Annotated in this window: 113 protein-coding genes, 1 tRNA gene, 1 pseudogene and 1 riboswitch (1 of these 116 only partly in view); of the genes and pseudogenes, 47 read left to right on the top strand and 68 right to left on the bottom strand. The window is 69.5% G+C overall.

Features of this window, described 5'->3' with window-relative positions; genetic code table 11:
- The 16 genes from AB0F17_RS39665 to AB0F17_RS39590 form a co-directional block, all read right to left on the bottom strand.
- Window positions 1-362, bottom strand: partial view of a YifB family Mg chelatase-like AAA ATPase gene (locus tag AB0F17_RS39665; RefSeq protein ID WP_358033868.1) — the beginning only. The gene continues 1,174 nt to the left of window position 1, outside the view; the window shows 362 of its 1,536 coding nt (coding positions 1-362); the start codon lies at window positions 360-362; its stop codon lies beyond the left edge, outside the window.
- 1 nt (window position 363) lies between these two features.
- Window positions 364-717, bottom strand: coding sequence for a YraN family protein (locus AB0F17_RS39660; protein ID WP_358033865.1), 354 nt, complete (start codon window positions 715-717; stop codon window positions 364-366).
- A 1,070-nt stretch (window positions 718-1,787) separates the two neighbouring features.
- A complete protein-coding gene (locus tag AB0F17_RS39655; protein WP_026215037.1) occupies window positions 1,788-2,111 on the bottom strand; it encodes a DUF2469 domain-containing protein in 324 nt (107 codons plus the stop codon).
- A 39-nt stretch (window positions 2,112-2,150) separates the two neighbouring features.
- On the bottom strand, window positions 2,151-2,819 hold the full coding sequence (locus AB0F17_RS39650) for a ribonuclease HII (RefSeq protein WP_358033862.1): 669 nt from the start codon (window positions 2,817-2,819) through the stop codon (window positions 2,151-2,153).
- Window positions 2,820-2,872: 53 nt separating this feature from the next.
- Window positions 2,873-3,466 carry a signal peptidase I gene (lepB, locus tag AB0F17_RS39645; protein ID WP_358033859.1) on the bottom strand — a complete coding sequence of 198 codons (594 nt, stop codon included), beginning with the start codon at window positions 3,464-3,466 and terminating at the stop codon, window positions 2,873-2,875.
- Window positions 3,466-4,329: a signal peptidase I gene (gene lepB, locus AB0F17_RS39640; RefSeq protein WP_358033857.1), complete on the bottom strand. Its 864-nt coding sequence runs from the start codon at window positions 4,327-4,329 to the stop codon at window positions 3,466-3,468. Before lepB (AB0F17_RS39640) ends, lepB (AB0F17_RS39645) begins: the two co-directional genes overlap by 1 nt.
- A gap of 141 nt (window positions 4,330-4,470) precedes the next feature.
- The gene (gene rplS / locus AB0F17_RS39635) at window positions 4,471-4,833 is read right to left on the bottom strand and encodes a 50S ribosomal protein L19 (protein WP_214641562.1); all 363 of its coding nucleotides are present in this window, start codon (window positions 4,831-4,833) and stop codon (window positions 4,471-4,473) included.
- Window positions 4,834-4,969: 136 nt separating this feature from the next.
- A complete protein-coding gene (trmD, locus tag AB0F17_RS39630) occupies window positions 4,970-5,749 on the bottom strand; it encodes a tRNA (guanosine(37)-N1)-methyltransferase TrmD (RefSeq protein ID WP_358033854.1) in 780 nt (259 codons plus the stop codon).
- The gene (gene rimM / locus AB0F17_RS39625; protein WP_358033851.1) at window positions 5,749-6,249 is read right to left on the bottom strand and encodes a ribosome maturation factor RimM; all 501 of its coding nucleotides are present in this window, start codon (window positions 6,247-6,249) and stop codon (window positions 5,749-5,751) included. Before rimM ends, trmD begins: the two co-directional genes overlap by 1 nt.
- A 68-nt stretch (window positions 6,250-6,317) precedes the next feature.
- Window positions 6,318-6,563, bottom strand: a complete 246-nt coding sequence (locus AB0F17_RS39620) for an RNA-binding protein (protein ID WP_020546537.1) — start codon at window positions 6,561-6,563, stop codon at window positions 6,318-6,320.
- 1 nt (window position 6,564) lies between these two features.
- The gene (gene rpsP, locus AB0F17_RS39615; RefSeq protein ID WP_358033849.1) at window positions 6,565-7,047 is read right to left on the bottom strand and encodes a 30S ribosomal protein S16; all 483 of its coding nucleotides are present in this window, start codon (window positions 7,045-7,047) and stop codon (window positions 6,565-6,567) included.
- A 220-nt stretch (window positions 7,048-7,267) separates the two neighbouring features.
- On the bottom strand, window positions 7,268-8,812 hold the full coding sequence (gene ffh / locus AB0F17_RS39610) for a signal recognition particle protein (RefSeq protein WP_358033845.1): 1,545 nt from the start codon (window positions 8,810-8,812) through the stop codon (window positions 7,268-7,270).
- Between the two features lie 149 nt (window positions 8,813-8,961).
- Entirely contained in the window at window positions 8,962-9,552 is a 591-nt protein-coding gene (locus AB0F17_RS39605) for an ATP/GTP-binding protein (protein WP_214641567.1), read from the bottom strand.
- Window positions 9,533-9,880 (bottom strand): DUF742 domain-containing protein, encoded by a 348-nt coding sequence (locus AB0F17_RS39600; protein WP_214641717.1) that lies wholly within the window; start codon window positions 9,878-9,880, stop codon window positions 9,533-9,535. Before AB0F17_RS39600 ends, AB0F17_RS39605 begins: the two co-directional genes overlap by 20 nt.
- A 65-nt stretch (window positions 9,881-9,945) precedes the next feature.
- Window positions 9,946-10,368, bottom strand: coding sequence for a roadblock/LC7 domain-containing protein (locus AB0F17_RS39595; protein ID WP_214641568.1), 423 nt, complete (start codon window positions 10,366-10,368; stop codon window positions 9,946-9,948).
- Window positions 10,365-13,124 carry a nitrate- and nitrite sensing domain-containing protein gene (locus AB0F17_RS39590; protein WP_358033842.1) on the bottom strand — a complete coding sequence of 920 codons (2,760 nt, stop codon included), beginning with the start codon at window positions 13,122-13,124 and terminating at the stop codon, window positions 10,365-10,367. Before AB0F17_RS39590 ends, AB0F17_RS39595 begins: the two co-directional genes overlap by 4 nt.
- A gap of 519 nt (window positions 13,125-13,643) precedes the next feature.
- On the opposite strand from AB0F17_RS39590, the gene AB0F17_RS39585 reads away from it, so the two are divergent.
- The 5 genes from AB0F17_RS39585 to AB0F17_RS39565 are packed head-to-tail and all read left to right on the top strand — an operon-like array spanning window position 13,644 to window position 18,469.
- Window positions 13,644-14,633, top strand: a complete 990-nt coding sequence (locus tag AB0F17_RS39585) for an ABC transporter substrate-binding protein (protein WP_358033840.1) — start codon at window positions 13,644-13,646, stop codon at window positions 14,631-14,633.
- Window positions 14,630-15,439: an ABC transporter permease gene (locus AB0F17_RS39580; RefSeq protein ID WP_358033838.1), complete on the top strand. Its 810-nt coding sequence runs from the start codon at window positions 14,630-14,632 to the stop codon at window positions 15,437-15,439. Before AB0F17_RS39585 ends, AB0F17_RS39580 begins: the two co-directional genes overlap by 4 nt.
- On the top strand, window positions 15,436-16,212 hold the full coding sequence (locus AB0F17_RS39575) for an ABC transporter permease subunit (protein ID WP_358033835.1): 777 nt from the start codon (window positions 15,436-15,438) through the stop codon (window positions 16,210-16,212). Before AB0F17_RS39580 ends, AB0F17_RS39575 begins: the two co-directional genes overlap by 4 nt.
- Before the next feature lie 9 nt (window positions 16,213-16,221).
- Complete coding sequence (locus AB0F17_RS39570; protein WP_358033832.1) at window positions 16,222-17,679, top strand: dihydroorotase family protein; 1,458 nt, start codon at window positions 16,222-16,224, stop codon at window positions 17,677-17,679.
- A 22-nt stretch (window positions 17,680-17,701) separates the two neighbouring features.
- The gene (locus AB0F17_RS39565) at window positions 17,702-18,469 is read left to right on the top strand and encodes an ABC transporter ATP-binding protein (protein WP_358033829.1); all 768 of its coding nucleotides are present in this window, start codon (window positions 17,702-17,704) and stop codon (window positions 18,467-18,469) included.
- Window positions 18,470-18,563: 94 nt separating this feature from the next.
- Here the strand turns inward: AB0F17_RS39565 and AB0F17_RS39560 are convergent, their stop codons facing one another.
- From AB0F17_RS39560 to AB0F17_RS39535, 6 genes are all read right to left on the bottom strand, one after another.
- Window positions 18,564-19,094 (bottom strand): ATP/GTP-binding protein, encoded by a 531-nt coding sequence (locus AB0F17_RS39560; protein WP_358033826.1) that lies wholly within the window; start codon window positions 19,092-19,094, stop codon window positions 18,564-18,566.
- Window positions 19,095-19,122: 28 nt separating this feature from the next.
- Complete coding sequence (locus AB0F17_RS39555; protein ID WP_214641576.1) at window positions 19,123-19,527, bottom strand: DUF742 domain-containing protein; 405 nt, start codon at window positions 19,525-19,527, stop codon at window positions 19,123-19,125.
- Between the two features lie 23 nt (window positions 19,528-19,550).
- Window positions 19,551-19,964, bottom strand: coding sequence for a roadblock/LC7 domain-containing protein (locus AB0F17_RS39550; RefSeq protein WP_214641718.1), 414 nt, complete (start codon window positions 19,962-19,964; stop codon window positions 19,551-19,553).
- A gap of 5 nt (window positions 19,965-19,969) precedes the next feature.
- Complete coding sequence (locus AB0F17_RS39545) at window positions 19,970-23,272, bottom strand: nitrate- and nitrite sensing domain-containing protein (RefSeq protein ID WP_358033824.1); 3,303 nt, start codon at window positions 23,270-23,272, stop codon at window positions 19,970-19,972.
- A gap of 174 nt (window positions 23,273-23,446) precedes the next feature.
- Complete coding sequence (locus tag AB0F17_RS39540; protein WP_358033822.1) at window positions 23,447-24,844, bottom strand: aminobutyraldehyde dehydrogenase; 1,398 nt, start codon at window positions 24,842-24,844, stop codon at window positions 23,447-23,449.
- Window positions 24,837-26,192, bottom strand: a complete 1,356-nt coding sequence (locus tag AB0F17_RS39535; protein ID WP_358033819.1) for a glycosyltransferase — start codon at window positions 26,190-26,192, stop codon at window positions 24,837-24,839. Before AB0F17_RS39535 ends, AB0F17_RS39540 begins: the two co-directional genes overlap by 8 nt.
- A gap of 121 nt (window positions 26,193-26,313) precedes the next feature.
- On the opposite strand from AB0F17_RS39535, the gene AB0F17_RS39530 reads away from it, so the two are divergent.
- Complete coding sequence (locus AB0F17_RS39530; RefSeq protein ID WP_358033816.1) at window positions 26,314-26,931, top strand: helix-turn-helix domain-containing protein; 618 nt, start codon at window positions 26,314-26,316, stop codon at window positions 26,929-26,931.
- Here the strand turns inward: AB0F17_RS39530 and AB0F17_RS39525 are convergent.
- Genes AB0F17_RS39525 through AB0F17_RS39510 form a run of 4 tightly spaced genes read right to left on the bottom strand, consistent with a single transcriptional unit; the run spans window position 26,913 to window position 30,726 of the window.
- On the bottom strand, window positions 26,913-27,974 hold the full coding sequence (locus AB0F17_RS39525; protein ID WP_358033811.1) for an ABC transporter ATP-binding protein: 1,062 nt from the start codon (window positions 27,972-27,974) through the stop codon (window positions 26,913-26,915). The genes AB0F17_RS39530 and AB0F17_RS39525 overlap by 19 nt on opposite strands.
- A complete protein-coding gene (locus AB0F17_RS39520; RefSeq protein WP_358033809.1) occupies window positions 27,961-28,740 on the bottom strand; it encodes an ABC transporter permease in 780 nt (259 codons plus the stop codon). The genes AB0F17_RS39525 and AB0F17_RS39520 overlap by 14 nt, the downstream gene beginning before the upstream one ends.
- The gene (locus AB0F17_RS39515) at window positions 28,733-29,572 is read right to left on the bottom strand and encodes an ABC transporter permease (RefSeq protein ID WP_358033806.1); all 840 of its coding nucleotides are present in this window, start codon (window positions 29,570-29,572) and stop codon (window positions 28,733-28,735) included. The genes AB0F17_RS39520 and AB0F17_RS39515 overlap by 8 nt, the downstream gene beginning before the upstream one ends.
- A gap of 32 nt (window positions 29,573-29,604) precedes the next feature.
- Complete coding sequence (locus AB0F17_RS39510) at window positions 29,605-30,726, bottom strand: spermidine/putrescine ABC transporter substrate-binding protein (protein ID WP_358033804.1); 1,122 nt, start codon at window positions 30,724-30,726, stop codon at window positions 29,605-29,607.
- Between the two features lie 150 nt (window positions 30,727-30,876).
- Between AB0F17_RS39510 and AB0F17_RS39505 the strand changes: the two genes are divergently transcribed.
- Both AB0F17_RS39505 and AB0F17_RS39500 read left to right on the top strand, forming a co-directional pair.
- Entirely contained in the window at window positions 30,877-32,028 is a 1,152-nt protein-coding gene (locus tag AB0F17_RS39505) for a hypothetical protein (protein WP_358033801.1), read from the top strand.
- Window positions 32,025-32,987 carry an SIS domain-containing protein gene (locus AB0F17_RS39500; protein WP_358033798.1) on the top strand — a complete coding sequence of 321 codons (963 nt, stop codon included), beginning with the start codon at window positions 32,025-32,027 and terminating at the stop codon, window positions 32,985-32,987. Before AB0F17_RS39505 ends, AB0F17_RS39500 begins: the two co-directional genes overlap by 4 nt.
- 49 nt (window positions 32,988-33,036) lie before the next feature.
- Here the strand turns inward: AB0F17_RS39500 and AB0F17_RS39495 are convergent, their stop codons facing one another.
- From AB0F17_RS39495 to AB0F17_RS39480, 4 genes are all read right to left on the bottom strand, one after another.
- Window positions 33,037-33,615 (bottom strand): ATP/GTP-binding protein, encoded by a 579-nt coding sequence (locus tag AB0F17_RS39495; RefSeq protein WP_358033796.1) that lies wholly within the window; start codon window positions 33,613-33,615, stop codon window positions 33,037-33,039.
- Window positions 33,596-33,910, bottom strand: a complete 315-nt coding sequence (locus AB0F17_RS39490; RefSeq protein ID WP_358033793.1) for a DUF742 domain-containing protein — start codon at window positions 33,908-33,910, stop codon at window positions 33,596-33,598. Before AB0F17_RS39490 ends, AB0F17_RS39495 begins: the two co-directional genes overlap by 20 nt.
- Before the next feature lie 67 nt (window positions 33,911-33,977).
- The gene (locus AB0F17_RS39485) at window positions 33,978-34,400 is read right to left on the bottom strand and encodes a roadblock/LC7 domain-containing protein (protein ID WP_358033790.1); all 423 of its coding nucleotides are present in this window, start codon (window positions 34,398-34,400) and stop codon (window positions 33,978-33,980) included.
- Window positions 34,397-36,949: a nitrate- and nitrite sensing domain-containing protein gene (locus AB0F17_RS39480; protein WP_358033789.1), complete on the bottom strand. Its 2,553-nt coding sequence runs from the start codon at window positions 36,947-36,949 to the stop codon at window positions 34,397-34,399. The genes AB0F17_RS39485 and AB0F17_RS39480 overlap by 4 nt, the downstream gene beginning before the upstream one ends.
- Before the next feature lie 347 nt (window positions 36,950-37,296).
- Between AB0F17_RS39480 and AB0F17_RS39475 the strand changes: the two genes are divergently transcribed.
- A complete protein-coding gene (locus tag AB0F17_RS39475; RefSeq protein ID WP_358033787.1) occupies window positions 37,297-38,358 on the top strand; it encodes a glycine betaine/L-proline ABC transporter ATP-binding protein in 1,062 nt (353 codons plus the stop codon).
- A complete protein-coding gene (locus AB0F17_RS39470) occupies window positions 38,355-40,334 on the top strand; it encodes an ABC transporter permease subunit (RefSeq protein ID WP_358033784.1) in 1,980 nt (659 codons plus the stop codon). Before AB0F17_RS39475 ends, AB0F17_RS39470 begins: the two co-directional genes overlap by 4 nt.
- Here AB0F17_RS39470 and AB0F17_RS39465 read toward each other — a convergent pair.
- The gene (locus tag AB0F17_RS39465) at window positions 40,267-41,496 is read right to left on the bottom strand and encodes a transposase (RefSeq protein ID WP_358033782.1); all 1,230 of its coding nucleotides are present in this window, start codon (window positions 41,494-41,496) and stop codon (window positions 40,267-40,269) included. The two genes, AB0F17_RS39470 and AB0F17_RS39465, sit on opposite strands and share 68 nt — an antisense overlap.
- Window positions 41,497-41,633: 137 nt before the next feature.
- Here AB0F17_RS39465 and AB0F17_RS39460 point away from each other — a divergent pair, with 137 nt between their 5' ends.
- Both AB0F17_RS39460 and AB0F17_RS39455 read left to right on the top strand, forming a co-directional pair.
- Entirely contained in the window at window positions 41,634-42,599 is a 966-nt protein-coding gene (locus AB0F17_RS39460) for an ABC transporter substrate-binding protein (RefSeq protein WP_358033779.1), read from the top strand.
- 58 nt (window positions 42,600-42,657) lie between these two features.
- Window positions 42,658-43,593 carry an ABC transporter substrate-binding protein gene (locus AB0F17_RS39455; RefSeq protein WP_358033776.1) on the top strand — a complete coding sequence of 312 codons (936 nt, stop codon included), beginning with the start codon at window positions 42,658-42,660 and terminating at the stop codon, window positions 43,591-43,593.
- A gap of 66 nt (window positions 43,594-43,659) precedes the next feature.
- Here the strand turns inward: AB0F17_RS39455 and AB0F17_RS39450 are convergent, their stop codons facing one another.
- Window positions 43,660-44,475, bottom strand: coding sequence for an ABC transporter permease (locus AB0F17_RS39450; protein ID WP_358033773.1), 816 nt, complete (start codon window positions 44,473-44,475; stop codon window positions 43,660-43,662).
- 25 nt (window positions 44,476-44,500) lie between these two features.
- The gene (locus AB0F17_RS39445) at window positions 44,501-45,424 is read right to left on the bottom strand and encodes an ATP-binding cassette domain-containing protein (RefSeq protein ID WP_358033770.1); all 924 of its coding nucleotides are present in this window, start codon (window positions 45,422-45,424) and stop codon (window positions 44,501-44,503) included.
- Window positions 45,425-45,503: 79 nt separating this feature from the next.
- Between AB0F17_RS39445 and AB0F17_RS39440 the strand changes: the two genes are divergently transcribed.
- Window positions 45,504-46,274, top strand: a complete 771-nt coding sequence (locus AB0F17_RS39440) for a TetR/AcrR family transcriptional regulator (RefSeq protein WP_358033767.1) — start codon at window positions 45,504-45,506, stop codon at window positions 46,272-46,274.
- A 126-nt stretch (window positions 46,275-46,400) separates the two neighbouring features.
- Here the strand turns inward: AB0F17_RS39440 and AB0F17_RS39435 are convergent, their stop codons facing one another.
- The 8 genes from AB0F17_RS39435 to AB0F17_RS39400 form a co-directional block, all read right to left on the bottom strand.
- Window positions 46,401-47,162 carry a hypothetical protein gene (locus AB0F17_RS39435; protein WP_358033764.1) on the bottom strand — a complete coding sequence of 254 codons (762 nt, stop codon included), beginning with the start codon at window positions 47,160-47,162 and terminating at the stop codon, window positions 46,401-46,403.
- 8 nt (window positions 47,163-47,170) lie between these two features.
- Window positions 47,171-47,749 carry an ATP/GTP-binding protein gene (locus AB0F17_RS39430; protein ID WP_214641596.1) on the bottom strand — a complete coding sequence of 193 codons (579 nt, stop codon included), beginning with the start codon at window positions 47,747-47,749 and terminating at the stop codon, window positions 47,171-47,173.
- Window positions 47,730-48,092, bottom strand: a complete 363-nt coding sequence (locus tag AB0F17_RS39425; protein WP_358033761.1) for a DUF742 domain-containing protein — start codon at window positions 48,090-48,092, stop codon at window positions 47,730-47,732. Before AB0F17_RS39425 ends, AB0F17_RS39430 begins: the two co-directional genes overlap by 20 nt.
- Before the next feature lie 26 nt (window positions 48,093-48,118).
- Window positions 48,119-48,541, bottom strand: coding sequence for a roadblock/LC7 domain-containing protein (locus AB0F17_RS39420; protein ID WP_214641598.1), 423 nt, complete (start codon window positions 48,539-48,541; stop codon window positions 48,119-48,121).
- A gap of 25 nt (window positions 48,542-48,566) precedes the next feature.
- Window positions 48,567-51,464, bottom strand: coding sequence for a nitrate- and nitrite sensing domain-containing protein (locus AB0F17_RS39415; RefSeq protein ID WP_358033759.1), 2,898 nt, complete (start codon window positions 51,462-51,464; stop codon window positions 48,567-48,569).
- A gap of 132 nt (window positions 51,465-51,596) precedes the next feature.
- Complete coding sequence (locus tag AB0F17_RS39410; protein ID WP_358033756.1) at window positions 51,597-53,822, bottom strand: [protein-PII] uridylyltransferase; 2,226 nt, start codon at window positions 53,820-53,822, stop codon at window positions 51,597-51,599.
- The gene (locus AB0F17_RS39405) at window positions 53,819-54,157 is read right to left on the bottom strand and encodes a P-II family nitrogen regulator (RefSeq protein WP_184756141.1); all 339 of its coding nucleotides are present in this window, start codon (window positions 54,155-54,157) and stop codon (window positions 53,819-53,821) included. The genes AB0F17_RS39410 and AB0F17_RS39405 overlap by 4 nt, the downstream gene beginning before the upstream one ends.
- The gene (locus AB0F17_RS39400; protein ID WP_358033753.1) at window positions 54,154-55,467 is read right to left on the bottom strand and encodes an ammonium transporter; all 1,314 of its coding nucleotides are present in this window, start codon (window positions 55,465-55,467) and stop codon (window positions 54,154-54,156) included. Before AB0F17_RS39400 ends, AB0F17_RS39405 begins: the two co-directional genes overlap by 4 nt.
- Window positions 55,468-55,655: 188 nt before the next feature.
- Between AB0F17_RS39400 and AB0F17_RS39395 the strand changes: the two genes are divergently transcribed.
- Window positions 55,656-56,570, top strand: coding sequence for an iron-siderophore ABC transporter substrate-binding protein (locus AB0F17_RS39395; protein ID WP_358033750.1), 915 nt, complete (start codon window positions 55,656-55,658; stop codon window positions 56,568-56,570).
- A gap of 39 nt (window positions 56,571-56,609) precedes the next feature.
- Here AB0F17_RS39395 and AB0F17_RS39390 read toward each other — a convergent pair whose 3' ends face one another.
- Window positions 56,610-57,407 carry an alpha/beta hydrolase gene (locus AB0F17_RS39390; RefSeq protein ID WP_358033747.1) on the bottom strand — a complete coding sequence of 266 codons (798 nt, stop codon included), beginning with the start codon at window positions 57,405-57,407 and terminating at the stop codon, window positions 56,610-56,612.
- Between the two features lie 84 nt (window positions 57,408-57,491).
- On the opposite strand from AB0F17_RS39390, the gene AB0F17_RS39385 reads away from it, so the two are divergent.
- On the top strand, window positions 57,492-58,061 hold the full coding sequence (locus AB0F17_RS39385; RefSeq protein ID WP_358033744.1) for a TetR/AcrR family transcriptional regulator: 570 nt from the start codon (window positions 57,492-57,494) through the stop codon (window positions 58,059-58,061).
- A gap of 78 nt (window positions 58,062-58,139) precedes the next feature.
- On the opposite strand, the gene AB0F17_RS39380 is transcribed toward AB0F17_RS39385, so the two are convergent.
- From AB0F17_RS39380 to AB0F17_RS39365, 4 genes and pseudogenes are all read right to left on the bottom strand, one after another.
- Window positions 58,140-59,081: a sigma-70 family RNA polymerase sigma factor gene (locus tag AB0F17_RS39380; protein ID WP_358033742.1), complete on the bottom strand. Its 942-nt coding sequence runs from the start codon at window positions 59,079-59,081 to the stop codon at window positions 58,140-58,142.
- A gap of 106 nt (window positions 59,082-59,187) precedes the next feature.
- Window positions 59,188-59,490: pseudogene (locus AB0F17_RS39375) on the bottom strand (amidohydrolase family protein); the annotation flags it as partial.
- A 26-nt stretch (window positions 59,491-59,516) separates the two neighbouring features.
- Window positions 59,517-60,875 carry a formimidoylglutamate deiminase gene (locus AB0F17_RS39370; protein ID WP_358033740.1) on the bottom strand — a complete coding sequence of 453 codons (1,359 nt, stop codon included), beginning with the start codon at window positions 60,873-60,875 and terminating at the stop codon, window positions 59,517-59,519.
- Between the two features lie 101 nt (window positions 60,876-60,976).
- Window positions 60,977-61,663, bottom strand: coding sequence for an SDR family oxidoreductase (locus tag AB0F17_RS39365; protein ID WP_358033738.1), 687 nt, complete (start codon window positions 61,661-61,663; stop codon window positions 60,977-60,979).
- A gap of 53 nt (window positions 61,664-61,716) precedes the next feature.
- Between AB0F17_RS39365 and AB0F17_RS39360 the strand changes: the two genes are divergently transcribed.
- The 3 genes from AB0F17_RS39360 to AB0F17_RS39350 are packed head-to-tail and all read left to right on the top strand — an operon-like array spanning window position 61,717 to window position 63,955.
- Complete coding sequence (locus AB0F17_RS39360; protein WP_358033735.1) at window positions 61,717-62,247, top strand: PadR family transcriptional regulator; 531 nt, start codon at window positions 61,717-61,719, stop codon at window positions 62,245-62,247.
- Between the two features lie 11 nt (window positions 62,248-62,258).
- A complete protein-coding gene (locus AB0F17_RS39355) occupies window positions 62,259-63,212 on the top strand; it encodes an ATP-binding cassette domain-containing protein (RefSeq protein ID WP_358033733.1) in 954 nt (317 codons plus the stop codon).
- The gene (locus AB0F17_RS39350) at window positions 63,209-63,955 is read left to right on the top strand and encodes an ABC transporter permease (protein ID WP_358033731.1); all 747 of its coding nucleotides are present in this window, start codon (window positions 63,209-63,211) and stop codon (window positions 63,953-63,955) included. The genes AB0F17_RS39355 and AB0F17_RS39350 overlap by 4 nt, the downstream gene beginning before the upstream one ends.
- Window positions 63,956-63,969: 14 nt before the next feature.
- On the opposite strand, the gene AB0F17_RS39345 is transcribed toward AB0F17_RS39350, so the two are convergent.
- Both AB0F17_RS39345 and AB0F17_RS39340 read right to left on the bottom strand, forming a co-directional pair.
- Window positions 63,970-64,803 carry a MurR/RpiR family transcriptional regulator gene (locus AB0F17_RS39345; protein WP_358033729.1) on the bottom strand — a complete coding sequence of 278 codons (834 nt, stop codon included), beginning with the start codon at window positions 64,801-64,803 and terminating at the stop codon, window positions 63,970-63,972.
- Between the two features lie 75 nt (window positions 64,804-64,878).
- Window positions 64,879-66,597, bottom strand: a complete 1,719-nt coding sequence (locus AB0F17_RS39340) for an ABC transporter ATP-binding protein (RefSeq protein WP_358033725.1) — start codon at window positions 66,595-66,597, stop codon at window positions 64,879-64,881.
- Window positions 66,598-66,814: 217 nt separating this feature from the next.
- On the opposite strand from AB0F17_RS39340, the gene AB0F17_RS39335 reads away from it, so the two are divergent.
- The 3 genes from AB0F17_RS39335 (at window position 66,815) to AB0F17_RS39325 (ending at window position 71,078) form a co-directional block, all read left to right on the top strand.
- Window positions 66,815-68,191, top strand: coding sequence for a DUF4331 domain-containing protein (locus AB0F17_RS39335; RefSeq protein ID WP_358033723.1), 1,377 nt, complete (start codon window positions 66,815-66,817; stop codon window positions 68,189-68,191).
- 164 nt (window positions 68,192-68,355) lie between these two features.
- Window positions 68,356-69,561, top strand: a complete 1,206-nt coding sequence (locus tag AB0F17_RS39330; protein WP_358033720.1) for a tetratricopeptide repeat protein — start codon at window positions 68,356-68,358, stop codon at window positions 69,559-69,561.
- A complete protein-coding gene (locus tag AB0F17_RS39325) occupies window positions 69,558-71,078 on the top strand; it encodes a High-affinity nickel-transporter (RefSeq protein ID WP_358033716.1) in 1,521 nt (506 codons plus the stop codon). The genes AB0F17_RS39330 and AB0F17_RS39325 overlap by 4 nt, the downstream gene beginning before the upstream one ends.
- A 10-nt stretch (window positions 71,079-71,088) precedes the next feature.
- On the opposite strand, the gene AB0F17_RS39320 is transcribed toward AB0F17_RS39325, so the two are convergent.
- Complete coding sequence (locus tag AB0F17_RS39320; RefSeq protein WP_358033713.1) at window positions 71,089-71,844, bottom strand: hypothetical protein; 756 nt, start codon at window positions 71,842-71,844, stop codon at window positions 71,089-71,091.
- 86 nt (window positions 71,845-71,930) lie between these two features.
- Complete coding sequence (locus AB0F17_RS39315; RefSeq protein WP_358033876.1) at window positions 71,931-72,635, bottom strand: FCD domain-containing protein; 705 nt, start codon at window positions 72,633-72,635, stop codon at window positions 71,931-71,933.
- 108 nt (window positions 72,636-72,743) lie between these two features.
- Between AB0F17_RS39315 and AB0F17_RS39310 the strand changes: the two genes are divergently transcribed.
- The 12 genes from AB0F17_RS39310 to AB0F17_RS39255 all read left to right on the top strand — a co-directional run bounded on the left by AB0F17_RS39310 (window position 72,744) and on the right by AB0F17_RS39255 (window position 81,400).
- Window positions 72,744-74,120, top strand: coding sequence for a glutamine synthetase family protein (locus AB0F17_RS39310; protein ID WP_358033710.1), 1,377 nt, complete (start codon window positions 72,744-72,746; stop codon window positions 74,118-74,120).
- Window positions 74,117-75,469: an aldehyde dehydrogenase family protein gene (locus tag AB0F17_RS39305; protein WP_358033707.1), complete on the top strand. Its 1,353-nt coding sequence runs from the start codon at window positions 74,117-74,119 to the stop codon at window positions 75,467-75,469. Before AB0F17_RS39310 ends, AB0F17_RS39305 begins: the two co-directional genes overlap by 4 nt.
- Before the next feature lie 2 nt (window positions 75,470-75,471).
- Entirely contained in the window at window positions 75,472-76,236 is a 765-nt protein-coding gene (locus AB0F17_RS39300) for a 3-oxoacyl-ACP reductase (protein WP_358033705.1), read from the top strand.
- Window positions 76,237-76,248: 12 nt separating this feature from the next.
- Window positions 76,249-76,938, top strand: coding sequence for a gamma-glutamyl-gamma-aminobutyrate hydrolase family protein (locus AB0F17_RS39295; protein ID WP_358033702.1), 690 nt, complete (start codon window positions 76,249-76,251; stop codon window positions 76,936-76,938).
- Between the two features lie 96 nt (window positions 76,939-77,034).
- Window positions 77,035-77,132, top strand: a riboswitch (glycine riboswitch).
- A gap of 129 nt (window positions 77,133-77,261) precedes the next feature.
- Window positions 77,262-78,347 carry a glycine cleavage system aminomethyltransferase GcvT gene (gene gcvT, locus AB0F17_RS39290; RefSeq protein ID WP_358033700.1) on the top strand — a complete coding sequence of 362 codons (1,086 nt, stop codon included), beginning with the start codon at window positions 77,262-77,264 and terminating at the stop codon, window positions 78,345-78,347.
- Complete coding sequence (gene gcvH, locus AB0F17_RS39285) at window positions 78,344-78,733, top strand: glycine cleavage system protein GcvH (protein ID WP_358033697.1); 390 nt, start codon at window positions 78,344-78,346, stop codon at window positions 78,731-78,733. The genes gcvT and gcvH overlap by 4 nt, the downstream gene beginning before the upstream one ends.
- Before the next feature lie 52 nt (window positions 78,734-78,785).
- Window positions 78,786-80,162: an L-serine ammonia-lyase gene (locus AB0F17_RS39280; RefSeq protein ID WP_358033695.1), complete on the top strand. Its 1,377-nt coding sequence runs from the start codon at window positions 78,786-78,788 to the stop codon at window positions 80,160-80,162.
- Window positions 80,163-80,238: 76 nt separating this feature from the next.
- Window positions 80,239-80,439: a hypothetical protein gene (locus AB0F17_RS39275; RefSeq protein ID WP_358033692.1), complete on the top strand. Its 201-nt coding sequence runs from the start codon at window positions 80,239-80,241 to the stop codon at window positions 80,437-80,439.
- Window positions 80,432-80,692, top strand: coding sequence for a hypothetical protein (locus AB0F17_RS39270; RefSeq protein WP_358033689.1), 261 nt, complete (start codon window positions 80,432-80,434; stop codon window positions 80,690-80,692). The genes AB0F17_RS39275 and AB0F17_RS39270 overlap by 8 nt, the downstream gene beginning before the upstream one ends.
- 40 nt (window positions 80,693-80,732) lie before the next feature.
- Window positions 80,733-80,837, top strand: coding sequence for an L-serine ammonia-lyase, iron-sulfur-dependent, subunit alpha (locus AB0F17_RS39265; RefSeq protein WP_245641799.1), 105 nt, complete (start codon window positions 80,733-80,735; stop codon window positions 80,835-80,837).
- Between the two features lie 48 nt (window positions 80,838-80,885).
- Window positions 80,886-81,146 (top strand): type II toxin-antitoxin system prevent-host-death family antitoxin, encoded by a 261-nt coding sequence (locus AB0F17_RS39260; protein WP_358033686.1) that lies wholly within the window; start codon window positions 80,886-80,888, stop codon window positions 81,144-81,146.
- Window positions 81,143-81,400, top strand: a complete 258-nt coding sequence (locus AB0F17_RS39255) for a Txe/YoeB family addiction module toxin (RefSeq protein WP_358033684.1) — start codon at window positions 81,143-81,145, stop codon at window positions 81,398-81,400. The genes AB0F17_RS39260 and AB0F17_RS39255 overlap by 4 nt, the downstream gene beginning before the upstream one ends.
- Window positions 81,401-81,438: 38 nt before the next feature.
- On the opposite strand, the gene AB0F17_RS39250 is transcribed toward AB0F17_RS39255, so the two are convergent.
- Entirely contained in the window at window positions 81,439-81,939 is a 501-nt protein-coding gene (locus tag AB0F17_RS39250) for a hypothetical protein (RefSeq protein ID WP_358033681.1), read from the bottom strand.
- Window positions 81,940-81,970: 31 nt separating this feature from the next.
- Window positions 81,971-82,570, bottom strand: a complete 600-nt coding sequence (locus AB0F17_RS39245; protein ID WP_358033678.1) for a DUF6286 domain-containing protein — start codon at window positions 82,568-82,570, stop codon at window positions 81,971-81,973.
- Between the two features lie 136 nt (window positions 82,571-82,706).
- Between AB0F17_RS39245 and AB0F17_RS39240 the strand changes: the two genes are divergently transcribed.
- The gene (locus tag AB0F17_RS39240; protein WP_358033675.1) at window positions 82,707-83,900 is read left to right on the top strand and encodes an amino acid deaminase/aldolase; all 1,194 of its coding nucleotides are present in this window, start codon (window positions 82,707-82,709) and stop codon (window positions 83,898-83,900) included.
- Between the two features lie 5 nt (window positions 83,901-83,905).
- On the opposite strand, the gene AB0F17_RS39235 is transcribed toward AB0F17_RS39240, so the two are convergent.
- Entirely contained in the window at window positions 83,906-84,238 is a 333-nt protein-coding gene (locus AB0F17_RS39235) for a DUF3618 domain-containing protein (protein WP_358033672.1), read from the bottom strand.
- 146 nt (window positions 84,239-84,384) lie between these two features.
- Between AB0F17_RS39235 and bcp the strand changes: the two genes are divergently transcribed.
- Both bcp and AB0F17_RS39225 read left to right on the top strand, forming a co-directional pair.
- Window positions 84,385-84,858 carry a thioredoxin-dependent thiol peroxidase gene (bcp, locus tag AB0F17_RS39230; protein ID WP_358033670.1) on the top strand — a complete coding sequence of 158 codons (474 nt, stop codon included), beginning with the start codon at window positions 84,385-84,387 and terminating at the stop codon, window positions 84,856-84,858.
- Between the two features lie 89 nt (window positions 84,859-84,947).
- Window positions 84,948-85,030, top strand: a tRNA-Leu gene (locus AB0F17_RS39225).
- A 6-nt stretch (window positions 85,031-85,036) separates the two neighbouring features.
- Here AB0F17_RS39225 and AB0F17_RS39220 read toward each other — a convergent pair.
- Window positions 85,037-88,810, bottom strand: a complete 3,774-nt coding sequence (locus AB0F17_RS39220; RefSeq protein ID WP_358033668.1) for a S8 family serine peptidase — start codon at window positions 88,808-88,810, stop codon at window positions 85,037-85,039.
- A 154-nt stretch (window positions 88,811-88,964) separates the two neighbouring features.
- Here AB0F17_RS39220 and AB0F17_RS39215 point away from each other — a divergent pair, with 154 nt between their 5' ends.
- Window positions 88,965-89,987, top strand: a complete 1,023-nt coding sequence (locus tag AB0F17_RS39215) for a helix-turn-helix domain-containing protein (protein WP_358033665.1) — start codon at window positions 88,965-88,967, stop codon at window positions 89,985-89,987.
- Here the strand turns inward: AB0F17_RS39215 and AB0F17_RS39210 are convergent.
- The gene (locus AB0F17_RS39210; protein WP_358033662.1) at window positions 89,984-90,523 is read right to left on the bottom strand and encodes a hypothetical protein; all 540 of its coding nucleotides are present in this window, start codon (window positions 90,521-90,523) and stop codon (window positions 89,984-89,986) included. The genes AB0F17_RS39215 and AB0F17_RS39210 overlap by 4 nt on opposite strands.
- Window positions 90,524-90,669: 146 nt before the next feature.
- On the opposite strand from AB0F17_RS39210, the gene AB0F17_RS39205 reads away from it, so the two are divergent.
- The 4 genes from AB0F17_RS39205 to AB0F17_RS39190 all read left to right on the top strand — a co-directional run bounded on the left by AB0F17_RS39205 (window position 90,670) and on the right by AB0F17_RS39190 (window position 95,850).
- The gene (locus AB0F17_RS39205) at window positions 90,670-91,851 is read left to right on the top strand and encodes a sensor histidine kinase (protein ID WP_358033659.1); all 1,182 of its coding nucleotides are present in this window, start codon (window positions 90,670-90,672) and stop codon (window positions 91,849-91,851) included.
- The gene (locus AB0F17_RS39200) at window positions 91,851-92,501 is read left to right on the top strand and encodes a response regulator transcription factor (protein WP_358033657.1); all 651 of its coding nucleotides are present in this window, start codon (window positions 91,851-91,853) and stop codon (window positions 92,499-92,501) included. The genes AB0F17_RS39205 and AB0F17_RS39200 overlap by 1 nt, the downstream gene beginning before the upstream one ends.
- 105 nt (window positions 92,502-92,606) lie before the next feature.
- On the top strand, window positions 92,607-93,359 hold the full coding sequence (locus AB0F17_RS39195) for an ABC transporter ATP-binding protein (RefSeq protein WP_358033655.1): 753 nt from the start codon (window positions 92,607-92,609) through the stop codon (window positions 93,357-93,359).
- 1 nt (window position 93,360) lies between these two features.
- A complete protein-coding gene (locus AB0F17_RS39190; protein ID WP_358033652.1) occupies window positions 93,361-95,850 on the top strand; it encodes an FtsX-like permease family protein in 2,490 nt (829 codons plus the stop codon).
- 141 nt (window positions 95,851-95,991) lie between these two features.
- Here the strand turns inward: AB0F17_RS39190 and AB0F17_RS39185 are convergent, their stop codons facing one another.
- Together AB0F17_RS39185 and AB0F17_RS39180 are read right to left on the bottom strand one after the other, a co-directional pair.
- Window positions 95,992-96,261 (bottom strand): hypothetical protein, encoded by a 270-nt coding sequence (locus tag AB0F17_RS39185; protein ID WP_358033649.1) that lies wholly within the window; start codon window positions 96,259-96,261, stop codon window positions 95,992-95,994.
- On the bottom strand, window positions 96,258-96,767 hold the full coding sequence (locus tag AB0F17_RS39180) for a toxin glutamine deamidase domain-containing protein (RefSeq protein WP_358033646.1): 510 nt from the start codon (window positions 96,765-96,767) through the stop codon (window positions 96,258-96,260). Before AB0F17_RS39180 ends, AB0F17_RS39185 begins: the two co-directional genes overlap by 4 nt.
- A 1,147-nt stretch (window positions 96,768-97,914) precedes the next feature.
- On the opposite strand from AB0F17_RS39180, the gene AB0F17_RS39175 reads away from it, so the two are divergent.
- Window positions 97,915-98,052, top strand: coding sequence for a hypothetical protein (locus AB0F17_RS39175; protein WP_358033643.1), 138 nt, complete (start codon window positions 97,915-97,917; stop codon window positions 98,050-98,052).
- A gap of 272 nt (window positions 98,053-98,324) precedes the next feature.
- Here AB0F17_RS39175 and AB0F17_RS39170 read toward each other — a convergent pair whose 3' ends face one another.
- The 3 genes from AB0F17_RS39170 to rph are packed head-to-tail and all read right to left on the bottom strand — an operon-like array spanning window position 98,325 to window position 101,407.
- Entirely contained in the window at window positions 98,325-100,049 is a 1,725-nt protein-coding gene (locus tag AB0F17_RS39170) for a molybdopterin-dependent oxidoreductase (RefSeq protein ID WP_358033641.1), read from the bottom strand.
- Between the two features lie 51 nt (window positions 100,050-100,100).
- The gene (gene rdgB / locus AB0F17_RS39165) at window positions 100,101-100,691 is read right to left on the bottom strand and encodes an RdgB/HAM1 family non-canonical purine NTP pyrophosphatase (RefSeq protein WP_358033638.1); all 591 of its coding nucleotides are present in this window, start codon (window positions 100,689-100,691) and stop codon (window positions 100,101-100,103) included.
- Window positions 100,688-101,407, bottom strand: a complete 720-nt coding sequence (gene rph, locus AB0F17_RS39160) for a ribonuclease PH (protein WP_358033634.1) — start codon at window positions 101,405-101,407, stop codon at window positions 100,688-100,690. Before rph ends, rdgB begins: the two co-directional genes overlap by 4 nt.
- 53 nt (window positions 101,408-101,460) lie before the next feature.
- Here rph and AB0F17_RS39155 point away from each other — a divergent pair, with 53 nt between their 5' ends.
- Window positions 101,461-102,714, top strand: coding sequence for an MFS transporter (locus AB0F17_RS39155; protein ID WP_358033631.1), 1,254 nt, complete (start codon window positions 101,461-101,463; stop codon window positions 102,712-102,714).
- Here AB0F17_RS39155 and AB0F17_RS39150 read toward each other — a convergent pair.
- The 3 genes from AB0F17_RS39150 to AB0F17_RS39140 are packed head-to-tail and all read right to left on the bottom strand — an operon-like array spanning window position 102,699 to window position 105,124.
- Window positions 102,699-103,451 carry an MBL fold metallo-hydrolase gene (locus AB0F17_RS39150; RefSeq protein ID WP_358033628.1) on the bottom strand — a complete coding sequence of 251 codons (753 nt, stop codon included), beginning with the start codon at window positions 103,449-103,451 and terminating at the stop codon, window positions 102,699-102,701. The two genes, AB0F17_RS39155 and AB0F17_RS39150, sit on opposite strands and share 16 nt — an antisense overlap.
- Window positions 103,448-104,272 carry a glutamate racemase gene (gene murI / locus AB0F17_RS39145; protein ID WP_214641647.1) on the bottom strand — a complete coding sequence of 275 codons (825 nt, stop codon included), beginning with the start codon at window positions 104,270-104,272 and terminating at the stop codon, window positions 103,448-103,450. Before murI ends, AB0F17_RS39150 begins: the two co-directional genes overlap by 4 nt.
- A gap of 60 nt (window positions 104,273-104,332) precedes the next feature.
- Window positions 104,333-105,124, bottom strand: a complete 792-nt coding sequence (locus AB0F17_RS39140) for a thioesterase family protein (RefSeq protein ID WP_358033625.1) — start codon at window positions 105,122-105,124, stop codon at window positions 104,333-104,335.
- 93 nt (window positions 105,125-105,217) lie between these two features.
- Here AB0F17_RS39140 and AB0F17_RS39135 point away from each other — a divergent pair, with 93 nt between their 5' ends.
- On the top strand, window positions 105,218-105,541 hold the full coding sequence (locus AB0F17_RS39135; RefSeq protein ID WP_358033622.1) for a hypothetical protein: 324 nt from the start codon (window positions 105,218-105,220) through the stop codon (window positions 105,539-105,541).
- Window positions 105,542-105,708: 167 nt separating this feature from the next.
- A complete protein-coding gene (locus AB0F17_RS39130) occupies window positions 105,709-107,460 on the top strand; it encodes a DUF3352 domain-containing protein (RefSeq protein ID WP_358033619.1) in 1,752 nt (583 codons plus the stop codon).
- 43 nt (window positions 107,461-107,503) lie between these two features.
- Here the strand turns inward: AB0F17_RS39130 and AB0F17_RS39125 are convergent, their stop codons facing one another.
- The 5 genes from AB0F17_RS39125 to clpS form a co-directional block, all read right to left on the bottom strand.
- On the bottom strand, window positions 107,504-108,451 hold the full coding sequence (locus tag AB0F17_RS39125) for a cysteine synthase (RefSeq protein ID WP_358033617.1): 948 nt from the start codon (window positions 108,449-108,451) through the stop codon (window positions 107,504-107,506).
- A gap of 1 nt (window position 108,452) precedes the next feature.
- On the bottom strand, window positions 108,453-108,725 hold the full coding sequence (locus AB0F17_RS39120; RefSeq protein ID WP_358033615.1) for a MoaD/ThiS family protein: 273 nt from the start codon (window positions 108,723-108,725) through the stop codon (window positions 108,453-108,455).
- 140 nt (window positions 108,726-108,865) lie between these two features.
- The gene (locus tag AB0F17_RS39115; protein WP_358033613.1) at window positions 108,866-109,267 is read right to left on the bottom strand and encodes a M67 family metallopeptidase; all 402 of its coding nucleotides are present in this window, start codon (window positions 109,265-109,267) and stop codon (window positions 108,866-108,868) included.
- A 9-nt stretch (window positions 109,268-109,276) separates the two neighbouring features.
- Window positions 109,277-109,807 carry a DUF2017 domain-containing protein gene (locus tag AB0F17_RS39110; protein ID WP_358033609.1) on the bottom strand — a complete coding sequence of 177 codons (531 nt, stop codon included), beginning with the start codon at window positions 109,805-109,807 and terminating at the stop codon, window positions 109,277-109,279.
- Between the two features lie 10 nt (window positions 109,808-109,817).
- Entirely contained in the window at window positions 109,818-110,120 is a 303-nt protein-coding gene (clpS, locus tag AB0F17_RS39105) for an ATP-dependent Clp protease adapter ClpS (RefSeq protein WP_358033607.1), read from the bottom strand.
- A gap of 37 nt (window positions 110,121-110,157) precedes the next feature.
- Between clpS and AB0F17_RS39100 the strand changes: the two genes are divergently transcribed.
- Window positions 110,158-111,441 carry a nicotinate phosphoribosyltransferase gene (locus tag AB0F17_RS39100; RefSeq protein WP_358033604.1) on the top strand — a complete coding sequence of 428 codons (1,284 nt, stop codon included), beginning with the start codon at window positions 110,158-110,160 and terminating at the stop codon, window positions 111,439-111,441.
- Between the two features lie 15 nt (window positions 111,442-111,456).
- A complete protein-coding gene (locus tag AB0F17_RS39095) occupies window positions 111,457-112,026 on the top strand; it encodes an isochorismatase family protein (protein WP_358033602.1) in 570 nt (189 codons plus the stop codon).
- The last annotated feature ends 1 nt before the right edge of the window (window position 112,027 follow it).

The following is a 112,027-nucleotide window of genomic DNA, read 5'->3' as shown; positions in this document are numbered from 1 at the left end:
CCTCGTACAGGTCTCAGGCGTCCGTCGAGGCCGAGCTCACCGAGGAAGAACGGCTCTGCGACCCGGTCGGCGGGGACCACTCCGGCTGCGCCCAGTATTGCGATGGCTATAGCGAGATCGAACTGGCTGCCCCGCTTGGGGAGGCTTGCGGGGAAGAGGCTCACTGTGATGCGGGCGTCGGGCCAGGGGTAATGGCTGTTTACCATTGCTGACCTGACCCGTTCTCTGGCCTCGCTGAGCGCCGTGTCCGGGAGGCCGATGAGGTGGATCCCCGCCAGGCCGTTGCCCACGTCGGCTTCCACCTCGACGCTGCGGCCTTTGACGCCGACCAGGGCCACGCTGCGAGTTCTCGCTACTGCCATCTCAGATCGCCCCTCGTACGTGGCGCAGGGAGTAGTCGCCGGCGAAACGCTCCAGGGCGATCACGTCGACTCTGACCGTGTCGAAGGTGCGGGGTTGGGTTGTGAGCCACTTGGCGGCCAGCATGCGAAGCCTGGCCAGTTTGGCCCGCCCTACCGACTCCAGGGCTGTGCCGTGTGATCGGCTGGATCTGGTCTTGACCTCAACCACGACCAGGTTGGGGCCGTCTTCGGCGATGACGTCGATCTCGCCGTGACGGCAGCGCCAGTTGCGTTCGATGATGGTCATTCCTTCGGCTTCCAGGTAGTTGACGGCGAGTTGCTCGCCGTGTTTGCCGAGGTCGTTCCTCGCGGCCATGTGGCACCTCCGGGCCCTGACTTTCGCGTATCGGGGATGGGGCGGGCGGGCCGAGCGAGGTTCTGTGGATAGACCGGGGGTGTGGGCGTGGGGCTGTGGATAAGTCCGGGGTGGATCCGGGTGTTCGGCACCGCGCTGAGTGACCTGCACCGCACCGGGCGAGCTGCGCTGGGCGAGCCGGACGAAGGGCCGGACGGGCTACTTGATGCGAGACGCCGCCACGGGCGCGAGGTGCTGATCCTGCGAGGCGGTATTACGCCTGATCAGGGGCGCGGTCCGGGATGACGGCTGGTGACGGCGCCGACTGACGACCCCGGTGGTGGGTGAGGCCTCAAGGAGCGACTGTGGGCGGCCTCGTTGGGTGGCTGTGGGCCTAGTGGTGACCTGTGGGCCCAATTGCTGTGGGCCTAGTGGTGGCTGTGGGCTCGTCAGTGGCCCTGTGGAGGGTGGTCGGGGCGGCCTGGCAGATAGCTGTGGAAAGGGCCCCAGTGGTGGCTGTCGGTAAGCGGCGGGCGGGCTCGGTCAGCGGTCCTGGGCGTGGCTCAGTGGGATGTCGCGCGGAGAGGACCCCGTGAACCGTCTGTTGGAGAGCCGGGTAGTTGTCTGTGAGAGAGCCCGATGAATGGCCGTGGGTGGGCCCAGTGCGGGCCTTGGGAGGCTCGCCGGATGGCTACGAAGGGCCCAGCGGGCGACCGTGGATGACCGCGTGGGCGCAGGGACAGCCCCGGCGGGTGGTTGCGGAAGGGCAGTCCGGTGGGCGACTGCAGGCGGCGAGCAGCGGACGAGCCGTGGGGTCCAACGCGGGCAGATCGGCGGATGGGCCGGGCAGTGACCCAATGGGGTGGCCATGTGGGAACCCCATTGGGTGGCCGTGTGGGGCGGGCCGGCGGAAGGTCGAGCGGACGGGCGGGCAGGCGGGCGGTCGAGCGGGCCGGTGGATGGCCGCGAGTCGCGGCCCTTCACGGGTGGCGACTGACCGCAACCACCCGCCCCACCCAACAACCACCCGCAATAAACCCAGCCCCAGCAAACCAAGGGCCGGTCGGTCCTCAACGCCCTCCAAACAGCACCTACCCCGAGAAGCCCTCCTTCGGCATCTCCAGGTCGGCCTTGGCCAGTTCCTCGACGTTGACGTCCTTGAACGTAACCACCCGCACATTCTTCACAAACCGTGCAGGCCGGTACATATCCCAAACCCAAGCATCCTGCATCTTCACATCGAAGAACACGTCCCCGTTCTCCGCGGTCCGGACGTCGAGATCTACCGAGTTGGTCAGGTAGAAGCGCCGCTCCGTCTCCACGACATACGTAAACAGCCCGACGACATCGCGGTATTCGCGGTAAAGCTGCAGCTCCATCTCGGTTTCGTACTTTTCGAGATCCTCTGCGCTCATCGCGGTCCTCCTGTCGTACCGGTCTCCCGGTTCGCCTGGTCAGGCAACCCCGGCCCCCATTTCATTTTCCCCCATCTCCCTGGCCACCGTGACGAACGAGTAACGGTGGTGGGAGCAAGGGCCGTTCGTCTCCAGAGCCAGTCTGTGTCCTGGAGTGACGTACCCCTTGTGCTCGGCGAAGCCGTAGCCCGGGAACTCGGCGTCCAGCGCGACCATCATGCGGTCCCTGGTCACCTTGGCCACGATCGAGGCCGCGGCCACGCACGCGGCCACCTGGTCCCCCTTCCACACCGCCAGCGAGGGCGCGGGCAGGCCCGGGACGGGGAAGCCGTCCGTGAGGATGTACCCCGGGACACAGGTCAACCGTGCGACGGCTCGCCGCATTCCGGCCACGTTGCTCTTGTGCAGCCCCCGCGCGTCGATCTCCGCCGGGGGGATGACGACCACCCCGACGTGCGCCGAATCCATGATCAGGTCATAGAGCCGTTCTCGTACGGCCGGCACCAGCAGTTTCGAGTCGTTCAGCCCCTCGATCGGCCTGCGCAGGATGGCCGCGGCGACCACCAGCGGACCCGCACAGGCCCCCCGGCCCGCTTCGTCGACCCCGGCGATCGGGGTCAGGCCACGGCGGGCCAGGGCCCGCTCATAGGCATAGAGCCCGGAATCACGCCGGACAACGCTGGGCCGAGGGCGGAACGCAACTGTCATGACAAGAGGCAGCGTACGCCCCAATCGCCGCAAACCGCGACCGGAAGGCGGCTCTACTTGACCTTGTCGAAAGTGTCAGGACGCATGAAGATCAGGCCTCGCGACAGCGGCCAGTAGCGCATGACCGCCTTTCCGATCACCGCGTCCTCAGAGATGAACCCGCCCCCTGGCTCCTCGACGTGGCTGCGCGAGTCCGCCGAGGCGCTGCGGTGGTCTCCCATCAGCCACAACTTGCCGGGCGGCACGGTGTACTTGAACGTGTCACCCGAAGGGAAGTCGCCTGGATAGAGGTAGGACGTCTCGTCCAGCGGCGTGCCGTTGACCGTCACCCGCTTCTTGGCGTCGCAGCAGGCCACCTTGTCGCCACCGATGCCGATGACCCGCTTGATGGTGTCCTCGCCGGTGTTCCAGCCCTTGAAGACGATGATGTCGCCGCGCTCGGGCTTGCCCGAGAGCTTGTTGACGAACACCCGGTCGTTGATCAGCAGGGTGTTCTCCATCGACTCCGACGGGATGTAGAACGAGCCGACGACGAAGGTGTGCAGCAGCAGCGCGATGCCGACGCCGAGGATCAGCAGGAGGATTGTTTCGCGGAAACCGCCCTTTTTCTTCTTCTCCACCGCCGCCGCCTTCTTGGTGAAGGACATCAGCGCCTCCTGCTTCGGCGGCGCCGACGGATCAGCACCAAGGGGAAGGCTCCCGCGAACCCGGCGACCAGCGGGACGGAGGAGTCGCCCAGCGCCTGCAACGCCGGCTGCCCGAACGTGTCGGGGATGGACAGCGTGGTCGCCCTGTTGAACGGCCACACGATGACGAACGCCCGCCCGACCACCTGGCCCACGGGGATCGAGCCGCCACCCGGATCACCCGTGTGCGAGCGCGAGTCGAGCGACACCGAGCGGTGGTCGCCCATCACCCACAGCCGCCCCTCGGGCACCGTGATGTCGAAGAACTTGTCGGAGGGCACGTTGCCCGGATAGAGATAGGTGCCCTCGTCGATCGCCACGCCGTTGACCGTGATGCGCTGCTTGGAGTCGCAGCACTTGACGTGGTCGCCGCCGACGCCGATGACCCGCTTGATGTAGTCCTTCTCGCCGGGCACCACGCCGAACGCGGTGCCGACCCAGCGGAAGAACCCCGCGACCGGGTTGGACGGCTCCTCCATCTCGAACTCGCCGTCCCACGAGTCGACGCCTGAGAACACCACCACGTCGCCGCGCTCGATGTCGCGCGTGTGGTAGACGATCTTGTTGACCAGGACCCGGTCGTTCTTCAGGAGAGTGTTCTCCATCGACTCCGACGGGATGTAGAAGGCCTGGATCACGAACGTCTTGATGATCAGGGCCAGCACCAGCGCCACGACGACCAGGACGGGAAGTTCTTTCCAGAACGATCCTTTTTTGTCCTTCTTGTCGCCCTTTGCTGGCTTCTCAGTCTCTTCGGCGACCACGTCCACCTCGTCCTTGACAGGGCGGCGCGGCGCGCCGTGCTCCTGGCTCTCGCTAGTCATCGCTGACGAGCCTAGATGATGCATCGGCTCGACAAGTCTCGACCGACGTTACACCCGCGCCCGAGTCGCTCCACATAAAAGAAATGCCCCTGCAAAGCCGAATGGCCCGCGCAGGACGCGGGCCATTCGGAAAGGTCTGTGTCACTTGGCGGGTACGGCCTCGCGCTTCTCGCGGATGCGGGCGGCCTTGCCGCGCAGATCGCGCATGTAGTAAAGCTTGGCGCGGCGCACGTCACCACGGGTCACGAGCACGATCTTCTCGATGATCGGGCTGTGCACGGGGAAGGTCCGCTCGACGCCGACGCTGTAGCTGACCTTGCGGACCGTGAAGGTCTCGCGGGCGCCGCTGCCCTGCCTGCGCAGCACGAAGCCCTTGAAGACCTGGACGCGGGAGCGGTTTCCTTCAACGACGCGGACGTGAACCTCGAGCGTGTCACCGGGGCGGAAGTCCGGCACGTCTCCGCGCAGGGTCGCCTTCTCGAGCTCCTGGATCTTCGTGTGCATGAGAGCTGTCCTCAAGTCCTCGCGAGCACGCGGAGGTCCACCCGGCCTGAGCTCGTGGCGGACGCGCCTGCTGATTCGATGAACCCGGGACTGTCCCCGGGCATGGCAGACCAACCACATGATGGTCGGTAGCGCTTCAGTTTGCCATATCTTCCGGCTGGAAGCGAAACGAGAGCTCCTCCAGCAGCCGCCGGTCGTGCTTGTCGAGCGTCTCGGGATCGAGCGCCGAGGCCAGCTCGGGCCGGTTGGCGACGGTACGGCGGAGCGCCTCGTCACGCCGCCACCGCGCGACCTTCCCGTGATGCCCGGACAGGAGTACGGGCGGCACCTCGTGCCCCCGCCAGACCGGCGGCTTGGTGAAGACCGGCCCTTCGACGAGGTTGCGCATGGCCCCCGGCGCGAAGGAGTCGTCGACGGCCGAATGGGCGTTGCCGAGCACGCCGGGCAGCAGCCGGCCGATGGCCTCCACCATCACCAGCGTCGCGACCTCGCCTCCGGCCAGCACGTAGTCGCCGATGCTGATCTCGTCGACGCGCAGGCGCGTGCCGTACTCGGTCATGACACGCGAGTCGATGCCCTCGTAGCGCCCGCACGCGAACAGCAGCCAGGGCTCGGCCGCGAGCTCCTGGGCGAGCTCCTGGGTGAACGGCCGCCCGCTCGGCGTCGGGACGATCAGGCGCGGCGAGCCGCCCTCGGTCACCGCGTCGATGGCCTCGCCCCACACCTCGGGCTTCATGACCATGCCGGGGCCGCCGCCGTAGGGGGTGTCGTCGACGGTCTTGTGCACGTCGTGGGCCCAGTCGCGGAGCTGGTGCACCCGCACGTCGAGGGTGCCGCGCTCGCGGGCCTTGCCGATCAGGGAGACGTCGAGCGGCGCGAAGTATTCAGGGAAGATCGAGACGATGTCGAGCCGCATCAGAGCAGCCCTTCGGGCGGGTCGACGACGAGCCGGCCGCCCTCCACATCGACCTCGGGCACCAGCGCCCTGACGAACGGGATGAGCACGTCGTCCTGCCCGCTTCGCCGGACGACCAGGAGGTCCTGGCCGTGGTGGAGCACGTCGGCGACCTCGCCGACGGCCTCGCCCGAGGCGGTCACGACCGTGAGCCCGATGAGCTGGTGATCGTGGAACTCGTCGGGGTCCTCAGAGGGCGTCACCTCGGCGGAGTCGATGACCAGCATCGTGCCGCGGAGCTCTTCGGCGGCGTCGCGTGCCCTTACCCCGGCGAAGGTGATGAGCAGCGCGCCTTTGTGCCAGCGGCGGCTCTCGATGACGAGCGGCCCCCGGTCGGCGGGATCGGTGGCGATGGCGGCGCCGACGACGAAGCGGAGCTCGGGATCGTCGGTGCGCACCTCCACGGTCACGTCGCCGCGTACTCCGTGCGGGCGGCCTATCCGGCCGACGACCAACTGCACCTGAACCTACCTTTTCTAACGCAAGCGCCCCCATCGGCAAGAACCGATGAGGGCGCGGGAACCTGACGCTAACGGACGGCTTCGTCCAGGTCGAGCAGATCGACCCGGACGTACTTCCCGTCGGCCAGGGCATTCACGACAGTGCGCAGCGCCTTCGCGGTGCGCCCGCCGCGACCGATGACCTTACCCAGGTCCTCGGGGTGCACCCGGACCTCCAGGACGCGCCCGCTGCGAATGCGGCGTGCGCGGACCCGGACATCGTCTGGATGTTCGACGATGCCCTTAACGAGGTGCTCGAGAGCCTCCTCGAGCACTTCAGGCCTCGCCCTCTGCCTTGGTCTCGACGGGAGCGGCCGAAGCCGCCGGAGCGGCCGGAGCGGCCGGAGCGGCCTCGGTCGCCTCGTCCTTCTTGCGAGCCTTACGCGGCGTGGTGGCGGCCGTGCCGGTGTCGCCACCGGACAGCGCCTCCTTGGCCGCGGCCTCGTAGATGGCGTGACGGTCGGGCGCCGGCTCGGCGAACTTCATCGGCGCAGGGGCAGGCTCGCCCTTGAACTTCTGCCAGTCACCGGTCAGCTTGAGCAGCTTGAGCACCGGCTCGGTCGGCTGCGCGCCGACACCGAGCCAGTAGGCCGCGCGCTCGGCGTTGACCTGGATAACCGAAGGGTCTTCCTTCGGGCGGTACACGCCGATCTCTTCGATCGCCCGGCCGTCACGCTTGGTGCGGCTGTCGGCGACGACGATGCGGTACTGAGCGTTGCGGATCATACCGAGACGCTTGAGCTTGATCTTGACTGCCACGGGTGTGGTCTCTCCTGCATTCGAGCGTGGGTGAACGGCATCTCATCGAGTGGGGCACGATGGGAGTCCGCTCCAGGGACAGGCATGACCGGCGGGAGGTGAGAGGGCACCCACCTGGCCACGATGTTCCAACATGTCATTGTGCCAGACGCGCGGCACTGCACACGACCCACAGACGCGGGTCGCCGTATTCGCAAAACCGAAAATATCCGGGAAGTTGCTACTTATCGCCCGGGAGATTGAACTTGCTGGGGTCGAAGCCCGGCGGCAGTTCCATGCCTGGAGGCAGCTTCCCGCCCAGGTTGCCGAGCAGACCGCCCTTGGACGGCTGCGGCTCGGCGGGCGCCGAATCCGCCTTGCCCAGAGCGGCCTTACGCGGGTCGCCGCTCACGCGCCGCCCCTTGCTCTTCTTCTGAACCTTGGCCGCCTTGCCCCGGCCGCCCGGCATGCCAGGGATGCCCATGCCCCCCGCCATCCGCTTCATCATCTTCTGGGCGTCGTAGAACCGCGTCACCAGGTTGTTGACGGCGCTCACCGTCACACCGGAACCGGCGGCGATGCGGGCCCGGCGGGAGCCATTGATGATCTTCGGGTCCTGGCGCTCGCCCGGCGTCATCGAGCGGATGATGGCCGCGATGCGGTCGAGGTCGCGGTCGTCGATGGAGTTGAGCTGGTCGCGCATCTGCCCCATGCCGGGCATCATGCCGAGCAGGTTCTTGATCGGCCCCATCTTCTGGACCATCATCATCTGCTCGAGGAAGTCTTCGAGCGTGAAGCTCTCGCCCGAGGTCAGCTTGCCCGCCATCTTGGCGGCCTGGTCCTCGTCGAACGTCTTCTGGGCCTGCTCGATCAGGGTGAGGATGTCGCCCATGTCGAGGATGCGGGACGCCATCCGGTCAGGATGGAAGGCGTCGAAGTCCTCGAGCTTCTCACCGGTCGACGCGAACATGATCGGCCGGCCGGTGATGTGCCTGACCGACAGCGCGGCGCCGCCGCGGGCGTCGCCGTCGAGCTTGGTGAGCACCACCCCGTCGAAGCCGACGCCGTCCATGAACGCCTGGGCCGTGGTCACGGCGTCCTGGCCGATCATGGCGTCGACCACGAACAGGACCTCGTCGGGCGAGACCGCGTCGCGGATGTCGGCGGCCTGCCGCATCATCTCCTGGTCGATGCCCAGGCGGCCGGCGGTGTCGATGATGACGACGTCGTGCTGCGCGCGCTTGGCCTCGTCGATCGAGCGGCGGGCGACCTCGACCGGGTCGCCGACGCCGCTGCCGGGCTCGGGCGCGTAGACGACCACCTGCGCGCGCTCGCCCACGACCTGGAGCTGCTGCACGGCATTGGGACGCTGGAGGTCCGCGGCCACCAGCAAGGGCGCGTGGCCCTGCTCGCGCAGCCACCTGGCGAGCTTGCCCGCCAGTGTGGTCTTACCGGCGCCCTGCAGGCCCGCGAGCATGATGACGGTCGGCGGCGTCTTGGCGTAGCGGAGCCGGCGCGTCTCCCCACCGAGGATCTCGATCAGCTCGTCGTTGACGATCTTGACGACCTGCTGCGCCGGGTTGAGCGCCTGGGAGACCTCGATGCCGCGGGCGCGCTCCTTGACCTGCGCGACGAACGCCTTGACCACCGGGAGTGCGACATCGGCCTCAAGCAGCGCGATGCGGATCTCGCGGGTGGTGGCGTCGATGTCGGCCTCGGACAGCCGACCCTTGGAACGGAGGGAGGAGAAGACCGATGTCAGCCGGTCGGAAAGCGTCTCGAACACGTGGTAGGCCAGTCCTCGAAGCGAATGTTGGTCTAATGGTTCAGCCTATCCGCTCCGGCAGCCCTTCCAGCCTGGCGCGGCCATCCGGTCTGTCAGCATGCCCCAGACGACGACATCCCGGACGGCAGCCTGCCAGGCGGCAGGCGAGGTCAGCTACCGCTCCAGCCCGGCACCGCCATCCGGACCGTCAGCGCGTGCTCGACCAGGTTGATCAGCGCGCTCTTCACCGAGTCCTTCGACCGGGCGTCCAGCCGAACCAGCGGGATGTGCGGCGCCAGTGTGAGAGCGTCGCGCACCTCCGCGTCACTGTGCGGGTACGACCCGTCCCACCCGTTCACGCCCACCACGAACGGCAGTTGCGCCTCTTCGAAGTAGTCGATCGCGGGGAAGCTGTCGGCCAGCCGCCGCGTGTCCACCAGCACCACCGCGCCGATCGCGCCGCGCACCAGGTCGTCCCACATGAACCAGAACCGGTGCTGTCCGGGCGTGCCGAACAAGTAGAGGATCAGGTCACGGTCGAGCGAGACCCGGCCGAAGTCCATGGCCACGGTGGTCGTGGACTTCAGCGGCGTCATGCCGAGGTCGTCGATGCCCGCCGAGGCGTCCGTCATGACGGCCTCGGTGGTCAGCGGCATGATCTCCGACACCGCGCCGACGAACGTCGTCTTGCCCACTCCGAAGCCACCGGCCACCACGATCTTCGTCGAGGTGAGGCCGGGGCTAGAGCCTGCGAAGTCCACTGAGCACCCTTTCGAGCAGGTTTACGTCTGGACGTCCGGACTCCAGCGCTGGCTGGTGTACGCGTACCAGACCTTCGGCCGCCATATCGGCGATCAGCACGCGCACCACGCCGAGCGGGATCCGCAACAGGGCCGACACCTCGGCCACCGACCGGACCTGCCGACAGAGCTGGCTGATCGCCTGATACTCCGGCGTGATGTGGGAGAACTCCCGGTGCTCGGCCGTCGCGGACGAGACCAGGGCCTCCATGGCCAGCTTGACCCGGGGCGCGGTCCGTCCTCCCGTCACAGCGTAAGGACGGACCGGCGACGCGGGATCTGAACTCAGCTGCGGCTGGGGATGGGGTTGGGGCTCCCAGCCGCCACTGTTCCACCTTGGGTCCGTCACCTACATCACCTGGTCTGGCTGGCGCGCAGCTCAGCGCGCACCGCCGGAGTAAGTACCTGACCGGCACGATCGACCATGAGCGTCATTTGGTACGCGACCAGCCCCATATCGCAGTCAGGGGCCGCTAGAACTGCCAGACAGGAGCCGTCGCTGATCGACATGATCAGCATCAGCCCGCGTTGCATCTCGACGATGGTCTGGTTGACCGCACCGCCCTCGAAGACCCTGGCCGCTCCCTGCGTCAGGCTGACCAGCCCGGACGCGATCGCGGCCAGTTGATCAGCCCGGTCTACGGGGAAGCCCGAAGAGGCCGCGAGCGGCAGACCATCGGACGAGACGACGACCGCGTGGGCGACGCCTGGAACGGTACTGACGAAGTCGGTTATCAGCCAGTCGACTCCGCGTGCCGCGTGGCTCAGATCGTTCATGCGCCCTCCTCTCTGCTATCAACAGGCCTCGAGCCGGCGGGGTACGCCCTTCCCTCCGTGATGTCGTCACGTGCCGCGCGGAAGCCCTGCTGGAAGCTGGACAGGCGGCTGCGGACGCGGTCAGGCGAGACAGAGGGCATCGGGGTGACGCCCTTCGGCGCGGAGGCGGTGTCGGCGGAGCCCGGCACGAGGTTCGCCTTGGGCACCCGCTTGGGCAGCCCGGAGGCCGTCGCGCCGTCACGCACCGGCTCGACCACGGCCTCCGCGGCGCTCCAGCCGGCATCGGCCTTGGAGGAACCCCAGCTCGCGCCGCTTTCACCATGCTCGAACCAGGCCGACTCCACCGAGGCGAAGATCGGCAGGTACTCGTCGCCCGACGACGCCGGCTTCACCACCGGGATGGGACCGGTGGCCGCCGCCTCCGTCTCCGGGAAGTCGTACCTCGGTCTGGGCGGCGGGCTCGAGTCCACTCCCCTGTCGCCGAAGCTCCAGTTCTGTGGCGGCTGGAACGGCGGCTGGTCACTGGGCCGCTTCGGCAGGCCGTTGTCGCCGGACCAGTTACCACCGCCGCCGCCACCGCCCTGGCCTCGCGACGGCACCCAGACGTCGGCGGTGTCGTAGCCGCCGCTGCTGGCACGCGGGTCGGCGGGCCAGCCGTTGACGTCGGACGGCCACTGGGGCATGGACGGCCAGGCGCCCCCCGCGGACTCCGGGTTGGACGGGTAGGACGGATGTCCCGGACCCATCTGGTAGCCGCCGCCCTGCCACTGCGGAGGAGCGACGGGAGCGACGGGAGCCGGCGCGGCGGGGGCCGCGTAGGTCTCCTCGCGCACGGGCATGGCGCCCTGCGTGCCGGCGTAGGCCGGGGACTGACTGCCGAGCAGGCTCTCGGGCACCAGCACCATGGCGGTCAGACCGCCGGAGCCGTGCGGGCGCAGTTGCACCCGGATGCCGTGCCGGTGCGCCAGCCTGGCGACCACGAACAGGCCCATGCGGCGCGACACCGAGACGTCCACGATGGGCGCGTCGGTGAGGCGGTCGTTGGCCCCGGCCAGTTCGTCCTGGGTCATGCCGATGCCGGAGTCGGTGATCGACAGCATGACGCCGCCGCCGTCGATCCGACTGCCGGAGACCGTCACGCGGGTCTCGCGCGGCGAGAACGACAGCGCGTTCTCCACCAGCTCGGCGAGCAGGTGGATGACGTCGTTGACGGCCTGACCGGCGACGGACACGCCGTCGGGAACCTGGAGGACGACCCGCTCGTAGTTCTCGACCTCCGACAGGGAGGCGCGGGCCACGTCGACCAGCTTGACCGGCTGGCTCCAGCGACGCGGCGGGTCCTGACCGGCCAGAACCAGGAGGTTCTCGCTGTTGCGGCGCATACGGGTGGCCAGGTGGTCCAGCTTGAACAGGTTCGCCAGCCGGCTCTCGTCCTGCTCGCCCTGCTCCAGACCGTCGATCAGGGTGATCTGCCGCTCGACCAGCGTCTGGCTTCTGCGGGAGAGGTTGACGAACATCGCGTTGACGTTGCTACGGAGTCTGGACTCCTCACCGGCCAGCCGTACGGCTTCGCGGTGTACCTCGTCGAACGCCCGCGCGACTTCCCCGATCTCGTCCTCGGACATGACGCCGATCGGCTCGACCTCCGGTGGGCCGGTCGCCTCGGACTCGCGCAGCTTCTGGACCGTCTCCGGCAGGCGGCGGCCGGCGATGAACAGCGCCTCCCTGCGCAGCCGGCGCAGCGGGCCGCTGAGCGAGCGCGCCATGAGCGAGGTGACCACCAGTACCAGGATGAGCAGGATGGCGATCGCGATCGCGATGATCATCGCGCCTTGCTGCTCCTGGCCCTGCAGGGTCCGGCTGCGCAGCAGGATCGAGTCGGAGACCTGCTGCTCGACCTTGCGCATGCCGTCGATCGTCTTGCTGACGGCGTCGAACCAGGTCTGGCCGTTGCGCTGGAGACCGAGGGCCGGGTCGACCAGAAGCGCACCCGAGTCCTGCAGGAACAGGGCGCGGGCCTGGATCAGCTCGGCCTTGTCGACGGCCTGGCCGCTGACGATGTCGTCGTACGCCTGGCGGATGTTCAGCGGCACCTGGGCCCTGAACGTCGCCAGCTCGCTGTTGCGCTGGGCGCGAGCGGCGATGAAGGAATCGAGGTCCTCCTTGCTGAACCGCTTGGCGGCCAGCGCGGCCGAGAGGAGCGCGCGCTGCTTGGAGACGAACTGCTTGGCCCTGGACAGAGCGGCGAAGCCGGAGACGCTGTCAGCGAGCTCCTTGTCAGCGGCACCCTGGTCGATGTTGTCGTTGAGCGCGATGAAGTCGGAGATGCTCCGGTCGTACAGGTCGATGACCGAGCTGACGTTCAGCTGCGAGTCCACCGACGCCTTGCGTGACTGGTCGATCTCGTCCAGACGGTTCTTGATGCGAACGGCCTCGGCGCGCTGCGGGCTGTCGGACGTGGCGAGCGCGTCGACGCCGGCGCGCACCCCGTCACGAACCTTGTTGACGATGACGTACTGCTCGCTGACTTTGGCCTTGCCGGCCGCCGGGCGGCCGAGGGCGACAAAGCTGGCGGTGAGGTCACGTTCGTGCTCGACCTCGTCGGCGAGCTCAGTGAGCTGGCTCGCCAGGATGGCGACGTCGTTGACTCTCTCGTACTCGGTGGCGCTGCTGATCGAGGTGGCTACGCGGAAGCCGCCCAGGACCAGGGCCGCCAAGGTGGGAATGACGACCAGAACGAGCAGCTTCGAGCGCACGCGCCAGTTGCGCAGCGCGAAGCCACCCGTCTTCTTCGCACGCCCGGCCCGTGCTTTGGGCTTTGACTTGGCGTGAAGCGCCGCAGGAGCGGGCGCTTCAGCAGTTAAGCCGGGATCCCCACCTGCTGGGGGGAATGCGTTCCTCACTGGCCTCCGCAACCTCTCCTCTGATGGTCTGGTGCAAGAGGATCACGTCATGCATTGTGTTTGCCGTGTGACGCCGACGCACCCATGGGGCGAGAGCTTATTTGAGCACAACAACAGGAGATCGGCCAATACCGCAAAGGTCGCAGTCAACCTATCTCTTCGCAAAACGTACCAAACCGGACATTCACCACATGTTCCTGGTGGACGCCCGGGTCTCACTCCGTCGATTCGGACAATCATCTCAAACCTACATGGTGATCATCATTTCCACATATATATTGTTAATTTCCAGAATCGGGGGACCATGCGCAAGAGTTAGCTGCGCTAGGGTGCGACCGTCGTCGATCACCCCCCGTTCGAAGGAGACGCGACATGCGGTTCGGTGCACTAGGGCGCACCGCCCTGATTGGACTTGTGGCCACCCTTGTCATTACGGGGTGTTCCAGCTCAGATAGCAAGACCGGAGGCACCACCAATGCCAATGGTCTTGAGAAGACAGACCTCCTGATCGGGCAGTACCCCGGGGCTGACTCAGCCCCGTTGTTCATCGCGATGGAGCGGGGCTTCTTCAAGGAGCAGGGCCTCAACGTCAAGCAAGAGGCCATCCAGGCCCCCCAGGCCGTGCTGCCCAAGCTCGGCAACGGCAGCATGGACGTGGTGCTGGGCAGCTACGCCACCATCCTGTCCATCCAGAGCTCCGGCCTGGAGAAGTTCAAGTACATCGCGGACTCCTACCAGGGAGCTCCCGGGGCCTTCGGCATCATGGTGGCGAAGAACTCGCCCATCAAGAACGTCGGTGACCTCAAGGGTAAGAAGATCGGCGTCAACGCTCTCGTCGGTCTGGGTGTTCTCACCATGAACCCCCACCTCAAGATCGCCGGGCTGGACCCGAAGACCGACGTCAAGTACGTCGTCGTGCCGACCACTGACTGGATCACGGCACTGGACAAGCACAGCGTGGACGCGGTCTGGATGACGGACCCGTACGTCAGCCAGGCCAAGAACGAGGTCGGCGCGACCATGCTGCTCGACACCATGTCCGGCCCCACGGAGGGTCTGCCGATCACCGGCTGGGCCGCAACGGAGAAGTGGGTCAGCAAGAACCCCAAGACCATGGCCGCATTCCAGCGGGCCATGGCGAAGGCGCAGAACGTTGCCGCCACCGACCGCAGCGCAGTGACGAAGATCTTGCCGACCTACACGAAGATCCCGCCTGCCGTCGCTGCAACGATCAACCTCGGCAACTACCCGACCTCACTGAACGCCCAGCGTGTTCAGCGAGTCGCGGACCTGATGCTCGAGTACGGCTTCATCCAGCAGAAGATCGACGTCGCCTCGATGATCGTTACTTCGCAGGGATGACCGCTGCCACAACGCTGACGCGCGGCGGGCGTTCCCCGCTCGCCCGCGCCAGGGTCGGAAAACTCGTCCGCCACGCCATCGGTGTGGCGGTTTTTCTGCTTGTCTGGGAGCTCGTCAGCAGGACGGGCCTGTTCAAGTGGCTGCCGCCGGCCTCGACCTGCCTGGCCAGGGTGATCGGCCTGGCGTTCGATCCCGAGTATCTCGAGGACCTGTCCTCCACGCTGCTCGCCGCGGTCATCGGCCTGCCACTCGCCGTCCTGCTGGCCGTCCCGGTGGGCCTGCTGCTCGGGACCCTGCCCGTGGTCGAGGAGATGACCCGCGCGATCGTCGAGTTCCTGCGGCCGATCCCCTCGGTGGCACTGATCCCGCTGGCGCTGTTCATCTTCCAGCCCGAGATCAACGCCAAGGTCGCGCTCATCGTCTACGCCGCGTCCTGGCCGATCCTGATCAACACCCTCTACGGCGTGCGTGACGTCGACCCCCTGGCCGCGGAGACGCTGCGCTCGTTCAGCTTCGGCTCAGCGGCCGTCGTCTGGCGGGTGTCGCTGCCGAGCGCCGCGCCGTTCATCTTCACCGGCATCCGGCTGGCCGCCTCGATCTCGCTCATCCTCGCCATCAGCGTGGAGTACGTCGTCGGCGGCTCCGGCGGGATCGGCGCCTTCCTCATCGAGGCGAGCACCGGCCTGGGCGATCAGGCGATGATCGACGTGATCGCGGTGCTGCTGTGGTCGGGCGTCATCGGGCTGATCGTCAACACCCTGCTGCTGCGTGCCGAGCGGCGGCTCTTCAAGTGGCGGAACGCATGATCAAGACCCTGATCAAACGGCTCTGGCTGGTGCCGGTGGTCCTCATCGCGTGGGAGCTGATCACCAAGGCGGTGGAGAGCCCCTACTTCCCCCGGCCCACGGTCATCGTGGCGCGCATGTACGAGATGTGGTTCTCCGGACCGCTCATTCTCACCGACGAGGCGGTGGACAACTTCGTCCCCAGCATCGTCAGGCTGATCGGCTCGTGGGGTCTGGCTGTGGCCATCGGGGTAGCACTCGGTGTCGCGATCGGCAGGGCCGCCTGGCTGGGCGACTACATCGACCCGCTGGTGGAGTTCGCCCGGGCCGTGCCGCCACCTGTGATGTTCTCCGTATTCCTGGTGCTCTTCGCCATGGGGACGCAGGTCCAGGTGGCCACCATCGTCTTCGGCATCATCTGGCCGATCCTGCTGAATTCGATCGACGGCGCGCGTAACGTGGATCGTCTCCAGATCGAGACCGCGACCGTCTTCGGCGTCCCGGCGAGCCTGCGCCTGTTCCGGATCATCCTGCCCGCCGCCTCACCGAAGATCTTCGCGGGGCTGCGGCTGAGCGTCTCGCTGGCGCTGATCCTCATGATCGTGTCCGAGCTCAAAGGCAGCACCGACGGCATCGGCTACCTACTGACCATCGCGAGCGCCAACTCCGACATGCCGGCCCTCTGGGGAGGAGTAGTCGTGCTCGGCGTGCTCGGATACGTGTTCAACACCCTGTTCCTCATGGTCGAGCGCCCGATGCTCACATGGCACCGTGGCGCTCGCCGTACCGCGTAGGAGGCGGATGTGACTGACCTGTTGCTGAAAAACGTGCGAGTTGTTACGCACGACCGGGACGAACCGGTCGTCGCGGACATCGCCGTGACCGGTGGGCGCATCGAGCAGGTCGGGGCCGGCCTGTCCGCCGAGGGTGTGGAGGAGGTGCTCGACGGCGACGGGAAGCTGGCCTTCCCCGGCGTCGTGGACGCCCACCAGCACTGGGGCATCTACAACCCGCTGCCCGCCGACGCCGCCTCGGAGAGCATGGCCAGTGCCCAGGGTGGCGTCACCACGGCGCTCACCTACATGCGGACCGGCCAGTACTACCTCAACAAGGGCGGTCCCTACGCGGAGTTCTTCCCCCAGGTGCGCGAGCAGGCGGAGGGGCAGGCGTACATCGACTACGGCTTCCACCTCGCGCCCATGTCGAGCACGCACATCGGCGAGCTGCCCGATCTGATCGAGAAGTTCGGGGTCTCCTCGTTCAAGATCTTCATGTTCTACGGCGGCCACGGGCTGCACGGCCGCTCGGCCGACCAGAACAAGTTCCTGATGCTGCCCGAGGGCGAGCGCTACGACTACGGGCACTTCGAGTTCGTGATGCGCGGCGTGCAGGAGGCCAGGGAACGCTTCCCCGAGCTGGCCAGCGAGATCTCGCTTTCGCTGCACTGCGAGACCGCCGAGATCATGACCGCCTACACCAAGCTGGTGGAGGAGGCCGGCGACCTGAGCGGGCTCGCCGCCTACAGCGCCTCCCGGCCGCCGCACTCCGAGGGGCTGGCGGTCTTCATCGCCTCCTACCTCGCTCACGAGACCGGCCTGGCGAACATCAACCTGCTGCACCTGTCGTCCCGCAAGGCGCTCGACGCGGCCGTGCGGATGGCCAAGACCTTCCCGCACATCGACTTCCGCCGCGAGGTCACGATCGGACATCTTCTCGCCGACATCGAGACGGCCAACGGGATCGGTGCGAAGGTGAACCCGCCCATCCGGCCGCGCGAGGACGTCGAGGCGCTGTGGGAGTACGTGCTCGACGGCACCGTCGACTGGGTCGTCAGCGACCATGCCTGCTGCCGGGAGGAGCTCAAGTTCGGAGCTCCGGCCGACGACGTGTTCCTGGCCAAGGCCGGGTTCGGCGGCGCCGAGTACCTCCTGCCCGGCCTGATCACCGAGGGCCGCCGCCGCGGCCTGCCCTACGGGCGCATCGCCGCCCTCACCGCGTGGAACCCCGCCCGCAGGTACGGCCTGCGGACCAAGGGCACGATCGCGCCCGGCTTCGACGCCGACATCTGCCTGGTCGACACCGGGAGCACGTGGACCGTTCGCGCCTCCGAGTCGGAGTCGACGCAGGAGTACACCCCGTTCGAGGGCTTCGAGCTGACCGCGAAGGTCACCGACACGTTCGTCAGAGGCAACCACGTCCTCGACGCGGGCAAGATCGTGGGCCCCCCCGTAGGCCAGTACATCTCCAGACCGCTGGGCTGACCTTCACCCCCAAGGAAACCTCTTGCTTGAGATAGACAACCTCTCGCACGTCTACGGTGACGGGCCGACCCGGCACCACGCCATCGACGGTCTGAACCTGAGCGTCGCCGAGGGCGAGCTGCTGTGCATCGTCGGGCCCTCCGGCTGCGGTAAGTCGACCCTGCTGCGCTCCATCGCCGGCCTGATCAAGCCCACGGGCGGGCAGGTCCGGGTCGAGGGCGAGCTGGTCCGCCAGACGCCCGCCAACCTGGCCGTCGTCTTCCAGGACTACAGCCGCTCGCTGTTCCCGTGGATGTCGGTGGCGGACAACGTCGCGCTGCCGCTGCGCCGCAAGGACATGACCAAGCCGCAGCGCCGCGAGGCCGCCCACGAGGCGCTGGAGTCGGTGGGGCTGGCGGAGGCCGGGCGCAAGTACCCGTTCCAGCTGTCGGGCGGCATGCAGCAGCGCGTGGCCATCGCCCGCGCGCTGGCCTACCGGCCGGCGCTGATGCTCATGGACGAGCCGTTCGGCTCGGTCGACGCGCAGACGCGTGAGGACCTCGAGGACCTCGTGCTGAAGGTACGCGGGCATCACCAGATGACGATCGTGCTCATCACGCACGACATCGACGAGAGCGTGTACGTCGGCGACCGGGTCGTCGTGCTGTCCAAGGCGCCCGCGCACGTCGTGGGCGACCTGAAGGTGGCGCTCCCCGACCCTCGCGACCAGATCACCACCCGCGAGCACCCGGACTTCGTCCATCTGCGCGCCGAGGTGGGGCGCCTGGTGCGCGGCGTGGCGTCCGTCTGAGCACGCCTCCGCCAACCGCTTCCCCTACGGCGGGCCAAGCCGGAATCACCAGTGCCGCCGGGCGTCTCGCCCGGCGGCACTGGTGCAGAGGAAGTCAGGCCGGCGTGTGGGAGTGGCGGGTCAGGGCGTGCTCGACCAGAGTGATCAGCGTGCCCTTCACCGAGTCCCGAGCTCTGGCGTCGAGGCGGACGATCGGGGTGTGCGGGTTGAGCGACAGCGCCTCCCGGATCTCCTCCTCCTGGTGCTGGAAGCTCCCGTCCCAGCCGTTGATGCCGATGACGAAGGGCAGCTTGGCCTCTTCGAAGTAGTCGATGGCCGGGAAACTGTCGGCCAGCCGCCGCGTGTCCACCAGCACCACCGCGCCGATCGCGCCGCGTACCAGGTCGTCCCACATGAACCAGAACCGGTGCTGTCCGGGCGTGCCGAACAGGTAGAGGATCAGGTCACGGTCGAGCGAGACCCGGCCGAAGTCCATCGCGACGGTCGTGGTCGTCTTGTTGGGCGTGAGAGAGACGTCGTCGACACCCGCCGACGCGTCCGTCATCACCGCCTCCGTGGTGAGCGGCAGGATCTCCGAGACCGCGCCGACGAACGTCGTCTTGCCCACCCCGAAGCCACCGGCCACGACGATCTTCGTCGAGGTTAGGCCGGGGCTAGAGCCTGCGAAGTCCACTGAGCACCCTTTCGAGCAAGTTGAGGTCCGGCTTTCCCGCGTCCAGCGCAGGCTGGTGCACGCGGATCAGGCCCTCAGACGCCATGTCGGCGATCAGCACCCGGACTACCCCAAGAGGCTGCCGTAAAAGGGCGGAGATCTCGGCAACCGACCTGACGTTCCGGGTGAGCTGAATGATTGCCTGATACTCCGGACTTAGAAGTGAAATGTCTTGATATTCCGAGGTCACGGAGGACACGAGCGCCTCCATGGCGAACTTCATCCGCGGGGCCGTGCGGCCCCCTGTTACGGCATAGGGCCGTACAAGGGAACTCGGCTTCTGCGGACGGGGAGCCGACGGATGCGGCGGAGTGCTATCACCAGCCCAACCCTGACCTGACACCATGATCTTCTCCTGTCACCGTCCGCCTAACGCGGGCGGGACGCCTGCAGCTCGGCACGTACGGCCGGGGTGAGCACCTGGCCCGCCCGCTCCACGAGCAGCGTCATCTGGTACGCGACCAGGCCCATGTCACAATCGGGCGCGGCGAGCACAGCGAGGCAGGAGCCATCGCTGATGGACATGATCATCAGAAGTCCGCGCTGCATCTCGATGACGGTCTGGGTGACCATACCGCCTTCGAACACACGAGCCGCACCTTGCGTCAGGCTGATCACACCCGAGGCGACCGCTGCCAACTGGTCGGCCCTGTCCTTGGGAAAACCCTCGGAGAAGGCCAGCGGCAAGCCGTCAGACGACACCACGACGGTGTGCGCGACACCGGGCACGTTATTGACGAAATCGGTGATCAGCCAGCTGATGCCACGCGCTCCCTGGCTCAGTTCTCTCATTGCTCCTCCTCATTGTCATCTCCGCGGGTGAACGCGCGGCCTTGCCGAACCCCCTGCTGGAAGCTGGACAGCCGGCTCCGCAGACGATCGGGAGAGATCTGCGGCGCCGGTGACGTCACCTGCGGTTCCGCCAGGCTGGCCGTACCGGGCACCAGGTTGGCCTTCGGCACGCGCCGCGGCAGGCCGGAAGCCGTCGTGCCGCCCTTGGCCGGCTCGGCGGCGGCCTGCGCGGCCTGCCAGCCGGTGTCGGCGGGCGAGGACCACGAGGCGCTCACGCCGGACCCGCCCGGCACGCGTTGCGGCAGCGCCGGCTTGTCCGTCATCCCGGCGGACGCGGCGGCCGGCGTCGCCGCCGGCGGGGGCGCGGCGGGCGGTGGCACAAGGGGCTGGGCATAGGGCTGCGCGTACTGCTGGGCGGGCGGCTGCGCGAAGGGCTGGGCCGCGTGCGGCGTGGTGAGCGGGCCGGCGGGCGGCACGATCGGTATCCCGCCGATCTGGGTCTCCTCCTGCGCGGAGGAGTCGAGACCCTGCTCCTGGTACGGCTTGCCCTGCTCGGGCTCCGGCCTGCGGAACCAGTCGGAGCCGACCGAGGAGAAGATCGGCAGGAAGTCGTCGCTCGGCGTGTTGCGTACCGCCGGGAGCGGGCCGGTCAGATCCTTCGAGGAGTACTCGCCGGGACCGAACGGGTTGAACGCGCCGCGGCCGTTGTGCGTGAACGGCTCGACGGGCGGGATCGGCGAGTCGGCGAACGACGGCCAGCGGTGCTCCTCGAACCCGAAGCCCGGCTGCGAGTCGCCGCCGTAGGGCGCCTTGGGGTGCTCGACGAACGGCGACCTGGGCGGCTGCTCCTCGATCGAGGCGTAGGGCGGCCAGTTGTTCGTCTCCTGCACCGGCGGGGGCGGCTCCGTGGCGAAGGACGGCCAGCGGGGCTCGTCCTGCTGCGCGGGCGGCGGCGGTTCGGTGGCGAAGGAGGGCCAGCGCTGCTCGTCCTGCCGCGGCGCCTCGTCGGCGAACGACGGCCAGCGCTGGTCCGGCGCGGCGGCCGCGGGCGGGTCGTCGGCGAAGGACGGCCAGCGCTGCTCGTCGGGCTGCTGCTGCCGCGGCGGCTGCTCCTCGCCGAACGGCGGCCAGTTGCCGCCGCCACCCGGCAGAGGCAGCGAGCCCGGCCACTGCGTGTCGATCGGCGAGTGGTCCGACGTGCGGATGTCGGGGGTGTCGGTCTTCGGACCGCCGTAGACGCCCGAGCCGTTCGTCGAGGACGGCTCGATCATGCTCGGGTCGAAGGTGGTGAAGGCTTCGTACTGGCCGCGCTGCTGAGGCACCTGGCCCTGAGGACCGGCGATGAGCATGTCGGGCAGCATGACGAGCGCGGCGAGGCCGCCCGCCTCCTTCATCCCGAGCTGGACCCTGATGCCGTGGCGCAGCGCCAGGCGGCCGACCACGAACAGGCCCATGCGGCGCGATACGGCCACGTCCACGACCGGCGGGTTGGCCAGCCGCCAGTTGGCCTCGGCCAGCTCGTCGGCCGACATGCCGATGCCCAGGTCGTTGATCGTCACCTGGATCCCGCCCTCGATGGGCGTGCTGGTGACCTGGACCTTGCTCTCGCGCGGGGAGAAGGAGATGGCGTTCTCGATCAGCTCGGCGAGCAGGTGCACGGCGTCGGTGACGGCCGGGCCGGCGATCTCGATGCCGGACGGGATCTGGATCTGGACCCGCTCGTAGTTCTCGACCTCGGACAGAGAGGCGCGGGCGACGTCGACCAGCGGCACCGGCTCGCTCCACTTGCGGGCGGCCTCCTGGCCGGCGAGGACCAGGAGGTTCTCGCTGTTGCGGCGCATGCGGGTGGCCAGGTGGTCGAGCCGGAACAGGTTCGCCAGCCGGTTCTCGTCCTCCTCGCCCTGCTCCAGTCCCTCGATGAGCTGCAGCTGCCGCTCGACGAGTGTCTGGCTGCGCCGGGAGAGGTTGACGAACATCGAGTTGACGTTGGCACGCAGCTTGGCCTCGTCGCCGGCCAGCCTGATCGCCTCGCGGTGGACCTCGTCGAAGGCCCGGGCCACTTCCCCGATCTCGTCACGGGTGTTGACGCCGACGGAGGGCACATTGGGCACCTCGGCGCTGTCGCCGGACTCGCGCAGCAGGCGGACGGTCTCGGGCAGCCGGGTGGTGGCCACCTGGAGCGCCTCGGCACGCAGCCGGCGCAGCGGGCGGACCAGCGAACCGGCCACCCGGGTGGTGATCACCAGGACGAGGAGCAGCAGGACCAGGATGGTCGCGCCGGAGATGATGGCGCTGCGCTGCTCGGTGTCGCTCAGCTCGCGGGTGGTGGCCACGATCCTGGTGGCCAGGCCGTCCTCGACCTTGCGCATGGCGTTGGCGGCCAGCGTGGTGCTCTCGAACCAGAGCTGGATGTCACGGTGAGTCGTGATGTCCAGGTCCTTGATGGTCTGGAACTCTCGCAGCTGGGCCAGGGCGCGCTGACGCATCGCGTCCGCGCGGTCGATCTGCGGGCCTCGTACGCCCTTCCGGAACGCCCCGAGATCCGCGGCGGTGGCTTCCGTCTCGAAGGTGGCCTGCACCGCCTGCTGGTTGTTCCAGGAACCGAGGAAGTCGGAGAGGTCGTCGTAGTCGAGCCGGCGCTCGACCAGCGCCACGATGAGGATGCCCTGCTGGCGCGAGACCTCCTCCTTGGTCCGGTCGAGGGCGGTCAGCGCGGCCACGTCGCCCTGCAGGCGGTCGTCGCTGATGCCGTCGCCCAGGTCGCTCTGGAGGTTCTCGAGCACGTCGATCATGGTGGAGTAGGTGCGGAGCGCGGCTCGGGGCGGCACACTCGCCTCACCCGCGATCGACTTGCGCAGGCCGTCGAGACCGGTGAGCCACCGGCGGATCTCCACGACCTCATCGACGACGCGGGCGGTGTACGTGGAGTCGATGGCCGTGGTGCCGGCGAGCACCCGCTGCTTGGCGGCATCGGACGCCTGGCGCTGAGCCTTGAGCTGGCTCAGACGGCTGGGACGCCGGCGGTCGGCCATGTACCACGCGGTGAGCGTGCGTTCCTTGGCGAGCTCGTGCGACAACGCACCGACGCGCTGGACCAGCTCGGCGACCGTGGTCAGCCGGCGGTACTCGGCGCTGGTGCCGATGGCGTTCGCGAGCTGGACCCCGGCGAGCAGCACACCCACGATGGTGGGGATGAGGATCAGCGCCACCAGCCTGGAGCGCACGCGCCAGTTCGCCAGCCGGAACCGTCCGCCTGTGTACTCCCCGGACCTGGTGTGCCTGGGGTTATCCGTCCTCACTGACTCTCGCAACCTCTCGCCGTTACGTGCTCGAAAATCTGACACGCTTGGGGCGCATGGGATTTCTGCGGGCTGGGTAATTGGAACACAACCCGGACCAGATCGGCCAACCGAACATATCCCATCAAACGCGACCAAACGTGCCTTCGAGGTCGCATTTCGCCGTACGTGTTTTCAGGCGGGCCGGAAGGAGTCTCGCTCTACCGGCGCCGCGTGCTTGACCATCAGGTGACGGGTCACCGAGTACTCCTGTACCGCCTCCTGGCTCATGTCCTTGCCGAAACCACTGCCCTTGACCCCACCGTGCGGGGCCTCGCTGGCAATCGGCAGATGATCATTGATCCAGGTCACACCCACGTCCAGGCGGTGCGAGACCCGCATCGCCCTGGCCACGTCCCGCGACCACACGGACGAGGCCAGGCCATAACGCGTGTCGTTGGCCAGCGTGACGGCCTCGTCCTCGGTGTCGAACGGCAGGACCACGAGGACGGGGCCGAAAAGTTCCCCCTGGACGATATCGCTGTTCTGTGACACTTCGTTAACAAGTGTGGGTAGGTAATACGAACCGGGGCCTTCGACCGGGATTCCACCCTGCACGACGCGCCCGCCGGAGCCGGAGACGAAGCCGTGCACCCGGTCGCGGTGCGCCGCCGAGATCAGCGGGCCGACGTCGGTGGCGGGGTCCCACGGGTCGCCCACGGTGATGCCGGCGAGTGTCTCCTTGATGGCCTCCACCGTGTCGTCGTACACCTGCCGGGCCACGTAGACGCGGGTGGCGGCGGTGCAGTCCTGACCGGTGTTGTAGGTGGCGCCCATGGCCACCCCACGGGCCGTCTCCTCCAGGTCGGCGTCCTCGAAGACCAGCGCGGGCGCCTTGCCGCCGAGCTCCAGGTGCACCCGCTTGAGCGTCTTGGCGGCGCCGGTCATGACGGCCCTGCCGGTCTCCGTCGAACCGGTGACGCTGACCATGTCCACACCCGGATCGGTGACCAGCGCCTCGCCGACCTCGGCGCCGCCGGTGACCACCCGCACCAGGCCGGCCGGCGCGCCCGCCTGGGCGAACAGCTCGGCCAGCCGCAGCGTGCTGCGCGGCGTCTGCGGGGCGGGCTTGATGACCACCGCGTTGCCCGCGGCGACGGCCGGGCCGAGCTTCCACACGGCCATCACGAACGGGAAGTTCCACGGCGCGATCGAGCCCACCACGCCGAGCGGGCGGCGCAGCATGACCGAGGTGTAGCCGCGGCTGAACACCCCGGCCCCCGATCCTTCGAGCGAACGGGCGGCCCCGGCGAAGAAGCGCAGGTTGTCGGCCGCGAACGGCAGCTCGCCGTCTCTGAAGACCGCCGCGGGCTTGCCCGTCTCCTCGACCTCCAGCCGGGTCAGCTCCTCGGCGTCGGCCTCGACCAGGTCGGCCAGCCGCAGCAGTACCCGCGCACGCTCGCCCGGGGTGGCCTGTGACCACTCCTCGAAGGCGGCGCGCGCCGTCCCCACCGCCCCCGCCACGTCTTCCACCGGGGTGTCGGGGACCAGGTCGCAGACGAGCCCGGTCGCCGGGTTGATCAGCTCACGCATCGGACTTCAGGCCCAGGTGCTCGATCAGGTCGGCGGCCTTGCGCAGACCGTCGCGGCCGCGGATCTCCTCGCCCGCCGCGGCCAGCCGGGCGCGCAGCTCCGAGTCGCCGAGCAGGCGGTCGAGCGCGCCCGTCAGCTCCTCGTCGGTGAAGGTGTAGGTCCACAGCCGCACGCCGTAGCCGAGCTCGTCCACGCGCTGGGCGTTGTCGTACTGGTCCCAGAACAGCGGCAGCAGGATCATCGGCTTGCCGAAGTGCAGCGCCTCGGTGGTGGTGTTGTTGCCGCCGTGCGTGATGACCAGGTCGCAGAGCGGGATGATCTTTGTCTGCGGCAGGAACTCGGCGCCCCACATGTTGTCGGCCAGCTTGATCTCCTCGTGCAGCGGGCCCTTGGAGACGATGAACTGGTGCGGGGTGGCGGCCAGCACGTCGATCACCCGCTGCATCAGCTCCACGTCGGAGGAGCCGAGCGAGCCGAGCGAGAAGTAGACCAGCGCGCCGTCGTGCTTATGGTCGCGCCCGCTTCGCTCCTCGTTGGCTCCTCCGTCGCTCTCTCGTCGCGAGCTCCTGCGCTCGGTACGCTCGAAGGGCAGCCGGAAGTCCTCGTCCGTCTCACGGACCGAGGAGTCGAGGCGGTGCCAGGTGGGACCGAGCGGCCGGGCGTCGGTGTAGTCGAGGATCTCCGGGAACACGTAGAGGTTCAGGTCGCCCTCGTGGATGAAGTCGAGGTCGGGCAGCGGCTCGGTGCCCTGCTCGACGCACCACTCGTTGAAGGCCGCCCAGATCTCGCGGTGGGTGCGGTCGTACTCGGCGCGGAAGGCGTCCCACTCCCCGCGGTGGTCGGCGGGCAGCCCCGAGAACACCGGGGCGACGTCGTCGCCGCGCACCTCCAGCGGGTTGCAGGACACGATGCGGACGAACTTCTTGCCGGTCGTGAGCAGCGCCGGGAAGGTGATGACGTTGTCCTCGACGATGACGTCCGGCTGGACCCGCTCGATGATCGCCTTGAGCTGCGGCTCGCAGTACTTGGCCCCGTCGATGAGCGAGTCCCAGATGGGCTTGGTCACCGTCTCGAGCTGCTCCTGCGTGCTCTTGCGGTACTCGGGGGCGGTCTCGCGGATGAAGTCCTTCCAGAACTGCCCCGCGTCCTGCTCATCGGCCCCTTCGGCCGGCGGCGCCAGGTCGACCAGGTCCTCCTCGAAACCGAGCGCTTCGAGCTTGCCCTTCCACGACGCCTCGGCGGCGAAGACGACGCGGTGACCGCGGCGACGCAGGATGTCGCCGATGCCGATGCTGTTGTTCGTGGGCCCGTAGGCGCTTTCCGGCATGAACAGGATGGTGAGAGACATCGCACGACTCCGAGGTGGACTAGCAATTGAAGAGGAATTCAAATACTCATCTAGCGGGGACGCCAACTTCAAGGCACTATGGTCACGGCTTCCTGAACGGCAGACAAACAAGGCGGTGATCGTGGCCCAGCGAAAGAGCCGCAGCGACCGGCGCATCGACCTGATCGAGGCGGCCCGGCGGGCCATCATCCGTCACGGCATCGACCGCGTCCAGCTCTCGCATGTGGCCGAGGAGGCCGGGCTGACCTCCGGGGCCGTGCTCTACCACTACCCCGACCTCAGCGAGCTGCTGGTCGAGGCGCAGCACGCCGGGATGGAGCGGTTCTACGAGCAGCGGCTGCGCCAGCTCATCGCGCTCACCGACCCGGCGGAGAAGCTGGTCATGACGATCAGGACGGGGCTGCCGACCGGTCCGCTGGATCCCGACGTCAGGCTGCTCAACGAGCTCGGCGGGGCCGCGGGGCGCAACAGGGTGTACGGCGTGCTGCTCACCTCCCTGTACGACCGGCAGGTGTCGATGTACCAGTCGATCCTGGACACGGGGTCCGCGCTCGGGGTGTTCAAGCTGAGCTCCGACTCGCTGACCATCTCGCGCAACCTGGTGGCCCTGGAGGACGCCTACGGCTACCGGATCACCGCCCGGCACCCGGTGATCGACCCGCAGGAGGCGGCCGAGCTGATCCTCTCCTACGCGCGCACGGCGACGGGTCACGGGCTGGCTCATCGGGCCGTGCCCTGACCCGCCGGGATGATGACGGCCTCGTCGTGGCGCCAGTGCAGCTTGACCTTGGCGCCCTGCCGCACGGCGCTGGCGCCCTGCACGGCAACCAGGACCGGCTTGACGTGGCCGGGCAGGTCGACCGAGATGTGTGAGACGCCGCCGTAGAAGCTGACGTCGAGCACGGTGCCCTTGAGGCCGTGCGCGGCCGTCTCGTCGCGCAGCTCGACCTTCTCCGGGCGGACGCCGAGGAGCGCTTTGGCGCCGCTCTCGAGCTCCTCCAGTGGGGTGCCGGGCAGCAGGCCGAAGTCGGTGCTCCTGAGGCCCTCCACGCCGTCGGCCGTACCCTCGAACAGGTTGTTGGCGCCGACGAAGTCGGCGACGAAGGGGGTGCGGGGCCGTTCGTAGAGCTCGACGGGCTCGTCCACCTGGCGCACGCCGCCGTGCTCGAAGACCGCGATGCGGTCGGCCAGCGACATGGCCTCCTCCTGGTCGTGGGTGACGACCACGAAGGTGATGCCGACCTCGTGCTGCAGCCGCTTGAGCTCCAGTTGCATGTCGGCGCGGACCTTCTTGTCGAGCGCGGACAGCGGCTCGTCGAGCAGGAGCAGGCGCGGGCGCTTGACGATGGACCGGGCGAGCGCGACACGCTGGCGCTGGCCGCCGGAGAGCTGGGCGGGCTTGCGCGCGCCGAGCTCCGACAGGCCGACGGTGTCCAGCACCTCGGCGACGCGCTGCCTGATCTCCTGGCGCGGCAGCTTCTCCCGCTCCAGGCCGTAGGCCACGTTCTTGGCGACGGTCATGTGCGGGAACAGCGCGTACGACTGGAACATCAGGCTGATCGGCCGCCGGTTCGGCTGCTTGGCGAGCAGGTCCTCACCGTCGAGCGTCACCGTGCCGCCGTCGGGCGTCTCGAACCCGGCCAGGATGCGCAGCAACGTGGTCTTGCCACAGCCGGAGGGCCCCAGCAGGGCGAAGAACTCACCCTGGCGGATCTCCAGGGAGACTCCGTCGAGCGCGGTGACATCACCGAACCGCCGGCTGATCCGGTCAATCTTGAGCACGTGACTCCCCGATCTTGGTGATCCGCTGTCCCGCGATCACCGCCGTGAAGCTCACCAGGAGCAGGATGGCGGCCAGCGCGTTGATCTTCGGGGTCACCCCGAAACGGATCATCGAATAGATGACGATCGGCAGCGTCTGCTCGGTGTTGCCGATCGTGAAGAAGGCGATCACGAACTCGTCCAGCGACACCGTGAAGGCCAGCAGCGCGCCCGCGATGATGCCCGGCGCGAGCTGCGGCAGCGTCACCCTCATGAACGTGACGACCGGGCCCGCCCCGAGGTCACGCGAGGCCTCCTCCAGCGAGGTGTCGGCGTTCGTCAGCCTCGTGCGCACCACCGCGGCGACGAACGCCATCGAGAAGACGCTGTGCGCGAGGATCACCGAGTAGAGCCCCAGCGTGAGCTGGATCATCCCGTAGAAGACCAGCAGCCCGATGGCCAGCACCAGGTCGGGCAGTACGGCCGGCATCAGGGCGAACGCGTCGAGCGTCTTCGAGCGCGTATGCCTGACCAGACCGACGGCCAGCAGCGTACCGAGCACGGTCGATACGACGGTCGAGCCCGCGGCCACGATGAGCGTGTTGACCAGGCCGTCCCTGATCCGCTCGTCCTGGGCCAGCTCGCCGTACCACTTGAGGCTGAAGCCCTCGTAGGTGTACGCCGACTTGCCGGAGTTGAACGACATCACGACGAGCACGATGATCGGCACGTAGAGGAAGGCGTACGTGGCCCAGAACGGCACGTGCAGCCACTTCGACCTACCCACGGCGGGCCGCCCACGACTGCGCGATCAGCAGCACCACCAGGACCGCCACCAGGGCCAGCGCCAGCGTGGAGCCGAAGGGCCAGTCGCGGGCCCGCAGGAACTCGGTGCGGATCAGGTTGCCCACCATGATCGACTTGCCGCCCCCGAGCATCTCGGGGATGACGAAGTTGCCGAAGCTCGGCACGAACACGAACAGGCACCCGGTCAGCACGCCCGGCACCGTCATCGGCAGCGTCACCTTGCGGAACGTGGTGAACCCCGACGCGCCCAGGTTCGCCGACGCCTCCCGCAACTGCGGGTCGAGCCGCTCGATCGCCGCGTACAGCGGCAGCACCATCAGCGGCAGGTAGGAGTAGAGCAGCCCGAGAACGATGGCGCCCTGGTTGTAGAGCAGCTCGTACGGACCGAGCCCCAGCGCCTTCAATCCCGAGTTCAGCAGGCCGGGCCCGTTGAGCAGGATGATCCAGGCGTAGACGCGGATGATGAAGTTCGTCCAGAACGGCAGCACGACGGCGACCAGCGCGACCGTCTTCCACTTACTTGGCAGCTGCGCGATCAGGTATGCCGTCGGGTAGCCGAGCAGCAGCGCGATGAGGGTCGTGAGCCCCGCGATCTTCAGCGAGGTGCCCACCACGCCGAGGTAGAGCGGGTCGAGCAGGCGGCTGAAGTTCTCGCCGGTGACCTCGTAGACGACGCCGCCGAACCGCCCGCGCTGGAAGAGCGTGTAGCTCAGCACCAGCACCAGCGGCACCAGCAGGAGCACGACCAGGTAGGTCAGCCCGGGTGACAGGAAAACGAACGCACCCAGCCGGCGCCCTCTCGAAGGGGACACCGGCCGGGTTTCAGGTTGTGCTTTCACTGCGACTACGACTGCGCCGTGATCTCGGTTGACATGCGGGTGTACTTCAACGACGCCTGACCCAGGTCGATGATCGACTCACCGTTGAGCAGCTCGGCCGGCTTGATGCCCAGCAGCGAGCCCTCGGGGATCTTCACCTTGTCCATGGCGGCCTTGTTGGGCACCTTGTAGTTGATGTTCTCGGCGGCCCAGCTGTGGATCTCGGGGTCGAGGATGTAGTTGATCAGGGCGTGCGCCGCCTCCTTGTTCTTGGAGGACTTCATGATCACCATCGTGTCCACCCAGAGGTCGCTGCCCTCCTTCGGCACCACGAACTTGATGTTCTTCTCCGGGGCCGTGGTCGGGCACCAGCCGTCCCACGCCTCGACCATCGCGGCCTCGCCGGACTTGAGCTTGTCACCGAAGGTCGTGTCGTCGTAGCCGAGCAGGTGCGGCTTGGCCGCGACGAGAAGCTCCTTGGCCTTGGCGATCTCGGCGTCCTTGTCGGTGTTGACCGAGTAGCCGAGCGACTTGAGCGCGGGCAGGGCCAGCCAGCGCTCGGTGGTCATCATGGTGACCTTCTTGTCGGCCCAGGCCGGGGGCGACAGGAGGTCCTTCCAGCTCGTCGGGGGCGTCTTCGCCAGGTCACTGCGGTAGCAGATGCCGGTCGTGCCCCAGGTGTAGGGCACCGAGTACTTGTTACCCTTGTCGTAGGAGAGCTGGGTGGCCTCGGGGTAGAGGTTCGACAGGTTCGGGATCAGCTCGGGGTGGATCGGCTCCAGCAGGCCCTGCTCGTTGAGCGCCTGGGCGTACTGGCCCGACACGAACGCCACGTCGATGCCGCTGTCGCCACTGGCGGTCAGCTTGGCCATCGCTTCCTCGTTGGTGGCATGCAGCGTGATCTTCAGCGGGAACTTGAGCTTGTCCTTGACCTTCTGCGGCAGTTCCTTGGGCGTGTAGCCGTCCCACACCGTCACGTTGATCGACTGCTTCGTCAGGTCGGCGTTCGGGTTGAGCTGGTCGGCCGTCGCCGCCGGCGCCGAGGCTGCGCTGTTGGTCGACTCACCACCGCACGCCGCGACGGCGAGCGCGAGGCCGACCACCGCTACGGCAGCTGGAAGACGACGGGTGAACCGGGTACGGGACACGGCCGCTACTCCTTCAGGGTTCCAATGGACGAGAGGGGTCGCGCGACCAACTGGGCACGGCGGACCAGACGAGGAGTGTTGCAGCAGAAATCAACATGGGCAAGACTTTTGCGGACACTGTTACCTGGAAGTTTGGTCTAGCTGTTGAACATGAATTCAATATGGAAGCGGTTGCTCTCTCTCGGTGAGAAGCCCCTCACAGCCCAAGATCGCGGCGTCTCCGCCGCGCTCGTGACGGCGCTCGTGGACGGGGGTGAGGTGCCACCGCCCTTCGCAGTCCGCCGCTTCTCCGCCCCGCCCAGCCTCTCGTACAGTGCGGCGGATCACGACACCGGGGTGCCGGCCGAGCGGGATTTCGGGTCACACGTCGACCAGACGAACTATTCGGTGATCGTGGCCGAGCGGGTGGTGGTCAAGTGGCTGACACCTCCTGCGGCGATGCCGCATCCCGCTCCCGAGATGCTCGCCCACCTGGCCGGGGCCGGATTCCAGGATACGGCTCCACCGTACGCCGCCCTGACACGCGTGGACGGGGCGGGCGAGAGGCTGCTCGCATTGGTCACGGGCTACCTGCCGGGGGCCAGGGACGGCTGGGAGTGGTGCGCCGATGAGGCCGAGTCGGGCCGCACCGCCTTCGCGGACGCCCTCGGCCGCCTGGCCGCCGACCTCCACCTTGCGCTCTCCACTTTCCCACCCCTCTCCATCGTCACAACTGCCCCAGCCGTTACAACGAATTTCGGACCGATGGAAAGGGCGGAGGGCGCGCTGGCCGACGCGCTCACTCTGACGGGCGGCGAAGACGGCGAGTGGCTGGCGGGCAAGGCCGGCGCTCTCAGAGCCGAGCTGGCCCCGCTCGCCAGGCCGATCAGCACGCCCCTGATCCGCATCCACGGCGATCTCCACGTCGGCCAGATCCTTCAGTGGAGCGACGGTTACGCCGTGATCGACTTCGACGGCAACCCCACCGTCACGGAGGCCGCGCCGTACCAGCCGGCGGCCAGAGACGTCGCCCAGCTCGCCACCAGCCTGGAACACGTCGCCCAAGTGGCGATCAAGCGCCGCGGCACCCCGCCGCGCCAGGCGCTCCGCTGGGCCGGCGAGGCCCGCGAGCGCCTGCTGTCCGCCTACCGGGACCGCCTGGCCGAGCGCGGGCGGCCGGACCTGCTGGACGGCTCCCTGCTCCGCCCGTTCGAGATCGAGCAGGAGTGCCGGGAGCTCGTCTACGCCGCCCGCCACCTGCCCCGCTGGCGCTACGCCCCGATGGGCGTCCTGCGCGCCCGCTACCCCGAGGAGACCCCGTGAATTCCGAGCTCTACCTGGCCGACCTGGAGGCCAAGCCCGCGGCCCTCGCCGGCTTGGCGGACGCGCTGGCGACCGCCGATCCGTTCGAGGGGCTGCCCGGCGGTGTCCGTCGCGTGCTGTTCCTGGGCATGGGCAGCTCCCGCTACGCCGCCGGCGTGGCCGCGCTCCGCCTGCGCGCCGCGGGCATCGACGCCTACGCCGACTACTCCTCCACCGTGGCCTCATACCCCGCGGGTCCGGAGACGCTGGTGGTGCCCATCTCGGCGACGGGCGGCAGCCGCGAGACGCTCGACGCGGTGGCCAGGTACGCGGGCGGCCCGTCGTTCGTGGCGGCGCTCACCAACACTCCCGGCTCGGCCCTCACCGAGGCGGCCGACCTGGTCGTCCCCCTGCGCGCGGGCGAGGAGCGCGGCGGCGTGTCCTGCCGTACGTTCCAGCACACGCTCGCCCTCCTGCTCGCGCTGGAGTCCCGCCTCACGGGCGACGGGCGCGACCTGCCCGGCCTGGTACGGCGGAGCGCCGAGGCGTCGGCCGACCTCCTCGACCGCAGGGACGAGTGGCTGCCTCTGGCGCTGGAGCTGCTGGACGGCCCGCACGGCGTCTACACCGTCGCGCCCGCGGAGCGCCTGTCGTCGGCGGAGCAGTCGGCGCTGATGTTCCGCGAGGGTCCCCGCCGCCCGGCCGACGCCTGCGAGACGGGCGACTGGGCCCACGTGGACGTCTACCTCACCAAGACCCTCGACTACCGCGCCCTGCTCTTCCCCGGCTCCCGCTACGAGGACCAGGCCATGGACTGGGTGCGGCAGCGCGGCTCGACGGTCGTCACCGTCGGCGGAGACCTCAAGGACGCCACGGCCGCCATCCGTTACGCGCACGACGGCGACGCGGACGTGGCCCTGCTCACGGAGACGCTGGTGGCGGAGCTGGTCGCCGCCTACTGGTGGTCGGCCGCGTCCTGACCGGCGCACCGGACGCGGCCGCGCGTCACCGGGCGCCGGGACGCGGAAGTCAGCGGGCGCCGGACGCGGACTGGGCGGTGAGAGCATGCTCGACCAGCGAGATCAGCGTGCTCTTGACCGCCTCGCGGACCCGCGCGTCGGTACGCACGATCGGGATGTGCGGCGAGAGCGTGAGCGCCTCCCGCACCTCGTTCTCCACGTGCGGGAAGTGCCCGTCCCACCCGTTGAGCCCGACGACGAACGGCAGCCCGGCGTTCTCGAAGTAGTCGATCGCCGGGAAGCTGTCGGCCAGCCGCCGGGAGTCCACCAGCACCACCGCGCCGATCGCACCCTTGACGAGGTCGTCCCACATGAACCAGAACCGGTGCTGTCCGGGCGTACCGAACAGATAGAGGATCAGATCACGATCCAGTGACAGTCGCCCGAAGTCCATGGCAACGGTCGTGGTCGTCTTGCCCGGCGTGTGCGCGAGGTCGTCGATGCCCGCCGAAGCGTCCGTCATCACCGCCTCCGTGGTCAGCGGCATGATCTCCGACACCGCGCCGACGAAGGTGGTCTTGCCCACACCGAACCCGCCCGCGACGACGATCTTCGTCGAGGTGAGCCCGCTAGAGCCTGCGAAGTCCACTGAGTACCCTTTCGAGCAGGCTCTTGTCAGGGACGCCCGCCTCAAGCTGCGGCTGGTAGACGCGGACCAGCCCTTCCGACTCCATGTCGGCGATCAGGACCCGCGCCACACCGAGCGGGACCCGCAGCAGAGCTGACACCTCCGCGACCGACCGGACCTGCCGGCACAGCTCGCTGATCGCCCGGTATTCGCGGGTGTAGGTCATACCGAGCCGTATCGACGTCGCTGAGGATACAAGCGCCTCCATCGCAAGGCCACCGCGTGGGGCGGTTCGCCCGCCTGTGACGGCGTACATCCGGACTAACGAGCTCCGCTCGGGCTCCGGTTCGCGGTCATCCCACGCTGCCAACAGTCCACTCCCATCACCAGGTACGCGCGGCCGAGAGTTCCGCGCGGACGGCGGGCGTGAGCACTTGCCCCGCGCGCTCGACCAGAATCGTCATCTGGTAGGCCACCAGGCCCATGTCGCAATCGGGTGCGGCCAGCACCGCCAAGCACGAACCATCACTGATCGCCATGGCCAGGAGCAGGCCGCGCCGCATTTCGATGAGGGTCTGGGTGACTTCGCCGCCTTCGAAGACCCGCGCGGCGCCCTGGGTGAGGCTGATCAGCCCGGCCGCGATGGCGGCGAGCTGGTCGGCGCGGTCCTGGGGGAAACCGCGGGAGAAGGCCACCGGCAGCCCGTCCGCGGAGACCACCACGGCGTGCGCCACACCGGGCACCTGCTCCACGAAGCCGCTGACCAGCCAGTTCATGTCCCTGGCCGCCTGGCTCAGATTCTTCATCCTGGGTCCTCCTCTATCTCTGCGCGGCCCTTGCGCACGCCTTGCTGGTAGTTGGCGAGCCTGCGGCGCAACCGGTCGGGCGAGACCAGAGGCGCGGGCGCGGGGGTGGCCGACGGTGGGGGTGTGGCGGAGCCCGGCACCAGGTTGGCCTTGGGCGTCCGCCTGGGCAGTCCGGATGAGGTCATCCCGCTCCGGGCGGGCTCGCTGATCGCGCCCGCCGCCTGCCATCCGCTGTCGGCCGGCGAGGACCAGGCAGGGTCGCGATGATCCGGTTCCGGCTTGGTGAACCAGCTCGACTCGACGGAGGCGAAGACCGGCAGGAACTCGTTCTCCGCCGGCGGTGACGGGGTGACCAGGTCGGGCATCGGCGTCTCCACCGAGTGCGTGTGCGTGTTCCGTGAGCTGAACCACGACGACGGCGCCATGTCGAGGGCGTCAAGGGACGGATGGGACGAGCGCTCGAAAGACCGGTCGAACGGCTGGTCGAGGGAAGAGTCGAACGACGGGTGGCCGAAACCGGGCATCGCCGGGGTGGCCTGCATCGGCACCTGCACGAACGGCGGCGGCTCGGGGGCCGGCATCGACGCGGGGACCGTGGTGAGCAGCATTTCGGGGATCAGCACCATGGCGGTCAGCCCGCCGATGTCCTGGCGGCGCAGTTGCACCCTGATGCTGTGGCGCAGCGCGAGCCGGCCGACCACGAACAGGCCCATCCGCCGGGAGACCGAGACGTCGACCACCGGCGGGTTGGCCAGCCGCCAGTTGACCTCGGTCAGCTCCTCCGGACTCATGCCGATGCCGTGGTCGGTGACCGAGACCATCAGCCCGCCGCCGTCGATGCGGCCGCTGGAGATGATCACCTTGGTGTCGCGCGAGGAGAACGAGACCGCGTTCTCGACCAGCTCGGCCAGCAGGTGGACGACGTCGCTGACCGCCTGGCCGGCGATGGCGGCCTCCGACTGCGCCTGGACGCTGACCCGGTCGTAGCTCTCGACCTCGCCGAGCGACGCGCGTACGACGTCCATCAGCTCGACCGCCTCGCTCCACTTGCGTGCCGCCTCCTGGCCGGCCAGGACCAGCAGGTTCTCGCTGTTGCGGCGCATGCGGGTGGCCAGGTGGTCGAGCTTGAACAGGTCGCCGAGCCGGGCGTCGTCGCGTTCGCCGCGCTCCAGCCGCTCGATCAGCGTGAGCTGCCGCTCGACGAGGGTCTGGCTGCGCCGCGACAGGTTGACGAACATGGCGTTGACGTTCGAGCGCAGCCGCGCCTCGTCGCCGGCCAGCCGCACGGCCTCGCGGTGCACCTCGTCGAAGGCGCGCGCGACCTCGCCCACCTCGTCCTTGGAGAAGATGCCGATGGGCGGCACCTTGACGTCGAGCGCGCCGTCGCGCGACTCGCGCAGGTGCTGGACGAACTCCGGCAGCCGCCGGCCGGCGATCTCCAGCGCCTCGCCGCGCAGCCGGCGCAGCGGCCGGACCAGCGATCGCGCCACTCCTGTGGTGATCAGCAGGACGGCGATGAGCAGCGCGAGCACCGCACACGCGATGACCAGGGCGCGCTGCCGCTCCTCCGCGCTGAGCGCCTCGCTGCGGGTCAGGATGCCGGCCGCCTGGCGCTGCTCGACCTTGCGGAAGGAGTCGACGACGACGTCGCCCGCGTCGTTCCACTCCTTGGCGTCGTCTCCGTGGTTACCCTGGTCGAGGCCCCTCAGCGGCAGCCCGGCCGTGGCCCGGATCAGCACCAGCTCGCGCAGGAACAGCATGCGGTCGGCGGATCTGCCGTTGACGCTCTCGTCGAAGAAGCGGCGTTCCTCGGCGGTGGCCTCGTCGCCGAAGCCCTTGCGCTCGTTGCGTTCGCGTGACAGCTCGCCGAGGAAGCGCTTGAGCCGCTCCTGGTCGAGGCTCCCCTCGACCAGGCCGGTGGTGACCAAGGCCTGCTGCAGCGAGATGCTCTCCTTGGCGCGGGCCAGCGAGTCGAACATGCGGGTCTGACGGAACAGCTCGTCGTCCTGACTGCCCTTGACCAGCTCGTTGTGCACCGACAGCAGCTCGTTGATCACCGTGGTGTAGAGCTCGACGCAGGCCCCGGGCAGCAGATCGGCTTCGAGCGCCTGCTGGCGCAGGCCGGCCAGGTCGTTCAGGCGGCTCAGCATGTTCTCGATCTGGTCGGCGGTACGGCCGGTGACCTCCCCCACCAGTTGATCGGCGCTCGCCCGCACCTGCCTGGTGGACTCGTCCACCAGGTCCATCTGGTCGCGTACGGCGGCCAGCCCCGCCGCGGGCCGGCCCCTGGCGATGAACCACGAGGTCCTGCCGCGCTCGCCGGCGACCAGGTGGGTGAGCCCGCCCACCTGCTGGGAGAGCTGCGCCAGCCGGTTCGTACGGGCGTAGTCGGCGGCGGCGCCCATCGAGGCGAACACCTGGACGCCGCCGAGCAGGACCGCGGCGGCGGTCGGGACCAGGATGAGGGCGACGAGCCGCGCCCGGACACGCCAGTTGCGCAGGCGCCAGTTTGCCTCGTCCGCCTGCCGTTCACCCAACTGTGTACTCACCGAACGCAACCTCTCGCCCGAATCGGCGTTTTTGAAGGGCGACTGAGGCCCTCGGGGAAAATCAGCAAGTGGGGGTAATTGGAACACATACCTACTAGCCCGGCCAAGCGAACATAACGTGGCAAAACTCGAGCGGTGTGACGCATGAGGCGAGAACCTGGGGCCCCATTTAAGTTCCGCAATAGGTGAGAAATACTCCTACAAGTAAACAAGTGTCCACTTGTGGGCGTTTGTCGCGTTCCAAGGCTGTTACAGGGCAGAAGCACAGATGTCTCTTCAAGGTCACGCCGTTGAGATTTGCGTTATCCAAGACATAGGTTGAGCCCGGTCAAACGAGGAGGCGAGTTGTGGGGTTTTCTCCCGACAGTGCGGCCATCGACGTCAACGGACTGTGGAAGATCTTCGGCCCAAAGGCGGAAAGGGTCCTGGAGTGCGATGACAAGTATCTGGAACCCACCGCGCTGAGAGAGAAGACGGGCTGCACCGCCGCCGTCAGGGACGTCAGTTTCGAGGTACGGCCCGGCGAGGTGTTCGTCGTCATGGGCCTGTCGGGAAGCGGCAAATCCACCCTGGTCCGCTGCCTCACCCGGCTCATCGAGCCGAGCGCGGGCGAGATCAGGATCGACGGCGAGGACATCGGCCGCGCCACCCCCGCCCGCTTACGCGAGATCCGCCGCCACCGGGTCAGCATGGTGTTCCAGCACTTCGGCCTGCTCCCCCACCGGCGCGTGATCGACAACGTGGCCTACGGCCTGGAGATCCAGGGCGCCGCCAAGGCCGTCAGGCACGCGCGGGCCGGGGAGATCCTCTCCCTCGTCGGCCTCGAAGGGCACGCCGACGCCTACCCCGACCAGCTCTCCGGCGGCATGCAGCAGCGGGTCGGCCTGGCCCGCGCGCTCGCCGTCGACCCGCAGGTCATGCTGTTCGACGAGCCGTTCAGCGCGCTCGACCCGCTGATCCGCCGTGACATGCAGGCCGAGGTGATCCGCCTGCACCGCGAGGTCGGCAAGACGATGGTGTTCATCACCCACGACTTGTCCGAGGCGCTCAAGCTCGGCGAGCGCATCGCGATCATGCGGGCCGGGTCGATCGTGCAGCTCGGCACGCCGGAGGAGCTGGTGGGCGCGCCGGCCGACGACTACGTGGCCGACTTCGTCCGTGACGTGCCCAGGAGCCACGTGCTCACGCTGCGCTGGATCTGCCGGCCGCCCGAGCCCGGCGAGCCCCTCGACGGCCCGGTCCTGCACGCCGGCACGGTCATCAAGGACGCGATCGGCGCCACGTCGTCCTCCTCCCGGCCCATCCGGGTCGTCGACGGTGACGAGCTGGCTGGAGTCGTGGACCGGGTGGACATGCTCACCTTCCTCTCGGGCCAGGACTCGGCACCCGCCGTACGGGCCGGCGCATGAGCACCACGGCCGTCACCACCCCTTCCAGGCTGCGCATACCCAGGTGGGCGGCCCCGGCGGGGATCGTGTTGCTGGTCGCCGCCGCCTACCTCGTCTTCCGCGGCACGGGAACGCTCCCACACGACAAGTCGGCGCCGCAGTTCCTGGCGATCACCGACCTGCGCGAGTGGATCGACGACCACCGGAACTCCAACCCGCTGTTCCTGTACTTCCTGAACTACATCCGGCTCTTCGTCGGATCGGTCTACACGGCCTTCCAGAGCGTGCTGTACGCGCTCGGCTGGCCTGGGCTCATCGGCGTGATGGGCGCGCTGGCCTGGCTGGCGGGCGGGTGGCGGATCGCGCTGCTGGCGGTCGCCGGAGTCGGCTCGTTCGGCGTGCTCGGGCTCTGGCAGTCGAGCGTCGACACGCTGGCCCTGGTCGCCGCCTCGGTGCTGCTGTCGCTGGCGATCGGGATCCCGCTGGGCGTCTGGGCGGGCCTCTCGCGCCGGGCGCGCAAGGCGATCACCCCGGTGCTCGACGTCATGCAGATCATGCCGACGTTCGCGTACCTGGCGCCGCTCGTGCTGTTCTTCCACATCGGCGCGCCCGCCGGCGCCATCGCGACGATGATCTACTCGATCCCACCGGCCATCCGCATCACCGCGCTGGCCATCGAGCAGGTCTCCCCCACCGCCGTCGAGGCGTCGGCGTCGCTGGGCGCCACGGGGCGCCAGACCCTGTTCAAGGTCCACCTGCCGCTGGCCAGATCGACGATGGCGCTGGCGGTGAACCAGACCATCATGATGGCGCTGTCGATGGTCGTCATCGCGAACCTCATCTCGGCGCCGGGCCTGGGCGGCGACATCATCCGGGGCCTGTCGCGCGCGCAGGTCGGCATCATGCTCCCGGCCGGGCTCGCGATCGTCGTCATGGCCGTGGTGCTGGACCGGATGACGGTCTCACTGGCCACTCGCGACCCGCACCGGCGGATCGGCCGGATCTCCCTCATCGGCGCCGCTGTGACAGCCGCTGCCGGGCTGGCCCTGACCCCGCTGCTGCCCGCCGAGTGGCCCGACGGCTGGACGGTCAATTTCGTCGTCCAGGTCAACGACGCGGTGCACTGGGCCGAGACGAGCTGGTACGGCGTCACGACGTACGTCAAGGACGTCACGACCAGCCTCCTGATCAACCCGCTGGAGGGCCTGCTCACCTCGGCGCCGTGGTGGCTGATCGCCGCCGCCGCACTGCTCCTGGCCTGGCGGGTGAGCGGGTTACGGCCTGCGCTCACGGCACTCGGCTGCCTGCTGGCGATCGCGCTGCTCGGTGTCTGGGAGCACGCCATGCAGACGCTCACCACCGTCGCGGTCGCGGTGCTCGTCACCCTGGTCATCGGCCTGCTGCTGGGCGTGGCGGCCGCGCGGTCGTCGCGATACTCGGCCGTGCAGCGCCCGATACTCGACGCCGCCCAGACCATGCCCGCCTTCGTCTACCTGCTGCCCGCGCTCGCCCTGTTCGAGACCACCAGGTTCACCGCGATCTTCGCCTCGGTCATCTACGCGGTGCCCCCGGTCGTACGCCTGGTCGAGGACGGCATCAGGGCGGTGCCCGCGACCGTGGTGGAGGCGGCCGCGGCCGCCGGGTCCACCTCGGGCCAGCTCCTGTGGAAGGTGCAGCTGCCGATGGCCCGCCGGGCGATCCTGCTGGCCGCCAACCAGGGCATCGTGATGACCCTGGCCATGGTCGTCGTGGGCGGCCTGGTCGGGGCCGGCGCCCTCGGCTACGACGTGGTCGTGGGCTTCTCCCAGCGGACCGACTTCGGCATGGGGTTCATCGCCGGCATCGCGACGGTCCTGCTCGGGGTCATGCTCGACCGCATCACGCAGGGCGCCGACAGGCGCCCTGCCCCCCAAAAGAAGGAAGACCACATCAACTACCGCCGGTTGAAGTCGGTGGTTTGCTCTCGCGGTCCCGTCTGGGTGAAGGGAGGCCGGTAGCGTGCGGCTGGTTGATGGCAGCCCAGCCCGTAACGCCGCGTGTGGCGATGTTGCGGGCCGCGATGTGGTCGGCGTGCCCAGCGAGGCCACACCGGGTGCAGGCGAACCGGCCCCGTGCCGGACGGTTCGCCCTGCTGATGTTCCCGCAGTCCGGGCAGGTCTGCGAGGTGTAGGCGGGGTCGACCAGGACGAAGGTGACTCCGGCGCGGGTGGCTTTGTAGCGGGTGAAGGTGATCTGCTGGGCGAAGGCCCAGTTGTGCAGGGTGCGTCGCTGGAGCCGGTGAGCCCTGACCCGGCCGCGGATACCCTGCAGATCCTCCAGGGCGACACCGCGGCCGGTGCGTTCGGCTTCACGCACCACGTACTTGCTGATCTGGTGGTTGAGGTCGGTCATCATCCGATGCTCACGCCCGGACAGGCGGCGCAGCACCCGCCGCGCCGCAGAAGTGCCCTTCTTCTGCAGCCGTCGGCGTTGGCGGTGGCGCCGCTCGCGCAGGGTGCGGACGTGGCCGTTGCCGCCGATCGGCCCGGGCAGGGCGGGACCGGGCAGCACCGCGCCGTCGGAGGTGACCACCAGGTTGGCCACTCCTTGATCGACCCCGACGAAGCCCTGGACCGGCTCACACGCCGCCGGTTGGGGCAGGGTGAGGGAGACCTGCAGCAGCCACACCCCGCGCCGACAGATCAGATCGGCCTCCCCCACCGGCAGCCCATCCACAGCCTTGAGATCTTCCGGCCGGCCGGTGTACGGCACGGTGACGCGGCCGGAGGGGGTCCACAACGACACGGTGCGGGCGTCACGATTCCAGCTGAGCAGCCGGGCGTCGTAGGGGACGGCGCCGTGCGCCCGGAAGATGTGGGCGCGTTTCTTGGTGGCGCGCCGGTTGGCGTAGGCGCCAGCAACTCGGGCGATCGCCCGCACGGCCGCTTGCGCGCCGAGCCCGGCCACCTGCGCACGCACGTCGTAGTAGGCCAGCCGATGCAACTCCACCACCGCGAAGACCCGGTGCTGCCACGCCAGCCGGGACACGACGGTGGCCGCCTGATTACACAACAGCACCGCCGCGGCCAGCGCCTCGGCCTGGCCCGGGGCGGGCGTGAGCCGCAGTTGCACGACCGTGGGCAGGCCGTGGCGTTTGGTGGCGGAGCGGCTGATCGCCATCGCTCACCTCCTGTCACAGCGCCATCACCCACCGCACATGTTACCGAACGTGACCGAGTCTTTCCATACTGTTTTCGAAAGGAGGGGTGGCGCTTCCTCCCGGCCCTGAAGGATCGGGTCTCCGCGCCACCATTCAGATGAAGATTCTGCTCGCAAGCCTTCTCGCACTCGGGCTCGCGGCCGCGGGGTGTGGCGGCACCAAGGTCGAAGAGCCGTCCAGCTCCGCCGCGCCGCAAGCCCAGGGCGGCGCCTCGAGCGCCGGAACCGTCAAGATCGCGATCAACCCGTGGGTGGGCTACGAGGCCAGCGCCAACGTGGTGGCCTACCTGCTGAAGAACGAGCTCCACTACGACGTCCAGCTCCCGGAGATCAAGGAACAGCTCGCCTGGGAAGGCTTCGAGACCGGCGACGTGGACGTCATCATCGAGAACTGGGGTCACCCGGACCTGGTGAAGAAGTTCATCGACGAGAAGAAGGTCGCCCAGTCCGCGGGCTCGACCGGCAACAAGGGCGTCATCGGCTGGTACGTGCCCAAGTGGATGGCCGACAAGTACCCGGACATCACCGACTACAAGAACCTGAACAAGTACGCCGGTCTGTTCAAGACGTCGGAGTCCGGCGGCAAGGGCCAGCTCCTCGACGGCGACCCGAGCTACGTCACCAACGACGAGGCCCTGGTCAAGAACCTCAAACTGAACTTCAAGGTGGTCACGGGCGGCAGCGAGGCGGCCCTGCTCAAGTCGGCGACCCAGGCGCAGGAGCAGCAGAAGGCGCTGCTGTTCTACTTCTGGACTCCGCACTGGCTCTTCGACAAGGTCGATCTCGTACGCGTGAACCTGCCCGCCTACGCCGCGGGCTGCGACGCCGACGCCAAGAAGGTCGCCTGCGACTACGCGGAGCTGGACCTCGACAAGATCGTGAGCAAGAAGTTCGCCGACACCGGCGGCAAGGCCTACGACCTGGTCAAGAACTTCAGCTGGACCAACGAGGACCAGAACGCCGTCGCCAACGACATGACCAACGGCGGCATGACCGGCGAGCAGGCCGCCAAGAAGTGGATCGAGGCCAACACCGCGAAGTGGCAGGCGTGGATCCCCAAGTAGCCCCTCTTGACCCCTTTTCGACCGCGGCCCCCGGCGGGCCGCGGTCGTGGAGCCTCTCATGCGAACCAAGACGATCGCGGGGCCGCTGGCGGCGGCCCTGCTGCTGACGGCCTGCTCCAGCGGAGAGCCGGCGCCGACCCCAGGGTCGAAGGGCACGGTGCACATCGACATCCACGGGTGGGTCGGCTACGAGGCCCAAGCCGCCGTGCTGGCCTACCTGCTCGAACACGAGCTGGGCTACGACGTCAAGAAGCGCAAGATGAAAGAGGAGGATTCCTGGAAGGACTTCGCGACCGGCAAGGTCGACGTGATCGTCGAGAATTGGGGCCACAACGATCTTAAGAAGAAGTACATCGAGGACGAGAAGGTCGCGCTCTCGGCGGGTCTCACCGGAAACAAAGGGGTGATCGGATGGTACGTCCCCCAATGGATGATCAAGCAATATCCGGACATCACCAACTGGCGGAGCCTGAACAAGTATTCGAGCCTTTTTCGGACTGCTAAATCTGGAAATTCCGGTCAGGTACTCGATGGCGATCCGTCGTTCGTCACCTATGACGAGGCACTTGTGAAGAACCTCGGCCTCGATTACCGGGTCGTCTACTCCGGCAGCGAAGACGCGTTGATCAAAGCGGCACAGTCGGCGACCAAGAACAGGAAGCCGGTGCTGATGTATTTCTACGAACCCCAGTGGTTGTTCACCAAGGTCAAACTCGTCAAGATCAACCTGCCCGCCTACTCGATAGGCTGCGACGCCGTCGCGGCCAAGGTCGCCTGCGACTACCCGCCGTACCTGCTCGACAAGATCGTGAGCAGGAGCTTCGCCGCGACCGGCGGCCGGGCGTACGACCTGGTCCGCAACTTCACCTGGACCAACGACAACCAGAACGCGGTGGCCAGCGACATGATCAACGGCAAGATGACCGCCGACCAGGCCGCCGAGAAGTGGGTCGACGACAACAAGATCGTGTGGCAGGACTGGATCCCCCGTTGACCCGGCCGGGCCTCGACGACCTCCGACCTGCGCCTGCCGGCCCAGCCGCCCGGCTGACCCCCGGGGTCACCGGTCCAGGCGCTGGTAGAGGCGGACCGACAGGACGAAGAAGACCACGGTGATCGCCAGCGGCCAGACGATCGCCATCGTCACCGCGTGCTGGGCCACCCACGAGTCGCCGCCCCAGCCGGGATTGCCGAACAGCTCCCTCGCCGCCGCGACGGTCGACGACAGGGGGTTCCACTCGGAGACGGCGCCCAGCCAGCCCGGCATGGTGCCCGGGGCGACGAAGGCGTTCGACAGGAAGCCGATCGGGAACTCCAGCGTCTGGATGGCCGTCACCGCCCCCGGATCCTTGGCCACCAGCCCGAGGTACATCCCCGCCCACAACAGGGCGAAGCGCAGCCACAGCAGCAGCCCCACGGCCCCCAGCGCCCCGCCCAGGCTCGCCGGACGCCAGCCCACCGCGAACCCGCAAGCCAGCATGCCCGCCAGGACCAGCACCGAGTTGAGCAGATCGGCGACGGCCCGACCGATCAGGACGGCCGACGGGGCCATCGGCATGGACCGGAAGCGGTCGGTCACGCCACGAGAGAGGTCCGTGGTGACCGCGACCATGGTGGCGCCCAGTCCGAACAGCATCGTCATGCCGTACATGCCGGGCATGAGGAAGGCGAAGTAGTCGGCCCCGTCCGGCACGTCCACCGCGCCGCCGAACAGGTAGCCGAACGCCAAGGCGATCACCACGGGGAAGGCGACCCCGAACACGATCGTCATGGGCTGGGCGATCCAGTGGATCAGGTCACGCCGGGCGACCGACCAGCCGTCGGCCAGCGCCCAGCGCAGCCGGGTGAACGGCGGGTCCATGGTCAGTTCGGTCATGTCGAACTCCTGTCGTTGATGGGATTCACGCGGCGGTGAGGCTCAGGAAGACCTCATCGAGCGTCGGCCTGCGCAGCGCGACGTCCTCTGCCTCGATGCCCGCGGCCGAGAACGCCGCCAGGACCGCCGTGAGCGCCTGGACCCGCTCGACCACCGGCGCGCTGACGTGGCGGGTGTCCTGATCGACTTCAGCGGGCGCGGCGGCCACCCTGCCGACGATCCCGGCGGCCTCGGACAGCCGCGCCGCGTCGGTGACGACCACGTCGAGCCGGTCGCCGCCGAGCTTGGACTTGAGCTCGCCCGGTGTGCCCTCGGCGACGACCCTGCCGGTGTCGATGACCGAGACGCGGTCGGCGAGCTGATCGGCCTCCTCCAGGTACTGGGTGGTGAGCAGCACCGTGGTGCCGGTGGAGACCAGAGCACGCACCGCCTTCCACACCTCGCCGCGGCTGCGCGGGTCGAGCCCCGTGGTGGGCTCGTCGAGGAAGAGCACGGGCGGGGAGAGGATCATGCCGGCCGCCAGGTCGAGCCGGCGCCGCATGCCGCCCGAGTACTCCTTGACGGGGCCCGGGTGCTCCAGGCCGAACATGTCCAGCAGCTCGGCGGCCCTGGCCCGGGCCGCGCGGGCGTCCAGGTGGTAGAGGCGGCCGAACAGCTCCAGGTTCTGCGTGCCGGTCAGCACCTCGTCCACCGCCACGTGCTGGCCGACCAGGCCGATGCTCCGCCGTACGAGCCGGGGGCGGGCCGCCACGTCGAACCCCGCCACCTCCGCGCGGCCGCCGTCCGGGCGCAGGAGCGTGGTGAGGATCCGGACGGCCGTGGTCTTGCCCGCGCCGTTCGGGCCGAGCAGGCCGCAGACCGTGCCCTCGGCGACCTCCAGGTCGAAGCCGTCAAGGGCCGTCTTCTTGCCGTACGTCTTGCGCAGCCCCTGTGCGAGTACCGCCGCCATAACGCCTCCTCGAATTCCGTACGCCGTACCGTACAGCATACGGTTCGATGATTGCAACCGTACGGTGTACCGTACGAAGGTGACGATCGAGTACTCCGGCAAGGGCGACCCGGCGCGCAGCCTGGCGCTGCTCTGGCGCACCAGCGAGCGGACCAGCCGCAGGGGCAAGCCCGACCTGAGCGTCGACCGGATCGTGCGCGCCGCCATCGAGGTGGCCGACGCCGAAGGCCTCCAGGCGCTGTCGATGCGCCGCGTCGCCGAGCGGCTCGGGGTCGGCACGATGTCGCTCTACACGTACGTGCCGGGCAAGCCGGAGCTGCTCGACGTCATGCTCGACACCGTCTACGGCGAGACCGCGCGGCCGGAGGACGTGCCCGGCGGCTGGCGGGCCAGGCTGACGCTGGTCGCCAGGGAGAACTGGGCGCTCTACCAGCGACACCCCTGGCTCCTGCAGGTGGCGACCAACCGCCCGGTGCTGGGGCCGAACGTCACGGCCAAGTACGACTACGAGCTGCGTGCCGTCGACGGCATCGGGCTGACGGACGTGGAGATGGACTCGGTGATCACCCTGGTGACCGGGTTCGTGCACGGCACGGCCAGGGGGGCGGTGGAGGCCGCGCAGGCGGAGAGCCAGACCGGGCTGAGCGACGAGCAGTGGTGGGCGGCGCACGCGCCGTTCCTCAGCCGGATCGCCGACGCGTCACAGTGGCCGACGGCCTCGCGCGTCGGGCAGGCCGCGGCCGAGGCCCTGGGCGGCGCGTACAGCCCCGAGCACGCCTTCGAGTTCGGCCTGGAACGCGTCCTCGACGGCATCGACACGCTGATCAGCCGGAGAACCGGATCGGCCTGACGCCCCCTCCCTGCCCGCCGAGCCGGCCCGACCCGACAACCCCTGCCCGGCCGACACCGCTCCCCAGAAGAACCCCAGCCGATCATCGCCCCCGCTCTCCAGAAGGACCCCAGCCGAAATACGGGGCTAGCGGTCAGCCGCTTCCTTGGCAGGGGCCGGGCGCCGGAGCTCGGGCGGCCCCGCGGCGGCGAGCGCGATGCCGAGCTGCTGCTCCGTAGGCGGCACCGTCCAGGTCAGTCCGGGCCCGCCGTTGGCGATCACGCTGGTCAGCAGGCTGCGGAGCACCACCTCGCCGGGCGCCCCCGGCTGTCGCGCCCGCGACTCGTCGTACTGGTCGCGGATCCGGGCCAGGTCGAGCAGCATCGTGGTGCCCGCCGGCCCGTCACCCAGCACGGCCACCTCCAGCGCGCCCAGGCCGTCGGCGCCGGACCAGGCGCCGATGCCCGCCACTCCCTGAGGGCAGACGATCTGGCGCACCTCGTCGGCGAAGCGCCCGCCGTCCGCCCAGCCCGCCCAGCCCGCCCGCAGATGCAGCACGCCCGGCTCCTCGGTGGCCAGGAACTCGGCCATCAGCTCGCCGACCGTGGTCTGCGGATCGTGCATGGCCGCCTGCCCGCGGGCGGCGAACCGGCCGGCGAGCAGGTCGAGCGAGATGAGCCGCGGCGGCTCGAACACCGTCAGGACCCCGAACTCCCCGCCGAGATCAACCGGGGTCCCCGCGTCGGCGAAGGCCCTCAGCCCCTCCAGCAACGCGGTCGCGCCCTCGTCCCCCAGCCGCGCCGCCCAGCCCGGCCTGCGCTCGGCCGCCGGCCCACTGTCGGCCGCACCGCGGCGGAACCACCAGACGGCCACGCCGATCACCACGGCCGCGGCGAGCGCGATCCACATGCCGCCTGCTAGGAGACGGGCGCCGCACGCAGGCGTACGACGTGCTCCACGAGCGAGATCAGCGTCCCCTTCACCGATTCGCGGTGCCGCGCGTCGGTACGCACGATCGGCACGTTCGACGAGAGCGCCAGCGCTTCGCGCACCTCGTCGTCCGAGTGCTGGAACTGACCGTCCCAGCCGTTGATGCCGACCACGAACGGCAGTTTGGCCTCTTCGAAGTAGTCGATCGCGGGGAAGCTGTCGGCCAGCCGCCGCGTGTCGAGCAGCACCACGGCGCCGATCGCGCCGCGCACCAGGTCGTCCCACATGAACCAGAACCGGTGCTGTCCGGGCGTGCCGAACAGGTAGAGAATCAGGTCACGGTCGAGCGACACGCGCCCGAAGTCCATGGCCACGGTCGTCGTCTGCTTGTTCGGCGTCATGCCGAGGTCGTCGATGCCCGCGGACGCGTCGGTCATGACCGCTTCCGTGGTGAGCGGCAGGATCTCGGACACCGCCCCCACGAACGTCGTTTTGCCGACGCCGAACCCGCCCGCGACGACGATCTTCGTCGACGTGAGGCCGGGGCTAGAGCCTGCGAAGTCCACTGAGCACCCTTTCGAGCATATTGAGGTCTGGCTGTCCCTCGCTGAGACGTGGCTGGTGCAGGCGGACAAGCCCTTCGTCGGACATGTCCGCCACGAGCACTCGGGCCACGCCCAGCGGGACACGGAGCAGGGCCGAGATCTCGGCGACCGACCGGAACGTGCGACAGAGTTGCATGATGGCCTCTTGCTCGGGAGTGAGCATGGACATCTCGTCATCCGGTATGGACATCGACGAGATCAGCGTCTCCATCGCAAGGTGGTAGCGCGGCTCTGAACGACCGCCGGTCACCGCGTACGGACGGAACAGGGGCTCATCGTCCCCGGTTCCGTCAATGCCGTACACGGCCCTCCCCCATCAGTTCCATTGCATCACCGCGTCCTGGCCGCCTGCAGTTCCGCGCGCAGGGCCGGCGTCAGCGCCTGGCCCGCCCTGTCGACCAGCAGCGTCATCTGGTACGCCACCAGTCCCATGTCGCAGTCGATCCCGGCCAGCACCGTGAGCACGGAGCCGTCGCTGATCGCCATCACGACGAGCAGCCCGCGCTGCATCTCGACGACGGTCTGCGACACCGAGCCGCCCTCGAACACCCTGGACGCGCCCACGGTCAGGCTCAGCAGGCCCGCGGACACCGCCGCCAGCTGGTCGGCGCGGTCGGGTGGGAAGCCCTCGGAACTGGCCAGGCAGAGGCCGTCGGCGGAGACGACGACGGCATGCGCGACTCCGGGCGTGTTCCGCACGAAGTCGGTGATCAGCCAGTCGAACCTGTGGGCTTCATGGCTAAGGGTGGTCACTCGCCCTCCCCGGCAGGACGCTCAATCACTGTTGTTCCTCCTGTCCACGTACTTCCGCACGACCCCGCCGTACTCCCTGCTGGAAGTTGGCCAACCTGCTGCGCGCCCGGTCGGCGGAGACCGGCGGCATCGGGGCCTGCCGCTGCGATTGCTGCGGTGGGCCGGCCGTGCCAGGAACCAGGTTCGCCTTGGGAGTGCGCTTGGGTAGCCCTGAGGACGTGGTGCCCCCAAGGCTGGGATCGCTCGCGGCGGCCGCCGCCGCCCGCCAACCGGCGTCAGCGGCGTTTCGCCACGATTCCTCCCCAGAGAGTACGGCTTGTGAGGGGGTTGACTCATCCCGGCTCGAAGATTCCCCCGGCTGCTCTTCCGGCGCCCTGCGGAACCAGGCGGATTCCACGGCGGCGAAGATCGGCAGGAACTCCTCCTGACCGGGCTCCATGGGCGAGACGTCCACCGACGGCGGCGACTCCGGCCGGCGCACCTCACCTGTGGTGTAAGGCGTCTGGAAGGCACCATCCGACCCGGGACCGACGGGCCCGGGGAAGGAGGGGAAGGCGCCGGTGCGTTCCTGGCTCGGGTACGACGGGGGCTGGGTCGGGTACCTCGGCGCCCGGTGCCCCGGCTGCGTCCGGCCGGGCGGCTGCGCCGCCTGTCCCGGGTCGGGGTACGACGGGGCCTGGTTCGGGTACGACGGGTAGCCGCCCGAGTCGAAGGACGGCCGGTGGGCGCCGCCGTCCGTGTCGGCGGTGAAGGGCTGAGACGGCCCGGAGCCGGCGTCGAAGGAGTCGAAGGTGGCGAACGAGCGGAACGTCCCGTTCGGCGCGGGAACGCCGTTGGGCGGCGTGGCGGGCGGCGCACCGTTCGCGGGCATCCCGTTCGGAGGCATGCCGTTCGGGGGCGGGCCCCCGTAGGCGGGCCGCTGGGGCGGTTGCGACCGGTTGCCGTCGGGGATCAGCGACGGCGGCAGCAGCACCATGGCGATCAGCCCGGCGCCGTCGCCCTTGCGGAGCTGGACCCGGATGCCGTGGCGCAGCGCCAGCCGGCCGACCACGAACAGGCCCATCCGCCGGGACACCGACACGTCCACGACCGGCGGCTCGGCCAGCCGGCGGTTGGCCTCGGCGAGCTCGTCCTCGGTCATGCTGATGCCGACGTCGTTCACCGACAGCAGCGCGCCGCCGCCTTCGATGAGGCTGCTCGACACCACGACGTTGGAGTTGTTCGGCGAGAACTGGATGGCGTTCTCGACCAGCTCGGCCACCAGGTGGACCAGGTCGTTGGCCGCGCTGCCGAGCACCGAGGTGGTCCGGTGCACCTTGACCTGCACGCGCTCGTAGCCCTCGACCTCCGACAGCGCCGCGCGGACCACGTCGACCAGCTTGGCCGGCTGGCTGCGCCTGCGGGCGGCCTCGTGCCCGGCCAGGACCAGGAGGTTCTCGGAGTTGCGCCGCATGCGGGTGGCCAGGTGGTCGAGCTTGAACAGGTCGGCCAGCCGGCCGCCGTCCTGCTCGCCCTTCTCCAGGCCGTCGATGAGCGAGATCTGCCGCTCCACCAGCGTCTGGGTGCGGCGCGAAAGGTTGACGAACATCGAGCTGATGTTGCTGCGGAGGTCGGCCTCCTCGCCCGCCAGCCGTACGGCCTGGCGGTGCACCTGGTCGAAGGCCCTGGCCACGTCGCCGATCTCGTCGTCGCCCTCGACCTCGATCGGGCGGATGTCGGCGGGCGCGTCACCGGTGACGCGCAGCTTGCGCACCACGTCGGGCAGCCGGAACCCGGCGATCTCCAGGGCCTCGGCACGCAGCCGGCGCAGCGGCGCCACCATCGAGCGGGCGATTGCGACGGTGAAGAGCAAGACGAGCAGCAGTAGCGCTATGATCAACACAGCGGCGATGATCGCGTTTCGGGTCTCGGAGTCGCGGAGCTCCTGGCTGCGCAGCGCCACCTTCTGGCTCAGATCGCCCTCGATCGAGTGCAGGATGTCGATGGTGACGGCGTTGTCGTCGAACCACTGGTCCGGTGCCGGCTTGGCGGGGTCCGTCTGGGCGAGCAGGTTGTCCCTGATCCGCACGCCCGGTGCCTTGCCGGCGGCGAGCGTGATGGCGCGGGCCTTGGTCAGCTCGGTGTTGAAATACTCGGGCGCCGTCATCGCCTTGGCCAGCGCGAGGCCCACGACGGGCCCGGCCTCCTGGCCGACGGCCGCGACCTCGGAGCGCTGCCGGGCGTTGGAGGCGATGAATCGCTCCACCTCCTTGGCGTCCACGCTGGCGGAGTTGTAGTAGCCCTTGAGCAGCTGAACGCGCTGCCTGGACACCTCCTCCTTCGCGCGCGCCAGCGCGCTCAGCGCGCGGAACTGGCCGATGATCTGCGAGTCGTCGCTGAGCAGGCTCAGCTCGTCGTGCAGCCGGAGCAGCGTGTCGAGCAGCGAGTCGTAGCGGGTGGTGTCCCTCTGGCCCTCGTTGCGGGTCCTGTTCAGGACGTTGAAGTCGTAGCGGGCCCGCTTGACCGCGTTGAGCACGCGGTCGCCGTAGGACTCGTCCATCACCGCCATGTCGGCCTGCACGGCCTTGACCAGCGCGTCGACCCGCTGCTTGCGCTCCTTGTACGGCTCGGTGAGCTTCTTGCGCACCTTGGCGGAGGCGGCCATCCAGCCTCCGGTGTCACGCTCCAGGCCGAGTGCCTGTACCAGGTCGCGGATCCGGCCGGCCTGCTCCGCGGCCAGTGCCGTGCGGTCGTAGTCCCCGATGCTCTGCACCGAGCTCACCACGCGCGCTCCCCCGAGCACGACTCCCGCCATGGTAGGAACCAGGACCAGCGCGGTGAGGCGCCATCTCACTCGCCAGTTGCGCAGCCCCAGCCGGGGCAGCGCCCGCTTTCCGCGGCCCTGCCTCGCGGCGTGGCCGCTCTCGGAGTTCCCCGTAGTCACTGCTTCCGCTACCCCTCAATCATCCCGATCCGTCGGCGGGTCCAGGCCGGTTCATAAGGTAAAGAGCACCCGACTTCCAGGCAAAACGGGCACATAGCTGCAAACATACCCGCAGCTCGTGTGTGCTGTTGGTTATCGAAGTGCCGCAAGCACTTGATCACGGACCTGGGTCCGCTGCGCACCGTCGCTGAGGGGCCGTCCGGCACGATCGACCACGTAGAAGACGTCCACCGCCTCCGCGCCGAGAGTCTCCACGCGAGCGGCCCTCACGTCAAGACCACATTCGCCGAATGCCCGTCCAATGCGCCACAGGAGTCCCGGTCTGTCATGGGCCCTGACTTCGACCACAGTGGCGGTCGCGGAGGCATCGTCTACCAAGGTCACACGGGGCGGAGCGACAGGAACACGAGCGGGCCTCATAGACCTCGTACGGCGGGCCAGACGCTGTTCGATGTCAAGGCGTCCAGCAAGGACCAGACGAAGATCGGCTTCCAGGGTGGCGGGGTCCGGCGGGGAGCCGTATTCGGGGACGACGGAGAACTCGATCACCGCGGTGGAGCCGGCGGCGGCGGACGAGGCGGAGCGGACGATCAGCCGGTGCGCGGCCAGCACGCCGGCGGCGCTCCACAGCAACCCGGCCCGGTCGGGGGCGACGACCGTGACGGCTCCGCCGACGACGCGAACGGCGCCGCCGCCGTGGCGGGCCAGCGCGGCCTGCGCGGCCGACAGGCTGGGCGGCTTGGGCGGCGGTGAGCCGGACAGCACGGAGCGGACGCGGCGCACGAGGTCGGCGACGAGCCCGGCCTTCCAGGCGTTCCAGGCGGCCGGACCGGTGGCGTGCCCGTCGGAGACGGCCAGCGCGGCGAGCAGGTCGAGCACCTCACGCGACCCGACCGTGGCGGCGACCTTCTCGATCGTGACCGGATCGTCGAGGTCTCTGCGGGTCGCGGTCTCGGGCAGCAGCAGATGGTGACGGACGACCGTGGCCAGCGTGTCGACATCGTGCGGGGGCAGGCCGATGCGGGCCCCGATGTCGCGGACCACGACCTCGCCGGTGGCCGAGTGGTCTCCGGGCCAGCCCTTGCCGATGTCGTGGAACAGCGCCGAGATCAGCAGCAGGTCGGGGCGGGACACCTCGCGGGTGTGGCTGGCGGCGTTCGCGGCCGCCTCGATCAGGTGCCGGTCGACGGTGAACCGGTGGATCGGGTTGCGCTGCGGGCGGTGTCGCACGCGCTCCCAGTCAGGAAGCAGCTTGACAAGAATGCCCGCCTGGTCGAGCTCCTCCCAGACGGGCACGGCGGCGCGGCCCGCGCCGAGGATGGACACCAGCGCGTCACGGGCCTCCTCGGGCCACGGCACCGGCATCGGAGGCGACTGAGCGGCCAGAACGGACATGGTGGCGGGGGCGAGGGGCAACCCCGAGTCGGCCGCCGCGGCGGCGGCACGCAGCACCAGGACCGGGTCCTTGCGCGGGTCGACGCCACGGGCGAGCACCACTTCACCACCGTGCTCGACCACGCCGTCGGCCAGCGGGCGGCGCCCCCGTGGAGCCGGTCCCGACAGGAGTCTGTCAACCGTGCGCCACGTGGCGTCGAAGGCGTGGGAGATCGTCCGGCCCGCCTCGGCGAGCCTGCGCATCAGCGCCTCGGCGTCGAGCAGCCCGAGCAGCCCGGCGACGGCGTCCTGCTCCTGGAGCACCAGCCTGTCGGCGCCGCGCGCGGTGACGACGTGCAGGGCGTGCCGTACGTCGAGGATGAACTCATAGGCCTCACGCGCCCGGGGACCGGGCGCGGAGGCGACCCAGGCCGCTGCCACGGCCTGCATGGCTTGGACGTCGCGAAGGCCGCCGCGGCCGTCCTTGAGGTCGGGTTCGAGCAGGAAGGCCAGCTCGCCGCTGACCTGGGCGCGCCGGTCCGCCGACTCGCGCAGCTCGCCGAGCCGGCGGCGGGAGTCGGCGCGCCACTCGGCGAGCACCGCCTCCCTGGCCTTCTTCGTCAGCTCGGGATCGCCCGCTATGTGCCTGGCCTGGATGAGGCCCAGCACGGCCTTGAGGTCGTCGCGGGCGACCGCCACGGCCTCGTCCACGGTTCGCACCGAATGGTCGAGGCCGATGGCGGAGTCCCAGACCGGGTACCAGATGCGGTCGGCGATCCTCGCCACGTCGTCCCTGCCGTTGTGCAGGAGGACCAGGTCGAGGTCGCTTCCAGGGGCCAGCTCTCCGCGCCCCAGGCTCCCCACGGCGACCAGCGCGACGTGCTCGCCGTCACTCGCCGTGCGGAAGAGGTCTTTGAGCCAGCGATCGGTGTCCGCGGCCCGCTCTTTGCGGGCCGCGGAGTACGTACGAGCCTCACCCCTCACAGGGCCTCTGGACCCCGTTCTCCGGTGCGGACCCGGATCACCGTGTCGACCGGGACGGACCACACCTTGCCGTCACCGATCTTGCCTGTCTGGGCCGCCTTGACGATGACATCGATCACGTCCTCGGCGTCCTCCTCCTCGGTCAGCACCTCGAGGCGCACCTTGGGGACGAGGTCCACTTGGTACTCGGCGCCGCGATAGACCTCGGTGTGGCCGCGCTGGCGGCCGTAGCCGCTCGCCTCGCTGACCGTCATGCCCTTGACGCCGAACTGTTCGAGGGCCGCCTTCACGTCGTCCAGTTTGAACGGTTTGATGACGGCGGTGATGAGCCTCATGCTTCCACCTTCTTGGGGGCCGGGGTGACGACTGGGCCGTTCGGGGAGGACACGCCGGAAGCGTGGACTGTGCCGAGGTCGTAACCCGTCTCGGCGTGGGTGGTGACGTCGATGCCGGTGACCTCGTCCTCGACCGGGATGCGGAAGCCCATCGTCTTGTCGATGATCTTAGCGACGACCCAGGTGATGATGAAGGAGTAGCCGCCGACGGCGATCGGGCCCAGCACCTGGAGGCCGAGCTGAGTGAGGCCACCGCCGTAGAACAGGCCCTTGTTCTGCTGCTCCAGGAAGGGGTACGCGGCCAGGAAGCCGAGCGAGACGGCGCCGATCACGCCGCCGACCAGGTGCACGCCGACCACGTCGAGCGAGTCGTCGAAGTTGAAGCGGTACTTCAGGCCGACCGCGTAGGCGCAGACCGCACCGGCGATCAGGCCGAGCAGCATCGCGGCCCAGGGGTCGATGAACCCACAGGCCGGGGTGATGGCGACCAGACCGGCGACCGCACCGGAGGCGACGCCGAGGCTGGTGGCGTGGCCGTCGCGCAGCTTCTCCACCACGATCCAGGCGCCGGCCGCGACGGCGGTGGCGATCTGGGTGTTCATGAACGCCAGGCCGGCCGTGCCGTCGACCGCCAGCTCGGAGCCCGCGTTGAAGCCGAACCAGCCGAACCACAGGAGGCCCACACCGAGCAGCACCAGTGTCAGGTTGTGCGGCCGCATCGGCTCCTTGCGCCAGCCCTTGCGCTTGCCCAGCACCAGGGCCAGCGCCAGCGCCGCGGCACCGGCGTTGATGTGGACGACCGTGCCTCCGGCGAAGTCCTCGATGCCCAGGGCGTTCAGCCAGCCGGTGCCCCACACCCAGTGGGCGATGGGGAAGTAGACGATGCTCGCCCAGATGAAGCTGAACAGCACCCAGGCGCCGAACTTGGCGCGGTCGGCGATGGCGCCGCTGATCAGCGCGACGGTGATGATGGCGAACGTCATCTGGAAGGCCGAGAACACCAGGCTGGGCATGCCGGTGCCGTCGGGCTTGGTGGCCGTGTCGACCAGGCTCTGCAGCCCCAGGGCGTCGAAACCACCGACGAAGTTGTTCAGCCAGGACATGCTGTTGTCGGTGAACGCCAGCGAGTGCCCGAAGAGCACCCAGGCGATGGTGACGGTGATGATGCTGACGAACGACATCATCATCATGTTCAGGACGCTCTTGGCCCTGGTCATGCCCCCGTAGAAGAACGCGAGTCCTGGTGTCATGAGCAGCACCAGTGCGGTGGCCGCTAGCATCCAGGCTGTCGTGCCGCTATCGATCTTCACGACGCGACCCTCCTTACATGTGACGTGTGGCCACAGCGTGTTCGCCCGGAGTTTCGTGGCTCGACCAGGTGTGTTTCACGTTCGTGAATCTCGACCTACTGGTGTTTCGTGCATGTTTCGGACGACAAGCTCCGAACATTCGGTCATAGACTTAGGGTCGCCTTACCTAATCTATCCAAGGAATCTTCATGCGCCTGGCCCTCCTGCTCCCCCTTCTCGTACTGACCGCCTGTGGCACTGCCACCACTGCCCAGCAGGCGGGGCCGACCAGGACCGTCACACACGCCATGGGCCAGACGAAGGTGCCGATGGAGCCGAAGCGGGTCGTGGTCCTCGACACCGACAAGCTCGACACGATGGTCTCGCTGGGCCTGGCCCCCGTGGGCGCGGCCCAGGCGACCGAGAGCCAGTCGTGGCCGAAGTACCTCGGCACGGCGCTGTCGGCGACCAAGGCGGTGGGCACGACCCAGCAGCCGAACATCGAGGCCATCATGGCGCTCAAGCCGGACCTCATCCTCGGCACGAAGTTCCGGCAGGCGGCCTTCTACGACAAGCTCAGCAAGATCGCCCCGACCGTGTTCACGGAGAAGGTGGGCGTCACCTGGAAGCAGAACTTCCTGCTCGACGCCGAGGCCCTGGGCAAGAAGGAGCAGGCGACCGGGCTGCTGTCGGCCTACGAGACGCGGGCCAAGCAGGTCGGCGCCAAGTACGCGAAGCTGAAGGTGAGCATCGTCCGCTTCATGCCGACGGAGATCCGGATGTACGGTCCCGAGTCGTTCAGCGGCATCGTGGTCGGCGACGCCGGCATCCCGCGACCGGAGGCGCAGCAGCTCGCCACCCAGCAGGACAAGCGCTTCGGCAAGCTGAGCCAGGAGAACATCGCCCAGGCCGACGCCGACGCCGTCTTCTACACCGCCTACGGCGACGCGGCGGCCAAGAGCCAGGCGTCGGTCACCGGCGGCCCGCTCTGGAAGAACCTCGGGGCCGTCAAGTCGGGCAACGCCCACAACGTGGACGACGAGGTCTGGATGCTCGGCATCGGCGTCACCGCCGCGGGCGGAATCCTCGACGACCTGGACAAATACCTGGCCCCGCTCGCCTGACCAGCCCCCTCCGATCAGCCCCGGAACCGCTTGGGCTGATCAGCCCCAGAACCGGCGCAAGTGCGGCACGAGCTCGCTCGCCCGCTCATCGGGGAAGAACAGCCGCCCGCCCTCGATCTCCACGACCTCCTTGACGCCGGGGATCGTGTCGCGCAGCCAGTGGGCCCAGCTCACGTCGAAGAAGACGTCGCCGGTCCCCCACACCACCAGCGTCGGCACGGCCAGCACGGTGAGCAGCGGCTCGATCGCGACCATGTCCTTGGCGTCGATCGAGGTCAGCAGCCGCTCGAAGGCGCGCGGCCCGCCGGGCTTGTCGAAGATCGGCCGCAGGAAGTGGTCGACCAGGTCCGCCGGGTCGTCGATGCGCTCGTAGCCGTCGCCGAACGCCGTCTGGGCCAGCAGCTCCGGCTGATCCAGCACGGCGGCGGTCAGCGGCGCGAGCTCGCCCCTGGCCGCCAGGTCGACCGTGGGCTTGAACGACTCCGGCGGCGTGTTGGTGTGCACGTCGCAGTTGGTGAGTGTGAGCGAGCGCAGCCGTTCCGGGTGCCGCACGGCGAAGACCTGCGCCACCGCGCCACCCGTGTCGTTGGCCACGAGATCGACCTGGTCCAGGCCGAGCTCGGCGCAGAACTCCTCTAGCGCCTCGGCCAGCGCGGGGATCGAGAGATCGTCGCGCGGCGCGCTGCCGCCGTGCAGAGGCAGGTCGATCGCCACGCATCTGCGCTCGTCGCGCAGCTCGGCGATGACGTTCCGCCACAGGTACGAACTGGTGCCGACGCCGTGCACGAACAGGGCGACGGGCCCCTCGCCGACGTCCACGTAGCTGATGCCGTCCATGGCCTGACTCCTTCTTCCAGATTACAAACCGACTGTCGGTATACGAAATTACCGACTGACTGTCGGTTTGTCTAGAGTGGTGCCATGAACCTCAAGGCGGAACGCGGCGCGGCCACCCGCGACCAGCTCCTCACGATCGCCACGCGGCTGTTCGCCGAGCACGGCTACGAGGGCACCTCGATCGAGGCGGTACTCCAGGAGTCCGGCCTCAGCAGGGGCGCTCTCTACCACCACTACGCGGGCAAGGAAGCCCTGTTCAGAGCGGTTCTGGAAGCGACGGAGGCGGCCATCGGCGTGAAGATCGTCGAAGCGGTCGTGGGCATCACCGACCCCGCCGAGGCGCTCCGGGCGGGCGTGCTGGCCTGGGTCAGGCTCGCGGGCGATCCGGTGATCCAGCGCATCGTGCTGATCGACGCGCCCTCGGTGCTGGGCTGGGAGCAGTGGCGGGCGCTGGAGGAGCGCTACTCGTTCGGCATGCTGAAGTCCGCGCTACAGGCCACGGACGCGATCCCCGCCGCCTTCCTGGACCTGCACGCCCACATGCTCCTCGCCGCCATCAACGAGAGCGCCCTGCTGGTCGCCAGAGGCGGCAACCGAGAAACGGCGGAGGCAGCGGTGGAGGAATTCCTACGACGCCTCCTGCGACGCCCGTAGGGAGCGCGCCCCTGGACAGACGCCAGCGGAGCACGGTGGGGGGCGCCCACCGTGCTCCGCCGTAAAACAAAATGGTGGTTAAGCCGCCGCGGTGGCCATCTTGCGGAGACGAGCAAGCGCGTCGCGCTCGATGCGGCGGGCGCGGTCGCGGCCGATGCCGTACCGCTCCCCCACCTCAGTGAGCGTGTGCTCGCGGCCGTCCACCAGCCCATACCGCCAGCGCAGCATGTCCCGGGTGTCCCCCTCGAGATCGGTCAGCCACTGGTCGAGCCGTTCGCGCTCCAGGATGTCGATCGCCTGCTGCTCCGGATCGGCCCAGGTCTCGTCGGCGATCATGTCGCCCAGCTCGGTCTCGTCCTCGTCGCCCACGCCGAGCTGCAGCGACACCGGGTCGGACGCCCAGCGGCGCAGTTCGCGGACCCGCTCGATCGGGAGCTCGAGGATCCCGGCGAGGTCGTCGTCGGTCGGCTCGACGTCGAACTCCGCCAGCATGTCCCTGCGCACCCGCATCAGCCTGGTCATCTGCTCACCCGCGTGCGTGGGCAGCCGCACCGGCCGCGCCTGCTCGTGGATGGCCCGGCCCACCGACTGCCTGATCCACCATGTGGCGTATGTCGAGAACTTGTACCCCCGCTTGTAGTCGAACTTCTCCACCGCGCGCACCAGGCCCAGGTTCCCCTCCTGGACCAGGTCGATCAGTGGCATGCCGCGCCCCGAATACTTGCGCGCCACCGCTACCACCAGGCGCAGGTTCGCCTGGATGAACTCGTCTTTCGCCCGCCGGCCGGAGATCGCGACGCGCTCCAGCTCCTCATCGGCGGCGTCGCCGATGCGCGGCTCCGAGCCCCCGCTGTCGAGCAGCTGCTCGGCGAAGAGGCCCGCCTCGATGCGCTTGGCGAGCTCCACCTCTTCCTCCGCCGTGAGCAGCGGGACCCGCCCGATTTCCGCCAGGTAGGTCCCCAGCAGATCGCGATCAGCGACGTGCTGCTCCTGCGTGCGACTCCCCGTAGGCCTTGCCATCCCCAGGCACCTCGTTCCGCAGCTGCGTTCTATATCCGGCCAACGTCCGGCCAGATGCAAAGATTCCCTAAAGAGCTACGACCAGGGGACGGTTCTGGATGTCCTCCTAAAGGAGGAGACCGCCGAGAAACACCTGGTGAACAAGGGGAACACCGGGTCGATAGGCCAGATGCACGTAAGAAGGGGCGTCCAGCACGACGAGGTCCGCGCGGGCTCCCGGCCTCAGCCATCCTACGTCTGTACGCCGCAGCGCGCGGGCCCCACCACGCGTCGCGGCCCTGACCGCCTCCAGCGGCGTCATGCCCATCTCCCGTACGGCCAGCGCCACGCAGAACGCCATCGACGAGGTGTACGACGACCCGGGATTGCAGTCGGTGGCCAGCGCGACGACCGCCCCCGCGTCGAGCAGCTTGATCCCGTCGAACAGCACAGTGGTCATCGGACCCGTCCAATCGCCTCGGTCAGCATGGCGCCCACGTCACCCAGCGTGTGCCGGCCCTGCGACACGACGCGCCGGCCACCCGAGACGACCGAGTGCACGTCGGCTGCCGTAGCCGCGAACACCACCGCCTCCAGCCCGCCGGCACCCGCCGTACGGACCGAGTCGAGGCGTACCGAGACCAGGTCGGCCCACGCGCCCGGCACGAGCAGCCCGGCGTCGGGGAAGCCCAGCGAGGTGTGGCCCGCGCCGGCGGCGGCGGTCAGGAGCTCGGCGGCGCGCCAGTGGCCGCGTTCGCCGGTGGCCAGCCGTTCGTCCAGCTCGACCGCGCGGGCCTCCTCGAACAGGTCGATGACGGCATGGCTGTCGGAGCCGAGCGTGATCGGCGCGCCGTGGTCGAACAGCGTCCTGGCGGGCCCGATGCCGTCGGCGAGGTCGCGTTCGGTGGTGGGGCACATGCAGATGTGCGTGCCCGACTGGGCGAGCAGCTCGATGTCGACGTCGCTCAGGTGGGTGGCGTGCACGGCGGTGGACCGCGGCCCGAGCACGCCCCGTTCGTGCAGCACCTGCACCGGGCTGGCCGCGTACATCTCCACGCACGCGGCGTTCTCCGCCCGCTGCTCGGAGACGTGCGCGTGCAGCGGCGCGGCATGGTGGTGGGAGAACTCGGCGATCACCGGCATCTGCTCCGGCGGCACGGCCCGCACCGAGTGCACGGCCGCGCCGATCTCCACGTCGTGCTGCCCCTCGTAGGCGGCGGCCAGGTCGCCGGCCCGGGTCGCCCACCGGTCGGCGTCGCCGTCCCCGAAGCGCACCTGCGCCCCCGCCAGGCCCGTGCCGCCACCGGCCGCCGAGCCGGCCGCCGTGCCCATGCCGATGCCGCCGGTCAGGTAGCAGGTGTCGAGCAGCGCGATGCGCAGGCCCGCGTCACGGGCGGCCTGGATGAGCGCGTGGCCCATCGCGTTCGCGTCCTCGTACGGCCGTCCGTCCGGCGCGTGGTGCAGATAGTGGAACTCGCCCACACAGGTGATCCCGGCCAGCGCCATCTCCGCGTAGGCGGCCCTGGCCAGCGCCAGGTAGCTGTCGGGGTCGAGCGCCGCGGCCACCTCGTACATCCGGTCGCGCCACGTCCAGAAGTCGCCCGCGCCCGCCTGCGTGGCCCCGCGCAGCGCCCGGTGGAAGGCGTGGGAGTGGGCGTTGGCCAGGCCGGGGATGGTCAGGCCCGCCAGGCGTTCGGCGCCGCCCGGCTCCCCTCGGGTCACGTCGGCGATGCGGGCCCCGTCGACCTCGACGAGCACGCTTTCGGCGACGCCGTCGGGCAGCCAGGCGTGTTCGCACCAGTAGGTCACCAACACAGGTCCTCCAGAACGTTCGCGAGGGCGACGACTCCCGATTCGCAGTCTGCCTGCTCAGGCTGCTCATCAGGGTGGTGGGACACGGTAGTGAATGGATCCATTCAGTTGACCGGGCCCGCGCTGGGCCGCAGCATGAGTTCGGTCAGATGGGCGTCGGGTCCGGCGTTGAGGGCGGCCAGCACCGCGCGGGCCACGGACTCGGGTGTGAGGTACTTGTCCGGCTCGAACTCGCCGCCCTCCTGAGCGCGGACGCCCCGCTGCATGTCGGTGGCCACCCGACCTGGGTAGACGGTCGTCACCTTGAGGTCGGTCTCCTCCTGGCGCAGCGCGTCGGCGAAGGCCCGCAGCGCGAACTTGCTCGCCGCGTAGGCGCCCCAGCCGGGGTTCGCCCGGAGCCCGGCGCCGGAGTTGACGCAGACCACGTGACCGCCGGCCCGCCTGAGCGCGGGCAGCACCAGCCGGGTGAGCTCGGCAACGGCTATCACGTTGAGCTCCATCGTCTCCCGCCACGCGCCGGCGGTGAGTTCCGCGAGCTTGCCGAGTGTGCCGATCCCGGCGCTGTGCACGAGCACGTCGAGCCGCTCGACGCCCGCCACGTCGGCCTCGGCGATCTCGGTCAGCTCCACCGGCCACGCCCTCGCGTCGGGCAGCCCGGCCGCCAGGGCGGCGAGCGCGTCGCCGTCACGGCCGCCGAGTATGACGTGGTGCGTGGGCCCCAGCGCCCTGGCGATCGCCTCGCCGATACCACGAGACGCGCCGGTGACCAGCGCGGTTGGTCGTTCAGTCATGCGGATCAGTTTATGACCTTGACAGGCATTCAAATTTGAATACAAACTTGAGTATGTCTTCGACGCGCGTTCTCATCCTCGGTTGCCTGCTCGACAAGCCGCTCAACGGATATCAGGTCCGCAGGCACCTGGAGGTGATGGGCGCGGAGCACTGGGCCAACGTGGCGTTCGGCTCGATCTACCACGGGCTGGGCAAGATGGCCGAGGAGGGCCTGCTTGAGGTGGTCGAGAGCGGCAAGGGCGGCAAGACGGTCTACGAGGTCACCGAGGCGGGCCGGCTGGAGTTCCGTCGCCTGCTGCTGCAGAACTGGTACGACGTCAAACCGATCGTCGACCCCTTCCAGGTCGCGCTCACGTTCATGGACCGCCTGACCAAACAGGAGATCCTTGACTCGCTCCACGGCAGGATCCGCCAGCTCAAGATGTCCATCGAGGCGATGGAGAGCGCCTACGGCGTCAAACAGCGCTACGGCGCCCCCCGGCACGTGGACGAGAACCTCCGTCTGAGCACGGACATGCTCGCCGCCCAGCTCGCCTGGGCCGAGAAGGCGGTCACCAGGGTCGAAGCAGACGAACTTCCTTAAGGAGCCCACAAATGATCATCGATGCGCACGACTTACGCAAGACATTCACGACCAGGAGCAGGAAGGGCACGCAGACCGTGGAAGCGGTCCGGGGCGTCGACCTCGAAGTGCGGAAGGGCGAGATCTTCGGCGTCCTCGGCCCGAACGGCGCCGGCAAGACCACCACGATCAGGATGCTCGCCACCCTGATCACGCCCGACTCCGGCACGGCCGCCATCGCCGGGCACGACCTGCTCAAGGCACCCGGCGCCGTCCGCCGCAACCTGGGCTACGTCAGCCAGGCCGGCGGGGTGGAGGAGAATACCACTCCGCGGGCGCAGATCACGATGGCCGCGAAGATCCACAACCTGCCCGACCCGGCCGGGGCCACGGCCGACGTGCTCGGCCGGTTCGACCTGACGGAGATGGCCGACCGGCCGGGCAGTACGCTCTCCGGCGGCCAGAAGCGGCGGGTGGCCATCGCGCTCGGGCTGGTGCACAGCCCGCCCCTGCTCTTCCTCGACGAGCCCACCACCGGGCTCGACCCCCAGAACCGGGCCAACCTCTGGGACCGCATCAGGCAGTTGCGCGAGCTCGGCACCAGCGTGCTGCTCAGCACCCACTACCTCGACGAGGCCGACGCCCTGTGCGACCGGCTGGTGATCGTCGATCACGGCCAGGTGGTGGCCGAGGGCACGCCGGGCGAGCTCAAGCGCGAGGTGTCCGGCGACGTCGTCACGCTCAGGCTGGACGAGCCGGACCGCGCCGCCGAGACGCTCAAGCCGTACGCGCGTGAGACCCGCGTCGACCACGACGTGCTGCGCGTGTACGTCGACGACGGCGAGCACACACTGCCCACGCTGCTGCGGGCGCTGGAGGAGCAGGATCTCCGCCTGTCCTCGATCGCGCTCGACCGCGCCACCCTCGACGACGTCTTCCTGGCCAAGACCGGCCGATCCCTTCGCGACGCGGGAGCCGCCGCATGATCCGCCACACCCTGCTGTTCCTGACGTACGAGCTGCGCAACACCTTCAGGAACCCGATCTGGCCGCTGTTCGGCATCGTGCAGCCGGTGGTGTACCTGCTGCTGTTCGGCCCGCTGGTGGCGGGATCCTCCGGGCAGCCCATCTCCGCGCAGCTCACGAGCTTCGCGCCGGGCATGCTGGTGATCACCGCGCTGTTCGGGGCGATCGGCGTCGGCTACGGCATGATCTACGAGCTGCGCAGCGGCGTCCTGGAACGCATCGCCGTCAGCCCCGCCTGGCGCCCGGCGATCGTGCTCGGCCGGACCCTCCGAGACGGGGTCGTGCTGGTGCTCCAGTCGATCGTGGTGATCGTGATCGCGCTGGCCATGGGCATGCGCGCCAGCCTGCCGGGACTCGTCATCACGGTGCTGCTCATCGCGGTGACCGGCCTGTTCTCCTCCGGCATCGGATACGGCCTGGCGCTGTCGCTGCGCGACGAGAACGGCATGGCGCAGATCATGCAGTTCTTCGCCCTGCCCATCATGCTGCTGTCGGGGGCGCTGCTGCCGATGACGCTGGCGCCGGAGTGGATGCAGAAGGTGGCCCTGTTCAACCCGATGTACCACCCAGTGGTGGCCGGCCGGGCGCTGTTCGCGGGCGATCTGACCGACGTGTCGATCCCGATCGCGTTCGCCGTCATGCTGGGCCTGGCCGCGCTGACCGTGAGCTGGTCGGTGCGCTCGCTACGCCGGATCGCCGGCTGAGCCGGTTCGGACGGTCAGGCCGGTTCGGACGGATCGCTGGTTAGGAACGTGCCGGTCTCGTCGGTCATCCGCTCGTACTCCTCCAGCCGGGCCTGAGTGCGCAGCGGCGCGGCGTCGGCCATGGCCTCGACCAGCGCCATGGCCAGCGCGAGCGGCGCCGCGTGCGAGTCGAACACGAGCCGATCCCCCACCGGCGCGTCGAGCACCACCTCGGCGGGGAAATCGGCCTTGTCACAGATGACGGCGATCCGCAGGCCCAGTTTCTCCGCGTACTCCAGGGCGTGCATGACCTCGGCCGGATATCGCGGCAGCACCACGGCGAGCAGCCAGTCCGCGCCGGCCCGGCGCGCGGCGTGCAACCCGTCGATCAGCTCCGAGCCGCCGTGCGTCAGCAGCCGTACGTCGGGATGGATCCGGCGCGCGTAGTAGGCGAAGGTGGTGGCCAGCCCGCAGGAGACCCGGAGCCCCAGCACCGGGAGTGGCTCGGTGGCGGCCAGAGACTCCCCCAGCTCCTTGAGCGGGAAGCCCGCCAGCCGCTCCCTGACGGCGGCCAGATTCCTGATCTCGCTGTCGATGGCGCCCTGGAGCAGATTCTCCTCCGGCGGGCCGCCCAGCACCAGCGGACGCAGCGCCTGCCGCAGCTCGGGGTAGCCGGCGAAGCCGAGCACCATGGCGAACCTGGTCACGGACGGCTGGCTCACTCCTGACCGCTCGGCCAGTTCGACGCTGGACAGGAAGATCGCCTCATCGAGATGCTCGGACAGGTAGTGCGCGATCCGTCGCTGCACGGGAGACAGCCGCCGCCCGTCGAGAAGCCCGCCAAGACCGCTGTGGTATCCGCCCGTCACGCCACCTGCAACACCACCTGTCCGACTTCTCATCCCACCTGAATGAACGCATTCATCTATGTCACTCGCGGAGTACTAACTCACCAGGAACTGGGTCGCGGCCAGTTCGCGATAAAGATCGTCCTCCCCCACCAGCTCGGCATGGGTGCCGACCGCGCGCACCCCGCCCGCCTCCATGACCACGATGCGGTCCGCGTTGGTCACCGTGGACAGCCGGTGCGCGATGACCAGCACGGTCGTCTCGGCGGCCACCTCGGCGATGACCTCGCGCAGCCGGAGCTCGTTGACCGCGTCGAGCTGCGAGGTCGCCTCGTCCAGCAGGAGCAGCCTGGGCTTGCGCAGCAGTGCCCTGGCGATCGCCACCCGCTGCCGCTCGCCGCCCGACAGCAGCACGCCCCGGTGCCCGACGGCCGTGTCGAGCCCCTCGGGCAGCCTGGACACCAGGTCGTCGAGGCGGGTACGGACGATCGCCCGCCGCAACTCCTCCTCGGTGGCGTCCTGGGCGGCGAAGAGCAGGTTCTCCTTGAGCGTGCCCGCCAGCACGGGCGCGTCCTGCTCGACGTAGCCGAGTGTGGCCCGCAACTCGGCGAGCGGCCAGTCGCGGATGTCGCGGCCGTCGACCGTGATCCTGCCGTCCTGGTGCTCGTAGAACCGTTCCAGCAGGGCGAACACCGTCGACTTGCCCGCCCCCGACGGCCCCACGAGCGCGGTCAGCCCGCCGGGCGGCACCTCGAAGCTGACTCCGTCGTGCACGGTCGGCCGGTCGTCCCCGTAGCGGAACACCACGTCCTCGAACCGCACACCCACGGGGTCCCCCGCGCCGAGCGCCGTCGTGACCGTGGCACCGACGGGCTCGGCGGGCAGGTCCTCGATCTCCTTGATCCGCTTCATCGCCGCCAGGCCCTGCTGGAGCTGCACCATGCCCTCGACGATCTGCCCGATGGGCGCCACCAGGTAGAACAGGTACAGCAGGAACGCGATCAGCGACGAGACCTCCAGCGCGCCGGAGGCGACCCGCGACCCGCCGACGGCCAGCACGCACAGGAAGGCGATCTGCACCGCCATCCAGGTCGCCACCCCGGCCAGCGAGGTCCACCCGGCCACCTGCAGGCCCCGGTCGCGAGCGCGCTCGGCGGCGCCGCCGACGACCGCGATCTCGCGCTCCTCCGCGCCACTGGCCTTGACCGTGCGGTACGCCTGCAGCGCCCGGTCGAGCACGGCGCCCATCTCGCCGACGGCCTCCTGGGCCTGCTTCTGCGCCCGCTGGATCCGGGGCATCACCAGCCCGGTCAGCCCGCCGATCACCACCACCACGAGCAGCGTGACCAGCAGCAGCACGCCGTCCATGGTCGCCATCATGATGATCGCGCCGACCAGCATGAACACCGCGCCGATCGAGTTCACGATCCCGTTCGTCAGTACGGCCCGCAGCAGCGTCGTGTCACCGGTCACCCGCGACAGCAGGTCGCCGGGCTGGAGCCGGTCCACGTCGGCGACCTTGAGCCGGAACAGCCGATCGACGAGCCGGCGCCGCGCGCCCAGCACGATGCCCTCGCCCGTGCGCTCCATCAAGTACGTGCCCAGCGCCGAGACCACCGCCCCGACCAGCACCGCCACGGTCAGCCCGAGTAACGGCCCGGCCATCGACGTGTTCTGGCCGAAGGCGTCCACCACGTACTTGGCCAGCAACGGCATCGCCAGACCGGCCGCCGAGCCGACCAGACCCAGCAACCCACCGAGGATCAAGATCCTCCGGTGCGGGCGTATGTAGGCGAGCAGCTCTCTGATCACCATGTTCTCCTCTCGCGATATATCCCGACATCCCCAACGAACGGCGGATCAGATTCCACACCCGTCAACCTAAATTGACGACCAAAGTATGTCAACTTTGATTGACCTCTCATTCTCTGGGAGGAGAGACACATCCGATCGCGGAGCGGCGACGAATAGGCGGTCGAGGAACCCGGCCGGAACCTCTCGCTAACGATCAGCCCTCTCGAAAGGACCGAACATGGAGCTCCGGATCAACCGGCGCGCTCTAGTCGGACTGGGCGTCGCGGTGGCGTTGACCGCCTCCTCGTTCGCCCTGCTTCGTACCGACTCCGGCACCGCTTCCTCGCACCGCGAGGCACCGATGATCGCGGGGGACCCGCGTAACGACAACACCGACGTGTACGCGTTCGTCAGCCCCGACAAGGCCGACACGGTGACACTGCTGTCCAACTGGATCCCGTTCCAGGAACCGCAGGGCGGCCCGAACTTCTACACGTTCGACACCAAGTCCCGCTACAACATCAAGATCGACAACGATGGCGACGCCCAGCCCGACATCGTGTACCAGTGGACGTTCCGCGATGAGGACCGGCGCGGCAACGACACGTTCCTGTACAACAACGGGCCCGTCACCTCGCTGAACGACGAGAACCTGCTCTTCCGCCAGCGCTACACGCTCAAGAGGCTCACCGAGCACGGCAGCAGGACGCTCGTCTCGAACGGCATCGTCGCGCCGAGCAACGTCGGCCCCGCCTCGATGCCCGACTACGGCACGCTGCGCGCCCAGTCCCTGAAGGGCCTCCCGCACGGCGGCAAGGCCTACGCCGGCCAGTCCGACGAGGCGTTCTTCCTGGACCTGCGCGTCTTCGACCTGCTCTACGGCGGCAACCTGTCCGAGGTCGGCCAGGACACCACCAAGGGCTACAACGTGAGCACCCTGGCCGTCCAGGTGCCCGCCAGCGACCTGGCGCTCAAGGGCGACGTCGGGCGCAACCCGGTGATCGGTGTCTGGTCCACCACGGACAAGTGGAGCCCGAACGGCTACGCCCAGGTCTCGCGCCTGGGCAACCCGCTGGTCAACGAGGTCGTCATGCCCGCCGGCCTGAAGGACGCGTTCAACTCGCTGCCCCCGGTCAAGGACGCCGGCATCCCGGAAGTGGTCAAGCGGGTCACCGACCCCGAGGTGGCCAGGCTGCTGGAGGGCATCTACGGCATCAAGGCGCCCGCGACCCCGCGCGGCGACCTGGTCGAGATCTTCCTGACCGGCATCGCCAAGGGCAACGGGCCGATCAAGGCCGACCTGAACTCGCAGACCCTCAACAAGGACGCCGGCAAGCTGCGGCCCTCCGAGATGCTGCGGCTCAACATGGCGGTTCCGCCGTCCAAGGACCCCAACCGTCTCGGCGTGCTGGCCGGTGACCTGCAGGGCTTCCCGAACGGCCGCCGCCTGTCCGACGACGTCGTGGACATCGCGCTGCAGGCCGTGGCCGGTGCCGCGCTGTCGGGCAAGCTCGTCCCGGGCCTGACGGACAAGGTCGACCAGAACGACAAGCCCTTCTTCCAGTCCTTCCCGTACATCCCGCTGCCCAGCAACGTGGCTGTGAACAAGCGGTGAAGCCCGACCGGCCGGCCTCCTCTCCGGGCCGGTCGGTCCTCCTCCGCGGCGGGCCCGTCTCCCACACTCCCGCCGCGACCCCGGCCGGCTGGCCGTGCCCCCCGTCAGGGCCAGCCGGCCCTCGACCCGTCTCCGCCGACCCCTTCCGATCTCCGGAGCCTTGGATGCGATCCCTCGCCATAGCCGGTGGCCTCGTCGTGGCCGGCGCGCTGGCCATCACGGCCTACGCCGTGTATGCCCCGCCAGAGACAGCCACCGTGACCACCCAGAACGTGACCTTCACCGAGACGCTGCAGTCCCGCCTGAAGCGCCTGCCCGGCGACTATCGAAGCTGGGCCCAGCTCGGCCTGGAGTACGTCGACCAGGCCAGAGTCACCGGCGACCCGTCGTACTACACCAAGGCCGAAGGCGCCCTGGCCACCGCGACCCGTCTGAACGCCGCCGACGACGCGGTGCTGACCGGCCAGGCGGCGCTCGCCGCCGGCCGCCACGAGTTCTCCGACGCGGTACGGCTGGCGCAACGGGCCATCGGCGCCAACCCGTACAGCGCGGCGGCGCACGGCATCCTGGCCGACGCCAAGACACAGCTCGGCGACCTGAGCGGCGCCTCGAAGGCCGTGGACAGGATGATGGGGCTGCGCCCCGGAGTGGCGGCGTTCGCCCGCGCCTCCTACGCGGCCGAGCTCCGTGGCGACCGGACGAAGGCCCGCGAGTTCCTGGAGTACGCCCAGAACGACGCCTACGCCCCGGCGGACATCGCCTACACCCGCTACTACCTGGGCGAGCTGGCCCTGCACTCGGGCGACCTGGCCGAGGCCGGCACCTGGTACGCCAAGGCGCTCCAGGCCTACCCCGCCTACACCCCGGCGGTCGCCGGACAGGCCAGGGTCGCCGCGCTCAGCGGGCGGACGGCCGAGGCCCTCGACCTCTACCGGCGGGTGGTCGAACGGCTGCCGCTGTCCCAGTACCTCATCGAGCAGGGCGAGACCCGGATCAAGGCGGGCCTGAAGCCCGACTGGACCCTGCTGGAGGCCCAGCGGAAGCTGCTGCGGGCCGCCGGCGTGCGGGACGACCTCACCTGGGCCGAGTTCGAGGCCGACCACGGCGACCCGGCGACGGCCGTACGGCATGCCAGGGCCGAGTACGCGCGCAACCCCAACCTCGTCGCCGCCGACGCGCTCGGCTGGGCCCTGTTCAAGGCGGGCAAGCCGGGCGAGGCGCTGCCGTACGCGAAGAAGGCCACCTCGACCGGCTGGCGCAACCCGCTGCTCGCCTACCACCGCGCCCGGATCGAGCGCGCGCTCGGCAAGCCCGCGCGCGTGGCCCCGGGCTTCGATCCGTCTCTGTCCGCACTGGCGAGGTTCTCATGAGAGTGCTCCGGCTCGGCCTGCTCGTAGGCCTGCTGTTGTCGATGGGCGTGTCGGTCCTGTTCACGACCGCGGCGCGGGCGGAGACGGCGGCCAGGCATCCGCTCGGCAACTTCACCGTCAACCACTACAACGGGCTGCGCGTGCGGCCCGACCGGGTGGAGAACAAGGCGGTCGTGGACGCCGCCGAACTGCCGACGCTCCAGGCCAAACCGGGCGTGGACGCCTCGTACGCGGCCAGGACCTGCGCCACGCTGGCCGCCGCCCAGCGCCTCACCATCGGTGGCACGGCGGTGCCGTGGCGGGTGTCGGGTTCGGAGTTCGCGTACGCGCCCGGGCAGGGCGGCCTGCAGACCAGCCGCCTGACCTGCCGACTCGTCGCCGAGGCCCGTGTGTCGGGCACGGTGTCCTTCGCCGACGCGTTCGAGCAGGACCGGATCGGCTGGCGGGAGATCACCGCCGTCGGCGACGGCCTACGGCTGACCCAGTCGTCCGTGCCGTCGGCCAGTGTGAGCGACGAGCTGCGCAAGTACCCCGAGGACCTGCTGACCAACCCGCTCGACCAGCGCACGGCCACCGTCACGGTCGGCGGCGCGGCCTCCGTCCTGTCCGGCGGCGGCTCCCCCGGCTCGGGCGGTACGCCGTCCGGGCTCGGCACGATCAGCGTCGGCGGGCCGATCGGGGACGCGCTGGCGGCGCTGGACCGGACGTTCACCGGCCTGATCGGCGCCGACTCGCTGACGGTGCCGCTCGGGCTGCTGGCCGTGGGTCTGGCGATGCTGCTCGGGGCCGGGCACGCGCTGATCCCCGGGCACGGCAAGACGATCATGGCCGCGTACCTGGCCGGGCGGCGCGGGCGGCCGCGTGACGCCCTGGTCGTGGGAGCCACGGTTACCGCCACGCACACGGCCGGGGTGCTGGTGGTGGGGCTGCTGCTGAGCGCGTTCACCGCGCTGGCCGGGGAGTCGGTGCTGGGGTGGCTGGGGGTGGCCAGCGGCGTGCTGATCGCCTTCATCGGCCTGCGCCTGCTCCTGTCCACCCGCCGCTCCTCCGGCCACGGACATGGACATGGACATGGACATGGACACGGTCATGGTCATGGTCATGGGGACGAGCACGGGGACGAGCACGGGGACGAGCACGGGCATGGCCACGAGCACGGGCATGGGCACGAGCACGGGCATGGGCACGAACGCTCGACGCGGGCCGGTCTGCTAGGGATGGGGGTGGCGGGCGGGCTGGTGCCGAGCCCGTCGGCGCTCATCGTGCTGCTGGGGGCGATCGCGCTGGGCCGTACCTGGTTCGGGGTGGCGCTGGTCACCGCGTACGGCATCGGCATGGCGGCGACGCTCACCGTCACGGGCCTGCTGCTGGTCAAGCTCGTCGACCGCCTCGAACGCCGCGCCTCGCGGGGGCGTGGCCTGGCCGCCCGGCTGTCCACCCTGGCGCCGCTGGGCACGGCCGGCATGGTGATGCTGCTGGGCGCGGGCCTGGCCCTCCGCTCGGCCATCGCCCTCTAGGGCGCCCGCGCTAGGTGGGCCGGCGGCCGCGTCGGGTGGAGGGCAGGTCGTGGCGTCCCGAGACGAACTCCTGGAAGGCGATCTTGGCCCTGATCACCGGCCGGCGCCACCGTTCCTCCCGGTGCGCGGCCTTGGCCAGCTTCCGCGGCGAGCGCTTCTGGTAGAACAGGTGGGCCCACGGAGAGCCCGGCCTGGCCAGGCGTATCGCGCAGACCACCAGGAGCACCGGTACGAACAGCCCGACCATCCCGGTCCAGATCTTGCCCTTCGACAGGGTGATGACGGCGAGCACCATGTTCGCCACGATCAGCACACCCGGGTTGACCGGCGTCCCGTAGTCGAACGTCAGCGGCCGGAGCCCGGTGAGCAGCAGCCCCGTCACCGCGACCGCGATGAACACCGCGTCGACCGAGGTGCGCCCCTCTTCCTCCCAGTAGACGTCGTGCAGGTGCAGGATCAGCGCGAACTCGTCCAGCACCAGTGCCGACCCGATCCCGAAGACGGCGGCCGCGGCGGCGTAGGCCACCTGCGAGGCCGACGACACGATCAGCCCGCTGACCCCGCCGAGCAGCATGAGCACGACCCCGAACACCACGTGGTGGATGTGCATCTCACCCACGTTGACGTTACGGAACCAGCCGAGCTTCGCCCTGATCAGCCGCACATTGACGCGGGTGGCCACGAAGGCCGCGATGAGCGCGACGAAGAAACAGAGCAGCGGCAGCCGTCCTGTCACGACGATGTTCAGCTCGAACCAGTTCTCCATGACCTTGGAACTGATGTTACGAGCCCCTTCGCCCTCCCCTGACCGCAAGGTCCGGGAAACGAGGAAACGAGCCTCGCGACAGGGCTTCAGGCCAGGAACGCGCGCAGCAGCGCCGCCGTGCCTTCCAGGTGCTCGGAGACCGCTCGACGGGCCCCTTCCGGGTCGCCGGCCAGGATGGCCGCCACGATCGCCTCGTGCTGGAGGGCGGAGTGGTCGAGGTTCACCTGGAGCATCGGGATGGCGTTGAGGAGGTCGCTGACCCGCAGGCGCGCGTCGGCGCAGGCGGTGGCGAGCAGGGGGGAGCCGGTCAGTTCGGCGATCGACAGGTGGAAGGCCGTGTCCAGGCGCCGGTAGTCCTCGACGCCCGCCTTGTTGAGGTCGGCGAGCCGGCCGCGCAGAAGGGCGCGCTGGGCTTCGGTGAGTGTGGCCGCCGCCAGGACCTCCGCCGCCCCGCATTCCACGGCCATCCGGAAGGTCAGCGCGTCGGTGAGGTCGGCCGAGCCCATGTCGGCCACCGCCCTGCGCAGGTCGCCGCTTTCGGGCTGGGGAGGGGCGTAGGTGACGAAGGCGCCGCCGTACCGGCCGCGCCGCACCTCGAGGTAACCGGCGTCCTGGAGCGCCCGGATCGCCTCGCGCAGGGTCACCCTGCTGATGCCGAGCTGGACCGCGAGCTCGCGCTCCGGGGGCAGCTTCCGGCCCGGCGCGACCATGCCAAGCTTGATCGCCTGGAGCAGCCGTTCTACCGTTTCTTCGAAGGCGTTTCCTGCTCTGACCGGCCGTAACACCGTCATCAACCGCGCCGAGTCGTCCAACGTGTCCTCAGGTCTTGACAAGCGATCCCCATATGCACATCAATGGTCTAAGAGTAGCCCAATTAGCCCGAAAGCGAGCGAACTTCCGTGAGCGAGCGAGGTCTTCCAGAACCCGGCCCCCTGTCCGTCGACGAGCTGCGTGACGAGGTGGCCGCCGGGCGGGTCGACACCGTGCTGCTCGCGATCGCCGACATGCAGGGCCGGTTGCAGGGCAAGCGCCTGTCGGCGCGCTATTTCCTGAACGAGGTGCTCGGGCACGGCTCCGAGGGCTGCAACTACCTGCTCGCCGTGGACGTCGACATGAACACGGTCGATGGCTACGCGATGTCCTCGTGGGACCGCGGCTACGGCGATTTCGTGATGAAGCCCGATTTTTCCACGTTGCGGTGGGTCCCATGGCAGGAGGGGACCGTCATGCTCATGGCGGACCTGGCCTGGGAGAACGACGAGGACGTGACCGCCTCGCCGCGGCAGATCCTGCGCAGGCAGCTCACCCGGCTCGCCGACCGCGGCCTGGCCGCCTTCGTGGGCACCGAGCTGGAGTTCGTGGTGTACGAGGACAGCTACGAGGACGCGTGGAAGCGCGGCTACCGCGACATGACCCCCGCGAACCTCTACAACGTCGACTACTCCCTCCTCGGTACGGCCCGCATCGAACCCCTCCTTCGCCGGATAAGGCGGGACATGGAGGGAGCTGGGCTGTACGTCGAGTCCGCCAAGGGCGAGTGCAACCTGGGCCAGCACGAGATCGCCTTCCGCTACGACGAGGCGCTGAAGACCTGCGACAACCATTCCATCTACAAGAACGGCGCCAAGGAGATCGCGGCTCAGGAGGGCAAGTCGATCACCTTCATGGCCAAGCCGAACGCACGCGAGGGCAACTCCTGCCACATCCACATCTCACTGTGGAGCGTGGACGGAGACTCGGTCATGGCGGGCGACGGCCCGTACGGGCTCTCCGAGCTCGGCGCCCGCTTCATCGCCGGGCAACTGGCCTGCATGCGCGAGCTCACCCTCTTCTACGCCCCGAACATCAACTCCTACAAGCGCTACGTCCCCGGCAGCTTCGCCCCCACGGCCGTCAAGTGGGGCGTGGACAACCGCACCTGCTCGCTCCGGCTCGTCGGCCACGGGCAGTCGCTGCGGATAGAGAACCGGGTGCCGGGCGGCGACGTGAACCCGTACCTCGCGGTCGCGGCGCTGATCGCGGCCGGGCTGCACGGCATCGACGCGGAGCTGTCCCTGGAGGACGCGTTCGAGGGCAACGCCTACGAGTCCGGCGCCGAGACCGTGCCGCACACGCTGCGGGACGCGCTGGCGCTGTTCGAGGGGTCGAAGCTGGCACGCGAGACGTTCGGCGACGACGTGGTGGCGCACTATGCGAACAACGCCCGGGTCGAGCTGGCCGCCTTCGACGCGGCGGTCACGGACTGGGAGCTGTTCCGGGGTTTCGAGCGGATGTGAGCAAGATGCTGATCATCAATCCGGCGACGGAGGAAGTCCTCGCCGACATCGAGCAGGCCGACGCGGCCGAGGTCGACCGGGCCGTGGAGCGTGCCAGGCGGGCCTATGGGAGCTGGCGCGACGTGGCGCCCGGCGACCGGGCGCGGCTGCTGCGCCGCTTCGCCGATCTGGTGGACGAGCACCGCGAGGAGCTGGCCCTGCTGGAGCTCACGAACTCCGGCCACCCGATCGGCAACGCCCGCTGGGAGGCGGGCGCGGTACGCGACGTGCTGCACTTCTTCGCCGCCGCGCCCGAACGCAACCACGGCAAGCAGATCCCGGTGCCCGGCGGCGTGGACATCACGTTCCAGGAGCCGCTGGGCGTGGTGGGCGTGATCGTGCCGTGGAACTTCCCGATGCTCATCATGAGCTGGGGCGTCGCCCCGGCGCTGGCGGCGGGCAACACGGTGATCGTCAAGCCCGCCGAATGGACCCCGCTGACCGCGCTGAGGCTGGCCGAGCTGGCCCTCGCCGCGGGCCTCCCCGAGGGGGTGTTCCAGGTGCTGCCTGGGGCAGGGGAGGTGGCGGGGGCCCGCCTGGTCGAGCACCCGGGGGTGGCCAAGATCGTGTTCACCGGCTCGACCGAGGTGGGCAAGCAGATCGCCGCCAAGGCGGCGGCCCAGGTCAAGCGCATCACCCTCGAACTAGGCGGCAAGAACGCAAATATCGTATTTGCGGACTCTGATCTCGAAAAAGCGGCGAAAACCGCGCCGTATGCCGTCTTCGATAACTCCGGCCAGGACTGCTGTGCCCGGTCGCGGATCCTGGTGCAGGCCGAGGTCTACGACGAGTTCCTGGAGCAGCTGGTGCCGGCCGTGCGGAACGTCAAAGTCGGCGACCCGCTCGACGAGAGCACCGAGATGGGCCCGCTGATCAGCGCCGAACATCTGGACCGGGTGCGCGGCTTCATCGACGGCCCTCCCTACCTTCAGGGCGACTGCCCGCAGGGCAAGGGGTTCTGGTTCCCGCCCACGGTCCTGACGACGGCGATCACCGACCGGACGTTCACCGAGGAGATCTTCGGGCCGGTGGTGTCGGTGGTGCCGTTCGCGGACGAGGCGGAGGCCGTACGCATCGCCAACAACACGCGCTACGGCCTGAGCGGCTCCATCTGGACCCGCGACGTCGGCCGGGCGCTGCGCGTCGCACGGGCCGTGGAGGCGGGCGCGCTGTCGGTGAACTCGCACTCGTCGGTGCGCCACTGGACGCCGTTCGGTGGCTTCAAGGAGTCCGGCCTCGGCCGGGAGCTGGGCCCGGACGCCCTCGCGGCGTTCACCGAGACCAAGAACGTCTTCATCTCAACGGAGTGAACATGCAGCGTTTGCACAACCGCGTCGCCGTGATCACCGGCGCGGGCGGCGGGATCGGCCTGGCCACCGCGCGCCGCTTCGCCGAGGAGGGCGCCAAGGTGGTCTGCGCCGACGTCGACGAGGTGGCGGGCACCAAGGCCGCCTCCGAGGTGGGCGGGCTCTTCGTCAAGGTCGACGTGACCAGCGAGGAGGACGTCGTCCGGATGTTCCAGACGGCGTTCGACACCTATGGCTCCGTCGACATCGCCTTCAACAACGCGGGCATCTCGCCGCCCGACGACGACTCGATCCTGGAGACCGGCATCGACGCGTGGCGCCGGGTCCAGGAGGTGAACCTGACCAGCGTCTACCTCTGCTGCAAGCACGCGATCCCGTACATGCGGCGGCAGGGGAAGGGCTCGATCATCAACACCGCCTCGTTCGTGGCGGTGATGGGCTCGGCGACGTCGCAGATCTCCTACACCGCCTCGAAGGGCGGGGTGCTGGCGATGTCGCGTGAGCTCGGCGTCCAGTTCGCGCGTGAGGGGATCCGGGTGAACGCGCTGTGCCCGGGGCCGGTCAACACCCCGCTGCTGCGGGAGCTGTTCGCGAAGGACCCCGAGCGGGCGGCGCGGCGCCTGGTGCACGTGCCGGTGGGCCGCTTCGCCGAGGCGTCCGAGATCGCGGCGGCGGTGGCGTTCCTGGCCAGCGATGACGCCTCGTTCATCACCGGCTCGGAGTTTCTCGTCGATGGGGGTATTTCGAGTGCGTACGTCACCCCTCTGTAGAAAGGGGCTGTCGTGAAGCGGCCTGTCATCGGGATCACGTCCTATGTGGAGCCTGCCCAGTTCACCGTGTGGGACATGCCGGTCGCCCTGTTGCCGTACATGTACGTGGAGCAGGTGGTCCGGGCCGGCGGGCAGCCGGTGATCCTGCCGCCCGCCGGGGAGCCCGCCGAGCTGCTGGGACGGCTGGACGGGCTGATCCTGGCCGGTGGGGGTGACGTCTCGCCCGACCGGTACGGGCAGGAGGCGGATGAGCGGACCGGCTATATCCGGAAATTTCGGGATGAGGCGGAGTTTTCGGTGATGGAGGCCGCTCTTGAGGCCGACGTGCCCTATCTCGGGATATGTCGAGGGATGCAGGTGCTCAACGTCGCGCTCGGCGGGACGTTGCACCAGCATCTGCCCGACGTCGTGGGACACACCGGCCACTCCCCCGCACCCGGCCAGTTCGGCCACCTGCCCGTACGGCCCGTGGCGGGCACCCGCGTCGCCAAGGCGCTCGGGGCCGCGCCGGAAGACGTGCCGCACTACCACCACCAGGCCGTCGATCAGCTCGCTCCCGGGCTGAGCGTGTCCGCCGTGGCCGATGACGGCACGGTCGAGGCGGTGGAGCTGGAGTCCCGGGCGTTCGCCGTGGCCGTGCAGTGGCATCCGGAGGCGGCGAAGGACTGCGCGCTGTTCGAGGCACTCATCGCCGCCTGCTGAACGCTCGCGCCGCGGCCAGGCCATTTCGCCGTGAAATGGCAGAATCCGCACGCGACAACTCCCCCATAACAGCACTAGGCTTGCCGGCATCACCGACGAAACCGTGCGGGAGAGCGTCCTGGCATCCGGCCAGGGCCCCTGAAGGAGCAAGCCCTCCCCGCGAACCTCTCAAGGCAAAGGACCGCACGGACGAGGTGTCCTCTGGAAAGCAGGCCTGGCGGCCTCGCCGAAGGTGAAAGTCCGGCAAAATCCGGGCGAAGCTCTCAGGCACCGATGACAGAGGGGGAGGATGCTGGCATCCGATCCTGCCCTGAGGTGCACATATGTCCCGACCCACACCGCTTCGAGACGTCCATGAGAGCCTCGGCGCGACCCTGACCGATTTCGCCGGGTGGCTGATGCCGCTCCGCTACGGCAGCGAGTCCGCCGAGCACAACGCCGTCCGCCAGGCGGCCGGGCTGTTCGACCTCTCCCACATGGGCGAGATCTTCGTGACCGGGCCGCAGGCCGGCGAGGCGCTCGACTACGCGCTGGTGGGACACCTGTCGGCACTCGCGCCCGGCCGGGCCCGCTACACCATGATCGTGAACGAGCGTGGCGGGGTGCTGGACGACCTGATCGTCTACCGGTTGGGGGACGAGGAGTTCATGGTTGTGGCTAACGCCTCCAACTATGAAAAAGTCGGGGAAGAGCTGAAGAATCGCGCCAAGTCGTACAACGCGGTGGTTGAGGATCGCTCGGAGCAGTACGCGCTGATCGCCGTGCAGGGGCCGCGCGCGCAGGAGATCCTCGCCACGCTCACCGACGCCGACCTCGCCGGGCTGAAGTACTACGCGGGCCTGCCCGGTCTGGTCGACGGGCGGCAGGCGCTCATCGCGCGCACGGGCTACACGGGCGAGGACGGCTTCGAGCTGTTCGTGGCCAACCAGGACGCCGTGCCGCTCTGGCACGCGCTGACCGAGGCCGGCCGTGCGCACGGGCTGCGAGCGGCGGGTCTGTCCAGCCGTGACACGCTCAGACTCGAAGCAGGCATGCCGCTGTACGGCAACGAGCTCGGCGTCGAGCTGACCCCGTTCGACGCGGGGCTGGGCAGAGTGGTGAAATTCGACAAGCCGGGCGACTTCGTCGGCAGGTCGGCGCTGGAGGCGGTCAAGGACACGCCACCACGGCGCCGGCTCGTCGGCCTGGTCGCGCGGGGCCGCCGGGTGCCACGCCATGGCTACCCGGTGACCAAGGACGGCGCCGTCGTCGGCGAGGTCACCAGCGGGGCACCTTCCCAGACTCTGGGCAAACCCATCGCGATGGCCTACGTCGACAACGGGGCCGATGCAGGTCTGGCCGTGGACATCCGGGGCAGCCATGAACCTATGGACCTCATTGAGCTGCCCTTCTACAGGAGGAACAAGTGAGCAACATCCCAGACGACCTGAGCTACACCAAGGAACACGAGTGGATCGCCGGCCTCGACGACGGCATCACCGTGACCATCGGCATCACGGCCTACGCGGCCGAGGCGCTGGGTGATGTCGTCTACGTGCAGCTCCCCGAGGCCGGCGCGACCGTCGAGGCGGGCGACTCCGTGGGCGAGGTCGAGTCGACCAAGTCGGTGAGTGAGATCTACACCCCTGTCGGCGGCGAGATCGTCGAGGTCAACCAGACCGTCGTGGACGATCCGTCGCTGGCCAACAGCGACCCCTACGGTGACGGCTGGATGTTCCGCGTGCGCGTGGAAGGCGACCCCGAGGACCTGCTCTCCGCCGAGGAGTACTCGGCACTCACCTCAGGCGAGTCCTGATCCACCCGCCGGGGTCCTGACGGGCCCCGGCCTTTCTGAAAGGCGCACATCGATGGCGATCAGCGTCTTCGACCTTTTCAAGATCGGCATTGGCCCCTCGAGCTCGCACACCGGCGGTCCCATGGCCGCCGCCCACCGGTTCGCCCGCGGCCTGCACGATGACGACCTGCTCGCGCGTACGGCCCGCGTCGAGGCGATCCTGTACGGCTCGCTCGGCCTGACCGGCAAGGGCCACGGCAGCGACAAGGCGGTCCTGCTGGGGCTGTCCGGCGAGAAGCCCGAACTGGTCGACGTGGACGGCATCGACGCGCGCCTGGCCGAGATGCGCGAGTCCGGCACGGTCAAGCTGTACGGCACGCGAGAGATCCCCTTCGTCGTGGGCGAGGACCTCGTCTTCGAACGCAAGATCTCCCTGCCCGAGCACCCCAACGGCATGCGCTTCACCGCCTTCTCCGCCTCGGGCGAGACGCTGCGCGAGAAGGTCTACTTCTCGGTCGGCGGCGGCTTCGTGGTGGACGAGCAGGCCACGGGCGCCGACCGCATCAAACCCGACGACACCGTCCTGCCCCACCCCTTCACGACCGGGGAAGAGCTGCTCAAGCACTGCTCCAACACGGGCCTGTCCATCTCCGCGCTGATGATGGAGAACGAGCAGGCGTTCGGCCGCTCCGCCGAGGAGATCCGCGCCCAGATCCTGCATCTGTGGCAGGTCATGTGCGAGTGCGTCGAGCGCGGCATCGCCAAGGAGGGCGTCCTGCCGGGCGGCCTGAAGGTCAAGCGCCGCGCGAACCGCCTCCACCGCCGCCTGCAGACGGAGTCTCCGGAGACGGATCCGCTGCACGCCATGGACTGGGTGTCGCTGTTCGCGCTGGCGGTCAACGAGGAGAACGCGGCGGGCGGCCGCGTCGTCACCGCGCCCACGAACGGCGCGGCCGGCATCATCCCCGCCGTCCTGACGTACTACACCCGCTTCGTCCCCCACGCCGCCGACGACGGCATCGTCCGCTTCTTCCTCACCGCGGCCGCGATCGGCGTCCTGTTCAAGGAGAACGCCTCGATCTCGGGCGCCGAGGTCGGCTGCCAGGGCGAGGTCGGCTCGGCCTGCTCCATGGCCGCCGCGGGCCTCACGGAGGTCCTGGGCGGCACGCCCGAGCAGGTGGAGAACGCGGCGGAGATCGGCATCGAGCACAACCTGGGCCTGACCTGCGACCCGATCGGCGGCCTGGTCCAGATCCCGTGCATCGAACGCAACGCGGTGGCCTCCATCAAGGCCATCGCCGCGGCCCGCATCGCCCTGCGCGGCGACGGCCAGCACTTCGTCGCCCTGGACAAGGCGATCAAGACGATGAGGGACACCGGCCGCGACATGCTCGACAAGTACAAGGAGACGTCACGCGGCGGGCTGGCCGTCAATGTCATCGAGTGCTGACGGTCGGCGGCTGCGGTCGGCCGTGGACCTTGTCCATACCACGGGGAATGTCATGGCGAGCAGGTAACGTGAGGGCATGATGTCGCAGCACCACGACGAGGTCGTCACCATCCCTCGTGACGAATACGAGGCGCTGAAAGCCGAGGTCCGGCGGCTGCGTCGAGAGGTAGCGCGTCAGCAGGCCATGCAAGCCATCATGGACAACGCGGCCGGCCCGGGCCACGTACGATCGTTCACCCGCGACGAGTTGGCCGCCGAGTGGGGCATCGTTGGCTGACCGGCGTATCGCATTCCCCGAGCGTGCATGGGAACAGATCGAGGCCCTTCCCGAAAGTCTGCGCAGACCTGTTCAGCTCGCCATTTTCACCCTCCTGGACGAGCCACGGCCGACGCTCGCCGACCCTATGGACGGTGTTCCGAACGCCTACGAGCTGAATCTCGTCAGCGACGACGTCACCATCTGGTACACGATCACTGTGCATGAAGGCGTCGAAGTGATCACTATCCAAGTAGTCCGCCCGAACCTCTGATCGCCCGCACAGGAGGCTCTCAACTGTGCGGACCATCTGAATGGACAAGGCCATCAAGACGATGCGCGACACGGGACGGGACATGCTCGACAAGTACAAGGAGACGTCGCGCGGCGGGCTGGCCGTCAATGTCATCGAGTGCTGACCGCCTCGCGAGTGGTACCGTAAAGTTGTACCACTTAAGGGGAGGGTCATGTCCATCACCGCCAGCGAGGCGCGTCGCCGCCTGTTCCCACTCATCGAAGAGGTCAACAACGACCGTACCGCCGTGGAAATCGTCTCCAAGAGCGGAAACGCTTACCTGGTGGCAGCGGAGGAGTACGAAGCCCTCCGGGAGACGGCCTATCTGCTGCGTTCCCCCGCCAACGCCCGCCGACTGATCGAGTCGTACAGGGAGGCGGTCGAGGGACGCCACGAGCGGCACGAGCTGCTGGACGACGAGGCTTCCCGATGAAGGTCGCCTTCACCGGTCAGGGCTGGGAAGACTACGTCCACTGGCAAACGGCCGATCGGCAGATCCTCAAACGGATCAACCGGCTCATCGAGGACGCGTTGCGCGATCCCTTCGAGGGGATCGGCAAGCCAGAGCCGCTCAAGTACGCGCTGGCGGGCGCGTGGTCGCGGCGCATCACGGAGGAGCACCGCCTGGTATACCTCCCCGCCGACGACGAGATCGTCGTCTTGCAGGCCCGCTACCACTACGAGTAGGAAGCCAACTCGTGCTGAGCAGCACGCCGAGCGGCTGATCAGCGGCGGACGTGGACCCGGACCACGGTGCCGACCTCGTCGTCGCGGACCTCGCGGCGGATGCGGCCGACGATCTCCTTGTCCAGTTTGTGGACCACCGCGCCGACGTCGGCGGAGGAGGGGCAGCTGAGGGAGATGCGCAGGCGGGCCGCCTCGCCGACCACGCGGGCGCTGGCCCGGGTCAGGCCGTCGATGTCCTTCAGGCCGATGCAGAGCATGGCCGTGCCCGTGCCGTTGCGGACGCCGTGGCGGCCCCAGCCCAGGCAGAGCATCAGCCACCGGAACGCGGCCAGGGCGAGCACCAGCATGACGAACGCCCCTGCCCACAGGGCCCAGGGCTGGTCGGCGATGGCCTGGGCGGTGCGGTCCGGCAGGATCTTGGCGCGTGGCGGCAGGCCCGGCAGTTTGTCCTTGCCACGGAGCCAGGCGTAGCCACCCAGGACCACCAGCAGCGCGCCGACCACGGCCAGGCCGATCCGGTTGCCCGAGTACTGCCGCATCACCGCCCCCTTCCGCGGAGCGGGCCGGGCATCACAGCCCCCTCCGGCGTAGCCGTACGATGACCTCGGCCGCGGCCAGGGTGCCCACGCTCGCCAGCCGGTCGCCGACCGCGCTGCCGACCTGTCTGAGCATCGAGCCGGAGCTCTCGGGGCCCGTGATGACCCGGACCTCGATCGTCCGCCTGCGCAGCCGTACCCGGGCCCGTTCCACGCCCTCGACCTCCTGGGCGACGGCCCGCAGGGTACGGCGGAGGCCGACCCGGGTGATGCCGATGACGATCAGCGGGTCGGACGTCTCGACCGGCACGAGCCTGGACCGGCCGGGCACGGCGGCCAGCAGCAACAGGACGGCACCCGCGGCCGCGGTCAGCAGGGCCGGCAGCGACAGGTCGGCCCAGCCGTGATGGGCCGCGAACTCGAGGAGGTCGGACACCGGCAGCCAGCCGAGCGGCCTGCCCAGCAGGGCGCAGACCACCTCGGCGGTGGTGAGCCCGAGCCCGGCGGTCACCGCGAACGCCACCACGGCCCCGGCGGGCGTGCGCGCCGGTCTGAGCACCCGGCCCGACCTGCGCAGCGGGCTCTCCTGCGCGACGATCCCGGCGCCGGACAGTATCTGCTGGAGGGCGGTCATCACAACGCCACAGGTACACGGACCGGGCATCGCCCGGACCATTCCCCGCCGCCGGTTTGCCGGATCATTACGGGGGGCCCGAAGAAGATGAACTGCCCTCATATTCAATTGCCCGATATGCCGATAAGCTGCTGCTATGGACGATCGCCGGCGCTACGACACGGCTACAGCGGCGCTCGAACCGCCGTTCGCGATCCTCGATCTCATGGCCATGCGCGCCAACGCGGCCGATCTCGTACGGCGGGCGGCCGGCAAGCCGATCCGGGTGGCGAGCAAGTCGATCCGCTGCCGTTCCGTCATGGAACGCATCCTGGCCATGGACGGCTTCCGCGGCATCATGGCCTTCACGCTGCCCGAGGCGCTCTGGCTGGTCGAGCGGGGCTTCACCGACGTGCTCGTGGCCTACCCCACGGCCGACCGGCACGCGCTCGCGGCGCTGGCCGGCGACGCGCGGGCGGCCGAGGAGATCACGCTGACCGTCGACTCCACCGACCATCTCGACTACGTCGACGACGCGGTGGCGGCCGTCCATCGGCGGCCGGAGATCCGGCTGTCGATGGACCTCGACGCGGGGTATGTGGCGCTGGGCGGGAGGTTCCGGGCGGGCACCCTGCGGTCCACGATCCGTGAGCCCGAGCAGGCCGCCGACCTGGCCGCCGACATCGCCAAGCGGCCGGGCTTCCGTCTCGCCGGGCTGATGGCGTACGAGGGGCAGATCGCGGGGGTCGGCGATGATCCGCCGGGCAACGCGGCGTTCACCCGGGCGATCCGGGTCATGCAGAGCCTGTCGGCCCGCGAGCTGGTCCTGCGCCGCGGCCGCATCGTGAACGCCGTCCGGCAGCTCTGCGACCTGGAGTTCGTGAACGGCGGCGGCACCGGCTCCATCGAGCGGACCGTGCGGGAGAAGGCGATCACCGAGGTGGCGGCCGGCTCCGGGTTCTTCCATCCCCGGCTCTTCGACTTCTACCGCGCCTTCACCGGCCATCCGGCCGCGCTGTTCGCGCTCCCGGTCGTGCGCCGCCCGGCGCTGGACGCGGTGACGGTGCTCGGGGGCGGCTATCTGGCCTCCGGACGGCCGGGCACGAGCCTGCTGCCGCAGCCGTACCTACCCGCGGGGCTTCGCTACACGCGCGACGAGGGCGCGGGCGAGGTGCAGACGCCGCTGCTCGGCCAGGCGGCCCAGGACCTGCGGGTCGGTGACCGGGTGTGGTTCAGGCACGCCAAGGCGGGCGAGATGTGCGAGCGCTTCCCCGAGCTCCACCTCGTCGACGGAGACACCGTCGTGGAGACCGCCCCGACGTACCGGGGCGAAGGCAGGACGTTCCTCTAGACCGGCTAGAAGCGGCGGCGACGACGGCGCCAGAGCATGACGACCGCGCCGACCACCAGCACCGCGCCCACACCGATCAGCACCGGCGCCAGGCCCGGCGCCTCGTCGTCCCACAGCCGGTCGGGGTTGTCGCCCGCCTCGGCGGGGCGCGGTGTCACCCCGAGCGCGTCGCCGACCGAGGCCACCAGGTGACTTGCCCGCGTCTTCACGTCGGCCACCGTGCGCTCGGCGACCCGCTTGGGACTCACCCGGTCGGCGATGGCGTCGACCGTGTCCGCCAACTCCGCGCGCGTCCGCGCGATCCGCCGCTCCAGCTCGTCGGGATCGGTGTCAGCCATGGCTCTCCTCTCGACCGCGCTCCGTGCGAGCTCTGTCCGGTGATCAATGAAGCAGGCACTGTTGCTGATCAGTCTGTCAGGTCGCCGTCCCGCCTGGCACGCCGGGCAGGCCGGTAGGTTTTGTTCGACGAACTCTGGAGGGCCCCATGACCGAAACCAAGCTCGCGCCCGGCGACGCCGCGCCCGAGTTCACGCTACCCGCCGCCGACGGCGAGGCCGTCTCCCTCGAGACCTTCCGCGGCAAGCGGGTGATCCTCTATTTCTACCCCGCCGCGATGACGCCGGGCTGCACCAAGCAGGCGTGCGACTTCCGCGACAATCTCGGCCAACTGACCGAGGAGGGTTTCGTGGTGCTCGGCGTGTCGAAGGACAAGCCGGCCAAGCTGGTCAAGTTCGCCGAGCGCGACTCCCTGAACTTCCCGCTCCTGGCCGACCCCGACCTGGACGTGCACAAGGCGTACGGCGCGTACGGCCCCAAGAAGCTGTACGGGAAGTTGATGGTGGGCGTGATCCGCTCGACCTTCGTCATCGACGCCGACGGCAAGATCGAGCAGGCCCTCTACAACGTGAAGGCCACCGGCCACGTGGCGAGCCTGAAGAAGAAGCTCGGGCTGGCTTGAGAAGGGAGGGGCCCGTCCCCCGCGCGACGGGCCCCCAGCGCACCGCCGGGACGCTAAACTCGGCTCAGGCCCGCGTCCGCGGGGGCTGCGCGGGCGTGGCGAAATGGCATACGCGGCAGGTTTAGGTCCTGTTGGTGGAGACACTGTGGGGGTTCGAGTCCCCCCGCCCGCACCTCGGCTACCTCAGCGCGTAGGCCCTGATCACCTCCTGTGCCAGCGCCGCCCCGCGCGTGTCCGCGGCCTTGAGCCGCAGTGAGACGAACCCGGAGGATGGCGGCCGGTCGAGCGTGGCCTCGTAGGCGCCGTTCCCCTTCGAGGTGAGCCGCCGGACCGCGCGCCACGAGGCGCCGTCGTCATACGACACCTCCAGCGACACGTCCTTGATCGGACTGGCCGCCGAGCCGTCCTGGTGGCGCAGGGTCAGGCCGAGCCGCGGCGAGGTGGCCTGGTTCCGCAGGTCCGTCGGCGCGTCATAGTCGGCGAGCAGCAGCGGGACCGTCGTCCCCGTCCCGGCGTCGTGCTCCGACGGGAACGTCCACGCCGTCTTCGTCCTGGTCGACAGCCGGGCCCAGGTGGCGCGGTTCTCGACGTCGTACTCCATCCGGTAGGTGGCGGCTCCGGCCGGAAGGAGCAGGATCCCCTGGGGGCGCCGCTCCGTCCGCGCCAGCAGGGTGTCCCCTCGGTACAACCGCCAGCCGGTCTTCATGCCGGTCTCGAAGTCGTCGGTCTGTGCGACGCCGGTGTTCCGCCCCGCGTCGATGAGCCCCCACAGGTCGATCTGCAGCAGGTCGCCCACCCTGCGCAGCGGCCGGACCGTACCGGGGCCGGGCAGCAGCGGCTGCTTGAACCAGGTGCGTTCGATCCGCTGACCGGCCTGGAAGGGCGCGTCGTCGGGGCCGGCGACCCCGATGTGGGCGCGGTCGTGCTCCCACGTGTAGTTGTACGGCCGTTCCGGCGTCTCCATGCTGCTGCTCCAGCGCACCCCGGGACCGGCGGACAGGTAGTCGACCCGGTCGCGCGGTGTTCGGGAGACGGGCCGGCTCGTGTCCCAGGAGGTGGTCTCCCACGGCTGCCAGCCGAAGCGGTTCTCCGAGAGCGTCACGTCGTCGGCGAGCTGGCTGTAGAAGTCCGAGTCGACCCGGGCCAGGGACTTCGCCCGCAGGGTGTGGTCGAGCTTGTCCCTGATCCTGCCCTCCTCGCTGAGGTACAGGTCGTACACGTACGGGCTGGCCACGATGCCCTTGGCCAGGACCGGCACCGGCAGCCGGCGTAGCCGGTCGGCCAGCCGGGCGCCCTCCCGGCCGGTGAGCGCGACGGTCGGCACCTTCAGCTTCACCCCGCTCTCCGACACCGGCAGATCGCCGTAGACCGCGACCATCCGGGCCCCGGCCGCGGCGGCGGCGTTGGACTGGGCGGCGACCGTCAGGTCGGCGGTGCGGCGGATCAGCGCGAGCCTGCCGCGCAGGTCGCGGCCCTTGAGGTCCGCGGGCGTGCCGGTCCCGGCGTCCACGGCCAGGAGCAGCGCGGAGCCGTCGAGCCTCGGGAAGTCGGCGGACAGGTCGCTGAACCACACGGGGTCGACGTAGTCGGGGTTCAGCTCCAGGCCGGCCGTCCGCATGGTGATGGCGGGGGCTTCGAGGTGCCACCGGGTGGCGACGGCGAACTCGCCCTTGGTGACCCGCTTCGTGGGCTGCAGATAGTACGTCTCGTCGGCGCTCTCCTCCTGCAGGATGGTGTCGGTGAGCGGCGCGCCCTTGGCGGGCGAGCGGGCCCAGATGAGCTTGGTCGCGGTGCCCCTGTTCCGCTTGGTCGGGTGGTCAGGCGTGTCGACCTTCACCTCGACCGCCTTGCGGGCGTCGAGCACGACCTGGGTGTCTCCGGTGATCTTCAGCTCGGGGTCTCCGGCGAGGCTCACGTTGAGCAGGGTGCCGCGGTCGCCGTAGGACATGCTGTCGACCGCAGGGCGCAGGGTCTTGATGACGCCGAGCACGGAGTACGTGCCGGGCGGCACCAGCACGCACGTGCCGCCCTGGTCCTCCGCGCACCTCCGCACCGGGTCGACGGGCAGTTCGCGGCCGTCGCGGGTGCCGTCGTCCACGTTCAGCGCGGTGACGGCGGCCTGGGCGGGGCGGCCGTCCCTGGCGATCCCGCTCACCCGCAGCCGGACCCGCGCGACCTCGACGCTGCCGGTCAGAGAGGTGCGGATCGGCGGGCCGCCCCGCGGCGTCGCGACGAGCTCCGCGCGCTGCCGCCCGGGCTGCGCCTTGGCGGCGTCGAGGGTGAGCCGCGCCGTCGCCTTCGCGCCGGCGGGCAGAGAGAGCTCGGCGGGCGCGACGCTGAACGGGCCGCCGGTGGTCAGGTCGAGGGTGACCGGGGTCTTGCCGGGATTGCGGTAGGTGATCTCGCGGATCACCGGCTTTCCGGCGGACACCTCGGACAGCCCGAAGTCGATCGGGCCCTCAGCGGCCAGCACCGGCTCCCCGAGCGCCGCGGCCACGTCGACCCGGCCGGTTCCCCGCTTGTCCACCGGGGTGTCGGGCAGGGGCTTGGCCGTACCCATGAGCAGGGACTTCAGCTCGCCGGCCGAGATGCCGGGGCGTGACTGGCGCAGGAGCGCGGCGGCCCCGGCGACGTGCGGGGTGGCCATGGAGGTGCCGGACAGGCGGGTGTAGTCGTCGTCCACCGGCTCGCCGAGCGAGGTGCCCTTGGCCCGGGCCGCGACGATGCCGACGCCCGGAGCGGTGATGTCGGGCTTCACCGCGCGCTCCAGCCCGATGGGGCCGTAGCTGGAGAACTCGGCGAGCCGGTCCTGGCCGTCGACCGCGCCGACGGTCAGCGCGGCGGGGGCGTCTCCCGGGCTCCCGACGCAGACCTCGCAGCCCCGGTTGCCCGCCGCCACCACGAACAGCGTGCCGTACGTTCCGGCAAGCTCCCCCAGGGCGTCGGTCAGCGGGCCGCCTGGGCTGGTGTCGCCCAGGCTCATGTTCACGATGTCGGCGTGCTTCTCCCCCGCCGCCCATTCCATCCCGTCGATGATCCACGAGCTGAGCCCCTCGCCGTAGGCGTCCAGGACCCGGCCGTTGAGCAGCTTGGCGCCGGGGGCGACGCCCTTGCGCGAGCCGCCGGAGGCTGCGCCGCTGCCCGCGATGATGTCGGCGACATGCGTGCCGTGCCCGAACTCGTCGGTCGCGCTGCCGCTGTCGGTGAAGTCGCGCTCGTCGGCGACCTTCCCCGCCAGGTCCGGGTGCCCGGTGTCGATGCCGGTGTCCAGGACCGCCACCGTCGTGCCCGTGCCGTCGTAGCCCGCCGACCACGCCGCGGGCGCGCCGATCTGCGGCACGCTGTGGTCCAGCGCCGGCTCCACCCTGCGGTCGAGCCAGATCTTGGTGACACCGTCGAGCGCGCTCTTCGTCCGGCCGGCGGCCAGCGCGGACAGGTCGCCGCCGAAGCCCCGGGCCGCGCTCTTGGCTAACCGGACGCCCGAGCCGCCGATGCTCTCCAGCGTGCGGACCGCCTTCAGCGCCGGGATCACCGGCATCGCGCTCTGCTTGCCGTACGTCACGATGAGCGAGATGGCGTCCGACTGGGCGTCGGTGTAGCCCTGGGCGGCGAGGGCCGTCACGTTGAAGAGGTCGGGGTCGATGCGGTCGGGGACCAGCCCCTCCACGTCGCTGGGCAGCACGGTGAGCTGCCCGGCGTCCTCGGTGATGCGGAAGCCGGCCGGTGGCCCGTCCCCGCGCGGGGCGGCCGTGACACTCGCCTTCCGGCGGCCGTCGGCGGCGACGGAGACGTGCACCTGGTCGCCGGTGATCAGCGTGATGTCGTAACCCTGCTTCGCGGGGTCTGTCACCAGCGCCGGAGCGCCGTCGGCCCGCGCCCCCGCGCCGGTCACCATGGTGGCCGCGGCCACCGCCAGGGAGGCGGCCACCGCTGTCCAACGCCTGGGCCTCATGGGCCACCTCCAGAAGGCGAGTAATGTACCGACCCAATTCCTAGTGACCTGGGGGCGCTCCGGTCCATAGGTCTCGCCTGGCGAGATCCCGACTTGTCGTAAACCCGCCTGGACTACGCTCCCCTACGGGACGACAGGACGGTGGTGGGCGGCCATGGCGCAACGGCGGCTACTGGAGGGCCTCGGCGTCAGCGTCGCCGAGGAGACGGCCTATCGGGCGCTGCTCCGCCACGGCCCCGCGACGCTCAGCCAGCTGGCCACCGAGACCGGCGCGTCCGCCGCGGCCATCCGCCGGATGCTGCCCAGGCTGGAGGACCTCGGGCTGATCTCCCGGGTGGCGGGCCGGCCGCTGCGGCTGATCGCCACGCCGCCGAACATCGCCATCGACGTGCTGGTGGCCCGCCGCCAGGAGGAGATCACGCACAGCCGGGCCGCCGCGGCGCTGCTGACCACCGAGGTGGCCGACCGCACCGGGCCGCATCCCGAGGAGGTGCTGGAGGTGGTGACCGGCCGTTACGCCGTCGCGCGCCGCTACCTCCAGCTCGAACGCAGCGTCACGACCGAGATGCTCGTGCTGGTGCGCCCGCCGTACGCGGTCGACATCCTGGACGATCAGGAGAACCAGCAGCGTGCCGCCCACCAGGGCCCGTCCATCCGCGGCATCTACGGACCGCTGGCGTTCGAGGAGCCCGGCATGCTGGCGCACACGCGGGCCGCGATCGCCGACGGCGAGCAGGCCCGGCTGGGGCAGGTGCCCGTCAAGCTGGCCATCGCCGACGGCCGCACCGCCATGCTGCCGCTGGTGTCCGACGAGCACCGGGCGGTGGAGAGCGCGCTGGTCGTGCACCCGTCGGCGCTGCTCGACGCGCTCGTGGGGCTGTTCGAGGTGCTGTGGCAGGCGGCCGTGCCACTGCGGCTGTCAGCCGATCCGGCCGCGCACATCGAGCGCGAGGTGTGGCCGCAGCCGGGCGACACCGAGGTCCTCGCCCTGCTGGCGGTGGGGATGAAGGACGACGCCATCGCGCGGCAGCTCGGTCTCAGCTCGCGTACCGTGCAGCGCCGGGTGCAGGAGCTCTGCGAGCGGCTGGGGGCACGTACACGGTTCCACGCCGGGTTCCTGGCCGCGCAGCACGACCTGCTGGTCCTCGACGGCGGGCCCGGACTGCGGGCGCCCTAACCCGTCTTGGTGGGCGTGGGCGTGGGCATGCCGGTGCGGAGCATCGAAGGCACGGGCGTGAGCGTGCCGGTAGGGACCATCGTGGGCAGGGGCGTCGGCATGACGCTGGGGGGCATCATGGAGGGCACGGCGTTGGGGCCGATCCCGGGCATCGGATTGACGTACGGCGGCATCTGGCGACAGTAGGTGCCGCCAGGGACCGGGCGACAGTCCTGGTAACCGGGGTAGCGCTCCCAGGCCGGGCTCTGCCAGTGGACGCGGGGCCCGTCGTGCCGGTGGACGATGCCGCTGATCACCGCCACGGCGCCGCCCCCGAGCACGCCGCCGATGATCAGTCCGATGAGACCCGCGCCGATGATCTGCGCGGGCTTCTGGCGGATGAAGTCGCGGAAGCTGTCGGAGCGCGGAGGTCGCGGCGGAGCCGCGTACGCGGTAGGTCCTTCGGAGTGCGGGGCGCCTGACCGGTCGCCAGGGGTCGGGTCGCGTGGCGCTTCCTCTTCGCCACGCGACCCGGCGTCACGATCATGATCCGCCATCACGATCTCCCTTTACTCGCCCCAAAGGGCGCTCCCAACGACAAGAGTGCCCGATGCCCCGTAAGGCTGGTGTAAGACCTAGGTCGTACCCAGATCTCCCCCTATAGGCGGACATATCAACGCCACAACCTTCGTATCGTAATGATGTGTTCGGCAGGATACTGGCTTGGTCGGGACGCCACGGCAAGCTCATGGACGGCCTCCGGGTCGCGCCGCTGGCGGTGTTCTGCCTGCTCGTGGCCGTGCCGTACGGGGCCAACGGACCGTTCAACAACGGCGGCCTGTACATCGGGGTGACCGGTTACTTCATCCTGTGCGCGGTGCTGATCATCCCCCTGCTGTGGCGGCGCGACCGGCCGCTGACCGTCTTCGCGATCCTCTCGCTGGCCAGCTTCGCGCAGTGGCTGGTGAAGATCGATCCGATGCCCGCCAACATCGCGGTACTGGTGGCGCTCTACTCGGTGGCCTTCCGGTGCGCGTTCCAGTGGGCCATCGCGGCGGGCGTGGTGGCCGAGATCGGCATTTTCCTGGTCATCGTGCAGTGGAACACGCCGACGTTCAGCCTCTTCTTCAGCGGCTCGATCCTCGTGGTGACGGTCTGGCTGATGGGTCTGTACGCCAGGACCCGCAGGCGCTACATGGAGAGCCTGGAGGAGCGGGCGGAACGGGCCGAGCGCGAACGCGACCAGCAGGCCCGGATAGCCGCCGCGGCCGAGCGCACCAGGATCGCCAGGGAGCTGCACGACGTGGTGGCCCACAACGTCAGCGTGATGGTGGTCCAGGCCGATGGCGCCGGATACGCCATCGACAGCGACCCCGAGCAGGCGCGGCAGGCCGTACGCACCATCTCCAAGACCGGCCGCGAGGCGCTCGCCGAGATGCGCAGGCTGGTCGGCGTGCTGCGGGAGGACGGCTCCGACGGGACCGACTACACGCCGCAGCCGGGCCTCGGGCAGTTGGAGGAGCTGGTCCGCGGTGCGGGCGTGCCCGCGCGGCTGCGGGTCGGCGGCCCGCCGGGCGAGCTGCCCGAGGGGCAGCAGCTCGCGGTCTACCGCATCGTGCAGGAGGCGCTGACGAACGCGCTCAAGCACGGCGGCCCCGGCGTCCGCGCGCTCGTCGAGCTGCGGTACGACGGGCGCGAGCTGGTCGTGCGGGTGACCGACGACGGACGGGGCGCCGCGGCGCCGCGCAGCCCCGACGGGCACGGGCTGGTCGGGATGCGGGAGCGGGTCGGCATGTACGGCGGAGCGGTGTCGGCGGGTCCGCGGACCGGCGGCGGATTCGAGGTGCTGGCCACGCTGCCGGTGCCGGGCACCAGGGCGGCCTAGTGATACGGGTGATGCTGGTCGACGACCAGGAGTTGCTGCGGGCCGGGTTCAGGATGGTGCTGGGCGCCCAGCCCGACATCGAGGTGGTGGCCGAGGCCGGCGACGGGGTGCGGGCGCTGGAGGTGCTGCGCGACGTCGAGGTGGACGTGGTGCTCATGGACGTGCGCATGCCGAGGATGGACGGCGTGGAGGCGACCCGGCACATCGACGGCCCCAAGGTGCTGATCCTGACCACGTTCGACCTCGACGAGTACGCCTTCTCCGCGGTCAAGGCGGGCGCCTCGGGCTTCCTGCTCAAGGACGTGCCGCCCGACGACCTGGTGAGCGCGATCAGGTCGGTGCACGCGGGCGACGCCGTCGTGGCGCCGAGCACGCTCAAGCGGATGCTCGGCAGGTTCGCCGCCCAACTGCCGACGGACCAGCTCGCGGACGCGTCGGAACTGACGCCCCGCGAACGCGAGGTGCTGCTCATGGTGGCCCGCGGCCTGTCCAACCTGGAGATCGCCGCCCGGCTGGTGCTGGCGGAGGCGACGGTGAAGACGCACCTGGGCCGGGTGCTGGCCAAGCTGGGCCTGCGGGACCGCGCCCAGGTGGTGGTCTACGCGTACGAGGCCGGGCTGGTGGTCCCCTCCCATCAGCCGAAAGGCTGACCCGGGTCATCGCAGGGCCTACACGAAGTCCCTCCTCAGGGCCCATATTTCCTGAACTTTCCACTCGTAAGTTGGTCACGTTCCCGCAGATGAGAAGGAGTGAACGTGACCCTCACCGATACCCGGCGCCAGGCCCCCTCGGCGGTGGTGGCCAGAGCGCTGACCAAGGTGTACGGCCAGGGCGACGCGCAGGTGCACGCCCTCCGCGGCGTGGACGTGGCCTTCGCCACGGGCGCGTTCACCGCGATCATGGGCCCGTCCGGCTCCGGCAAGTCCACGCTGATGCACTGCCTGGCCGGCCTCGACACCGCCTCCTCCGGCACCGTGCACATCGGCGACGTGGAGCTGACCGGGCTCAACGACAAACAGCTCACCATGCTGCGCCGCGAGCGGATCGGCTTCATCTTCCAGGCGTTCAACCTGCTGCCGACGCTGACCGCCGAGCAGAACATCCGCCTGCCCCTGGAGATCTCCGCCCGCCAGCCGGACCAGTTGCTCTTCGACCGCGTCATCGACACGGTCGGGCTGCGGGACCGGCTCGCCCACAAGCCGACCGAGCTCTCCGGCGGCCAGCAGCAGCGCGTCGCCGTGGCCAGGGCGCTGATCAGCAAGCCTCAGGTGATCTTCGCCGACGAGCCCACGGGCAACCTCGACTCGCGCAGCGGCGCCGAGGTGCTGTCGTTCCTGCGCACGTCCGTACGCGAACTCGGCCAGACCATCGTCATGGTCACGCACGACCCGGTGGCCGCGGCGTACGCCGACCGCGTGGTGTTCCTGCGCGACGGCGAGCTGGTCAGCGAGATCAGCGCGCCCTCGCCGCAGTCCGTGCTCGACACGCTGATGAAGCTGGAGGCCTGAGTTGCTGAGGACGACTCTGGCCGGGCTGCGCGCGCACAAGCTGCGGCTGCTGCTCACCTCGCTGGCGATCACGCTGGGCGTCGGCTTCATCGCCGGTACGTTCGTGCTGACCGACACCGTCAAGGCCGGCTTCTCGCAGCAGGCCACGGCCGAGGCGGACAAGGTGGGCCTGGCCGTCCTGCCCAAGGACGGTGACGCGACCCTGCCGGAACGCACGCTCGAACAGGTGCGCGGCCTCTCCGGCGTGCTGGAGGCGCAGGGGCTGATCCGCGGCAGCGCGCCACTGCTGGGCAAGGACGGCAAAGTGGTCGGCAACCTGCCGACCACGGCCGTCTCGATCGTGTCCGGCCGGCTCGGCCGCGCCGCCATACTCAGCGGCACCGGCCCCGGATCCGACGACCAGGCGGCGGTGCTCGACAAGAACACCGCCGAGGCCCAAGGACTCAAGCCCGGCGACACGATCACCGTGCTCGACCCCCGTCACCGTGAGCAGCGGTTCAGGCTGGTCGGCATCATGGACACCGGCCTGGACCAGGAGCTGGCGTACACCGGCGCGATCGGCTTCACCCCGGCCACGGCTCAGCGCATGACCGGCGCCAAGGGCTTCACCGAGATCGACATCGCGGGCGACGCCGCCGGGCTCAAGCAGGCGGTCGCCGCCGCCGCCGGAGCGGGTGCGGTGGTCAAGACGGGCGCGGAGCTCTCCGAGAGCCTGGCGGCCGCGTCCGGTGTCCAGATGGAGTCGCTGACCACCGGGCTGCTGCTGTTCGGCCTGGTGTCCATGCTGGTGGCCGCGCTGGTCATCTACAACACGTTCAACATCCTCGTCGCGCAGCGGGCCCGGGAGATGGCGCTGCTGCGCTGCATCGGCGCCACCCGCGGGCAGGTGTTCGGCTCGATCATGCTGGAGTCCACGGCCGTCGGCCTGCTGTCGTCCGCGCTCGGCCTGCTCGCCGGCTACGGCCTGGGCGCGGCCACGTTGGCGGTGCTCGGCGCGCTCGACTCTCCGCTGCCCACGAACGCGACCATCGCGCTGTCGCCGGCCACGATGCTCAGCGGCCTGGCCCTCGGCCTGCTGGTCACCGTGGGCGCTGCACTGCTGCCCGCGCGGGCCGCCACCCGGGTCGCACCGATCGCGGCGCTGCGCACGCAGGTGGAGGAGCAGACGTTCCGCACCGGTGTCGTACGCGTGGTCCTCGCCACGCTCTTCCTCGTCGCCGGGCTCGGTGCGGCCGGCGTAGGGGCGCTGGCGCTGGACCCGGGCACGATGGTGCCGCTCTTTGTCGTCATGGGCGGCGGCGCGCTGACCTTCCTGGCCGTGCTGATCCTCGGGCCGGTGCTGGTCAAGCCGCTGAGCGCGCTGGTCGGATGGATCCCGGCCAAGCTGTTCGGCGTGCCGGGACGCCTGGCCGTGGACAACTCCGGCCGCAACCCCCGCCGGGCCGCCACCACGACCGTGGCGCTGACCGTCGGCGTGACGCTCATGACGCTGATCTCGGTGGTCACCGCCTCGACACGGGAGACGATGACGGCCAAGCTCGACAGCCAGTTCCCCATCGACTACCTGCTGGCCACCCAGGAACGCGACGCCGCCGTCCCGCGGTCGGTGGCCGACGAACTGCGGCGCAGCCCCGAACTGGCCTCGGTGCTGCAGATCCGCGAGGCCAAGGCCAAGGTCTCCGGCGATTCGGTGAAGGTCGGCACCTTCAACGGCCCCATCAAGCCGGAGGTCAAGTCCGGTTCGATGGCCCGGCTGGAGTCCGGGCAGGTCGCGGTGGCCGACAAGGCGGCCGAGCAGTTCGGGCTGCGGCTCGGCGACCCGGTCGCGGTGCGGACCGCCAAGGCCGGGACCGTCACGTTACGGGTGGTCGCCGTCCTCAACGGCGATTCGTCGGCCCTGCCGACGCTCACCGTGGCCGAACGGGCCTTCGACGAGTACTTCGGCCAGGTGCCCGACTCGCGGGTGATGGTGAACATCAAGGACGGCGTGCCCGCCGCCCAGGCCCGCGAAGTGGTGGACGCCGCGACGGCGGCCTACCCGATGGTCCAGGTGACGAGCGCGACGGAGGTACGCGGGCAGTTCGACGAATCGCTGGACATGATGCTGATGATCATCACTGGGCTGCTGGGACTGGCGATCCTGATCTCGCTGCTCGGCATCGCCAACACGCTCTCGCTGTCGGTGCACGAGCGGACCAGGGAGTCGGCGCTGCTGCGGGCGCTCGGGCTGACCAGACCGCAGTTGCGGCGGATGCTCTCGGTGGAGGCACTGGTGCTCGGGCTGATCGGGGCGCTGGTCGGGGTGGTGCTCGGCGGCGTGTTCGGGTGGGCGGCGATGCGGGCGATGATCGCGGATGCCGGGTTCGTGGTGCCTGGTGGGCAGATCGCGCTGTTCGTGGTGCTGTCGGGGCTGGCCGGGGTGCTGGCGGCCGTACTGCCTGCGCGACGGGCGGCTCGGGCGTCGATCGTGGGGTCGCTGGCAACGGGATAAAGTTCGACAAATAACGATAAAGACGCCCAATTTCGGATAGAGGATACCTGGGGCGGCGAGCCTCATCCCTCGCGGCCCCACCGGTCAGCGGCTCCACCCGCACGGCACCCGGGCACACAGCGGCCGCCCCGGGCTTCCTGATCAGCGAGGGGTGCGGCCGGGCCACAGCTCGGCGACCGTCTCCGGATCGAGGAGCGGGCGGGTGAACACCTCTCCGGACGCCTTGTCGATCACAATGCAGCCCCCGCCCACCGTGTCGGGCAGGGTGGCCGGGTCATCGAGATCCAGCTCCCGCACCCAAGCGACATATCCCTCATTGAAGCCATGAATCCCCACCGACACGGAGTCATCCGCCCGCCGCACCCCGTTGAAGTACTCCTCAGCCAGCGCCCTGGCCTGGTCCAGATTCATCCGGGCTGCCCCTGCCTGTCGACGATCACACAGAACACCCCGGTCACCGTCGTATAAGGCGGTTCGACGGCCATATGCCCCCGCTGGGCGTCGATCCAGATCACCTCGCCCCCCGAGTTGACCGCGTTCCACGCATGGGACCCGCCACCCGGCCAGCGCACCACGATCACGGCCCCCGCGCCATGCCCCGCCTCGACCAGCCGCCGCGCCACCATCGGATAGGCGTGCCGTCCCTGCCCCAAGTACTGGAACCGCTGCCCCACCCACCGCTCGATCCGCGCCGTACCCCCCACCTCACCGGCAACCAGCGGCCTGCCGATCCTGTCGTGGTCCGGCCACCTCGGCGCCGCCGCAGCCGGCTCACCATGCCAGGTGGACAACACGGCCAGCGCGCAGTCGGCGGCGTTGGACGCCCGGAACGGGTCATCGGCCGGCCCGCCACCGTTGATCAGCCTCACCCAGGTCCCACGCGGATCGGGATAACGCGTACCGAGCGGAATCGCCATCGCCAGGTCATGCTCCACCTGCGGGTCGGGCTTCGCCAGCCCCCCAGGCACACCGTACGGCCGATAACCGACCAACCTCGGCGGCCGCTGCGCCCGATCGAACCAATCCCCTTCAGCGGCCCCCTGCCGCCCAGCCGCCCCAACCCCGGCTCCCCGCGGCCCAGCCGCCGTCGTACCGGCTCCATGCCCGCTGGCCCCCGTCGCACCGGCTCCATGCCATCCAGCCGCCGTCGTACCGGCTCCATGTCGGCTAGCCGCCGTCGCACCGGTTCCATGCCGGCTAGCCGCCGTCGTGCCCACTTCATGTCGCCTGGTCGCTGTCACCGCGGCGCCTTGCCGCCTGGCCTCCCCCACCGCGGTCTCCTGCGGTCCAATCGCCGCCATCCCGGAGCCTTGCCACCCAGTCGCATCCGCGGCTCCCCGCGGTCCTGCCGCATCAACCGCCGCCGAGGCCGAAGAGACGCTGTCCGGCGAGAGCCCAAGAATGGCCGCCGCCGACGCCCCGACCGCCCCCGCCCCACCCAACACACCGGCACCGCCGGTCGCACCCTCGTCACCAGCCGCACCGCCGCCATCGCCAGCCCCCGCACCGCCTGCCGCCGTTCTGCGGGCAGCCCCTGCCACCGACCCGCTGGTCGCCGGGCCACTCGGAAACCCAGAGCCACCCAGCGCGCCGGCCGCAGCCTCCGGGCCGCCTACCAAGCCACTCCCGAGAGCTGTACCACCGGCGACCGCCGAGCCACTCCCGGAGATCGAGCCCCGCCCGAATGCCAACCCACCGGTGAGCGCCGGGCCACTCCTGGGAGCCCCAGGCACAGGCTCGTTGGTCGGCGCTGACTCGCCCACTTGCGCCATGCCACCCGGCACACCGCTCGACGCCGCACGCCAGGAGGCCACAGGCGCCTCGTGGCGTCCGCCCGACTGCGCGGACACGGACCCGGCCGACGGCATGGACGGCTGACCACCCAACGACGTAACAGGCGAGGCAGCCCACGGCGCGACAGTCCGACCGGTTGGCGGAACAGACCCGACCGATGACGTGGGCGGCTCAGCGGAACCCCATACGGCCGTCTGTCCTCGCGAGGCCAGCTCTCCTGGTGGGCCCGGCCATCGCGCAGTCGACCGGTCGGCCGACGGGTCTGGCGCTGTGGTCGGTGCGGCACCCGGCTGGGCGGCCCACGGCATCACCGAGCGTTCGGGGGGTGCGGCACCCGGCTGGGTGGCCCACGGCATCACCGAGCGTTCGGGGGGCGGGGTGTCCGGTGGGGTGGTGGGCGAGGGGTGAGGGGGCGGGGTCGAGGAGGGGGAGGCGGGCACATCCGAGTCGGCGGCGCGCTCGTAGTCGCGCCACCTCATCCCGTCACCGACCACGGGGTCGTAGTGCCCCTCGGGAAGGACCCACCGCACACTGGACTTGCGGTCGCGGAACACGTCCTGCCTCCTGTCATGGCTCGACGACCGATCGTAGAGCGACCGCCATCCCGAGGAGGGGAAGTCAGCAAGTTTCGCGGCCACGACTAGCCGCCGTACCTGCACAAACAGGGAGAAGGGCCGCGCTCAGGCGACCTTCACCTGGATGGAGTGCCAGCCGCTCGCGCCGTCGGGCGCCGGTGGCGCCTGCTGTTCGGTCTGCGTGTGGCCGGCCGCGTCCGTGGCCCGGACCTCGATCGTGTGCCGGCCGGAGGTGGCGTCCCACTCCAGGGACCACTGCCGCCAGGTGTCGAGGCCCGGCACCTGGGCCAGTTTCGCCTGCCGCCACTCGCCCCGGTCGACGCGTACCTCTACCGCGTCGATCCCGGTGTGCTGCGCCCAGGCCACTCCCGCGATCGCGGTACGGCCGGCCGTCAGCGACGCTCCGGCCTTGGGTACGTCGATGCGCGACTCCGTCTTGATGGGCCCCTTGGCGGACCAGCCGCGTGGCGTCCAGTACGCCTCGTCCTGGTCGAACCGCGTCACCTTGAGGTCGACCACCCACTTGGTCGCCGAGACGTACCCGTAGAGGCCCGGCACCACCTGGCGTACCGGGAAGCCGTGTTCGACGGGCAGGACCTGGCCGTTCATCGCGATGGCGAACAGCGCGTCGCGCCCGTCCATCACCACGTCGACCGGGGTTCCGGCGGTGAAACCGTCGTCGGAGGTGGACAGCAGCATGTCGGCGCCCGACTGGAGGCCGGCCTCGCGCAGCAGGTCGGCCATGCGGGCGCCCAGCCAGCGGGCGTTGCCGATGTACTCGCCGCCGACCTCGTTGGACACGCAGGTCAGCGTGACGTACTCCTCGGTGAGGGGGCGCTTCAGCAGATCGGCGTACGTGAGCTCGATCGGCCGGTCCACCATCCCGTGGATGCGCAGCTTCCACTGCTGGGGATCGACGCGGGGCACGATGAGTGCAGTGTCGACTCTGTAGAAGTCCTGATTTTTTGTGACGAATGGCGAGAGGCCGTTAATGCCGAAATCCACCCCTTGGGGCAGTGGCTTGGCCGGAACCGTGGGTTTCGGCAGTGCGATCGCCACTCGGGCGGAGTCCGCTTCCTGACTGCCTGCCAGCAGCCGCCCGACCAGGGTGGCGGCTCCAGCGGCCACCACACCGCCCGCGACGCCGCCGAGCAGCCGCCGCCGGTCGAACGCGTGCAGCTCCGCCCCGGCCCTCATCACGGCAGGCCGCTCAGCCTCAGAAGGAGCCTCAGGAGCCTTGGAAGTAGGACCCTCGCCGGAGAGGAGGCCTCCGGACGCGGCCGCAATGGCGGGCGCGGGCGACGCGGCCGGGTCCCAAGCCGACGCGTCCGAAGACGCGTCCGAAGCTGACGGGTCATAGGAGGCCGCCTCCGCAGCCCCGTACGACTCCCTGACGGCCCGCGCCAGCAACCACGTGAGCGCCCAAGCCCCAGCACCGACCCCCACCAAGGTCGGCACCACATCGAGCACCCCCGCCCCCGGCCGGGTCACCACCGCCGCGATCCCCACGACGCCGAACGCGCCCAGCCCCACCAGCCCGTACCGGAGCCGGCGAAGCGCCAGCACCCCGATGGCCGCGGCCACCAACGCGAGCACCACCAGCACACCCGCGATGAGCACGGTCTTGTCGTTCGAGCCGAAGGTGGTGATGGCGAACTCTTTGAGCCACGCGGGTGTGTTGTCCACGACCACGTTGCCCACCGCCACCACGGGGAAGGCCGCGGGATTCAGCAGCCCGGCGACGAGTTGCGCGACGCCGAGCGCCACGGCCCCGGCCACCACGCCCGCCAGCGCCCCGGCCCAGGCGGGCACCACATTGTTCCTCTGCACGGTTCTGACGCTACGCCTCTGGCGGCCGGTGGTTCTTACGCGATGGTTACGTCAGCGGGTGATGAGGTCGCGGACGATCGGGGCGAGGGCGCGGAAGGCGCGGCCCCGGTGGCTGATGGCGTCCTTCTCGTCGGCGGAGAGCTCGGCCGCGGTGCGCGTCTCGCCCTCGGGCACCAGGATGGGGTCGTACCCGAACCCGTTGGTGCCGCGGGGTGTGGTGACGAGGTGGCCCGCCAGTGTGCCCTCGACCACGCGCGACTCCCCCGACGGCAGCGCCAGCGCGGCCACGCACGCGAAGTGGGCGGTCAGCTTGTCGGCGGGCACGTCGGAGATCTGCGCCAGCAGCAGGGCGAGGTTGGCCCTGTCGTCGCCGTGCCGCCCGGACCAGCGGGCCGAGAACACGCCGGGCATGCCGTTGAGCGCGTCGACGCAGAGGCCCGAGTCGTCGGCCACCGCGGGCAGGCCCGAGCCCTGAGCCACGGCGTGCGCCTTGAGCAGGGCGTTCTCCTCGAACGTGACGCCGGTCTCGGCCACCTCGCCGATCGAGGGGAACTCTTCGAGCCCCACGATGTCGAACCCGGACAGGATCCGGCGCAGCTCTGTGATCTTGCCCGCGTTGCGCGTGGCCAGGACGATCCTCATACCCCCAGCGCCTCCTGCTGGATCAGCGTGAGCTCCTCGCAGCCGGTGACGGCCAGGTCGAGGAGCTGGTTGAGCGCGTCACGGTCGAACGGGGCGCCCTCGGCGGTGCCCTGCACCTCGACGAAGCTGCCCGCGCCGGTCATCACGACGTTCATGTCGGTCTCGGCCGCCACGTCTTCGGTGTAGCAGAGGTCGAGCATCGGCACCGAGCCGACCACGCCGACCGAGACGGCGGCCACCGAGTCGACCAGCGGGTCGCCGGGGCACATGCGGCGCTCGCGCATCCACGCGACGGCGTCGGCCAGTGCCACGTAGGCGCCGGTGATCGCGGCGGTCCTGGTGCCGCCGTCGGCCTGCAGAACGTCGCAGTCGAGCAGAATCGAGTTTTCGCCCAGGGCCTTGTAGTCGACGCAGGCCCGCAGCGAGCGGCCGATCAGCCGGGAGATCTCGTGCGTACGACCGCCGATCTTCCCGCGGACCGACTCACGGTCGTTGCGGGTGTTGGTGGCGCGCGGCAGCATCGCGTACTCGGCCGTGACCCAGCCCTGGCCGCTCCCCCGGCGCCAGCGCGGCACGCTGTCCTGTACGGACGCCGCGCACAGAACCCGGGTGCCGCCGAACTCCACCAGCACCGAGCCTTCGGCATGGGTAATCCATTGCCTGGTAATGGTGATGGGGCGGAGCTGGTCGGGGTTTCGGCCATCCTGTCGCGACATGCAGATCACCCTATCTCCGCGCCGCAACGCTCTTGACCGAATGTGTCCGACACATGGATCCTTACGCAATGACAACGGGGGTGTTGCGAAACCCTGACTTTCTCCGGTTCCTCAGTTCGCACGTGGCCAACGAACTCGGAGCCAACATTTCTCGCGTGGCGCTCCCTTTGGTCGCCGTGCTGGCCCTGCACGCCGGGCCGTTGGAGGTCGGCGTGCTCTCCGCGCTGCAGACCGCGGCGTTCCTGGCGATCGGCCTGCCCGCGGGCGTCTGGGTGGACCGGCTGCGCAGGCGCCGCGTGATGCTGACCTCTGACCTGGTCCGGTGCCTGCTGCTGGCGAGCATCCCGGTCGCCGAGGCTCTCGGCCTGTTATCGGTCGGCGTACTGTACGTGGTCGCGCTGCTGGCCGGCACGGCCCAGGTGTTCAACGACGTCGCCGACCAGACCTACCTGCCGGAGCTGGTGAGCAAGGACGGTCTGAGCGACGGCAACTCCAAGCTCGAGTTCGTCCGTTCGAGCGGCGCGCTCGCCGGTCCCAGCCTGGGCGGCGCGCTCGTGCAACTGGTGGGGGCCTCGCGCACGATGCTCGCCACCGCTGTGGCCGCGTTGGGCTCGGTGGTCCTGCTGAGCGCCATCAAGGTCCCCGACAAGCCTCCGGTCTCCGGGGAACGACCGCGGATGTTCCCCGGTATCGCTGAAGGGCTCGGGTTCGTCTGGCGCGATCGGCTGCTGCGGACGATCGTCGCCACGACCGCGGCGACGAACCTGAGTCTCAGCGCTGTGGTCAGCCTGTCCGTGCTGTTCCTGGCCGACGTGGTCGGCCTGCCGGCCGGCCTGATCGGCGTCCTGCTCATGTCCGGCGCGGTCGGCGGGCTGCTCGGCGGCCTGACCGGGAGCCGGTTGTTCAGCAGGTACGGCACGGCCAGGATGACCTGGCTGGCCATCGCCGTCACCTCACCCTTCGGCCTGCTGCTGCCCATGACGCAGGCCGACTGGCGGATCTCCTTGTTCGCGATCGCCTCGATAGCGCTGTCGTGGGGGGCGATCATCTACAACATCGGCCAGCTCACCTATCGGCAGACCGTCACGCCGGAGCGGATGCTGGGGCGGGTCAACGCGACGGTCAGGTTCATCGTCTGGGGCACGATGCCGCTGGGCGCGTTGCTCGGCGGCATCGTGGCTCAGCAGATCGGCGTGCGGGAGGCACTCTGGGTGTTCATGGGCGCGCGGCTGGTCTCGTTCCTGCCGCTGTTGTTCTCGCCGCTGCCGCGTCTGCGCGACTTCTCGCAGGTTCAGGCCAAGTCGTAGACGGCCCCGCTGCGGGCCAGGTCGATCGGGCCGCTGTAGCCGCCCCGGCAGGCGTCGTCCATGATCCGCAACTGGTCGTGCCAGGGCACGAGGTGGGTGAGCACCAGCCGGCCCACCCCGGCCTTGGCGGCGTGCTCGGCGGCCTGGCGGCCCGACATGTGCAGGTCGGTCGGCAGCTCCGGCTGGTCGAGGAACGATGACTCGCACAGCATCAGGTCGACGCCCGCGGCCAGCCGCACCAGCTCGGCGGACTCACCGGTGTCGCCCGAGTAGGCCAGGCTCCGGCCGCCGTGCGTGACGCGGAAGCCGTACGCCTCGACCGGGTGGTTGACCTGACCGGCGACGATCGTGAACGGCCCGACCTCGAAGGGGCCCGGGGTCAGCGGGATGAAGTCGAAGGCTGTCTCCATGCCCGGCTCGTCCGGCATGCCGTAGGCGGCGGCCAGGCGGCGTGGCGCGTCGGCGGGCGCGTGGACGGGCACTCGGGGGTATGGCGCGGCCGGCCCGTACGTACGGGCCACGTGGTACGCGCACATGTCGAGGCAGTGGTCGGCATGCAGGTGGCTCAGGCAGATGGCGTCTACGTCGTAGAGCCCGATATACCGCTGAAGCACTCCCAGGGCCCCGTGGCCGAAGTCGAGGAGCAGCCTGAACCCCTCGGCCTCGACCAGATAACAGGACGAAGGGCTGTCGGGGCCTGGAAAGCTACCCGAACAGCCGATGATGGTCACCTTCATGTGGGCCTCCCGTTTGAGGTAGTACCCCCCACTGGCGTGACTTCGACCGCATCGATCTCCGGGCCGAGGAAGCGTCGCCCGAGCCGGGCGAAGAGCAAGGAGTCGCCTGTGGCGCGGAAGCGGTGCCGGGGGGTGGCCTCACTTCCTGCCGCCATGTCACGGTCGTGCAGGATGCGGTAGACGTCCTTGGCCGTCTCGTCGGCGCTGGAGACGAGCGTCACCCCGTCACCGGCGACATAGGAGATCGCGCCGGTGAGCAGCGGGTAGTGGGTGCAGCCGAGGATGAGCGTGTCGCACCCGGCCGCCCTGATGGGGTCCAGGTAGTCGCGCACGACCTCGATGAGCTCCTCGCTCGCCGTCTCTCCGCGTTCGACGTACTCCACCAGGCGTGGGGCGGCCACGCCGGTGAGCTGTACGTCGGGTGCCGCGGTGAAGGCGTCGTGATAGGCCATGGACTCGATGGTCGCCCTGGTGGCGATCACACCGACCCTGCCGGTGCGGGTGGCACGCACCGCGCGCCGGGTAGCGGGCTGGATCACCTCGACGACCGGCACGTCGTAACGCTCGCGCGCGTCGCGCAGCACGGCGGCACTGGCGCTGTTGCACGCGATCACGAGCATCTTGACGTCGTTCGCGACGAGGTGGTCCATCACCTCCAGCGCGTAGGCGCGAACCTCTGCGATGCGTTTCGGCCCGTACGGCTGACGGGCCGTGTCGGCCACATAGGTGATGGACTCATGGGGGAGCTGGTCGATGATCGCTCTGGCGACCGTCAGCCCGCCCACCCCGCTGTCGAAGATCCCGATACTGGTGTCCGGCACCTTTAGAGGGTAGGCGACCTGCGACATCTTCACTGCGTAAGAATGCTCACAGCCCGCGTGTCACCCGCGCCCCACCCGGGCGAGCTGGCGGCACTGCGCGACCAGCCGGCCTTGGGAGTCCCACGCCTCGACCTCCTCGTCGAACCAGCCGTCGGAGATGAGCCGGCCACTGCCGATCAGGGTGAGCCAGCCGGGGGCGGGCAGCGCCCGCAGGTGCCAGGTGAGGTCCACGGTGGGCGCCCAGCCCCGCGCTCCGGCCGAGAACACGACGGGCGGCAGCGAGTCCACGGCCAGGGCCAGCACGTACGGGTCGGGGTCCTGGGGCTCCGCCATCCTGAAGTACGCCCTGGACTCGGGCCGGCCGCTGGGCTCACCCTTCAGCCAGCCGATCGTGGGCGGGTCGAAGAGCATCTCCATCTGGGCGTTGAGCGTCATGTTCGACTCGGGCCTGGGGTCGGGCAGCTTGGCGCAGTCTTCCGGCCGCGGCATGACATATCCCGATTTATCGGCGTACATCGGCTCGACGTCGCTCAGCGTGGCCGTGGTGATCAGGCTCTCGATCTGCGCCACACCGTCCTGGACGAGTGTCGCCCGGGTGAAGGCCGCCGTCCTGCCCGCCTTGAGCTGCTCGATCCGCACCCGCGCGGGACCGGGCACGGGCGACTTGAGGAACTGGGCGGACGTGCTCACCGGATGCTCGAACGGCGACGCGTCCACAACCGCGCGCAGGATCACCGCCAGCAGGTAGCCGCCGTTGAGCGGGCCGCCGATCACGTAGCCGGGGTCGAGGCAGACGTCGTAGGTGCTCTCGTCGACCCGGATCGCCTGCGTGGCCTCATCGAACTTGGTCATCGTCCTGCCTCAGGTACGGAACTATATTCTAGTAGGCTCATGGTATCAGCGTGCCTACCTGCGCAAACGCGATCTCACTGAGACAGTTCGATCATGACAAGCGTTACCGAACTCATCGGACAGTCGGTCTGGGACCCCAACGGAGTGTGGGTCGGCCACGTCGTCGACATCCGCCTGATCAAGCACAAGGGCGAGCTGCAACAGAGCGCCACCGTCTGCGGCCTGGTGGTCTCGGCCTACCGGGGGAAACTGCTCTGCCTGACCCGCGACCGGCACCGCCGCTGGGGCTGGTTCGCCCGGCCTCTGGCGCGCGTGCTCTACGTGGGGTCCACTTTCGTCCCGTGGTCCAGCGTCACCGACCACAGTGGCGGCGAGGTATACATCAGCACCATAAAGCAGGAACTCTCACGCGTCTAAGTACATTGCAAGCGACCGTCTAGCAACATCAGCTACTTTCTTTGTGATCAAAAGTCCACATTGTGAGTTGAGTGATGTCTGCTAATAACCCCCCGAGTGGCCAGGATCCTAACCGGACCACGGCGTACCGCTGGAACCAGGAGCAGCAGCCCGAGCATCCGCCGACAATGCCGTTGTCGCAGGGCCAGCCGTATCCTCCGCAGCAGTCTTACCAGCAGCCCCAGTACGGGCAGCAAGACCAGTACGGGCAGCAGGCGTCCTATGGCCAGCAGCCCCAGTACGGGCAACAGCCCACGTACGACCAGCAGCCATATGGTCAGCAGCAACAGCCCCAGTACGGGCAGCAGCAGCCGTCCTACGGCCAGCAGCCCCAGTACGGCCAGCAAGACCAGTACGGGCAGCAGCCCCAGTACGGTCAGCAGGACCCGTACGCCCAGGCCGGTTGGCAGCAGCAGGGCCCCGAGGGCTTCGGCCCCGCCGAGCCCGCCAAGAAGAGCCGCAAGGGTTGGATCATCGCCATCGCCTCGGCGCTGGCCGTTGTCGTGCTCGGCGGCGGCGCGGTCTGGGCGGTCGGCGCGATCGGCGGCGGCGGCACGCAGCCGCACGAGGTGCTGCCCGCCAGTTCGATCGCCTATGTCCGGCTCGACCTGGACCCGGCGGCCAACCAGAAGGTCGCGCTGTTCCAGATCGCCAGGAAGTTCACCGTCACCAAGGACACCTTCCAGGGCGACGACCCGCGTAAGGCCGTGTTCGACCTGACGCAGGACGCCGGTCTGTCCAAGGTCGACTTCGCCAAGGACATCGATCCCTGGCTGGGCAGCAGGATCGGCCTGGCCGTCGTCCCGTCGGGCGGCAAGGAGCCGGACTTCGCCGTGGCCGTCCAGGTCAAGGACGAGGCGCAGGCCAAGGTGGGCATCAAGAAGCTGATGGGCAAGGAGAGGTTCGGCCTGTCCTTCCGTGACGACTACGCGCTGGTGACGTCAAGCCAGACGCTGGCCGACAAGTACGCCGCCGAGACCACCAGTCTCGCCGACAACGCCGATTTCAACGACGACGTGAACGCGATCGGCGAGCAGGGTGTGCTGTCGTACTGGGCGCACCTCGGCAAGATCGGCGAGCTGGCGGTGACCGACAAGTCGAGCCAGGAGGCCAAGGCGCTCGAACAGGTCAAGAACGCCAGGTTCGCCGGAGCGCTCCGCTTCGACAGCTCCTACGCCGAGCTGGCCGGTGTCATCCGCGGCGCCGAAGGCATGGTCGAGGGCGATCTGGAGCCCGCCAAGCTGTCCGCGCTGCCCGCCTCCACCGCGGGCGCGCTGTCCTACTCGGGCCTCGACCAGATCATCACCAAGAAGTGGGGCGAGATCGAGCAGTCCATCGCGGCGACGCCCGCGGGGGCCCAGTTCAAGCAGTTCGTCGACCAGGCCAAGCAGACCTACGGCCTGCAGCTGCCCGACGATCTGGCCACGGTCCTCGGCAAGAACCTGACGCTCGCGGTCGACGCCCAGGGCCTGGACAGCGACAAGATCAAGGCCGGCGTCCGCATCACGACCGACCCGGCCAAGGCGCAGGCCGTGTACGACAAGATCCAGAAGGCCATGTCGTCCAGTGGCCAGCCCACTCCCCAGCTCGCCAAGGTCGCGGGTGACGGCACGTTCACCGTCGCCACCACCGACGAGTACGCCAAGGCATTGTCCGCCGACGGCACGCTGGGCGAGAGCCAGACCTTCAAGGACGCCGTCCCGGACGCCGACGAGGCCACCTACGCCTTGTTCGTGGATCTGGACAAGGTCGAGAAGTACTACCTGCCGAGCATGGAGGGCGACGACAAGGCCAACGCCCAGGTCCTGCGCGCGGTCGGCCTGAGCGGCAAGCAGACGGCCACCGAGGCCAGCTTCTCGCTACGGCTGCTGTTCAACTGACGCGGTTCGGCAAGGGTGGCCGCCCCTCAGGGGGCGGCCACTGTCACGCCCAGAGCTGGCCTTCGAGGCGGTGCTCGGCTTCGTCCAGGGTGCCTTCGTAGGCCCCCGTGGACAGGTATTTCCAGCCTCCGTCGGCGACCACGAAGACGACGTCGGCGCTTTCCCCCGCCTTCACCGCCTTGGCGGCCACACCCAGGGCGGCGTGCAGCGCCGCCCCTGTGGACACGCCGGCGAAGATCCCCTCCGCGGCGAGCAGTTCCCGCGTACGGCGCAGCGCGTCGGCCGACCCCACCGAGAACCGCGTGGTCAGCACGGACTCGTCGTACAGCTCGGGGATGAACCCCTCATCCACGTTGCGCAGCCCGTAGACCAGCTCGCCGTAACGCGGCTCGGCGGCCACGATCCGCACGCCGGGCACGCGCTCGCGCAGGAAGCGCCCCACCCCCATGAGCGTCCCCGTCGTGCCGAGCCCGGCGACGAAGTGGGTCACGCTCGGCAGGTCCTCAAGGATCTCCGGCCCCGTCGACTCATAGTGGGACCGCCAGTTGGCCGGGTTGCCGTACTGGTAGAGCATCACCCAGTCCGGGTGTTCGGCCGCCAGCCCCTTGGCCACCCGTACGGCCTCGTTGGAGCCGCCCGCCGCGGCCGACGAGATGATCTCCGCGCCCCACATGCGCAGCAACTGGCGGCGCTCCTCGGAGGTGTTCTCCGGCATCACGCAGATCAGCTTGTAGCCCTTGAGCCTGGCCGACATCGCCAGCGAGATGCCGGTGTTGCCGCTGGTGGGCTCCAGGATCGTGCAGCCGGGCGTGAGCAGCCCGTCCTTCTCGGCCTGCTCGACCATCCACAGCGCGGGCCGGTCCTTGATCGACCCGGTCGGGTTGCGGTCTTCGAGCTTGGCCCAGAGCCGTACGTCGGCCGACGGCGAGAGCCGGGGAAGGCCGACGAGGGGCGTGCGACCGACCGAGTCGATCAGCGATTCGAAACGCATGTCACCCGCCGGCGACGGCGGGCAGCACGGTCACCGTGTCGCCATCGGACACCGACGTGCCGAGGCCGCCGAGGAAGCGCACGTCCTCGTCGTTCAGGTACACGTTGACGAAGCGGCGCAGCTTGCCCTGCTCGATCAGGCGGTCCTTGAGTCCGGGATGCAGGGACTCCAGGTTGCTGATCAGCTCGTCGAGGGTGGCGCCCTCGGCGTCGACGGCTTTGGCGCCGCCGGTGTAGGTGCGAAGGATGGTCGGAATGCGAACCTCGATGGCCATCGCGGTCAGTCTCCTCGGGTCAGGTCGTCGTCCCATCGGCAGCAACGCCGACGGCTGAACACGGATTCCTGATCAGCGACAGTCGTAGACGACGACAGCCGGGGTATGCGCGAAGAGGTAGCTCTGCACCGGCCTGACCATCATGGGAGAAACCTTACCTCTTCCTCCGTTATCACTCCGTCGAGGATGCGGTAGGAGCGGAACTCCGTCTCGTCCTCGTCCCTGGTGGAGACCAGGACGTAGTGGGCGTCCGGCTCGGAGGCGTAGGTCACGTCGGTGCGCGAGGGGTAGGCCTCGGTCGCCGTGTGGGAGTGATAGATCACGACGGGCACCTCGTCGCGGTCGTCCATGTCGCGCCAGACGCGCAGTTGCTCCATCGAGTCGAAGCGGTAGAACGTGGGCGAGCGCTCGGCGTTCTCCATCGGGACGAACCGCTCAGGGGCGTCGTCCCGTCCCGCGATCACGCCGCACGCCTCGTCCGGGTGGTCGGCCCGCGCATGGGCAACGATCTTGTCAACCAGTTCCTGCGAGATCGTCAGCATGTCGGGAAATTACCAGAGGGCCCGGACCAGGGTGTCCTGCAGGTAGGTCAGCCAGTCGTAGGTGATGTAGGCCGGGTAGCGGGGGTCGTCCTCGGACATGGTGGCGATCTCGTCGTGGATCTCCTCGGTCACTTCGAGCTTGGTGCCGAGGGCCAGCCGTACGTCGTTGAGGGCGCGCAGCCACGCCTGGGCCTGCTCGGTCGTGAGCTCGCTACGTCCCGGCCTGGCGCTGTCGAGCATGCTCTGCGCGTCGGCGCGCTTGCCGTCGCGCAGCGTCGCCTCGGTGTAGCGGCGGAACTCCGCCGACTCCGCCGCGTCCTCGTAGGCCGAGGGGAACAGGCGCGCGAGCACCGGGTCGGACGGCACCGACCCGGCCCCGACGCCGATGCCGAGCGCGCGCTCCAGCGGGTCGTCGCCGGTCTCGCCCGGCGCCACCAGGCCGAGCACCTGGGTGACCAGCGAGCGCAGGATCGACACCTCCGCCGCCTCGAACTCCGCGATGACGCCACCGCCGTCCCGCGTCGAGAACCCCGAGTTCACGTGTGCTGCCTCACTTCACCGAATCGGACTGGAGCGTCGCCCACAGGCCGTAGGAGTGGAGGATCTGGACGTCACGCTCCATCTCCTCCCGGGTGCCGCTGGACACGACGGCCTTGCCCTTCTTGTGCACGTCCATCATGAGTTTCTCGGCCTTCTCCTTGGAGTAGCCGAACACCGTCTGGAAAACGTACGTCACGTAGGACATGAGGTTGACCGGGTCGTTCCAGACGATCGTCACCCATGGCAGATCGGGCCGGACGTCCGTTGACGGACGCTCGACGGCCATTGGAGCAGTGCTACCCACATCCCCCATCCTGCCCTACCCCGGCCGTAGTCTTCGAGTCGTGGCAATGACCATGAGCACTGCGTTGCTCACAGATCACTATGAACTGACGATGCTCCAGGCGGCACTGCGGAGCGGCGCCGCCCATCGGCGGGCGGTTTTCGAGGTGTTCGCCCGGCATCTGCCTGGCGGACGGCGATACGGGGTTGTCGCCGGGACGGGACGTGTCCTGGACGAGCTGGAAGACTTCCGTTTCCGTGACGAGGAGCTGACCTACCTGCGGGAGAAAGAGGTGGTCGACGAACCGACCCTCGCCTTCCTCGCCGATTACCGCTTCTCCGGCAACGTGTACGGCTACCGCGAGGGCGACGTCTACTTCCCCGCCTCCCCGATCATGGTGGTGGAAGGCGCGTTCGCCGAGGCCGTACTCCTCGAGACTTTGACCCTTTCCATCCTCAATCATGACTGCGCCATCGCCTCGGCCGCCTCCCGGATGACGAACGCGGCGGGCAACCGCCCGATCATCGAGATGGGCTCGCGCCGCACGCACGAGTGGGCCGCCGTGGCCGCCGCCCGCGCCGCCTACATCTCCGGCTTCGCCTCCACCTCCAACCTGATGGCCGGGCGGGTCTACGGCGTTCCGACGGCCGGTACGGCCGCGCACGCGTTCACGCTGCTGCACGACACCGAGCGGGCGGCGTTCGAAGCCCAGATCGCCGCGCTCGGCCCGGAGACCACGCTGCTGATCGACACCTATGAGGTGGCCGAGGCGGTCCGTACGGCGGTCGAGCTGGTGGGCCCCAAGCTGGGCGCGGTGCGGATCGACTCCGGCGACCTGGCGGCGGCCGCGCAGGAGGTGCGCGAGCAGCTCGACGCGCTCGGCGCGTTCAACACGCGCATCGTGGTCACCTCCGACCTGGACGAGTACGCCATCGCCGCGCTGGCCGCCGCCCCCGTCGACGGCTACGGCGTGGGCACCTCGCTGGTGACGGGCTCGGGCGTGCCCACCGCCGCGCTGGTCTACAAGCTGGTGGCGCGCGAGACCTCGGCGGGTGTCATGGAGCCGGTCGCCAAGCGGTCGGTCGGCAAGCCGTCGCGTGGTGGCCGCAAGGAGCCCTACCGCCTGTTCGACGAGACCGGGCACGCCGAGACCGAGCTGATCACCACGTCGGGGCCGGCGCCGGAGGGCGGCGTGCCACTGCTGCACCAGCTCGTACGAGACGGCGAGGTCATCGGCAGGGAGCCGCTGGCCGCGGCCCGCGAGCGGCACGCCAGGACGATCGCCGGCCTCCCCCAGGAGGCGCTGCACCTGGGCAGGGGGTACGCGGCGATCGCCACGGAGTTCGCCTGACGTATGGTGCTTTCTATGGGGACCGCGCTGATCATCGTCGATGTGCAGAACGACTTCTGCGAGGGCGGCAGCCTGCCCGTGGCGGGCGGATCCGAGGTGGCCGCCGCGATCACCCGTTACGTGGCCGACCACGGCTACGACCACGTGGTGGCCACCCGCGACTACCACGTCAACCCGGCCGGCCACTTCTCCGAGGCCCCCGACTACGCGACGACCTGGCCGGCGCACTGCGTCGCGGGCACGCCGGGCGCGGACTTCCACCCGGCCTTCGACGTCTCGGCGGTCGAGGAGGTCTTCTCCAAGGGTGCCTACGCCGCCGCCTACAGCGGGTTCGAGGGCGCCTCCGGTGACGAGGTGTCGCTGGCCGACTGGCTGGCTGAGCGCGGGGTGAGCGAGGTGGACGTGGTGGGGATCGCCACCGACCACTGCGTGCGCGCCACGGCGCTCCACGCGCTCGAGCACGGCCTGGCCGTACGCGTGCTGCTCGACCTCACGGCGGGGGTGGCGCGGCAGACCACGGACATCGCGCTGTCGGAGCTGAGCGCCGCCGGCGCCGTCCTGCAGGGCACGCCGTCCGTGGCCTGAC

It is taken from the genome of Nonomuraea sp. NPDC026600 (genome assembly GCF_040638335.1).
In the GTDB taxonomy this organism is placed as follows: domain Bacteria; phylum Actinomycetota; class Actinomycetes; order Streptosporangiales; family Streptosporangiaceae; genus Nonomuraea.
The sequence above is the reverse complement of the archived record's forward strand: the minus strand, read 5'-3'. Positions and strand labels throughout refer to the sequence as shown.

Bases quoted from the DNA above. Each gene is read 5' to 3' on its own strand.
- AB0F17_RS39395 (WP_358033750.1), top strand. From the start codon at position 55,656: ATGCGCCTGGCCCTCCTGCTCCCCCTTCTCGTACTGACCGCCTGTGGC.
- AB0F17_RS39120 (WP_358033615.1), bottom strand. From the start codon at position 108,725: ATGGCCATCGAGGTTCGCATTCCGACCATCCTTCGCACCTACACCGGC.
- AB0F17_RS39250 (WP_358033681.1), bottom strand. From the start codon at position 81,939: ATGCGGCAGTACTCGGGCAACCGGATCGGCCTGGCCGTGGTCGGCGCG.
- AB0F17_RS39135 (WP_358033622.1), top strand. From the start codon at position 105,218: ATGACAAGCGTTACCGAACTCATCGGACAGTCGGTCTGGGACCCCAAC.
- AB0F17_RS39540 (WP_358033822.1), bottom strand. From the start codon at position 24,844: ATGCGTGAGCTGATCAACCCGGCGACCGGGCTCGTCTGCGACCTGGTC.
- AB0F17_RS39330 (WP_358033720.1), top strand. From the start codon at position 68,356: ATGCGATCCCTCGCCATAGCCGGTGGCCTCGTCGTGGCCGGCGCGCTG.
- AB0F17_RS39245 (WP_358033678.1), bottom strand. From the start codon at position 82,570: ATGACCGCCCTCCAGCAGATACTGTCCGGCGCCGGGATCGTCGCGCAG.
- AB0F17_RS39255 (WP_358033684.1), top strand. From the start codon at position 81,143: ATGAAGGTCGCCTTCACCGGTCAGGGCTGGGAAGACTACGTCCACTGG.
- AB0F17_RS39490 (WP_358033793.1), bottom strand. From the start codon at position 33,910: ATGTACGCCGTCACAGGCGGGCGAACCGCCCCACGCGGTGGCCTTGCG.
- lepB (WP_358033859.1), bottom strand. From the start codon at position 3,466: ATGTCCTTCACCAAGAAGGCGGCGGCGGTGGAGAAGAAGAAAAAGGGC.
- AB0F17_RS39435 (WP_358033764.1), bottom strand. From the start codon at position 47,162: ATGTGGATCGCGCTCGCCGCGGCCGTGGTGATCGGCGTGGCCGTCTGG.
- AB0F17_RS39185 (WP_358033649.1), bottom strand. From the start codon at position 96,261: ATGAATCTGGACCAGGCCAGGGCGCTGGCTGAGGAGTACTTCAACGGG.
- AB0F17_RS39235 (WP_358033672.1), bottom strand. From the start codon at position 84,238: ATGGCTGACACCGATCCCGACGAGCTGGAGCGGCGGATCGCGCGGACG.
- AB0F17_RS39465 (WP_358033782.1), bottom strand. From the start codon at position 41,496: ATGGCGATCAGCCGCTCCGCCACCAAACGCCACGGCCTGCCCACGGTC.
- AB0F17_RS39125 (WP_358033617.1), bottom strand. From the start codon at position 108,451: ATGCGTTTCGAATCGCTGATCGACTCGGTCGGTCGCACGCCCCTCGTC.
- AB0F17_RS39300 (WP_358033705.1), top strand. From the start codon at position 75,472: ATGCAGCGTTTGCACAACCGCGTCGCCGTGATCACCGGCGCGGGCGGC.
- AB0F17_RS39275 (WP_358033692.1), top strand. From the start codon at position 80,239: ATGATGTCGCAGCACCACGACGAGGTCGTCACCATCCCTCGTGACGAA.
- AB0F17_RS39485 (WP_358033790.1), bottom strand. From the start codon at position 34,400: ATGAAGAATCTGAGCCAGGCGGCCAGGGACATGAACTGGCTGGTCAGC.
- AB0F17_RS39460 (WP_358033779.1), top strand. From the start codon at position 41,634: ATGAAGATTCTGCTCGCAAGCCTTCTCGCACTCGGGCTCGCGGCCGCG.
- AB0F17_RS39150 (WP_358033628.1), bottom strand. From the start codon at position 103,451: ATGAAGGTGACCATCATCGGCTGTTCGGGTAGCTTTCCAGGCCCCGAC.
- lepB (WP_358033857.1), bottom strand. From the start codon at position 4,329: ATGACTAGCGAGAGCCAGGAGCACGGCGCGCCGCGCCGCCCTGTCAAG.
- AB0F17_RS39505 (WP_358033801.1), top strand. From the start codon at position 30,877: ATGAATTCAATATGGAAGCGGTTGCTCTCTCTCGGTGAGAAGCCCCTC.
- AB0F17_RS39575 (WP_358033835.1), top strand. From the start codon at position 15,436: ATGATCAAGACCCTGATCAAACGGCTCTGGCTGGTGCCGGTGGTCCTC.
- AB0F17_RS39095 (WP_358033602.1), top strand. From the start codon at position 111,457: ATGGGGACCGCGCTGATCATCGTCGATGTGCAGAACGACTTCTGCGAG.
- AB0F17_RS39140 (WP_358033625.1), bottom strand. From the start codon at position 105,124: ATGACCAAGTTCGATGAGGCCACGCAGGCGATCCGGGTCGACGAGAGC.
- AB0F17_RS39100 (WP_358033604.1), top strand. From the start codon at position 110,158: ATGACCATGAGCACTGCGTTGCTCACAGATCACTATGAACTGACGATG.
- AB0F17_RS39115 (WP_358033613.1), bottom strand. From the start codon at position 109,267: ATGCTGACGATCTCGCAGGAACTGGTTGACAAGATCGTTGCCCATGCG.
- AB0F17_RS39555 (WP_214641576.1), bottom strand. From the start codon at position 19,527: ATGGTGTCAGGTCAGGGTTGGGCTGGTGATAGCACTCCGCCGCATCCG.
- AB0F17_RS39655 (WP_026215037.1), bottom strand. From the start codon at position 2,111: ATGAGCGCAGAGGATCTCGAAAAGTACGAAACCGAGATGGAGCTGCAG.
- bcp (WP_358033670.1), top strand. From the start codon at position 84,385: ATGACCGAAACCAAGCTCGCGCCCGGCGACGCCGCGCCCGAGTTCACG.
- AB0F17_RS39455 (WP_358033776.1), top strand. From the start codon at position 42,658: ATGCGAACCAAGACGATCGCGGGGCCGCTGGCGGCGGCCCTGCTGCTG.
- AB0F17_RS39155 (WP_358033631.1), top strand. From the start codon at position 101,461: ATGGATCCTTACGCAATGACAACGGGGGTGTTGCGAAACCCTGACTTT.
- AB0F17_RS39280 (WP_358033695.1), top strand. From the start codon at position 78,786: ATGGCGATCAGCGTCTTCGACCTTTTCAAGATCGGCATTGGCCCCTCG.
- AB0F17_RS39580 (WP_358033838.1), top strand. From the start codon at position 14,630: ATGACCGCTGCCACAACGCTGACGCGCGGCGGGCGTTCCCCGCTCGCC.
- AB0F17_RS39445 (WP_358033770.1), bottom strand. From the start codon at position 45,424: ATGGCGGCGGTACTCGCACAGGGGCTGCGCAAGACGTACGGCAAGAAG.
- AB0F17_RS39180 (WP_358033646.1), bottom strand. From the start codon at position 96,767: ATGGCGATTCCGCTCGGTACGCGTTATCCCGATCCGCGTGGGACCTGG.
- AB0F17_RS39325 (WP_358033716.1), top strand. From the start codon at position 69,558: ATGAGAGTGCTCCGGCTCGGCCTGCTCGTAGGCCTGCTGTTGTCGATG.
- AB0F17_RS39260 (WP_358033686.1), top strand. From the start codon at position 80,886: ATGTCCATCACCGCCAGCGAGGCGCGTCGCCGCCTGTTCCCACTCATC.
- AB0F17_RS39360 (WP_358033735.1), top strand. From the start codon at position 61,717: ATGTCTTCGACGCGCGTTCTCATCCTCGGTTGCCTGCTCGACAAGCCG.
- trmD (WP_358033854.1), bottom strand. From the start codon at position 5,749: ATGCGGCTCGACATCGTCTCGATCTTCCCTGAATACTTCGCGCCGCTC.
- AB0F17_RS39650 (WP_358033862.1), bottom strand. From the start codon at position 2,819: ATGACAGTTGCGTTCCGCCCTCGGCCCAGCGTTGTCCGGCGTGATTCC.
- rdgB (WP_358033638.1), bottom strand. From the start codon at position 100,691: ATGAGGATCGTCCTGGCCACGCGCAACGCGGGCAAGATCACAGAGCTG.
- AB0F17_RS39390 (WP_358033747.1), bottom strand. From the start codon at position 57,407: ATGGACGGCATCAGCTACGTGGACGTCGGCGAGGGGCCCGTCGCCCTG.
- gcvT (WP_358033700.1), top strand. From the start codon at position 77,262: ATGTCCCGACCCACACCGCTTCGAGACGTCCATGAGAGCCTCGGCGCG.
- AB0F17_RS39450 (WP_358033773.1), bottom strand. From the start codon at position 44,475: ATGACCGAACTGACCATGGACCCGCCGTTCACCCGGCTGCGCTGGGCG.
- AB0F17_RS39130 (WP_358033619.1), top strand. From the start codon at position 105,709: ATGCCGTTGTCGCAGGGCCAGCCGTATCCTCCGCAGCAGTCTTACCAG.
- AB0F17_RS39385 (WP_358033744.1), top strand. From the start codon at position 57,492: ATGAACCTCAAGGCGGAACGCGGCGCGGCCACCCGCGACCAGCTCCTC.
- AB0F17_RS39350 (WP_358033731.1), top strand. From the start codon at position 63,209: ATGATCCGCCACACCCTGCTGTTCCTGACGTACGAGCTGCGCAACACC.
- AB0F17_RS39660 (WP_358033865.1), bottom strand. From the start codon at position 717: ATGGCCGCGAGGAACGACCTCGGCAAACACGGCGAGCAACTCGCCGTC.
- AB0F17_RS39265 (WP_245641799.1), top strand. From the start codon at position 80,733: ATGGACAAGGCCATCAAGACGATGCGCGACACGGGACGGGACATGCTC.
- AB0F17_RS39470 (WP_358033784.1), top strand. From the start codon at position 38,355: ATGAGCACCACGGCCGTCACCACCCCTTCCAGGCTGCGCATACCCAGG.
- AB0F17_RS39320 (WP_358033713.1), bottom strand. From the start codon at position 71,844: ATGGAGAACTGGTTCGAGCTGAACATCGTCGTGACAGGACGGCTGCCG.
- AB0F17_RS39215 (WP_358033665.1), top strand. From the start codon at position 88,965: ATGGCGCAACGGCGGCTACTGGAGGGCCTCGGCGTCAGCGTCGCCGAG.
- rph (WP_358033634.1), bottom strand. From the start codon at position 101,407: ATGTCGCGACAGGATGGCCGAAACCCCGACCAGCTCCGCCCCATCACC.
- AB0F17_RS39335 (WP_358033723.1), top strand. From the start codon at position 66,815: ATGGAGCTCCGGATCAACCGGCGCGCTCTAGTCGGACTGGGCGTCGCG.
- AB0F17_RS39355 (WP_358033733.1), top strand. From the start codon at position 62,259: ATGATCATCGATGCGCACGACTTACGCAAGACATTCACGACCAGGAGC.
- AB0F17_RS39595 (WP_214641568.1), bottom strand. From the start codon at position 10,368: ATGAACGATCTGAGCCACGCGGCACGCGGAGTCGACTGGCTGATAACC.
- AB0F17_RS39585 (WP_358033840.1), top strand. From the start codon at position 13,644: ATGCGGTTCGGTGCACTAGGGCGCACCGCCCTGATTGGACTTGTGGCC.
- rplS (WP_214641562.1), bottom strand. From the start codon at position 4,833: ATGCACACGAAGATCCAGGAGCTCGAGAAGGCGACCCTGCGCGGAGAC.
- AB0F17_RS39405 (WP_184756141.1), bottom strand. From the start codon at position 54,157: ATGAGGCTCATCACCGCCGTCATCAAACCGTTCAAACTGGACGACGTG.
- AB0F17_RS39535 (WP_358033819.1), bottom strand. From the start codon at position 26,192: ATGTCTCTCACCATCCTGTTCATGCCGGAAAGCGCCTACGGGCCCACG.
- AB0F17_RS39210 (WP_358033662.1), bottom strand. From the start codon at position 90,523: ATGGCGGATCATGATCGTGACGCCGGGTCGCGTGGCGAAGAGGAAGCG.
- AB0F17_RS39380 (WP_358033742.1), bottom strand. From the start codon at position 59,081: ATGGCAAGGCCTACGGGGAGTCGCACGCAGGAGCAGCACGTCGCTGAT.
- AB0F17_RS39220 (WP_358033668.1), bottom strand. From the start codon at position 88,810: ATGAGGCCCAGGCGTTGGACAGCGGTGGCCGCCTCCCTGGCGGTGGCC.
- AB0F17_RS39315 (WP_358033876.1), bottom strand. From the start codon at position 72,635: ATGACGGTGTTACGGCCGGTCAGAGCAGGAAACGCCTTCGAAGAAACG.
- AB0F17_RS39365 (WP_358033738.1), bottom strand. From the start codon at position 61,663: ATGACTGAACGACCAACCGCGCTGGTCACCGGCGCGTCTCGTGGTATC.
- AB0F17_RS39240 (WP_358033675.1), top strand. From the start codon at position 82,707: ATGGACGATCGCCGGCGCTACGACACGGCTACAGCGGCGCTCGAACCG.
- AB0F17_RS39340 (WP_358033725.1), bottom strand. From the start codon at position 66,597: ATGGTGATCAGAGAGCTGCTCGCCTACATACGCCCGCACCGGAGGATC.
- clpS (WP_358033607.1), bottom strand. From the start codon at position 110,120: ATGGGGGATGTGGGTAGCACTGCTCCAATGGCCGTCGAGCGTCCGTCA.